Source organism: Paenibacillus sp. FSL K6-2441, from assembly GCF_037964765.1.
Classification (GTDB): domain Bacteria; phylum Bacillota; class Bacilli; order Paenibacillales; family Paenibacillaceae; genus Fontibacillus; species Fontibacillus phoenicis.
In genome coordinates this window covers 852,501-967,843 of record NZ_CP150174.1, presented here as the reverse complement: position 1 = coordinate 967,843, position 115,343 = coordinate 852,501, and the positions used below count along the sequence as shown (strand labels likewise).

At 53.5% G+C, this 115,343-nt stretch carries 109 protein-coding genes, 2 rRNA genes and 1 riboswitch (2 of these 112 cut by a window edge); of the genes, 25 read left to right on the top strand and 86 right to left on the bottom strand.

Annotation, left to right across the window (positions count from 1 at the left end; genetic code table 11):
* The 11 genes from NSQ80_RS04160 to NSQ80_RS04110 all read right to left on the bottom strand — a co-directional run.
* On the bottom strand, window positions 1-351 hold the start of the coding sequence (locus tag NSQ80_RS04160; protein WP_323079296.1) for a type III PLP-dependent enzyme. 885 nt of this gene lie to the left of the window's left edge; only the first 351 of its 1,236 coding nucleotides appear in the window; its start codon is at window positions 349-351; its stop codon lies beyond the left edge, outside the window.
* Window positions 348-1,124 carry an aldolase/citrate lyase family protein gene (locus NSQ80_RS04155; protein ID WP_339301478.1) on the bottom strand — a complete coding sequence of 259 codons (777 nt, stop codon included), beginning with the start codon at window positions 1,122-1,124 and terminating at the stop codon, window positions 348-350. Before NSQ80_RS04155 ends, NSQ80_RS04160 begins: the two co-directional genes overlap by 4 nt.
* Window positions 1,121-2,902 carry an IucA/IucC family protein gene (locus NSQ80_RS04150; protein ID WP_339301477.1) on the bottom strand — a complete coding sequence of 594 codons (1,782 nt, stop codon included), beginning with the start codon at window positions 2,900-2,902 and terminating at the stop codon, window positions 1,121-1,123. The genes NSQ80_RS04155 and NSQ80_RS04150 overlap by 4 nt, the downstream gene beginning before the upstream one ends.
* Entirely contained in the window at window positions 2,877-4,616 is a 1,740-nt protein-coding gene (locus NSQ80_RS04145; protein WP_333556639.1) for an IucA/IucC family protein, read from the bottom strand. The genes NSQ80_RS04150 and NSQ80_RS04145 overlap by 26 nt, the downstream gene beginning before the upstream one ends.
* 53 nt (window positions 4,617-4,669) lie before the next feature.
* On the bottom strand, window positions 4,670-6,043 hold the full coding sequence (locus NSQ80_RS04140; protein ID WP_339301473.1) for a diaminobutyrate--2-oxoglutarate transaminase: 1,374 nt from the start codon (window positions 6,041-6,043) through the stop codon (window positions 4,670-4,672).
* A gap of 27 nt (window positions 6,044-6,070) precedes the next feature.
* Entirely contained in the window at window positions 6,071-7,087 is a 1,017-nt protein-coding gene (locus NSQ80_RS04135) for a hypothetical protein (RefSeq protein ID WP_323079300.1), read from the bottom strand.
* A gap of 376 nt (window positions 7,088-7,463) precedes the next feature.
* A complete protein-coding gene (locus NSQ80_RS04130; protein WP_016313403.1) occupies window positions 7,464-8,243 on the bottom strand; it encodes an IucA/IucC family C-terminal-domain containing protein in 780 nt (259 codons plus the stop codon).
* Window positions 8,212-9,033: an ABC transporter ATP-binding protein gene (locus tag NSQ80_RS04125; RefSeq protein ID WP_260069708.1), complete on the bottom strand. Its 822-nt coding sequence runs from the start codon at window positions 9,031-9,033 to the stop codon at window positions 8,212-8,214. The genes NSQ80_RS04130 and NSQ80_RS04125 overlap by 32 nt, the downstream gene beginning before the upstream one ends.
* A gap of 14 nt (window positions 9,034-9,047) precedes the next feature.
* Complete coding sequence (locus tag NSQ80_RS04120; protein ID WP_339301469.1) at window positions 9,048-10,091, bottom strand: iron ABC transporter permease; 1,044 nt, start codon at window positions 10,089-10,091, stop codon at window positions 9,048-9,050.
* On the bottom strand, window positions 10,088-11,101 hold the full coding sequence (locus tag NSQ80_RS04115) for an iron chelate uptake ABC transporter family permease subunit (RefSeq protein ID WP_016313406.1): 1,014 nt from the start codon (window positions 11,099-11,101) through the stop codon (window positions 10,088-10,090). The genes NSQ80_RS04120 and NSQ80_RS04115 overlap by 4 nt, the downstream gene beginning before the upstream one ends.
* Window positions 11,102-11,174: 73 nt before the next feature.
* Window positions 11,175-12,188, bottom strand: coding sequence for an ABC transporter substrate-binding protein (locus NSQ80_RS04110; protein ID WP_036625198.1), 1,014 nt, complete (start codon window positions 12,186-12,188; stop codon window positions 11,175-11,177).
* A gap of 233 nt (window positions 12,189-12,421) precedes the next feature.
* On the opposite strand from NSQ80_RS04110, the gene NSQ80_RS04105 reads away from it, so the two are divergent.
* Window positions 12,422-13,516 (top strand): glycerol dehydrogenase, encoded by a 1,095-nt coding sequence (locus NSQ80_RS04105; protein WP_339301466.1) that lies wholly within the window; start codon window positions 12,422-12,424, stop codon window positions 13,514-13,516.
* A 231-nt stretch (window positions 13,517-13,747) separates the two neighbouring features.
* Here the strand turns inward: NSQ80_RS04105 and NSQ80_RS04100 are convergent, their stop codons facing one another.
* From NSQ80_RS04100 to NSQ80_RS04075, 6 genes are all read right to left on the bottom strand, one after another.
* Window positions 13,748-14,785 carry a chemotaxis response regulator protein-glutamate methylesterase gene (locus NSQ80_RS04100; RefSeq protein ID WP_016313410.1) on the bottom strand — a complete coding sequence of 346 codons (1,038 nt, stop codon included), beginning with the start codon at window positions 14,783-14,785 and terminating at the stop codon, window positions 13,748-13,750.
* Entirely contained in the window at window positions 14,782-15,666 is an 885-nt protein-coding gene (locus NSQ80_RS04095) for a protein-glutamate O-methyltransferase CheR (RefSeq protein WP_016313411.1), read from the bottom strand. Before NSQ80_RS04095 ends, NSQ80_RS04100 begins: the two co-directional genes overlap by 4 nt.
* 287 nt (window positions 15,667-15,953) lie before the next feature.
* The gene (locus NSQ80_RS04090; RefSeq protein WP_339301462.1) at window positions 15,954-18,140 is read right to left on the bottom strand and encodes a methyl-accepting chemotaxis protein; all 2,187 of its coding nucleotides are present in this window, start codon (window positions 18,138-18,140) and stop codon (window positions 15,954-15,956) included.
* Window positions 18,137-18,622 (bottom strand): chemotaxis protein CheW, encoded by a 486-nt coding sequence (locus NSQ80_RS04085; protein WP_339301460.1) that lies wholly within the window; start codon window positions 18,620-18,622, stop codon window positions 18,137-18,139. The genes NSQ80_RS04090 and NSQ80_RS04085 overlap by 4 nt, the downstream gene beginning before the upstream one ends.
* 4 nt (window positions 18,623-18,626) lie before the next feature.
* Window positions 18,627-20,648 (bottom strand): chemotaxis protein CheA, encoded by a 2,022-nt coding sequence (locus NSQ80_RS04080; protein WP_339301458.1) that lies wholly within the window; start codon window positions 20,646-20,648, stop codon window positions 18,627-18,629.
* 13 nt (window positions 20,649-20,661) lie between these two features.
* Entirely contained in the window at window positions 20,662-21,099 is a 438-nt protein-coding gene (locus tag NSQ80_RS04075) for a chemotaxis protein CheW (RefSeq protein WP_323079307.1), read from the bottom strand.
* Between the two features lie 115 nt (window positions 21,100-21,214).
* Here NSQ80_RS04075 and NSQ80_RS04070 point away from each other — a divergent pair, with 115 nt between their 5' ends.
* Complete coding sequence (locus NSQ80_RS04070; protein ID WP_016313416.1) at window positions 21,215-22,138, top strand: tyrosine-type recombinase/integrase; 924 nt, start codon at window positions 21,215-21,217, stop codon at window positions 22,136-22,138.
* Window positions 22,139-22,671: 533 nt separating this feature from the next.
* On the opposite strand, the gene rlmD is transcribed toward NSQ80_RS04070, so the two are convergent.
* From rlmD to NSQ80_RS04050, 4 genes are all read right to left on the bottom strand, one after another.
* Complete coding sequence (rlmD, locus tag NSQ80_RS04065) at window positions 22,672-24,411, bottom strand: 23S rRNA (uracil(1939)-C(5))-methyltransferase RlmD (RefSeq protein WP_339301453.1); 1,740 nt, start codon at window positions 24,409-24,411, stop codon at window positions 22,672-22,674.
* A gap of 754 nt (window positions 24,412-25,165) precedes the next feature.
* Complete coding sequence (locus NSQ80_RS04060; protein WP_260070663.1) at window positions 25,166-26,047, bottom strand: diacylglycerol kinase; 882 nt, start codon at window positions 26,045-26,047, stop codon at window positions 25,166-25,168.
* Window positions 26,048-26,075: 28 nt separating this feature from the next.
* Window positions 26,076-26,864 (bottom strand): CbiX/SirB N-terminal domain-containing protein, encoded by a 789-nt coding sequence (locus NSQ80_RS04055; RefSeq protein ID WP_260070664.1) that lies wholly within the window; start codon window positions 26,862-26,864, stop codon window positions 26,076-26,078.
* Between the two features lie 67 nt (window positions 26,865-26,931).
* The gene (locus tag NSQ80_RS04050; RefSeq protein ID WP_009224548.1) at window positions 26,932-27,222 is read right to left on the bottom strand and encodes a YerC/YecD family TrpR-related protein; all 291 of its coding nucleotides are present in this window, start codon (window positions 27,220-27,222) and stop codon (window positions 26,932-26,934) included.
* A gap of 348 nt (window positions 27,223-27,570) precedes the next feature.
* On the opposite strand from NSQ80_RS04050, the gene NSQ80_RS04045 reads away from it, so the two are divergent.
* Window positions 27,571-28,092: a hypothetical protein gene (locus NSQ80_RS04045; RefSeq protein WP_260070665.1), complete on the top strand. Its 522-nt coding sequence runs from the start codon at window positions 27,571-27,573 to the stop codon at window positions 28,090-28,092.
* Window positions 28,093-28,130: 38 nt separating this feature from the next.
* Here NSQ80_RS04045 and corA read toward each other — a convergent pair whose 3' ends face one another.
* From corA to NSQ80_RS04025, 4 genes are all read right to left on the bottom strand, one after another.
* Complete coding sequence (corA, locus tag NSQ80_RS04040) at window positions 28,131-29,090, bottom strand: magnesium/cobalt transporter CorA (protein WP_009224546.1); 960 nt, start codon at window positions 29,088-29,090, stop codon at window positions 28,131-28,133.
* A gap of 57 nt (window positions 29,091-29,147) precedes the next feature.
* Window positions 29,148-30,137 (bottom strand): inorganic phosphate transporter, encoded by a 990-nt coding sequence (locus NSQ80_RS04035; protein ID WP_009224545.1) that lies wholly within the window; start codon window positions 30,135-30,137, stop codon window positions 29,148-29,150.
* Window positions 30,138-30,220: 83 nt separating this feature from the next.
* Window positions 30,221-30,835 carry a DUF47 family protein gene (locus NSQ80_RS04030; protein WP_036644878.1) on the bottom strand — a complete coding sequence of 205 codons (615 nt, stop codon included), beginning with the start codon at window positions 30,833-30,835 and terminating at the stop codon, window positions 30,221-30,223.
* A 197-nt stretch (window positions 30,836-31,032) separates the two neighbouring features.
* Window positions 31,033-32,109, bottom strand: coding sequence for a DUF3048 domain-containing protein (locus NSQ80_RS04025; RefSeq protein WP_260070667.1), 1,077 nt, complete (start codon window positions 32,107-32,109; stop codon window positions 31,033-31,035).
* Between the two features lie 222 nt (window positions 32,110-32,331).
* Between NSQ80_RS04025 and NSQ80_RS04020 the strand changes: the two genes are divergently transcribed.
* The gene (locus tag NSQ80_RS04020) at window positions 32,332-32,814 is read left to right on the top strand and encodes a DoxX family protein (protein ID WP_009224542.1); all 483 of its coding nucleotides are present in this window, start codon (window positions 32,332-32,334) and stop codon (window positions 32,812-32,814) included.
* 105 nt (window positions 32,815-32,919) lie between these two features.
* Here NSQ80_RS04020 and NSQ80_RS04015 read toward each other — a convergent pair whose 3' ends face one another.
* From NSQ80_RS04015 to NSQ80_RS04005, 3 genes are all read right to left on the bottom strand, one after another.
* Entirely contained in the window at window positions 32,920-33,708 is a 789-nt protein-coding gene (locus NSQ80_RS04015) for a class III extradiol ring-cleavage dioxygenase (protein ID WP_009224541.1), read from the bottom strand.
* A gap of 112 nt (window positions 33,709-33,820) precedes the next feature.
* Window positions 33,821-34,645 carry an alpha/beta hydrolase gene (locus NSQ80_RS04010; protein WP_009224540.1) on the bottom strand — a complete coding sequence of 275 codons (825 nt, stop codon included), beginning with the start codon at window positions 34,643-34,645 and terminating at the stop codon, window positions 33,821-33,823.
* Window positions 34,646-34,781: 136 nt separating this feature from the next.
* Entirely contained in the window at window positions 34,782-35,003 is a 222-nt protein-coding gene (locus NSQ80_RS04005; protein WP_339301446.1) for a hypothetical protein, read from the bottom strand.
* A gap of 263 nt (window positions 35,004-35,266) precedes the next feature.
* On the opposite strand from NSQ80_RS04005, the gene NSQ80_RS04000 reads away from it, so the two are divergent.
* A complete protein-coding gene (locus NSQ80_RS04000; protein WP_339301444.1) occupies window positions 35,267-36,016 on the top strand; it encodes a DUF1129 family protein in 750 nt (249 codons plus the stop codon).
* A 78-nt stretch (window positions 36,017-36,094) separates the two neighbouring features.
* Here NSQ80_RS04000 and NSQ80_RS03995 read toward each other — a convergent pair whose 3' ends face one another.
* The 30 genes from NSQ80_RS03995 to NSQ80_RS03850 all read right to left on the bottom strand — a co-directional run bounded on the left by NSQ80_RS03995 (window position 36,095) and on the right by NSQ80_RS03850 (window position 65,993).
* Window positions 36,095-36,853, bottom strand: a complete 759-nt coding sequence (locus tag NSQ80_RS03995) for a hypothetical protein (RefSeq protein WP_339301442.1) — start codon at window positions 36,851-36,853, stop codon at window positions 36,095-36,097.
* A complete protein-coding gene (locus NSQ80_RS03990) occupies window positions 36,854-37,549 on the bottom strand; it encodes an ABC transporter ATP-binding protein (protein WP_339301440.1) in 696 nt (231 codons plus the stop codon).
* Window positions 37,550-37,565: 16 nt separating this feature from the next.
* Window positions 37,566-37,940, bottom strand: a complete 375-nt coding sequence (locus NSQ80_RS03985) for a GntR family transcriptional regulator (protein ID WP_009224535.1) — start codon at window positions 37,938-37,940, stop codon at window positions 37,566-37,568.
* A gap of 48 nt (window positions 37,941-37,988) precedes the next feature.
* Window positions 37,989-38,753, bottom strand: a complete 765-nt coding sequence (locus NSQ80_RS03980; protein ID WP_260070673.1) for an ABC transporter permease — start codon at window positions 38,751-38,753, stop codon at window positions 37,989-37,991.
* Window positions 38,746-39,750, bottom strand: a complete 1,005-nt coding sequence (locus NSQ80_RS03975) for an ABC transporter ATP-binding protein (protein WP_339301437.1) — start codon at window positions 39,748-39,750, stop codon at window positions 38,746-38,748. Before NSQ80_RS03975 ends, NSQ80_RS03980 begins: the two co-directional genes overlap by 8 nt.
* Window positions 39,751-40,192: 442 nt before the next feature.
* Window positions 40,193-41,455: a threonine ammonia-lyase IlvA gene (gene ilvA / locus NSQ80_RS03970; protein ID WP_009224532.1), complete on the bottom strand. Its 1,263-nt coding sequence runs from the start codon at window positions 41,453-41,455 to the stop codon at window positions 40,193-40,195.
* Window positions 41,456-41,609: 154 nt separating this feature from the next.
* Window positions 41,610-41,831, bottom strand: coding sequence for a hypothetical protein (locus NSQ80_RS03965; RefSeq protein ID WP_036644875.1), 222 nt, complete (start codon window positions 41,829-41,831; stop codon window positions 41,610-41,612).
* A 106-nt stretch (window positions 41,832-41,937) separates the two neighbouring features.
* On the bottom strand, window positions 41,938-43,209 hold the full coding sequence (gene purD, locus NSQ80_RS03960; protein ID WP_339301435.1) for a phosphoribosylamine--glycine ligase: 1,272 nt from the start codon (window positions 43,207-43,209) through the stop codon (window positions 41,938-41,940).
* 301 nt (window positions 43,210-43,510) lie between these two features.
* Window positions 43,511-45,058: a bifunctional phosphoribosylaminoimidazolecarboxamide formyltransferase/IMP cyclohydrolase gene (purH, locus tag NSQ80_RS03955; protein WP_339301434.1), complete on the bottom strand. Its 1,548-nt coding sequence runs from the start codon at window positions 45,056-45,058 to the stop codon at window positions 43,511-43,513.
* 132 nt (window positions 45,059-45,190) lie between these two features.
* Window positions 45,191-45,808 (bottom strand): phosphoribosylglycinamide formyltransferase, encoded by a 618-nt coding sequence (gene purN, locus NSQ80_RS03950; protein WP_323079223.1) that lies wholly within the window; start codon window positions 45,806-45,808, stop codon window positions 45,191-45,193.
* Complete coding sequence (gene purM / locus NSQ80_RS03945; protein ID WP_323079224.1) at window positions 45,808-46,851, bottom strand: phosphoribosylformylglycinamidine cyclo-ligase; 1,044 nt, start codon at window positions 46,849-46,851, stop codon at window positions 45,808-45,810. The genes purN and purM overlap by 1 nt, the downstream gene beginning before the upstream one ends.
* 143 nt (window positions 46,852-46,994) lie before the next feature.
* Window positions 46,995-48,476, bottom strand: a complete 1,482-nt coding sequence (purF, locus tag NSQ80_RS03940) for an amidophosphoribosyltransferase (RefSeq protein ID WP_260070679.1) — start codon at window positions 48,474-48,476, stop codon at window positions 46,995-46,997.
* Window positions 48,461-50,704: a phosphoribosylformylglycinamidine synthase subunit PurL gene (gene purL / locus NSQ80_RS03935; protein ID WP_339301431.1), complete on the bottom strand. Its 2,244-nt coding sequence runs from the start codon at window positions 50,702-50,704 to the stop codon at window positions 48,461-48,463. Before purL ends, purF begins: the two co-directional genes overlap by 16 nt.
* Entirely contained in the window at window positions 50,682-51,371 is a 690-nt protein-coding gene (purQ, locus tag NSQ80_RS03930) for a phosphoribosylformylglycinamidine synthase subunit PurQ (protein WP_009224524.1), read from the bottom strand. The genes purL and purQ overlap by 23 nt, the downstream gene beginning before the upstream one ends.
* A gap of 3 nt (window positions 51,372-51,374) precedes the next feature.
* The gene (gene purS, locus NSQ80_RS03925; protein ID WP_009224523.1) at window positions 51,375-51,620 is read right to left on the bottom strand and encodes a phosphoribosylformylglycinamidine synthase subunit PurS; all 246 of its coding nucleotides are present in this window, start codon (window positions 51,618-51,620) and stop codon (window positions 51,375-51,377) included.
* A gap of 466 nt (window positions 51,621-52,086) precedes the next feature.
* Window positions 52,087-52,986: a phosphoribosylaminoimidazolesuccinocarboxamide synthase gene (locus NSQ80_RS03920; RefSeq protein ID WP_339301427.1), complete on the bottom strand. Its 900-nt coding sequence runs from the start codon at window positions 52,984-52,986 to the stop codon at window positions 52,087-52,089.
* A gap of 35 nt (window positions 52,987-53,021) precedes the next feature.
* Window positions 53,022-54,320: an adenylosuccinate lyase gene (gene purB / locus NSQ80_RS03915; RefSeq protein ID WP_009224521.1), complete on the bottom strand. Its 1,299-nt coding sequence runs from the start codon at window positions 54,318-54,320 to the stop codon at window positions 53,022-53,024.
* Complete coding sequence (gene purK, locus NSQ80_RS03910; RefSeq protein WP_009224520.1) at window positions 54,317-55,531, bottom strand: 5-(carboxyamino)imidazole ribonucleotide synthase; 1,215 nt, start codon at window positions 55,529-55,531, stop codon at window positions 54,317-54,319. Before purK ends, purB begins: the two co-directional genes overlap by 4 nt.
* Window positions 55,528-56,025, bottom strand: a complete 498-nt coding sequence (purE, locus tag NSQ80_RS03905; protein WP_260070681.1) for a 5-(carboxyamino)imidazole ribonucleotide mutase — start codon at window positions 56,023-56,025, stop codon at window positions 55,528-55,530. Before purE ends, purK begins: the two co-directional genes overlap by 4 nt.
* A 232-nt stretch (window positions 56,026-56,257) precedes the next feature.
* Window positions 56,258-56,359, bottom strand: a riboswitch (purine riboswitch).
* Window positions 56,360-56,566: 207 nt separating this feature from the next.
* The gene (locus NSQ80_RS03900; protein WP_339301425.1) at window positions 56,567-56,860 is read right to left on the bottom strand and encodes a hypothetical protein; all 294 of its coding nucleotides are present in this window, start codon (window positions 56,858-56,860) and stop codon (window positions 56,567-56,569) included.
* A gap of 49 nt (window positions 56,861-56,909) precedes the next feature.
* A complete protein-coding gene (locus NSQ80_RS03895; protein WP_339301423.1) occupies window positions 56,910-57,821 on the bottom strand; it encodes a response regulator in 912 nt (303 codons plus the stop codon).
* Between the two features lie 67 nt (window positions 57,822-57,888).
* Window positions 57,889-59,196: an ATP-binding protein gene (locus tag NSQ80_RS03890; protein ID WP_009224516.1), complete on the bottom strand. Its 1,308-nt coding sequence runs from the start codon at window positions 59,194-59,196 to the stop codon at window positions 57,889-57,891.
* Between the two features lie 110 nt (window positions 59,197-59,306).
* Entirely contained in the window at window positions 59,307-59,957 is a 651-nt protein-coding gene (locus NSQ80_RS03885) for an amino acid ABC transporter permease (RefSeq protein WP_009224515.1), read from the bottom strand.
* An 18-nt stretch (window positions 59,958-59,975) separates the two neighbouring features.
* Window positions 59,976-60,626 (bottom strand): amino acid ABC transporter permease, encoded by a 651-nt coding sequence (locus NSQ80_RS03880; RefSeq protein ID WP_339301420.1) that lies wholly within the window; start codon window positions 60,624-60,626, stop codon window positions 59,976-59,978.
* Between the two features lie 6 nt (window positions 60,627-60,632).
* On the bottom strand, window positions 60,633-61,487 hold the full coding sequence (locus tag NSQ80_RS03875; RefSeq protein WP_260070685.1) for a glutamate ABC transporter substrate-binding protein: 855 nt from the start codon (window positions 61,485-61,487) through the stop codon (window positions 60,633-60,635).
* A 30-nt stretch (window positions 61,488-61,517) separates the two neighbouring features.
* Window positions 61,518-62,246, bottom strand: coding sequence for an amino acid ABC transporter ATP-binding protein (locus NSQ80_RS03870; protein WP_036644873.1), 729 nt, complete (start codon window positions 62,244-62,246; stop codon window positions 61,518-61,520).
* Between the two features lie 508 nt (window positions 62,247-62,754).
* The gene (locus NSQ80_RS03865) at window positions 62,755-63,189 is read right to left on the bottom strand and encodes a universal stress protein (protein WP_009224511.1); all 435 of its coding nucleotides are present in this window, start codon (window positions 63,187-63,189) and stop codon (window positions 62,755-62,757) included.
* A gap of 27 nt (window positions 63,190-63,216) precedes the next feature.
* Complete coding sequence (locus tag NSQ80_RS03860) at window positions 63,217-63,480, bottom strand: DUF1294 domain-containing protein (RefSeq protein ID WP_036644872.1); 264 nt, start codon at window positions 63,478-63,480, stop codon at window positions 63,217-63,219.
* A gap of 161 nt (window positions 63,481-63,641) precedes the next feature.
* On the bottom strand, window positions 63,642-63,779 hold the full coding sequence (locus NSQ80_RS03855; RefSeq protein ID WP_198136182.1) for a hypothetical protein: 138 nt from the start codon (window positions 63,777-63,779) through the stop codon (window positions 63,642-63,644).
* Window positions 63,780-63,860: 81 nt separating this feature from the next.
* Window positions 63,861-65,993, bottom strand: a complete 2,133-nt coding sequence (locus NSQ80_RS03850) for a DNA topoisomerase III (RefSeq protein ID WP_339301417.1) — start codon at window positions 65,991-65,993, stop codon at window positions 63,861-63,863.
* Window positions 65,994-66,142: 149 nt separating this feature from the next.
* Here NSQ80_RS03850 and NSQ80_RS03845 point away from each other — a divergent pair, with 149 nt between their 5' ends.
* Both NSQ80_RS03845 and NSQ80_RS03840 read left to right on the top strand, forming a co-directional pair.
* Complete coding sequence (locus NSQ80_RS03845; protein ID WP_260070686.1) at window positions 66,143-67,150, top strand: ketoacyl-ACP synthase III; 1,008 nt, start codon at window positions 66,143-66,145, stop codon at window positions 67,148-67,150.
* 272 nt (window positions 67,151-67,422) lie between these two features.
* Complete coding sequence (locus tag NSQ80_RS03840) at window positions 67,423-67,635, top strand: hypothetical protein (RefSeq protein WP_009224505.1); 213 nt, start codon at window positions 67,423-67,425, stop codon at window positions 67,633-67,635.
* 46 nt (window positions 67,636-67,681) lie between these two features.
* On the opposite strand, the gene NSQ80_RS03835 is transcribed toward NSQ80_RS03840, so the two are convergent.
* Window positions 67,682-68,614: a DMT family transporter gene (locus NSQ80_RS03835; RefSeq protein ID WP_260070707.1), complete on the bottom strand. Its 933-nt coding sequence runs from the start codon at window positions 68,612-68,614 to the stop codon at window positions 67,682-67,684.
* A 169-nt stretch (window positions 68,615-68,783) separates the two neighbouring features.
* Between NSQ80_RS03835 and NSQ80_RS03830 the strand changes: the two genes are divergently transcribed.
* From NSQ80_RS03830 to NSQ80_RS03810, 5 genes are all read left to right on the top strand, one after another.
* Window positions 68,784-68,918 carry a hypothetical protein gene (locus NSQ80_RS03830; RefSeq protein WP_260070709.1) on the top strand — a complete coding sequence of 45 codons (135 nt, stop codon included), beginning with the start codon at window positions 68,784-68,786 and terminating at the stop codon, window positions 68,916-68,918.
* Window positions 68,919-68,971: 53 nt separating this feature from the next.
* Window positions 68,972-69,820: a sulfurtransferase gene (locus NSQ80_RS03825; RefSeq protein ID WP_260070687.1), complete on the top strand. Its 849-nt coding sequence runs from the start codon at window positions 68,972-68,974 to the stop codon at window positions 69,818-69,820.
* An 86-nt stretch (window positions 69,821-69,906) separates the two neighbouring features.
* Window positions 69,907-70,359, top strand: coding sequence for a MarR family transcriptional regulator (locus tag NSQ80_RS03820; protein ID WP_009224501.1), 453 nt, complete (start codon window positions 69,907-69,909; stop codon window positions 70,357-70,359).
* A 69-nt stretch (window positions 70,360-70,428) separates the two neighbouring features.
* Window positions 70,429-70,824: a DoxX family protein gene (locus NSQ80_RS03815; RefSeq protein ID WP_009224500.1), complete on the top strand. Its 396-nt coding sequence runs from the start codon at window positions 70,429-70,431 to the stop codon at window positions 70,822-70,824.
* 228 nt (window positions 70,825-71,052) lie between these two features.
* Entirely contained in the window at window positions 71,053-72,429 is a 1,377-nt protein-coding gene (locus NSQ80_RS03810) for an IS110 family transposase (protein ID WP_260072012.1), read from the top strand.
* Between the two features lie 353 nt (window positions 72,430-72,782).
* On the opposite strand, the gene NSQ80_RS03805 is transcribed toward NSQ80_RS03810, so the two are convergent.
* Window positions 72,783-74,558, bottom strand: coding sequence for a glycerophosphodiester phosphodiesterase (locus tag NSQ80_RS03805; protein WP_009224499.1), 1,776 nt, complete (start codon window positions 74,556-74,558; stop codon window positions 72,783-72,785).
* A gap of 20 nt (window positions 74,559-74,578) precedes the next feature.
* Window positions 74,579-74,923 (bottom strand): helix-turn-helix domain-containing protein, encoded by a 345-nt coding sequence (locus tag NSQ80_RS03800; RefSeq protein ID WP_009224498.1) that lies wholly within the window; start codon window positions 74,921-74,923, stop codon window positions 74,579-74,581.
* Window positions 74,924-75,132: 209 nt separating this feature from the next.
* Here NSQ80_RS03800 and NSQ80_RS03795 point away from each other — a divergent pair, with 209 nt between their 5' ends.
* The 5 genes from NSQ80_RS03795 (at window position 75,133) to NSQ80_RS03775 (ending at window position 78,577) form a co-directional block, all read left to right on the top strand.
* Complete coding sequence (locus tag NSQ80_RS03795; protein WP_009224497.1) at window positions 75,133-76,071, top strand: aldo/keto reductase family protein; 939 nt, start codon at window positions 75,133-75,135, stop codon at window positions 76,069-76,071.
* Between the two features lie 18 nt (window positions 76,072-76,089).
* A complete protein-coding gene (locus tag NSQ80_RS03790; protein WP_339301411.1) occupies window positions 76,090-76,938 on the top strand; it encodes an NAD(P)-dependent oxidoreductase in 849 nt (282 codons plus the stop codon).
* Between the two features lie 157 nt (window positions 76,939-77,095).
* Complete coding sequence (locus tag NSQ80_RS03785; protein WP_260070691.1) at window positions 77,096-77,662, top strand: hypothetical protein; 567 nt, start codon at window positions 77,096-77,098, stop codon at window positions 77,660-77,662.
* 27 nt (window positions 77,663-77,689) lie between these two features.
* A complete protein-coding gene (locus NSQ80_RS03780; RefSeq protein WP_157273375.1) occupies window positions 77,690-77,890 on the top strand; it encodes a hypothetical protein in 201 nt (66 codons plus the stop codon).
* A gap of 117 nt (window positions 77,891-78,007) precedes the next feature.
* Complete coding sequence (locus tag NSQ80_RS03775) at window positions 78,008-78,577, top strand: thymidine kinase (RefSeq protein WP_009224495.1); 570 nt, start codon at window positions 78,008-78,010, stop codon at window positions 78,575-78,577.
* Between the two features lie 52 nt (window positions 78,578-78,629).
* Here NSQ80_RS03775 and dgt read toward each other — a convergent pair whose 3' ends face one another.
* The 8 genes from dgt to NSQ80_RS03735 all read right to left on the bottom strand — a co-directional run bounded on the left by dgt (window position 78,630) and on the right by NSQ80_RS03735 (window position 85,833).
* Complete coding sequence (gene dgt, locus NSQ80_RS03770; protein ID WP_260070692.1) at window positions 78,630-80,039, bottom strand: dGTP triphosphohydrolase; 1,410 nt, start codon at window positions 80,037-80,039, stop codon at window positions 78,630-78,632.
* 146 nt (window positions 80,040-80,185) lie between these two features.
* Window positions 80,186-80,950 carry a hypothetical protein gene (locus NSQ80_RS03765; RefSeq protein ID WP_339301406.1) on the bottom strand — a complete coding sequence of 255 codons (765 nt, stop codon included), beginning with the start codon at window positions 80,948-80,950 and terminating at the stop codon, window positions 80,186-80,188.
* Complete coding sequence (locus NSQ80_RS03760; RefSeq protein ID WP_009224443.1) at window positions 80,947-81,405, bottom strand: flavodoxin; 459 nt, start codon at window positions 81,403-81,405, stop codon at window positions 80,947-80,949. The genes NSQ80_RS03765 and NSQ80_RS03760 overlap by 4 nt, the downstream gene beginning before the upstream one ends.
* A gap of 346 nt (window positions 81,406-81,751) precedes the next feature.
* Window positions 81,752-82,771 carry a molybdopterin-dependent oxidoreductase gene (locus NSQ80_RS03755; RefSeq protein ID WP_339301402.1) on the bottom strand — a complete coding sequence of 340 codons (1,020 nt, stop codon included), beginning with the start codon at window positions 82,769-82,771 and terminating at the stop codon, window positions 81,752-81,754.
* Window positions 82,772-82,871: 100 nt separating this feature from the next.
* On the bottom strand, window positions 82,872-83,117 hold the full coding sequence (locus NSQ80_RS03750) for a hypothetical protein (protein WP_339301400.1): 246 nt from the start codon (window positions 83,115-83,117) through the stop codon (window positions 82,872-82,874).
* 216 nt (window positions 83,118-83,333) lie between these two features.
* Entirely contained in the window at window positions 83,334-84,002 is a 669-nt protein-coding gene (locus NSQ80_RS03745) for a TetR/AcrR family transcriptional regulator (protein WP_009224440.1), read from the bottom strand.
* Between the two features lie 50 nt (window positions 84,003-84,052).
* Window positions 84,053-85,105 carry an ABC transporter permease gene (locus NSQ80_RS03740; RefSeq protein ID WP_028539957.1) on the bottom strand — a complete coding sequence of 351 codons (1,053 nt, stop codon included), beginning with the start codon at window positions 85,103-85,105 and terminating at the stop codon, window positions 84,053-84,055.
* A complete protein-coding gene (locus NSQ80_RS03735; protein WP_009224438.1) occupies window positions 85,102-85,833 on the bottom strand; it encodes an ABC transporter ATP-binding protein in 732 nt (243 codons plus the stop codon). The genes NSQ80_RS03740 and NSQ80_RS03735 overlap by 4 nt, the downstream gene beginning before the upstream one ends.
* A gap of 226 nt (window positions 85,834-86,059) precedes the next feature.
* Here NSQ80_RS03735 and NSQ80_RS03730 point away from each other — a divergent pair, with 226 nt between their 5' ends.
* Complete coding sequence (locus NSQ80_RS03730; RefSeq protein WP_028539955.1) at window positions 86,060-86,812, top strand: stalk domain-containing protein; 753 nt, start codon at window positions 86,060-86,062, stop codon at window positions 86,810-86,812.
* Between the two features lie 107 nt (window positions 86,813-86,919).
* On the opposite strand, the gene NSQ80_RS03725 is transcribed toward NSQ80_RS03730, so the two are convergent.
* The 3 genes from NSQ80_RS03725 to NSQ80_RS03715 all read right to left on the bottom strand — a co-directional run bounded on the left by NSQ80_RS03725 (window position 86,920) and on the right by NSQ80_RS03715 (window position 89,204).
* A complete protein-coding gene (locus tag NSQ80_RS03725; RefSeq protein WP_009224436.1) occupies window positions 86,920-87,675 on the bottom strand; it encodes an exodeoxyribonuclease III in 756 nt (251 codons plus the stop codon).
* An 88-nt stretch (window positions 87,676-87,763) separates the two neighbouring features.
* Window positions 87,764-88,099, bottom strand: coding sequence for an antibiotic biosynthesis monooxygenase (locus NSQ80_RS03720; protein WP_009224435.1), 336 nt, complete (start codon window positions 88,097-88,099; stop codon window positions 87,764-87,766).
* A gap of 43 nt (window positions 88,100-88,142) precedes the next feature.
* Window positions 88,143-89,204: an ABC transporter ATP-binding protein gene (locus tag NSQ80_RS03715; protein WP_028539953.1), complete on the bottom strand. Its 1,062-nt coding sequence runs from the start codon at window positions 89,202-89,204 to the stop codon at window positions 88,143-88,145.
* A 358-nt stretch (window positions 89,205-89,562) separates the two neighbouring features.
* On the opposite strand from NSQ80_RS03715, the gene NSQ80_RS03710 reads away from it, so the two are divergent.
* The 3 genes from NSQ80_RS03710 to NSQ80_RS03700 all read left to right on the top strand — a co-directional run bounded on the left by NSQ80_RS03710 (window position 89,563) and on the right by NSQ80_RS03700 (window position 92,531).
* The gene (locus tag NSQ80_RS03710) at window positions 89,563-89,892 is read left to right on the top strand and encodes a metalloregulator ArsR/SmtB family transcription factor (protein WP_009224433.1); all 330 of its coding nucleotides are present in this window, start codon (window positions 89,563-89,565) and stop codon (window positions 89,890-89,892) included.
* A 102-nt stretch (window positions 89,893-89,994) separates the two neighbouring features.
* Window positions 89,995-91,773 (top strand): sulfate permease, encoded by a 1,779-nt coding sequence (sulP, locus tag NSQ80_RS03705; RefSeq protein ID WP_339301393.1) that lies wholly within the window; start codon window positions 89,995-89,997, stop codon window positions 91,771-91,773.
* Between the two features lie 314 nt (window positions 91,774-92,087).
* The gene (locus NSQ80_RS03700; protein WP_009224431.1) at window positions 92,088-92,531 is read left to right on the top strand and encodes a hypothetical protein; all 444 of its coding nucleotides are present in this window, start codon (window positions 92,088-92,090) and stop codon (window positions 92,529-92,531) included.
* A 63-nt stretch (window positions 92,532-92,594) separates the two neighbouring features.
* Here the strand turns inward: NSQ80_RS03700 and NSQ80_RS03695 are convergent, their stop codons facing one another.
* The gene (locus NSQ80_RS03695; RefSeq protein ID WP_028539952.1) at window positions 92,595-93,047 is read right to left on the bottom strand and encodes a hypothetical protein; all 453 of its coding nucleotides are present in this window, start codon (window positions 93,045-93,047) and stop codon (window positions 92,595-92,597) included.
* Between the two features lie 505 nt (window positions 93,048-93,552).
* Window positions 93,553-94,788: a metallophosphoesterase family protein gene (locus NSQ80_RS03690; RefSeq protein WP_009224429.1), complete on the bottom strand. Its 1,236-nt coding sequence runs from the start codon at window positions 94,786-94,788 to the stop codon at window positions 93,553-93,555.
* 208 nt (window positions 94,789-94,996) lie between these two features.
* Here NSQ80_RS03690 and NSQ80_RS03685 point away from each other — a divergent pair, with 208 nt between their 5' ends.
* From NSQ80_RS03685 to NSQ80_RS03675, 3 genes are read left to right on the top strand one after another with little or no spacing between them, the layout of a single operon-like run.
* Window positions 94,997-95,710, top strand: coding sequence for a polyphosphate polymerase domain-containing protein (locus NSQ80_RS03685; protein ID WP_028539950.1), 714 nt, complete (start codon window positions 94,997-94,999; stop codon window positions 95,708-95,710).
* A gap of 3 nt (window positions 95,711-95,713) precedes the next feature.
* The gene (locus tag NSQ80_RS03680; protein WP_028539949.1) at window positions 95,714-96,418 is read left to right on the top strand and encodes a DUF4956 domain-containing protein; all 705 of its coding nucleotides are present in this window, start codon (window positions 95,714-95,716) and stop codon (window positions 96,416-96,418) included.
* A 25-nt stretch (window positions 96,419-96,443) separates the two neighbouring features.
* Complete coding sequence (locus NSQ80_RS03675) at window positions 96,444-98,561, top strand: CotH kinase family protein (protein ID WP_339302157.1); 2,118 nt, start codon at window positions 96,444-96,446, stop codon at window positions 98,559-98,561.
* Window positions 98,562-98,793: 232 nt separating this feature from the next.
* On the opposite strand, the gene NSQ80_RS03670 is transcribed toward NSQ80_RS03675, so the two are convergent.
* From NSQ80_RS03670 to NSQ80_RS03625, 10 genes are all read right to left on the bottom strand, one after another.
* On the bottom strand, window positions 98,794-100,389 hold the full coding sequence (locus tag NSQ80_RS03670; RefSeq protein WP_339301389.1) for a response regulator: 1,596 nt from the start codon (window positions 100,387-100,389) through the stop codon (window positions 98,794-98,796).
* Window positions 100,383-101,756, bottom strand: coding sequence for an extracellular solute-binding protein (locus tag NSQ80_RS03665; protein WP_323079255.1), 1,374 nt, complete (start codon window positions 101,754-101,756; stop codon window positions 100,383-100,385). Before NSQ80_RS03665 ends, NSQ80_RS03670 begins: the two co-directional genes overlap by 7 nt.
* Before the next feature lie 24 nt (window positions 101,757-101,780).
* On the bottom strand, window positions 101,781-103,520 hold the full coding sequence (locus NSQ80_RS03660; protein WP_260070701.1) for a sensor histidine kinase: 1,740 nt from the start codon (window positions 103,518-103,520) through the stop codon (window positions 101,781-101,783).
* Window positions 103,521-103,658: 138 nt separating this feature from the next.
* A complete protein-coding gene (locus tag NSQ80_RS03655; RefSeq protein ID WP_339301386.1) occupies window positions 103,659-104,969 on the bottom strand; it encodes an ABC transporter substrate-binding protein in 1,311 nt (436 codons plus the stop codon).
* A gap of 171 nt (window positions 104,970-105,140) precedes the next feature.
* Window positions 105,141-106,772 (bottom strand): formate--tetrahydrofolate ligase, encoded by a 1,632-nt coding sequence (locus NSQ80_RS03650; protein WP_339301384.1) that lies wholly within the window; start codon window positions 106,770-106,772, stop codon window positions 105,141-105,143.
* 187 nt (window positions 106,773-106,959) lie between these two features.
* Complete coding sequence (locus NSQ80_RS03645) at window positions 106,960-108,330, bottom strand: arsenic transporter (protein ID WP_260070703.1); 1,371 nt, start codon at window positions 108,328-108,330, stop codon at window positions 106,960-106,962.
* A 44-nt stretch (window positions 108,331-108,374) separates the two neighbouring features.
* Window positions 108,375-108,524, bottom strand: a complete 150-nt coding sequence (locus tag NSQ80_RS03640; RefSeq protein ID WP_009227114.1) for a hypothetical protein — start codon at window positions 108,522-108,524, stop codon at window positions 108,375-108,377.
* 14 nt (window positions 108,525-108,538) lie between these two features.
* Window positions 108,539-109,213, bottom strand: a complete 675-nt coding sequence (locus NSQ80_RS03635) for a DUF2642 domain-containing protein (RefSeq protein WP_260070704.1) — start codon at window positions 109,211-109,213, stop codon at window positions 108,539-108,541.
* Between the two features lie 158 nt (window positions 109,214-109,371).
* Complete coding sequence (locus NSQ80_RS03630; protein ID WP_260072000.1) at window positions 109,372-110,403, bottom strand: hypothetical protein; 1,032 nt, start codon at window positions 110,401-110,403, stop codon at window positions 109,372-109,374.
* A gap of 26 nt (window positions 110,404-110,429) precedes the next feature.
* Window positions 110,430-110,855 (bottom strand): hypothetical protein, encoded by a 426-nt coding sequence (locus tag NSQ80_RS03625; RefSeq protein WP_323079264.1) that lies wholly within the window; start codon window positions 110,853-110,855, stop codon window positions 110,430-110,432.
* A gap of 218 nt (window positions 110,856-111,073) precedes the next feature.
* Between NSQ80_RS03625 and NSQ80_RS03620 the strand changes: the two genes are divergently transcribed.
* Entirely contained in the window at window positions 111,074-112,156 is a 1,083-nt protein-coding gene (locus NSQ80_RS03620; protein ID WP_339301380.1) for a CotH kinase family protein, read from the top strand.
* 351 nt (window positions 112,157-112,507) lie between these two features.
* Here NSQ80_RS03620 and rrf read toward each other — a convergent pair.
* Both rrf and NSQ80_RS03610 read right to left on the bottom strand, forming a co-directional pair.
* A 5S ribosomal RNA gene (gene rrf / locus NSQ80_RS03615) occupies window positions 112,508-112,624 on the bottom strand.
* A gap of 215 nt (window positions 112,625-112,839) precedes the next feature.
* Window positions 112,840-115,343: ribosomal RNA gene (locus NSQ80_RS03610) — 23S ribosomal RNA — on the bottom strand; it runs 555 nt beyond the window's last position.

Below are 115,343 nucleotides of genomic sequence, written 5' to 3'. Positions count from 1 at the left end.
GCTTTCCACATGAATATAGGAAACATTATGCCGGATGGCCGCCTCCAGCTCCGCTTCCTTTTTGCCGGGGCCGCCAAACAGAACCGGAACGCTGCCGCTCACCTCCCTGACCTTGAGCAGCTCGCCGGCGGAGGCTACCTCAAATCCGTCGATCAGCGGCAGCAGCGCTTCGATAATGCGCCGGTCCGGGTTGGCTTTAATCGCGTAAAACAGCCCCGTCCGTTCCGGCATATACCGACGCATCCTTCGCACATGCGCGCGAATGCCGCCCAGGTCATACAGATAAGCGCAAAACGGCTCCCGGCTTTCCGCTTGCAGCCTGTTGATCGCTTCCCGCACGTATGCTTTCATGTCCAATCACCCATATCCCGGTAGTCGTTTCGCTTTTGCATATAGGCGCGAAACGCCGTATTTCGGTCATCTCCCAGCACATAAATGAGCACCCCGCGCTCCGCCCACATCCGCATTTCCTCCCTGCTTCTCGCAACCGCGGCGTACGGAACCCCGAGACGCTGCGCGGCCGCATGCAGCCGCTCCAACTCCCGCCGCACCTCCGGATGCCCGGTTTGCCACGGCAAGCCGAGGGATTGCGACAGGTCCGCCGCGCCTTCCAGCACAAACCCGATCTGCGGATGGGCTAAAATGTCCTCGCATTGCCTAATACCTTCCACGTTTTCGATCATCGGCACCACCATGACCGCTTCGTTGGCCTCCCGGATATACTCCGTCAGCGAATATTTGGCGAACGCGCCCGGCCGGCCGCTATTGAGACTGCGGCTTCCAAGCGGGTGGTAATACGCCCAGCGGACGGCTTCCTCGACCTGCTCCCGCCGCTTGACATGAGGGATGACGATACCCTGCGCTCCGCAGTCCAACACCTTCAAGATTTCGGAGCGGTTCACACCCGAAACGCGGACCAGCGGAGTCACGCCCATCAATTCGGCGGCGCGGATCAGCTCCTCGACGCTTTCCATGTTCGTAGAAGCGTGCTCGCAATCGATAATGACGAAATCGTATTCGGCATGGCCGATCATTTCCACGATCACGGGATGCGGAATGGAGACGAACAGGCCGAACACCGGCTGTTTACGGTTTATTTTCAGCTTAAGTGCATTGGGTCTCATAACGCCGCCAGACTCTCCCTCGCCAGCCGCAGCGGGTTGAGCGGTTTGCGGAAATACAGCTCGCCGTCGCCGTACAGCCTCCGCTTGGTCATCTCCTCCACCAACGCGTCGGTGCTAAACAGGTCATAGCCTTGAAAACTTTCCCCATACTCGGGATATTGCCGCTGGTATTCCAAGATGACCGCCGCGCACAGGCTCCAGAACTTCCGCTCCGCAAGCCCGAACGTCTCCAGGGTCCAGGCGATCTCGCTCATGCAGATGAAAAAGAACGCGTCATACACATAATCCCGCACCTCGGGCATCGTCTCGGCGTGGATGAACGAATACCGGTTGAATTTGCGGTGCGCTTCCGGCTCGGGATGCAGCTTCGGCGCCCGCTTCGGATGCCGCAGCCTGCCCGGGACAAAACGCACCCCGTCGTGCAGATCCTTGACGATGATCCGTTTCGGCAGCCCGTCCTTCAGCACGAGAATGATGTTCTGCGCGTGAGATTCCAAGGCGATGCCGTGCGCATACAGCAGATGGATCATCGGCAGCGTCAGCGTTCGGACGAGCGCTTCGCTCCAGGTTCCGATCCCGTGCCGCCGAACGGCGTCTTGGATGAAAGGTACGCCGTTTTGTTGCACCAGCGTCAGCGCGTTTAGCGGCCAAGCCTCCTCTTTGTCCCGCAAATGAACGGATACGTTCTCCCGCCAGATCGCTCCGAGCGAGCCGTAGGCGCTGCCGTACTGAACCGCGGGCAGCCTATCGTACCGGAAGGACACGCCCATAATTTCTTTAAGGATGCCGAATCGCTCACGCTGCAGCAGCTCGTCCTCGCGGATCAGGCCATCCAGCCAGTCGCTGATCAACGGGGCGTTTTGCGTCGTATGGTGCGCCAAAATGCGCCCGGTCGAGGTGTTGGTGATGCCGAGCGACAATTTGAGATAGGGAGCCTGCGGGTGCTCTCTGTGCGACAGCGTGCGGATCGATTGCTGCGCCCGGTATACTCCGTCTGACAACCCGAGCGGAATTAGCTCGCGGCTTTGCCGCTGGCGGGTGAAGACGGATTCCAGCCGATGCTCCCACTGCCAGGGATGGACGGGGATGAACGTATACGAGCTTCCGTCGCCCTCTTCCCGCAAAATCCGGCCGAACCGGTCCATATCTTGTTCCGTCAAATGCGGCCGGTACAAATCTTCCGCCGTAGAGCCCGCAGCCAGCGCCGTATCGGTCAGCTCCCGTTTGACGGCGACCCAGAACAGGCGGATGGGCTGATTGAATTCGGGACCGTACGCCAAATTGTCCTTCAGCGTAAAGCCGATTCTGGACTTGTAGCTGGGGTGGTAAGGATGCCCGTCTGTCATATGGCTTTCCAGCGCATCGTAGTGCTTGTCGCCGTCCGGGATGCGCTCCGGCAGCACGGCCCTGCACTGGCTGTCCTTGGCCAGCGTTTCCAGCAGTTCGCGGACAAACGAGCCGATCCGCTCTCCCTGCAGGCGGTTAAGCACCAGCTCCTCCAGAAATAGATGCAGATCGGCGCAGGGCTCCCCTGCTCTTCGGATGGATCCCTTGGCGATTTTCACTCGGCCGAACGAATACTTCTCCTCCGCCTCGCAGGTATAGACGACCGGCTGACCGTCCGCGCCGATGCCGTGCGTGCGCCAAATCCTCCCGTTTTTCGCGCAGTCCAGGATGCCTTCGAACCATAACGCCTCAAGCGTCTGGCGCATCATTCTCTCCTGCACGTCGGCATAGCCGGTCGGTTTGTGGTCAGGCAAACGGATCGTAGTCTCCACATGGCTCACCCTCTCTTCTAAGCAAATTGTTCACTTCCACATAAGACGGCGTTTCGCCGTTACCCGCAAGACAGCTCAGCATATTCCGCTTGGCCCGAAACGTTTCGGCCGTCAGCAAATGCTTGGCGAAAGGATTAGCGCTTCTAGCGTATTCCCGCATTAGCATGTCGCGGGCGATTCCCCAGAACTGCTCTTCCGAAGCGTTCACGTCCCGAGCTATGGAATGAATGAGCAAGCCCAAATGGTTTACGAAAAAATAATACCCCGTCCTCTTCCAAGCCTCTTCCCTCGGATAGAACAGGGGACCGGGCGGGGACGGAGCCTCCTCCTCGTTCGCATGCGCCTTGTCGATTTCGACGCTGACGCCTTCCAGATCGCGGATGATGAAGGCGGCCGGCATGCCGCCTTGCACGGTGAGCAGCGTGTTCTGCAGATGGGCCTCGAAATGAATGCCTTGTTCCCCGGCGAGGCGCACGATCGGCAGCATCGACAGCTCCAGATAGCGCTCAAACCAGCGCTCGATGGGAACCTCGCCGCCGCCGAGCAGCGTCATGAGGCGCGACGGTTTTCCCGGCCGCGGCGCTTCCACCAGGCTGGCCAGCACATAGGTGCAAGATGGATCGAACTCGATCGGACGGTAGACAACCGTAAACTGCCGGGTCAGCTCCTCCTCCTCGAAGCGGCACGTGCCAATGCCCGTTTCGTAAGCGATACCCGCGGGCGAGTCCGGGCCGAATCCGCCCCGCCGCAGCAAATAGCGGGAAGCATCTAGCGTTCTGCGCATTTGCTCGCCGCTGTTGGTGCGGACTAAATTGGTAATTTGCATATTCAAAGGCAGCTTGATGTTGCAGTTCATCTCGGGGATATAGACCGTGCGCACCGAAGTGGTCGGATAAGCGAGCGGACCCAGGCTGCCTAAGGGGATCAATTTCCCGTCGCGGATATATTCGCGAACCTTGGCGAGGCCCAGCACGTGCCGGTATTGCCAAGGATGTACAGGCAGCGGGGCGTATTCGCCGCTTTGGCCGCCAAGGACGTGCCGCAGATGGTCCTGCACGCTTTCATACGGCGGCACTTTTCCGCCCTCTGACACCCATTCCTCCCGGTACACATCCCTCCTTACGGCAAAATAGCTTAGCCGGAACGAGGAGCGCAGCTCCGGACTGTAAAGCAGCACATCCCGCTCGGTAAATCCGGACATGTTCTTGGGAAAAGGATGAAACGGATGCCCGTAAATCAGCGCCTGCTCCGACGAACGGTAGTCGAACACGCCATGCTCTGCCGCCCGTTCGATAAATAACGCCAGATTGCGGCAGCTATTTCCGACTTGTTCCACAAAGCTGCGTTTCTTCTCCGCCGTAATCCATAGCCCGCCCGTTAACGGGCCTTCGTTCTCCGTAAGCTCGCCGACGATCCAGCGCACCAGCTCTTCGTACCCGACGGCGCCTTCCTCACTCCCGCCGAGCCAGCGCATACTGTGATATTCATGCTCTCCTGCGGCGGAATAATAAGCAAGCTTGCCGAAAACGGTAATCCCGCTTGCCGGAAATACTACGGCATAGTCCAGCGTGCGGGCATTCAGATCGATGTGCCTGCGTCTTTCGTGTCCCAGCTCGCGGATATAACAGTTCAGCAGCAGCTTGCACGTATGCTCGTTCGCTTGCTTCAGGCTTTCCGGCCGAAGCTTGCTTTCCGTCCCCAACAATGATGCCAACCTTCTTTCCTGGAAAAATAAAATAGTCCAACTGCTTCACATATTAACCGCGCTCAGCATGGAGCGGACGCTACGGCGGCTGAGGCCAAAGCCTCCGCTACCGACCGCTCGAAGATGTCCAGCACTTCCTCCGTCTCCCGCTCGGTGATCGTAAGTGGAGGAAGAAAGCGGATAACGGCGGAGCGGCGGCCGCCAACCTCCACGATCAAGCCGTTTTGAAAGCAGCTTCGTTGGATGGCTGCAGCCAGTTCTCCGTGCGGCGGATAATGGCCGAGACGGTCCTTCGGGCCGGCGGTGTCGACCATTTCCACCCCGATCATCAGCCCGCGGCCGCGAACGTCGCCGATCGCCTCGTATTTTTCTTTCAAGGCGCCAAGCCTTGCCATGAACTGCTCGCCGCGTTTTTGCACGTTAAGGAGCACGTCATGCTCCCGGATATAGCGAAGCGTCGCCAATCCCGCGGCCATGGCAAGCTGGTTGCCGCGGAAGGTTCCGGTATGCGCGCCCGGCTGCCACACATCCAGCTCCTCCTTGTAGATCACCAGGGACATCGGCAGGCCGCCGCCGATCGCTTTGGAGCAGACGATGACATCCGGGACGATCCCGGCATGCTCGAACGAAAACATCCGCCCCGTGCGGCCGATCCCCGTCTGCACCTCGTCGATGATCAGCGGCAAGTTTCGTTCGGCCGTAATGCGTCTTAGCTCCCGCAGCCATTCCAGATCGGCGGGAATCGCTCCTCCCTCGCCCTGCACCGTCTCCACGATAACGCCGCAAGGCGCGGCGATGCCGCTTTCGCAGTCGTCGAGCAAGTTTTCGATATACCGTGCGCTCAGCTTCGCGGTCATCCCTCCGCCCATCCCGAACGGACAGCGGTATTCATAAGGAAAAGGCAGAAAATGCACATCCGGCAGCAGGCTCTGCAAATGCTGCTTCTTATCCAGATTGCCGCTTAGCGCCATGGTCGCCTGCGTCGAACCGTGATAGCCGCCATGGAAGGCAAGCACGGATTTGCCTTTGGTTGCATGTTTGACCAGCTTAATCGCCGCTTCTACCGCGTCGGCCCCGGTCGGGCCGCAAAATTGGATTTTGCTGCGATCCTTTAATTCCTCGGGCAATAACGAGAACACTTCCTCCATAAAATCCACCTTGAGCGGAGTGGCGAGATCGAGGGTGTGCAGCGGGATTTGCCGCTCAAGCGCGCTGCGGATCGCCTCCAGCGCCACTTCATGATTATGCCCCAGCGCCAGCGTGCCGGCGCCGGCCAGGCAGTCATAGTACGTCCGGCCTTCCGTATCCGTCACCGTGATGCCCTTCGCGCTGCTGATAACCAGCGGAAAATGCCGGGGATACGTGCGGGCATTGGACTCTTTTGCTTCCTGCCGCCTTAAATATTCGTTTTGTACATTGCGGACCTTTGCTGACATATCGGGCCTACGCTCCTTTATTCTCGTCTATCGATTCCAAGTAAGCGCCTCTTCAAACAGGTATTCCAAATAGATGCGGATGACATCGCGCGAAACGCCCTCATACGGAACAACATGGTGGATCATGTCGGGCAGCGCATTGACTTCCAGGATGCCGCCGGACGCCTCGGTGACAGGAACGGCGATATCCGGGCAGCGAATATCGATGCCGGCGACGTCAATCTGCAGCGCCTTGGCGGCTTCAACGGCCATAGCCGCGTTAGCCGGACAGATCAAATCCGTGCGGTCGGCATAAATTTCGCTGATTTCCCCGGCCGGAGCGTTGCGAATATCTTGCAGCTTTACCAGACATCCCGCCGGAACGATATCGTCTAGCGCCACGCCTTGCTGGTCCAGCGCCGCCAGCAAGCGCTTTGAATCGGTTTTGATTTCGGCAAACGCCTCGATCTCGCCGATCTCGCTTTGGCGGATTCGGGTTTCGTTCAGACGCCGGATCAGCTCCCTGAGCGATGAAGCGCCGTCGCCGGTCACAAAGGCAGGGCGATACTCGGTAACCGCCGCGATGCGGTAGTTGATCACCAGGACGCGATAATCCGCCCCCGGCACAAACCGCTGGAGCATAACCTTACCGCCATAGCTTCCCGCCCTTTGGATAGCCGTTTCAAGCTGCGGAACGGTCCGGACGTCCAACGTGACGCCGGCGCTGCCGCTTGCGTCGAGCGGCTTGACCGCAACGGACAAATGAGTTTGCAGGAACCGGACCGCTTCCGCCCCCGTTTCCGAAACGACCATATAAGGCGGCACGGGAAGCCCCCGTTGCGAGAGCAGCAAATTTGTAGCCTCTTTATTCTTGGCCAGCAGCCCGGCAATCAAGGACAGCCGATGCGATCTCGTTTTGTTGATCACGATGCTCCTGCCCTGATAGCTCAGCTCCAAAAAATCCTCGCACCCCGCAAGGAGCAGCCGGCAGCCGATGCCCATTTCTCTGGCTTTGTTGATCAGCAGCCGGTTAAGCGCATTTCGGCTCCCGGTCGGATACGTCAATGATAACCCCTCCTTCCTATCCGGCGAGCTTTGCCTTTGTTGACTTAAGGAGGGTTTGTGAAAGCCCGTCGGATTGTTTTGATGATAATGATAATCACTATCATTTATAAAACTATCTTACGTGACCTGATTTAAAATTGTCAATATTCATCTTTAAAGGGAAAATATTCATCTTTTGCACGGGAAAGGAATGCGGAGGCAAAAGCCATCGGCCATGCGGGTTGCGCTAGACCGACGGCGCGGAAACGGCAGAACATGCTTTTTGATATGGCGGCAGGAAAGCCGATATTCATATTCTGACAAGGGGATTCTAAGCGGGTACCGATATCGTCGGCGTGGCAGTGATGTAGCGGTTATCTTTGATGGAGAAGGCGTATTAAGTCCGTTTGGGGCACGTCGAACAGTAATCGCCCGGCTCATCCGACGTCAAATAATAAAGGCAGCAGGTTTTACGCACTCTTAGCGGCTTGTCGTAACCGTCCCTGAACACTTTCGGACTGTCGAACCGCTTGAGCGGATTGCGGGATTCGCCGAACAGGCGGGGCGGCGCGTCGTGAAGCAAATAATGATAATCCTCTTTCATCCGCCGCTGTTGCTCGGGCCCCGCTCCTTCCGCAAATTTTTTCTCATACAACCAATAGACATAAATGGCCGTGTTTTCCCATAACAGCGCTTTGGAGATCCGCGCCGTTTTGGAAACGCCGTTCCATACCCGGGACAGATTACCGGCAAACATCCGTTCAAGGATCAGATCGCGCCATTCGCTGCGCTGATCCGCTTGCGGCTCGCTGGCCTGCCAGTCTTTCAGCCGCGCCTTGGGCAGCCAGGCCTGCCCCTGATAGCACGACTCGATCCAGCCGTTCTCCAGTTCCAGGTTCAATCCCTTATTGAAGCAAGACATCGCGTATAAATTGGAAGCGATAACGAGAAAGGCATACCGCTTGGCGAAAAGCGAGACGGCCGCCGACTGCGAGTTGGTCTCGAAAATGCCGCTTACGCCGCGAAAATAAGCCTCGCTTCTCTCCGGATTTAAAAGGTCGGTAAACGGAATGGAGAACGTCCGGTCGGCGGAAGGCTCTCGGGTTAAGCGGTACTCGTCGGACAGCACCTGAAATTCCTCCGGCTCAAGCCAGGTGGCCATAGCGTTGTTCTTCATGAACATTCCTGCCCCTTCCATGTGGAATGCACAGCGGTGTGCCAAACAGCGGATCGACAGCAATTTCGCAGTCCATCCGAAAGACGGTGCGGACCATCTCGCGGGTCACGATCTCCTCTGGCCGTCCCTGGGCGTAAATGGACCCTCCGTGGACCGCGACGATATGATGGGCGTAGCGGCAGGCCAAATTCAGATCGTGCAGAACCATCACAATCGTGCGACGCTCCTTCTCGTTTAATTCGAACAGCAAATCGAGGATTTCGATCTGATGGCTCATATCGAGGTAGGTCGTCGGTTCGTCGAGCAGCAACGTTTCCGCTCCCTGGGCGAGCGTCATGGCGATCCAGGCGCGTTGGCGCTGCCCTCCCGACAGCGCGTCCACCGGTCGGTCCGCGAGTTCCGTCAGGCGCGTGGCCTGAAGCGCCAGGCGAACCATCCGTTCATCCTCACGCGACCATTGCTTCAGCCAGCTCTGGTGCGGGTATCTTCCCTGCCTGACGAGTTGGCTCACCGTCAAGCCTTCCGGGGAGGAAGGACCTTGCGGCAAAATGGACATCCGCTTGGCGATTTCCTTGCTCGGCAGCTTGGCGATCTCTTCCCCGCTCAGCAGCACCGTGCCCGAACGGGGCTTCTGCAGGCGCGCAATGGTGCGCAGCAGCGTGGACTTGCCGCAGCCGTTGCTGCCGATCAGGACCGAGATTTGGCCTTTCGGTATCGTCAAGTTCAAATTTTCGATCACAGGCTCCGCTCCATAGGAGATAGTAAGGTCTTTCGCTTCCAAAATACTCACGGTTCTCCCCCTATTCAAAATTGGTTTCTGTTCTTAAACAGCAAGTACAAGAAGAAAGGCGCGCCCACTCCCGCCGTGAACACCCCGGCCGGAACATCCAGCGGCACAAACGCGGTCCGTCCGATCAAATCGGCGCTGAACACAAGCAGAGCCCCGAGCAGCGCCGACACGAGCAGCACGCTGCCGAACATGCGGCCCGCCAGCTTTCTGGCGATATGCGGTGCGATCAGGCCGACGAATCCGAGGGTGCCGGCCACGGATACCGCAAATCCGGCGAGCAGCACGCTGCAAAATAGCAGCGCCAGACGGTGGCGCTGAACGGCAACGCCAAGCCCGGCGGCCAGGTCGTCGCCGAACGCCTGCGCATTCAGGCTGCGCGCAAGCCAAAGGGCCGGCGGCACGATAAGCACGATCACCGGCAGAATGGTGTAAACATCCGCCCAGGAAGCGCCGTATACGCTGCCGGTTAGCCAAATGTAAGCTTGCCCGGCGGTGTAGAACGGGCTTAGGATCAGCATAAACGTGGTGCCGGCGCCGGTGATGGCCGATATGCCAATCCCGATCAACACCAGGCGAATCGGCGTGACCCCCTCTTTCCAAGCCAGCGCGTAAATGACCAGCGAAGCCGTAATGGCGCCGGCAACCGCGAACGCCGGCAGCAGCTTGATGCTGAGCGCGCCTCCCAGCAGCGAGACGAAACCGACCGCCGCCACCGCCGCGCCTCCGGTGATGCCGATGACATCCGGAGATGCGAGCGGGTTGCGGATGACCCCCTGCAGGATGGCGCCGGACATGCCCAGCGCCGCGCCGACAAGCAGGGACAGCAGCACCCGCGGCAGTCTCAGCGTGAGCACGACGAAATCATGCTCCCCGGCGTTTAGCCCCAAGATCGTCCGGAGCACTTCCAGCGGAGACAGGATGTCGCCGCCTAGGCTTGGTCCGGCCACAGCGGCGAGCAGAACCAGGACGGCTAGCACGGCAATGGCGAGCGCCGCCTTGCGCTCGATCAGGAAAGATACGGTATCTTTTTTGCTGCGAACCATGATCGTTTCCTTCATATCTTCGTCACCCCCTTGCGGGCGATATAGATGAAGAACGGCCCGCCAATCAAGGCGGTCACGACGCCAAGCGGAAGTTCGTCCGGCAGAATGACCAACCGGGCGGCTACATCGGACCATAGCAGCAGTACCGCTCCCCCTGCGAGCGAGTAAGGAATGAGCCAGCGATAGTCGTTCCCGACCAGGGCGCGCATCATATGGGGCACGATGAGTCCGACGAGACCGATCGAGCCGGCGACGGCCACCGAACCTCCGGCAAGAAGCACAATGACGGCCCCCATCAGCGTTTTGACCAGCACGACGTTCTGCCCCATGCCTTTGGCAATATCATCGCCGGTCAACATCAGGTTGATCGCCCGGCCCATGAAGAGAGCGGTTAGCACCGCCAAAGCCATATACGGCAGAACCGGATAGAGCATCTCCAGCGTCCGCCCGCTGACGGAGCCGGCCAGCCAGAACAGCACATCCTCTAGCCCCGTCCCGTCCAGAACGAGCACGGCCTGCGTGAAGGATGAGAACAAAGCCGTAATCGCCGTGCCCGCCAGCACGATTTTGATCGGCGTTAAGCCGTCCCGCCCGATCGAGCCGAGCGCATAGACGATCACCGCCGCAATCGCCGCTCCGGCAAAGCCGAACCACATCATCGCTTTTAACGAGGACACCGACAGCAGCACGACCGCCAGCACGATGAAAAAAATCGCTCCGGCGTTAATCCCGAACACACTCGGCGACGCCAGCGAATTGCGGGTCAATGCCTGCATGAGCGCTCCGGCAACCGCCAGGCCGGCCCCTACGACGGCGGCAATAACCGTCCGCGGCAGCCGCTCGGTATGCAGTACGATATGTTCGACGGATTCTTCGTCGTAATTCCTGAACGCCTCCACCGCCGTGGAAATCGTAATTTCCGTGCGGCCGAAGATCATGCTGGCGGCACATGACGCAACAAGCAGAACAAGCAGCGCCGCCAGCCCCAACAGCTTCGATTTTTCCCGTACAAACAGCGGAAACATTTCCTCACTCTTTCGTCTTCGTCATTTAAAATGCGGCAAAAAGCCTGCTCAAGGCAGGCCTTCCTGCTTGCGATTAATTCAGCTTGAAATATTCGTACAGATCGTCGAGCAGCATATTGGCCGTCTTGTAGCCGCCGGCGCTGTTCCACACCACTTCGTCCACCTGAACGAGCTTGCCGTTCTTAACTGCGTCCAGATTGGCCCATAGCTTGCTCTTCGTCCATTCCTCATAGTTTTTCTGAATCGCTTCGGTATCGGTGCCGGAATTGAAGTTGAAGATGATGTCGGCATTCATATCCGGGATGCTCTCTTTGGAAGCGAGTTGAACGCCCCAGATGTCTTGATCATGTCCGGGAGGTCTTGTAAAGCCAAGCTCTTTGAGAATTTTCCCCGCGTAGCCCATATAGAAAATCCGTACCTGATCGGCTCTGAAATTGGTGATCGTTACCTCGATCGGCAAGCGGTCGCCCATCTTCTGCTTGAAGTCGGCTACTCTCGCATCCCAATCGGCGAGCAACTGATCGGATTTGTCCTTGAGATTCAACGCCTCGCCCGCCGTCTTCAGCGTTTCTTTCCAGTCAAAAAGCGTTTCCGTCATGACCGTCGGTGCGATTTGCGACAACTGTTCGTAAACATCCTCGTGCCGCGTCTTCGTGGCAATGATCAGATCAGGCTGAAGTTTATGTATCTCTTCCAGATTCGGCTGCGTCTCTTGACCGACGATCGCTACGCCCTCCAGATCGGCCCGCAAATATTCGTAGATAGGCTGCTGCACCCAGGATTCCACCACGCCGACCGGCTTCACTCCAAGCGAAACGGCCACATCGGTGGCTCCCTGGAACAAGGTTACGATCCTTTTAGGCGTTCCTTTGATCTCCGTTTCGCCCATGGCGTGCTTGACGACCCGGATCTCTTCCCCAGCCGCGTCCGTTCCGCCGCTCTTCGCTTGATTCGAATCGACGGCTGCGCCAGCCTGGCTGCCGGTATCGGAAGTCCCTTTTGCCGGTCCGCCGGCTGCGCAGCCGACCAAAGCGGCGATCATCAAAATAAGGATCATACTTAGAAACGTTTTGTTGAATTTCAACATAATTCCCCTTCTCCCCCTATTGTTTGTCCTAAATGATATTGAAACTCATTATCAATTAGGATTGTAATGGGAGAAGGGAGATTTTTCAAGCAATTTATTTAAAATTTTATAAACTCTTTTCTAAAGGGCGCCTTTCCCCGTCTGTTATGTTATTATGTTAAAAATGCATATTCTTCCAAGCGCAGGCGATATTAATGAAAGATGAATTTATAATGTTGCAGGAGGAGAGCTACATGGCAAACATCGTTTTTGTTTCACCCAACAAGTATATCCAAGGTCAAGGCGCTTTGCGGGATTTGGGGAAATACGTCAAAGCGTTGGGACGTAAACCGCTCGTGATCGCCGATGATGTCGTTTGGCGCATTACCCAAGAAACGGTGACCCAAAGCTTATCGTCGGAGCAGATTGAACATCATTTTGTTTTATTCAACGGCGAAGCCTCCGTTAATGAAATACACCGTATTGCCGAGGAAGGACAAGCGCAATCGGTTGATTTTGTCATCGGGATAGGCGGAGGCAAAACGCTGGATACCTCCAAAGTCGTGGCGGATGAGCTTAAGACTAAAGTGGTGATTGTCCCGACAACGGCTTCGACCGACGCGCCGACCAGCGCTCTCTCCGTCATTTACAGCGACGAAGGCGTGTTCGAGTCCTACCGGTTCTTCAACAAAAATCCCGATCTCGTCCTGGTCGACACCGCCATCGTGGCCAAAGCTCCGGCCCGCTTGTTCGCTTCCGGCATTGCCGACGCGATGGCGACATGGATTGAAGTGCGCGCTACGGTCAAAAGCGGCGGCACCGCGATGTCCGGCGGGAAACCTAGCATCGCCGCGCAAGCCATCGCCAAGGCATGCGAAGAAACATTGTTCCAATACGGAATTCCCGCCTATAAAGCCGTGCAAAAAGGGTTGGTGACCAAGCACGTCGAAGCGGTGATCGAAGCCAATACGCTGCTGTCTGGTCTTGGGTTTGAAAGCGGCGGCCTAGCGGGCGCGCATGCGATTCATAACGGATTGACGGTGTTGTCCGGCGAAATCCATCATTTAACGCACGGCGAAAAAGTAGCTTACGGAACGCTTGTTCAGTTGGTGCTTGAGCTTCACCCCGAAGAGGAGATCGTTAAGTACATTAACTTTTACCGGGAGCTCGGTCTACCGACAACTTTAGAGGAACTGCATTTGGAGAATGTGACTTTTGAGGAGCTGCTGAAAGTCGGCGAGGCCGCCACGGCGCCGAATGAAACGATGAACAACCTTTCCCGTGAAATCACGGCAGAACAAGTGGCCAACGCCATTTTGGCCGTGGATGTTTTAAGCAAACGGAATTGATGCGATTGTTTTCGTCCGCCGGAAATCCCGGCGGGCGAAAAATCACATTTTTATACGTACCGATCAACGTTGATCTTGAACGATTTCACTCCACTCCCGCCGAATCTGATGTATCGATTTGCTCCAATTTGCGGATGATTTCCTCGATTTCTTCAGGTGTGAGGATTTCCTTTTCTTTTTCCATATTTAGAACCTCCTTGCAATGTTACCGAGTCATGAACAGAAATCGTCCTAAATAAAAGATAGGATCTCTTGATAAATATGAGGCAAAGCGACTTGCCGGTCGGCGTATCCCGCCTCATAAACCACTTTAGGCATCCCATAGACGATACACGATTCTTCGGATTCAACGATCACATGACCTTGTTGCCGCTTCACTTCACCGCAGCCGATTAACCCGTCCGACCCCATTCCGGTAAGAATAACGGCCAACAAGCGATCGCGGTAAATCGGAGCTGCGGACTGAAGCGAAACATCAATCGACGGCTTGTACAATCTGCCGTCATCCTCTACGATTTTGAGAATCGTCTTTCCGTCATTTGTTTTTTGAAACAAGGCTTGATACCCCGCAGGCGCAATATAGATAACCCCTGGCTTCACAACATCGCCATCCTCCGCTTCTTTCACCTGCAAATTACAAATGGTGTTGAAACGGTCCGCCAACGGTTTGGTAAATCCCGGCGGCATATGCTGGATAACGACAATTCCCGCAGGAAAGTCGGTTGTAAACCGGGGCAGAATGGATTGGATAGCCGACGGTCCGCCTGTAGAGCATCCGATCATAAGCAGTTCAACGGCAGCGGCCCCCTTTCTCTTTTTTTCTGCCGCTATTTCTTTCGCAGACGCAATATGGTTTCTGATCGGCAATTTCGCGCTGGCGGCGGCCTTTACCCTCATCAGAAAATCGTCTATCATTTTCGGATCGATCGGGTCCTTGATCAAAGAGCTTTTCGGGAAAAAATCTACCGCGCCCAATTGCAACGCCGTTAGCGTTGCTTCTGCTCCTTTGCTGGTCAGTTCGCTCAGCATCACGACCGATACCGGATGATGCTTCATGATGAATTCCAAGGCGGTGATTCCGTCCATCTCCGGCATTTCCACATCCATCGTAACGACGTCCGGTTTGAAACGCTCTATCTTTTCGATGGCTTCAAGGCCGTTGCGGGCGATTCCCACGATAAAAAAATCAGGATCCTTCTCGAACAAGGTGCTGATCGCCTTCCTCATAAAGGCGGAATCATCGACGATGAGCACACCGTACCGACTCAATTCGCTTTGCCTCCCTGTGATAAAGTCTCGTCCAAATGATGAACTCCCGAATCATTGCTCCGCTTTCGGTAGTAAAATGTCGAATGAGCATGAATCGTCTCGAAATTGGTGTTCATGCCTGTGAGCGTTTCGGCATGTCCCAGAAATAAATAGCCCCCCGGATTTAATAAACGGTCAAACTTCGCTATGACCCGTCGCGTGGCTTCCGAATCGAAATAAATGAGCACATTTCTGCAAAAAAGGATATCGACTTTTTCGACCGGCGCCAAATCCTGGTCATTTAAGAGATTCGCATACCGGAATTCAATCCTGTCTTTGATGAAGCCCTTGATTTGAAATCCATCATCTTGCGGAATAAAATACCTGTCCAACATCTCCTTAGGAGTCCGGCGGAAGCATAACGAATTCTTAGGGTACCACCCGCGTCTTGCGATTTGCAGAACCTTTCGATTAATGTCGGTTGCAATGATATGTACAGACTTTAGCGGTACAATGCCTGATTCTGCGATGGTCATCGCCAAGCTGTAAGGTTCTTCTCCCGTGGAGCACGCGGCGCTCCAAATCCGAATACATTTTTTATCACGGAATTGGGGAAGAATCACATGGCTCAATTCATTGAGCTGACTCTCTTCACGAAAAAAATAGGTTTCGTTGTTCGTAATGAGTTCAACAAGGTGATCCCATTCTTGCGGGTTCCTTGTTAAGCATTCGATGTACTCCCCGAACGTCATATTCAGACCGGATAGTCTCTTTGAGACTTTCGAGGCCAGTAGCGGAAGATTGTCCAAGTAATTCAGTCCGCAAAGATCATAAATCATTTGTGCCAAATCTTTGAGGCGCATCTTATGATCCTGAATTTCGCTTAAGTACTCCATATTCATTTCATCTTGCAACTCCTATATGAGCAGCTCTTGGACTAAGCCTTTAGCGTCCTCTCCATGGTTCATATTAAAATACGAAGTGAATTTTTTATTGTGGAAGATTGGTCTGCCAATTCTCTCGCCACTGCAACCATTCTTCCCGCATCTTGAATATTCCGCTCAGCAGCGCGCTTTGCTTCGGATATCGCCTTTTCAAGGTTGTTTGTTTCTTTCGTTTGAAATTTCGCCGCTTCCGTAATTTCGGCAGCCTGTTTTGTAAGGTTACCGACAACTTTTACAATATCCTGTCAGTGTTTTGCTTGTTCCACTGTAGCTGCAGTAATCTGACGCACTTGTTCGCGGGCATTCACGACTCCCTTGATGATCTCTTCAACGCCGATGGCCTGCTCCTTCGCCGCCTGCGTCACCATCGCGGCCTGACTTGCTACATTTTCCACCGCTCTTACGATATTTTCACCTTGCTTAGCCTGTTCGCCCGTCGCTACAGTGATTTGCCGCACCTGTTCGCGGGCGTTCACGACACCTTTAACGACTTCTTCGACTGCAGCGGCCTGCTCCTTCGTCGCCTGCGTCACCATTGCAGCCTGATTTGTGACATTTTCCACCGCTCTTACGATATTTTCACCTTGCTTAGCTTGTTCGCCCGTCGCTACGGTAATTTGATGCACTTGTTCACGGGCGTTCACGACTCCCTTGATGATCTCTTCGACGCCGATGGCCTGCTCCTTCGTCGCCTGCGTCACCATCGCTGCTTGACTTGCTACATTTTCCACCGCTCTTACGATATTTTCACCTTGTCTGGCCTGTTCGCCGGTCGCTACGGTGATCTGGCGCACCTGTTCACGGGCGTTCACAACGCCTTTCACGATTTCTTCGACGCCGGCGGCTTGTTCCTTCGTCGCCTGCGTCATCATCTCCGCTTGATTGGTTAATGCGCCTACGGCTTTAACAATCTGTTCGCTTCCTTTAGCCTGTTCAACGGTGGCCGTCGTAATTTGTCTGATTTCGTTCGTAATTTTCTCGACTCCGGTTACGATTTTTTCGATGGCTATGCCTGTTTCATCCGCCAATTTATTTCCTTGTTCGACTTTGACCATGCCGATTTCGATCGCTTTAATGGCATCGGTTGTTTCGCTTTGGATCCCTTTAATTAATTGGGCAATTTCCTTGGTGGCTTTTGCGCTCCTTTCAGCGAGTTTTCTCACTTCATCGGCCACAACTGCGAACCCTTTTCCGTGTTCGCCCGCCCTCGCAGCTTCAATTGCGGCGTTAAGCGCCAGAAGGTTGGTCTGCTCGGCAATATCATCGATCACTTCAATGATGCTTCCGATTTCTTCCGAACTTTTTCCCAAATTGCTCATGACGCCGGAGGCCTGCTTAACGACGCTCGCAATTTCTTTCATTCCCGCGAGGGACTGACTAACCGCCTTTTGGCCATTTTGGGCATCCGTTTGAACCTGGCTTGTCAGTGAATTCACGTTTTGCGCATTTTGAGCCACCTGTTCAATCGAGGCCGCGATTTGCTGAATCGAAGCGGAGGTATCACCGGCGATTTGCTCCAACTCATCTGCATTGGCAGCAATGCCGCGAATCGATTTACCCATCTGCTCAATGGAGACGGAGATTTGTTCAACCGAACTTGCCGTGCTTGCAGCATTTCCGGCAACCTGCTGAATGGAAGCGACCATCTCCTGGATCGCATTCGAAGTTTCTTCCGCCGAAGCGGTCAAGCTCACCGCATTATCGGCCACGCCTTTAATCGATTGCCCCATTTCTTCAATCGACGCGGAAATCTGCTCTACCGAGCTTGCCGTACTCTCGCTGTTCCCGGCTACTTGCTGAATGGAAGCGACTATCTCCTGAATGACGTTCGATGTTTCCTCTGCCGAAGCGGTCAGGCTCGCTGCATTGCCGGCCACGCCTTTGATCGATTGCCCCATTTCTTCAATCGATGCGGAAATTTGCTCTACCGAGCTTGCCGTACTCTCGCTGTTCCCGGCTACTTGCTGAATGGAGGCGACCATCTCCTGAATGGCATTCGATGTTTCTTCCGCTGAAGCGGTCAGGCTCGCCGCATTGCCGGCCACGCCTTTGATCGATTGCCCCATTTCTTCAATCGACGCGGAAATTTGCTCTACCGAGCTTGCCGTACTCTCGCTGTTCCCGGCTACCTGCTGTACGGAAGCGACCATCTCTTGGATAGCCTCCGAGATTTCACTGGCGGAAGCCGCCAGACGATCTGAATGGTTACTTACCCCTTCAATGGATGTCGATATCCCCACAACAACGCCGGATGTGGATTCCATGCCTGACGCCTGCTGGCTGGTCCCATAAGAGATCTGTTCCGCAATTGCGGCCAGATCCTGCAAATTTTGTTCTAACCTTTTGGAATCGGCGATAGCCGCTTCAATCGTTTCGGAAACGCCTGCGGCTCTCATAAATTTGTAAGCCATGTTTTTCTTCAAAGTGCTCATAGAACGTTCTCCTCCTTATGATCAATTTCACGGATGATAGAATTCATTTCCATGGTATCTATCAAATGTTCCAGATGAAGCAAAACGATGAGACGATGATCCATTTTGCAGATGGCTCGCATATAAGCCGTTTGTGCGGTCACGAGCGTGTCGGGAACCGGCTCCAAGCTGTTTTCATCGATCCGCAGCACCTCTTTCACTTCATCGACCAATAACCCGATCGCTCTTTCTTGGAAGCGGGTTATCATAATGCGCTGCTTTTTCGACTTCACCGGTTCTTTCAAAAATTGAATTCTAAGATCGACGACCGGTATGACTTCCCCGCGGAGATTAATCACTCCGACGATCGATTTTGGCGCTTGCGAAATCGGGGTGATGGCAGGGACAAAAATGATTTCATATACATCCGCAATAGGAAGCCCGAATTCCTCCGTTTCGATTCGAAAGGTAACCAATTGCTGGATTTGTTGGGGAGCTGTCAACGGATCATCCCTCCCGCACATCCAAAAGTTTGGATTCGATAGACTTAAGGTTATTTGCCGCTTTGAATATGCCGGTTACATCCAGGATCAACGCTACGCTTCCGTCGCCCAGCACCGTTGCCCCCGAAACGCCCTCGACCTGTCCGACATAAGAACCGATCGATTTGACTACAATTTCTTGGCTGCCGATCAATTCATCAACAACCAAGCCGAGCCGTTTTTCCGCCAGTCCGACAACGACGATAAATACATGTTTTGTTTTTCTTCTGCCGCCGGGCATGCCAAACAGATCGTGCAGAGCGATGAGCGGAACAATTTTTTCTCTGATTTTGACAACAGCTTGTCCCTTAACGGAGTGGATTTCTTTGTGCGATATACGAACGATTTCGATCACACTGTTCATAGGCAAGGCAAAAGTCGTTTCCTGCAGCTTAATGAGCAGTCCCCGAAGAATAGCTAAAGTGAGAGGCAGCTTAATCGTGAATTTCGTCCCTTCGCCTAAACGGGTTTCCACATCGATTAATCCGTTTAATTTCTCGATATGATTGCGGACAATATCCATCCCGACTCCGCGGCCGGATATATCACTGACAGAGGCGGCTGTCGAAAAACCGGGAAGAAAAATAAGTTGAATCAATTCCTGCTGAGACATCGTTTCGGCTTCTTGCGCAGTAATCAATTGTTTGCGTATGGCGGATTCTTTTACTTTCTCCGCGTTGATTCCCGCCCCGTCATCCTCTACCGTCAGCACCACTTGATTTTCTTGATGGGATGCCCTAATTTTGATCGTCCCTTTAAGGGATTTCCCTAGTTTTTTTCTAACTTCCGCTTCTTCGATACCGTGGTCTGCGGCATTTCGGATCAGGTGAATCAACGGATCGCTAATTTCCTCGATGACAGTCCGATCCAGTTCGGTTTCTTTCCCTTCAAGCAGCAGATTCACTTCCTTGTGCAACGTACGGGATAAATCGCGCATCATCCTTGGAAACCGGTTGAATAACCGCTCGACGGGAAGCATTCGCGTCTTCATCACGGATTCTTGAAGTTCTCCGATTAGTCGGCCGACATGATTGGAAATCAGCTCCAAATCATCGATCGTTTCATCCGAAGCGTAACGATCGCGCAACAAATTTCCGACTTGGGCGATTCTTGTCTGGTCGATGACCAATTCGCCGACCAGATTCATAATGCTATCCAAATGTTCCACATCGACGCGAATCGTTTGTCCTATTTTCTTCTCTTCTTTGCTGTCCGGGCCGGGGATCGGGTTTTGTTGCTCCGCCTCCTTGTCGGCATCTGTCCGTGGCATGAAAGCATCGGCCAAGGCCAAGTTCTCATCTGAAAAAGGCGCCACTTCAGCAGCTTCCACATCCATAAGCTGGCTCAACGAATGCTCTAGGTATTCGGAATCCCCGTTCGTCTCGACGATATAGGAAACTTCATGGAGATTACTTTCCTCGATGACGCTGTCCAATTCCGGTTCCGTCGAAATAACGTCTCCCCATTTCTTAAGATGATGCAGCACAAGGTGTGCCCGAGGAAGCTTCATCTCGCAATGCTCGGATAAACGAACTTTGCAAATCCACTTTTTTAAGCTCTGTTTTTTGCTTTCCAACATCCCGCTTTTCGATTCGAGGGTCTCTTCCGTCCCATTGTCCAATAGCCGCAATTGCTGCACGATCGCATCGATATTGGTTTTTATAGCCCCTTCCTGTTCAATTTCCCTTTTCAACCCGTTTAAATAATCCAAGCATTGAAATAACACATCCACAACCTGCTGCGTCACCGGCAGAAGCTGATTTCGGATCTTGTCTAAAATATTTTCCATTTCATGGGTCAGTTGCTTCATTTCCTCGAAACCCATCGCCGCGGACGAACCTTTTAATGTATGAGCAATCCGAAAAATGTTTTGTATGATTTGCGGCGACTCGCCTTGCTGTTCCAAATTCAGAAACTCGATCTCCAGCAATTGGAGCAATTCTTCCGCTTCAGACAGGAAGACTCCCATCATTTCCGAACGATTCATACGGGTTCCCCCCTTACCCTACAAGAACATGTTCTAAATTTAAGATGCCGATCAGCCCCTCTTCCGACTGGCCAATCCCTTCAAAATAACTGCCGTCAACTCCGGAAACAATTTCGCTAGAAGGCTGGATATCGGCAAACTTGATCACTTGCTTCACTCCATCTACAACGATGCCGATCATTTCTTCGTTATAATTCACCACGACGATTCTCGCTTTAGGAATGACGGGCGCCTCTTTCAATTGAAATCTTTTACGCAAGCTGATGATCGGCACTATTCTCCCCCGAATATTCGTAACGCCTTCCAAAAAAGTCTTGCTGTTAGGGATGGCCGTGATTTTTTGCATTTTGATAATTTCATAGACTTCAGCAAGCTTTAGAGCGTATTTTTCCGCGCCCAGTTCAATCACGATGTACTGGTCTTGATGCTGCTCTAGCTGTGAAACTTCCACTTGTTTACACCCCTTAGGGATATGGAATAGCTGCTAAATAAAGTCATGTACATTTTGCGACATACGATGTACAATTTCGCACAATTGAACTTGTGCGACAACAGGAGGGACAAACATGAAACACGGAATTTTGGAGTTGTCTGAGAAAGGGCAAGAGAAGTTGACGGACGAAGTCATTGTCAGCATGTTTTTGGCGAACTACCACCATTCAAAACATACGTTGCGAAATTATAAATACGCGATTAAGCGATTTCAAAGCTTCATCAATCCAAAGAGGCTGAATGACATTACCTGGAGGGATATCGAGCTATATAAACTGAGCTTGCTCGAAGGGGATGGGAATCACCCATGCAAATATGCAGCGGCAACGATTTCCGTTTTGCTGACTCCTCTTCGTTCCCTATATAAGTGGGGGAATAGCCCGAATATTCAATGCTTTACCCACGATCCGTCAGCATGTATCAAGAAGCCTAAAGTGTCAAATAACAGCAGCCGTCATTTTTTAACGAAACATGAGGTTGTAAAGATATTGCAGCAATTAAACACGATGGGGCTTCGCAATTATGCTATCGGTCTGACCTTGGTCATGCTCGGTTTGAGGGTTTCCGAATTGGTTTCTATCGAATGGGACGATTTTCATACCGATCCCATGGGAACTTCGATTTGGTTGACCGTGCGTAATGGCAAAGGGCGGAAAGAAAGGGAGGTCAAAGTGCCGGATATGCTCTGGAAGCTGCTTTGTACATACCGTATGGAAAATAGAAGAAGCGGCAAAGTATTCCCGCTTACCCCCCGTCAGATTGAACGAATCATCGAAATCGCCCGTAAAAAAGCCAATTTTTCCAAAAAAGTTACGCCTCACTGGTTACGGCACACCAATGCAACTTTGGCGTTGCTCAACGGGGCGTCCCTTCAACAGGTGCAGCAGACGCTGGGGCATTCCCACATCAATACGACCCAACGTTATATACATACTGTGGAACAAATCAAAAAAGCAGCTCCGGATTTTGTCGAAGACTGTCTAAAAGAAGCGTTTTAATCCTTGAATATCCCCGATCTTCTATGCTATATTGAACAAAAAATGAACAAAATGTCGCACAAGTTCAATTGTGCGACATCAATAATGACATTAATAATACCATTATCCCAATGAGAGGCATATTCATACATATCTCGTCAGAATTTCATTATGAAACCAAATAGCCCTGAAAATCAAGAAAGAGCTTGATCTTCAGACAAGGAAAATAACGGTATGCCCCACTTCAGCTCTTTCCCAGACGTAACGGATGGCTATAGCTGGAAGCATGACATCGATTATCCCGCCTGTGTAGAGAAGATGGACGCAAAAACCGCGCTTCTAATACAGACCCGAAGTCGTTCTTTGTTCTTGGCCAGTTCCCCAAAATTCCTATGAGAAGCGAGCGATTTTACTATGGAATTAAGCAAGCTCCTGTCTTCCCTCATTCTCCCCCAATCGGATGAAAATGCTGTTTATATTTTTAGGTGTATAAAAAAAATAAAAGCAGACGGGTCACCGAGAATCTACTACAGATTCTCGAACCCATCTGCTTCTTATTTGCTCCGTTCTATCAACGCACAGCACTCCACATGCACCGAATGCGGGAACATATCCACCGGCGTTACCTCCACGGTCCGGTAGCCGCCGTCCTCAAGGATGCGCAGGTCGCGAGCCAGAGTTGCGGGGTTGCACGATACGTAAACCACACGCTCGGGCTTCATTTTGATAATCGTGTCGAGCAGGTGCGGGTCGCAGCCTTTGCGGGGCGGGTCGACGACGATGACGTCGGCTTCGATCCCCTGCTCTTTCCAGGCTGGGATGACGTCTTCGGAGGCACCGACCTCAAAAGTGACATGGTTCATTCCGTTCAGCTTGGCGTTGACGCGAGCGTCTTCGATCGCCTCTTTGACAATCTCCACGCCGTACACCCGCTTCGCGTGTTGCGCCAGGAACAACGAGATCGTGCCGATGCCGCAGTAGGCGTCAATGACCGTCTCTTGACCGGTCAGACCGGCGTATTCGACCGTTTTGCCATAGAGAACTTCCGTCTGGATTGGGTTTACTTGGTAAAAAGAACGCGCCGAGATCGCAAACTTCACGTCCCCGATATAGTCATAGATCACTTCGCGGCCCCACAGGACGCGAGTTACGTCGCCGAAGATGACGTTCGTCTGCCGTGTGTTGACGTTCTGGCAGATGCTTACCACAGCCGGAAGCTCTTCGCGGATCGCCGCAATCCATTCGTCTTCACGGGGGATCCGATCGCCGCTTGTGACCAGCACCAGCATCATTTCGCCGGTGCGAAAGCCAACCTTTACGACGACGTGGCGAAGCAGGCCTTGGCCTGTCTCTTCGTCGTAGGCGGTGATGCCCAGGCGGCGGCCGATCGCTTTGACGCGGCTGATCACATCATCGTTGCTCTCGTGCTGGATGAGGCACGTCTCCATGTCGATGATGCGATGGCTGCCGCGGGCGTAGAAGCCGCCGACCAGTGCGCCGTCGATGACGCCGACGGGCACCTGCGCCTTGTTGCGGTAGCGCCAAGGCGCAGCCATGCCGATCGTCGGTCGCACGACGACGGCATGGTCGCCGCCCGCCGCGTGCTCCGCGGCGCGGGCGGCATCTGCGGCCGCTTGGCCCGCTGCCGCCGCCGTCCCTGCGGCAGCGCCTGCTGCGCCGCTGCCGCCCGCTGGCGCGCCAGCTCCCGGCGCGCCCCCTGCCACGCGCAGCTTGCCGATGCGCTCCAGCACGTCGACGACGTGCTGACGCTTCCACGCGAGCTGCGCGTCATAGCTCAAGTGCTGCAGCTGGCAGCCGCCGCACTTGTCGTAGATCGGACAGGGCGCAGCCACCCTGTCCGGACTCGCCTCAACCACGTCAAGCAGCTTGGCATAGCCATACTGCTTCTTCGTCTTGAGCACCTTGACCCGGGCTTTCTCGCCCGGCAAGGCGCCAGCTGCAAACAGCGTGTAGCCCTCCACCCGGCCCACGCCTTCCCCGTCGTGGTTCATCCCGATGATGTCGATCACGACCTCATCATTCTTCACGACGGGAAGGCCGGCCATCGCGGCTTCATGCACGCTGCTCCCGGCACGCGCTGCAGGCCGCGCGCTGGCAGGTCGTTCCGCAGCCGCAGCCACAGCCGCACGCTCCCGAGATGGAAGGCTCCCGGAAGCTTCCCCTCGCCCGCCAGGGTTGCCTTTCGCACCGCCGGCTATTTTTTGTCCTTGTCCTCGGGCTCCACCTGTCCGTCCCCCGCCAGGACGTCGATTGTTACTCCGTTGTTTCTTCATCACTTTCTCCTTCTATGTTCAACTGAACCGGTTACTCCAACATGGCTTTATCTAACACAGTTCAAACTATATACTTTAGTCCAATACTTTCTATATACTTTAATCCTATAATCTAAATCCTCGCCATTGAGGGAAGAACGTCCATTCGACGTCAATGCATCTAATCCAGCCCATCGATAAAACAACTAACGGTAAATCCTCCATCTAATTTACCCCGTTTGGCCCAATTTCGCAAAATTAACTGGAAATCCTACAGCTAATTTGGCCCATTTTCCCCGTTTTCAGCTAAACTCGCGAAATTAACTGTACTTTTTCCAGCTAATTCTCGCAAAACCGCAGTTACTTAAAAAATAACGGTAGAATTTCCACTTAATTCACTTCGAATCCCATACCTTCCAACACCATACATTCCGAACGAACTCCATACATTTCGAACACCATACGTTTCGAACCGCCACACCACACCTGCCCCAACCAAGCCAAATCCCCCGCCAACCCGGCGGGGGATCCTCGCAACCTAGACTACCTGATGGTGTGCCTCAGGCTATCCTCTGCTTTGCTCTCTTGCATCCATCACTCAAGGACGGACATCCAAAATTCCGTACTCAAGGTGCCTCGATCTAGATCGATTGCATCCGCCCTGATTCAGCTACAACGCCGTAATCTGACGAACACAGCTGCACCTATCTCAATCACGCCTAAATCAGCCGCAATCTCCATCCGTCCGCCCTAGCACCATCCACCTCATTTACCCTCAAGCAAAAATCTGCAAATGCTGCGGCAAAACCTCGAATACGCCTGGCAATTCGCCGCCCAGCTCGCCGTCGAGATTGAGCAGCACGCGGCCGGGCGAAGTGACTTCCATGCGCCGCGTCTTGAAGTGGACGACGTGCGAGTCGCCTAAATGATCGCCGCGCAGCGCCATCGTGACCAGGCGGATAAATTCCGCAAGGTTGCACTTCTTGAGCGCGATCACATCGAGCAGCCCGTCGTCGATCCGTGCGTCCGGCGCCAGCTTCTCGAAGCCGCCAACCGAGTTGCTGTTGGCGATCAGGAATAGCATGAACTCGCCTTCCATGACCTCGTGCCCTTCCGCATCGATAATCAGCTTGGTGGGCGACAGACTGGCCATTTTCTCGATACCCTTCATGTAGTAGGCCAGCTGCCCGATCAGCGTCTTGAGCCGGCTTGGCACCTCATACGTCAGCTCGGTTAACTTGCCGCCGCCGGCGATATTGATGAAATGCCGGCCGTTCACCTTGCCGATATCGATGGGTCTTGTTTTATTCTCAATGACCAGGTCGCAATAATCCTCCCAACGCCGAGGGATTCCCATCGCACGGGCAAAATCGTTCGTCGTACCGAGCGGGAACACCCCCAGCGGGGGCAAATCACTCTTCCCGGCCATGCCGTTCACAACCTCATTCAGCGTCCCGTCGCCGCCGGCCGCAATAATGATGTCGTATCCGCGTTCGACCGCCAAAGCCGCCTCGCGCGTCGCATCGCCTTCCCCGGTCGTCGCATGACACGACGTCTCGATGCCGCCCTGGTCCAGACGCTCCAGCACGTCCGGCAGAAGGCGGCGCATCTCTTCTCTTCCCGAGGTTGGATTATAAATCAACCTAGCTCTTTTCATTTTCCAAACGCCACCTGAACTCAAAATGTCAACATATCACTGATCCCATTATATTCAATATTTGTTGCGACATCCAGCGAGCCATCAAAGGGTGGGGCAGCAACGCCTCTCCCGAATAGCGATGAGCCAGCCCATTCAACCGCTCAGGAATCGTGACTTTGGTAAAATATCCGGCGCTCAGGAAAAGAGGAGCCACAATGACGTCCATCCCCCGCTGCTCTGACCAATAACGTACTTTGGCAGATACGCTGTCCGGATTCAGGAGCGCGTAATCGGCCCCGCCCGCAAGTCCGGCAAGCTCCGCGCACTGCGCCGCCAGCGAGGCGATCCCGCGTTCCCACCGTTGCAAGAACCCGGGGTGGCTGCTGCCGTGCCCGACGAGAAGCAGCACCTCACGCTCCGGCCGCACCGACAGCCCCTTCACTTTGTCCCACACCATCTCGGCGACCAGCGGACCATCATCGATGGGATCGCCAAAAAACACCCGAGCGGAAACCCGAAAACGTTCCAGGTCAGTTTCCTTCTCCGGTGTATCTTTGACCCCAAGGGCATAGGCGATTTCGTCGATATGAGTACTTCCCGAGGACACGAACAAGGGAATGACGATGATGTCCGTCACTCCCTGGGCTTCCAGCTGATCGATGCCGTCCTGGATCAGGCGGCCTTCCACCGTTTCGAGGAAAGCACAGGCGAGCGGAAGCCCGGCGGGCAAATCGTCCGCCGCTTCCGCCACCGCCGCTTCCACGAGGGCTACCCAATGCTCATCTGGGGAGCCGTGGCTGATGACAAGCACACCCGGTTTCTTGGAGTCCCCCATTTGGAGCACCTCCCGGCCATCTTCCGGCAACCTCATCGACCTTGCCTTCATTTCGTCTGTCATACGCTTAGCGACCTAAACGGTCCAGCGCCATTTTGTAGCCGTCGTTACCGTAATTTAGGCAGCGCTTCACCCGGGATATTGTCGCCGTGCTGGCTCCGGTTTCTGCTTCAATCTGGTTGTATGTGTTGCCTTTGCCCAACATTCGGGCGACTTCCAGCCGTTGCGACAAAGACTGAATTTCGTTAACGGTGCACAGGTCATCAAAAAAGATGTAACATTCCTCGATGTTCTTTAACGTTAAGATGGCTTCAAATAATTGATCAATCGTTTTGTCATTTAATTTCTTCAGCTGCACTGAATTATCATCCCCTACCGTTACTGTAACCACACCCCCATTGTACCCGAGGGGCGTACTCCTTTTCAAGCATTAACGATTTCACGCATCACAGAAAGAACGCCCAAATTCCGCGAACGCCCACCAGAACCGGGACATTCGTCCATACGCAAGGCAGGGCGGGCACATACAGTATAGTAATACAAACGCCTAGCCAGGGATCATCACGCCGATCAGACCATCCGCGCGTGTCCCATTCGGCGTATGTCGATTCGCTCCTAGGTCTTGTCTCGGGAGGGCGGACAAGAAGGAAACGGGCCTTACGGTCAGCCTGCCCGGGCAAAATATCCGAAAAGGAAAGTGATACCCATGCCTCATAACTATGATTCCCGCCAAGGTCCGGTGCCCCCGTTCCATCCGTACACCCATAATTACCCGGGGGTGAATCCGTACGAAATTAAAGCGGTGGCTTCCTCACTGGTTCCCTATTCTCCGCCGACACCCACACCGACCCAGGCGCCGACTCCCACCCCGGTTGTCACAACCACGCCAAAGGCCGGCGGCCTGTCGCTGCCCAGCTTAAGCGACCTAAAAGGCATCGTCGACCGCATGGGCGGGATCGACGGCATCTTGGCGACGATGGGCCAGGTGCAGAAGGTGATGCAAACCGTACAGCAATTCGCCCCGATGGCGAAGCTGCTCACCTCGCTCTTGCCCGGCGGCAAAGGCAGGGCGGGCAGCAGTGTCGGCCGGATGGACGATTACCGCCCGCGCCGCCGCAAAACCAATCGCAAGAAAAGCGGCAGCCGCACCGGCTCCGGCCGCAGCGGAAAACGCTCATCGACCGGCAAATCCGGCAAGTCGGTCAAATCGGGAAAACGCCGCCGTTAATCCGGCGGCGGCTTTACTTTTACCGAGCTCTCCGGTGCTCACTTAAACCAACCGCGCTTCCTGAACCAAAGGATCATCCAACCGCCCAGCGCCGCCATTAGTCCGATCACCGCAAAATACCCGTATTCCCAATTCAATTCGGGCATGTTCACGAAGTTCATTCCATAAATGCCAGCGATTAGCGTCAGCGGCATAAAGACGGTGGTGATAACCGTCAGCGTCTTCATGATCCCGTTCATCCGATTGGAATTCAGCGAAATATAAGAGTCGCGCAAATCGGCGGTCATTTCCCGGTCAGCCTCGATCATCTCCGACAACTTAAGCAGATGGTCGTAAATATCCGCGTAATAAGCGCGCGGCTCTTTATCGCCTTGGACATGCTGTGAGTTCAAGATGCGGTACATGAGATCGCGCATCGGCACGATCGTCCGCCGCAGCTTCAGCAGCCGGCTGCGCAAGTCAAACACCTGGTTCATCAACTCCTCCACCGATTCGCTGCTTCCTTTGCCCTCCAACTCATTCAGATCATCTTCAATCGCATACACACAAGGAAAATAATGATCCACCAGGCTGTCGATCACCATGTAAGCCGCCGAATACGGCCCGTGAACCCACACCTTGCGCTCATGGGCCCGCTTCAGCATATTGCTCCACGCTTCATCCAATTCATCCAGCTGGCGCTGGTGGAACGAAACTAAGTACTCGTCCCCGATAAACAGATCCACTTCCACCGTCTCCAGCGTTCTTTCATCAATCGCATGAAGCACCAGAAATTGAAAATCGTCGTAATAGTCCATTTTCGGCCGTTGCAAAATATGCAAGCAATCCTCAATCGCCAGCGGATGGAAATGGAAGAAGCTCGACAGCAGCTCCGTCTCCTCCGGTGTTGGGGTATCCAGATCGACCCAGGTCCAGACGAACTGCTGATTATGAATCTGCTCCAGCGGAAATCCCTCCACCGTCTGGTGATCTCTCATCATGCCCATCGTTCTGATCATGCCGAACCTCCCAAAAAAAGCCAATCCTCAGCAGATTGGCTTACTCGAATTTCATCCTTAGAACAACAATTTATAGATCAGCCCGGCCATCACAAACACGATCGGAATCGTAATTACCCAGGCAATGACGATCCGCCCGGCCATCGACCAACGTACGGCGGAGAAACGTTTGGCTGCGCCTACGCCGAGGATGGACGAGGTGATGGCATGCGTCGTGCTGACGGGCAAATGAAACAACGTGGCCCCGAAAATAACCGATGCAGCGGAAAGATCCGCGGCGAAACCGTTGATCGGCTCGATTTTGAAGATCTTCGTACCCATCGTCTTGATAATTTTATAACCGCCAACCGATGTCCCGAGCGCCATCGCCGTCGCTGCGGCCAGTTTAACCCACAGCGGCACTTCCATATGATCTTGGAAGTCTGCCGTCACCAAGGCGAACGTAATAATCCCCATCGCTTTCTGGGCATCATTGGTGCCGTGCGTGAAGCTTTGGATCGCTGCAGTCACGATTTGCAACGACCGGAAGCCTTTATTGACGGTATGCGGACTACGCCGGGCAAAGATCCATCTCAAGATGGTCATGACGATGTAACCAATCACAAAAGCGATGATTGGGGAGAACACCAATCCCTCTACAATCGTCGTAAATCCGCCCCAGTTCAGCTTGTCCGGTCCAGCCCCCATGTACACCGCCCCGGCCAGGGAACCAATCAGTGCATGGGAAGAAGACGACGGAATGCCAAACCACCAGGTAATGAGGTTCCAGATAATTGCCGACAACAGCGTGGCGACCAGCACTTCCAGACCGTTATCCAGCTTCGCCGGATCGGCGACACTACCCCCAATTGTTTTCGCGACGCCCGTAAACATGATAGCACCTAAGAAGTTCATGACCGCTGCCATCATGATCGCAGTACGCGGCTTCATCGCGCGTGTTGATACCGAGGTCGCAATCGCATTGGCTGTATCATGAAACCCGTTAATGAAGTCGAACGCCAACGCCAGTATGATAACGATAAGCATAATCATTAAACTCGTATCCATAGCATTTTTGCACAGATGGCTATCTCTCTATATAAATCCGCGCAATTCCAACCTCCCGAAAATCAAATATATAGTGAAGTTTCTTAAGAATTACGCATGATGATGGATTCCAGCATGTTGGCAACCTTCTCGGCAGCATCGGTTGTCGTCTCCAGCCGCTCATAGATCTCTTTCTTCTTGATCAGTTCGATCGGATCGGTCACCTTCATGAACAGCTCCTTGATGCAAATCCGCAGCAGTTCATCGCCTTGATTCTCCAGGTCGTTAAGACGAATCGTGTATTCGCGGATTGCGAGCAATTTTTTCTGGGACAGCAAATGAATCGCCTTTTGGATCTCATAGGCCGAGTTGCGTAAAATTTCGGCAAAGCGAGCGATATATTCGTCCGGCCCGTTCAAATTGTACATAAAAAAACGGGATGTCGTAGCTTCCAAACCGTCGATCACATCGTCGAGGGCGGTAATCAGATGCATAATGTCGTCACGCTCGATGGGCGTAATAAACGTTTTGTTCAATTCCACGATGATTTTATGGGTGTAACCATCACATTGGGATTCGAACTCCTTCATCTTCTTGGCGAAGGCTTCAACGTCCCTGAAGTCCGCGACCTGCTGGGCGAAATAGTCCGCCGAATGCACGATCGTATCTGCCATATCCTCTAACGTCTGGAAAAAGATATCTTTCTTCTTCAGTCGCATCAGTATCCCCTTTTCTCTCCATAAGGTAGTTCTTGTGGTTGATGTTTTTACACAACCTTGAATATCTTATCACAACTGCATCACAGATAGGAAATATTGTCGCAAACATTTCACCTTCATGCGCTTATATTTCCCCTTATTCTCCCAGAGTTATCCTTTAATCGCCCTGGAAATACAAAATCTGCCTTTCTTCTCCTTTACTCTGCCTTTACATGACTGGCGAAATCCGGCGTATTGGGGACGATATGAATAAAGGTTTGGCCCGGCACCATAGGGATCTCCGCGTTATCCTTAATGAACCGGATCATATCGCCTTCCTTGCGGATCCAGTTGGCCTGAATGACTTTGCCTTGCTGGAACAATATCGCTTCACCGCCCAGCTCCAGTCCTACTTCCAGACGGCCGACATCGTCCAGCACCCGGTGGTCTGCCCCCATAACGACGACATTCGCAGCGGTTAATGGATCGCCCGTCTCCAGATCGGTGTGAGGCTCGCCATTGATGAACCGCTTGTAAAGCCCGGACGCCGCATCATATTCGTAACCCACCCGGTAGCTGTCCAGTTGAAACTTAATCTCCACGTGATTTGCGGTCTCCAGGGAATCCGAATGTTCATTTTCCTTATAAAAAAGATATCCCGGCACCGCCGTATCCTCCGTGGCATACCCGCGCTTCGCGGCGCCTTCCAGCAGCTTCTCTACGTTGGAATACAAATTGTGCGGAGCCTTCCGGGACTTGTCCCGCCAGAAATAAGCGCCGGCGTTTGTGATCTCGTCCAGATCCTCTTTATGCTGTCTTTGCAGGATCGCAAACGCTTCGTTGCTCGCCCCGGCATGCACCAACACCCCGTGGTAGCTCTCGCCCAAATCGATCATGTACGGGCGAATGCTGCGAATCGGGCCGATCTTGGCATTGTCCGCTTGACTGTGGAAGATGGATACAAGCCGCGTGACTCCGCCTTCCGCCAACACCTCGTATACAACATCGGCATCGATTAACCCCGATTGCGGGCGGGCTGCCGGCGCATTGTTAATCATAATGGCAAGCGGTCTGCGGGTCAGCGGCTCCTCGAGCGGCAATCCCGTCAACGGAGCCGTATAGGCAGGCGCCGCCGGTTCGGGCTCAGCAGTGTCCTCCGGGGTCTCCGTCTGTTGCGGCGGAGCGATGTTATCCGCAGGCGTGGCCGTCTCCTCGACCTTCCCGCAAGCGGAGAGCATAACGATAAGCAAGAATAAGAGCAGCAGCCAACTTAACTTCAATGATTTCAAAGGCATGTCCTCCGTCAAAATTCTTAAGTTTTTTACATTATACGTTGAATTCCTCTTTCGGGGGAAGCCGGAACAAAAGCAAACCTCTCAGCGAACCCCATATTTCATTCTAATTCTGAATTGGGTGTTTAAAATACAGTTCTTCATATGAATACTACAGGAGAGGAGAGATTATCCACGGGATCAAACGAACCTTGTCGCCGCATCCATGTATAAGGAGATGAAGAGATGATCGTAAAATGGTTAAGGGAGAGCATCGTTGCCTCTTGGCTGCTCTTGCTGTTCAGACTATATGTAGGTTACGAGTGGCTAACCTCCGGTTGGAGCAAAGTAACCGGCGGGTTTAATGCCGCTGGATTTCTGACGGGCGCTTTGGCGAAGACCGGCGGCGAACACCCCGCTGTGCAAAGCTGGTGGGCTTCCTTCCTCGAAAATTTTGCCGTGCCCAACGTCGGTTTGTTTAATATCCTTGTCCCTTACGGCGAGGTACTTGTCGGTCTGGGCCTGATCCTGGGCGGCTTCACTTGGCTGGCTGCCTTCTTTGGCATGGTCATGAACTTTGCCTTCTTGTTCTCAGGGACCGTAAGCACGAACCCGCAGTTGCTGCTGCTCCAAATCTTTATCGTTGTCGCCGGCACGAACGCCGGGCGGATCGGATTGGACTACTTCATCCAGCCTTACTTCCGCAACAACTACGGACGGCGGCGTTAACCAGTCCCATCCCGAGAAAAAAAGCGCAGAACCCCAATTCCCAATTCTTGAGGTTCTGCGCTTATTTATATGGATCGGTCGTTGTGTACCGGGATCACCGCCCGGTCAACGACCGCCGAACTTCCAGCAGTTTAAGCTAAGGCTGCCGTATTGATAATCCTGAAACAATTTCACAGCATGGCGTTCATCGTCTGCCGCCCCCATGGCGTAGAAGAGCGGAACAAAATGCTCCCGTCCGTACGAAGGAATCGCCATCCGGACATGCGGTGCTTTGCGGTCATAATCAAAGAGCTGCCGCAAGTCCCAGTTCTCCAGCTGCTCTCCGATCCAATCGTCGAATTCCACGGCCCACGCAGCCGGCTCTCGTCCTTCCCAATCGAGCAAGCGAAGATTATGAACAAGTCCGCCGCTGCCGATCACAAGGACGTTCCGCTGCCGCAGCTCCGTGAGCATTTTGCCGATGGCATACTGCTCTTCAGGCTCGCGTTTGGCGTCCACAGACAAGGCTACGACAGGGATATCGGCAGACGGAAACATCAGCCGCAGCACAACCCAGGCTCCATGGTCCAGACCTCTGCCTGTCGAAGTTTTGTAAGGCAGATTGTGCGCTCGGAAAATCGCTTCGATTTCTTCACTAAGCTCGGGACTGCCCGGCGCCGGATACTCGATCGCGTACATCTCTTCCGGGAAGCCGTAGAAATCGTGCATCGTCATATGCTTCGTATCCGTCGAGACCCATTGATCCGGAGCATCCCAGTGCGCCGAGAAGATCACAATGGCATCGGGCGGTTCCAGAATTTCTTGACCCAAGCGGTGAAGAAAATCCGTATATGCGTTCTTCTCAATCGCTAATGTAGGCGATCCGTGTGCAATAAACAATGCAGGCTGAGACATCTCCCAAACCTCCCTACGCCAAAAAAATGGTTACACCTTCATTGTATCCATCCCAGAAGGATTTTACCAGTTTTTGTACGTCTGGGTTTGACGGTGCCTCCTACTCATGTCCTTAAATCATCCAATGCTGCCACTCGGTCTGCAGGGCTTCCAACCCTCCGAGCCATTCCTTAGTCTTCCGGATGACCTGTTGCTGATGGTCACCGGACGAGAACGTGTGACTGCCTTGGAAAATAATCTCCTTATCGCAGCGCCCCTCTGGACGCATCCAGAACACCTTCTGATATAAGAAAGCATAGTCCGCCGGAATAATATCGTCTGAGGTTCCATGAACAACCAGTACGTCACCGGAAAATTTAACGGCTTCCTGGAACGGTTGATATTCGCCCAGCGAATCAAAAAATTTCGGCGTCAGTCCGTAGCCCAAATAGTCAGCGCTCCCTTGCTTTACCGCCCGGTCATATAGATCGCGTCCGGTGATTTTGACAATATCGCTGAACGGGTAGCCAACCGCCGACCATAAGACAAGGTTCTTTACGCGTCGGTCACGGATGGCGGTTAGGAGGGCAATCAAACTGCCAAGGCTGTGTCCAAGCAGCGATACCCGCGTCGGGTCAACGTCAAACGCGCTCAGGCCATAATCCAGCACCGAACGGGTCTGGGCGATCATCGACTCTACGCCATGGTCACCGTAAGAACCGCTGCTCTCGCCGCATCCGAGATAGTCGAAGCGAAGCACGAGGAAGCCGTCTGCTGCAAGCTCCCTTGCAGTCTTGACGAATAGACGGTCAACGCCGATACGGCTGCCTACAAATCCGTGGCAGATGACGACCAAGGGAGCGCGTTGGCAGCGCCCCCCTTGTTTGTTCTCAGCCGGGTAATGTATGCTGGCCGCAAGCTGTTCTTCTCCATGATTGATCACAATCTGTCTTTCCATAACCCGTCTCCTCCCCGTATTCCGGCAATGATATATACTTTAAATCCGATAAGTTTAATATGATTTGGTTTGAACTTATCTTAGCATTACCCGAGCCGGGGTGTCAATCGGATCGCGCAGATCGCAAGAAACTCACTTATTCATAGGACTGGCGGAAGTACGCATGGGTGGTAACCCGGCCCTCCCACTCTTTCATAAACCGATGATTCCCCAGATCACCTTCGTCACACACCTCGTCATCCCCGCACAACATGCCGCTTTCCTCATCGCTCTCATTGGTTACGACTTCTTCCAGGCTTCCCCGAGAGTTGCTGTTCAGCAAATACCTCCGGGTCAGCTCCGATTCATATTTTCCCACTGGCTCTGCCTCCCGCAACTGTAGTGTGATTGTGTGCAGACCGCCTTGTCGCCATCAAATCGATTTTCAGCCTGATTGCCGGCGCCTGCCGTTTTGCTTATAGAGTAGTTTTTGGAGGGAGGGACGCTTTTTATTCCTTGTTCAAGGAATGTTCATGATCCATTAGTTCTGTTCCGCTTCCACTTCTGCCGTGCCTCGGTCCCTTGCGAATGGGACAAACTATGAAGTATACTACGGAAGAAACTGGGAGGAGAGATACAACCATGTACATCCACGAAATGATCGGCGAAACGAAACGGCTACGACAACAAATGACGCCGGAGAACGAAGCATATTTCGGGGAAATGGTCTTGTACTTCCGTTCCGGCTCCAGCTCGCTTAGTGAAGCCAAAGGGGAAGAACTCCTGCTGGACATCGCCCGGCAAATCATCAAAAATCAAGCCAAAGGCATCTCGGCGGCAGAACGCTTCGGCCCCGATCCGAAGGCTTATTGTGCGGAGCTGGCGGAGGACGTAAAGGCACGGAAGCCCCGGACGCTGAAGGACAAAATCAAATATTATACGATGATCCCCTGGGTAGCTTTGACCTGGGTCTTCTTTATTTATATGATCACCGGTTTCTTCAGCAAATGGTTTGGCGGGGAGCTCGAATATACACAGATCAGCACCTCCTCGCTGTTGATCATCGCCGTACTGTCTATCGTGCTGATTGAGCTGGTCACTCGCTTCCTTGGGCAAAGCTCCAAAGCCAGCGAAGGTCAAGAGCCTGCCGGAGAAGCAAGACCAGCAGGGCCCGGAGCGAGACCAGGCATGCCGCCCAACGCGGGGCCGCGCGGCTTTAACCTCCGTGCGTTCGGCACTTACATCGCCGTTGCCGCCGTGTTGATCGTTGTGGGCACCGTATTAAATCGAATCATGCCGTCGTTTACCGTTTCACCTTGGGACAGCCTGATCTTGTTTGCCGTGGGACTGGCTGGGCAATTTTTCTTTTTTGGTCGCCGCTCGAAGAATTAAGCAGAAAAACCACAGAAGCCGCATCCCCCAAACGATCAAGAGGATGCGGCTTTTGCGGTTTATTTTTACATAAGGAGATCAAATCTCGATCCGTTTCTTCAGCAAATACGTTATCGCGTAAAACATCAAAGCCGCTACGACCACTTCAAGCAAGAACGGCCCAAGCGGAAGCAGATTCACCGATTCACTCGCCACTGCACCGTTCTCCTCGGCCATCCCGATATGAATGATTCCGAAGTTCGCAAAGGTACTATTCGTATCTCGAAAGATCAGGCTTTCCACCCAAGACATCCCGTTCTGAATGACGAAGAAGGAAATGATGCCGACCCAGGTCCCGGCTTTGCCCCGGATGCTGACGCTGGCGCCAATCGCGATCGCCATAAAGACCGTTAACACCAGCAGCGTATACACCCAAATGATGGTCAGGATGACGAACAGAGTGTTTTGGAGCCCGTTCGTCTCAATTTGAATAATGTTGATCGGTACCTGGGCGATCCGAAAATAGATCGCAGCATGAACCACGACAATCACCGCGATGATCAGCGCCACGAGCCAGCTGAACACGAGCGAGGACAGGATTGTCCATACCGGATGCAGCGGGAGCAGACGGCGATGATAGGCTTTGATATTGTAGGCAAATGTTTTGCAGGACTGCACGACCATAATGATAGCAGCGGTAAAATAAAGAACGGTGGTTAAGCCAAAGATCGTCTCCGCATCCCAATGGCGAAGGTTGCCTGTGATCGACAGCAGTCCTTGCACGATGACCAGGATCGCAGCCAGCCCCAGCACGGTATTGGCATTTTGTTTGATATCGTACTTCAGCAGCTTTCTCATTTACGCGAACACCTCTCTGAACATGTCATCGACGCTCTTGCCATAGCGAATCCGCAGGTTCTCCACTTCCTCCTGCATGACAACCTCGCCGCTGCGGATAAAGATTACCTCATCGAAAATCCGCTCAATATCCGAAACCAGATGGGTAGAGATGACGAGGCTGCTCTCTTCGTTGTAAAATTCCACGATCGCATCCAAAATTTTGGCCCGGGCCACTGGATCCACCCCGCCGATTGGCTCGTCAAGCAGATACAGCTTGGCATTTCTCGATAACGTTAACGTCAGTTGGAGCCGTTCGTTCATGCCTTTCGACAGGGAGCTGATTTTGTCCTTCTCATTCAGATTCATAAAGTCCAGCATCGTGCCAGCCTTCTCCTCATCGAAATCTGGGTAGAAATCGCGGTAAAATCCAATTGCATCCCGCACCTTCATCCACGACTCCGTTAATGGACGATCGGGCATGAAGGAAACCAACGATCTCGTCGTTAGTCCCACCGGCGTTCCGTCCACCGACACCTTGCCTCCGGAAGGATGAATCAGGCCGGCGGCGATTTTCATCAGTGTGCTTTTGCCGCTGCCATTCGTGCCTAGCAGGCCAACGATCTTTCCTTTGCTGACGCTGAAGGACACGCCATGCAATGCCTTTTTGCTGCCGTACGATTTTGATAGGCCTTGTACTTCCAGTAGCGGTTTCATTGATGGTTGCCCTCCTTTAGCGTCGCTCATCCGTCTTTATGGCGTCGGCGACAAGCGCCGCAATATCCTCGTTGCTAAAGCCCAGCTCCTGCATGCCTCCGATAAAACGATCCAGCAGCTCACCGGCCATTTCTTTTTTGATGGTCATAATTTTCGTTTCCTCGCTTGTCACGTATCTTCCGAGTCCGCGTTTCGTTTCCACGATGGCTTCACGCTCCAATTCCTGAAAAGTCCGCTGCACGGTATTCGGATTAATTTGCAGCTCGGCCGCAAGCTCGCGTACCGACGGAATTTTGTCGCCGGCCTTCAATCGGCCAGTGACGATTTCCCTTTTTAAATAATTCATAATTTGTAGATAGATCGGCAGATTATTATCGAATTCGATGCTCACGTTCCTTGGCTCCTTTCCGCCGTGTGCCGCCGTTAGTGATTCTACCGGTCAAGCAACATCCCGTTTTTTAAACGTAACAAAGCTTACTGCAAGAAACAAGATCAAATAGGCGGCGATCACCACGGAGGAGAAGGTTAACGTCATACCCGGCATCGGCGGATTCCCGTTTAGGTATACCGTTAAATCGGCGTTGGCGAAGATGAGATACTTGGCGAAGGCGTATCTCGAAAGCAAGGCCACCACCAGTTCCTCCAGCACAACAATGAACATGCCGATCCCAATTGTCGCTCCTGTCGAACGAGTCAGAATGCTTACTAGAAAAGTGATCGTAACGTAAACAACGGTATAAATGAACTGATACAAGGCGCTGGTTAGAACTTCGCTCCAGCCGATTCCCTGCACGCTGGCAGATCCGAATCCGTAGATCAGCCCGCCGCCCAACAGGGCAACCGCCAGTGAAAAGACGAAGAGAGACATCGTGAACAGCAGCACAGCCACGTATTTAGAGGCCAAGATACGGCTGCGACTTTGCGAGCGGATCAGCAGCAGCTTGATCGTCCCCAGACTGTGCTCCTTCGCCACAATCCCTGCGGTACAAATAATGACCAGCAAGGTCATCATTTGACCTAAGCCGTTTCGGGACATGGCCATTAACGCAAAATCCAGGAACCCTACCGACTGCTGCGAGAAAGTGTGCATCATGTACAGCATCCCGGCAATCGACGCGGCGATCAGCGTATAAGGGACGATAAAGCTGTCCTTCTTGGACATCTTAAGCCATTCGTTCACAACAAGCGGTGTAAATTTACGCAATTTGGTTTCCTCCCGTCCATTTCAAGAATTCGTCTTCCAACGATTGCTTAACTTCTTCGATCCGGTAGATGGCGATCCCTTCGCTGCCCAGCGCGCCAACGACGCGTGGGATATAGCTGTCGCGTACGTCGACCGTCACTTCGCCCCGTTCCGGAGACATCCCCAGCAGGCGGATTTCTTCCATCCGGATGAGTCGGGCTTTCGCCGCTTCGGCATCGCTGACCCGGAACGTCACGTTCACCCGTTCCTCGGTTTTCTCTGCCGCCTCACCTAGGGCGCGTTCGGTCACGAACTTCCCTTCCTGAATGACGACCACGCGGCTGCACATCAGCTCCATTTCGGCCAGCAAATGGCTGGAGACCAGCACAGCAATCCCTTCCTCGGCCGCAACGCGCTTCAGATAGTCGCGCATTTCCCGAATCCCGGCCGGATCCAGCCCGTTGGTCGGCTCATCGAGAATCAGAATCGACGGCCGATGCAATAAAGCCTGCGCGATGCCCAGGCGCTGACGCATGCCTAGCGAGTACGCTTTTACACGTTTTTTCATCGCCTTCTCCAAGCCTACCAGCCGGGTGACCTCCTGAATCCGCTCCTCCGTAATCCCTTCGCTCATTCGCGCGTACTGCTTCAGATTGTCATATCCGGTCATGTACGGGTAAAACTCCGGATTCTCAATAATCGCGCCAACGTGGACGATCGCTTGGGTGAAATGATTCCGGATACTAAATCCTTTGATCTGGACATCGCCCTCCGTCATTCCGATCAGACCCACGATCATCCGAATCGTGGTCGTTTTCCCTGCACCGTTAGGTCCGAGCAGACCCACGATTTCTCCCCGTCGAATTTCGAAAGACAGCTTATCAACAATCCGTTTGCTGCCAATCGCCTTCGTCACCTGTTGTACCGACAAGACGACCGGCTCTTGTCCCTGCAATTTCGCCGCATCCGCTCCAAAGCCCGAGGCGACATTTTCAATAGACTGATGCTGCACGTTCACTTCATTCACTCCTTTTGATCGATGCTCTGTAATGTGATACTGGAATGCCATGTACCTGAATGCGAGTTCTTGATTGTGCTACGTTTCGATTCCATGGCTTCGAGTCGTTGTATTAGTGTTATAGTTAAATAGTACACTAGGGCATTGATATTGTCAACACTAACGGAACGTAGAGACGTTATTTGCCATTTCCCGCGGCATTTCCCGAGCTAACGGAACAAGGAGACCTTATTTTGGGAAAAAGGGGCCAATCCAGCGGCTTCCCGTTCAAATAGCGCTCCTGGGTTCCGTTAGAAATGGATGAGGGCCTTGTGACCTACGAATAAGGTCCGTACGTTCCGTTACAGTCACGTTCCCGATCCAGACCTCCATGCATACCAAAAAGCCCTCCCCGACCAAAGTCGAAGAGGGCTGTTCGCCTCTAAATTTTTTCGCTTCCAGCTTATATCAGCAAATTAAACAAATTCAAATCCCGATTCAGCTCGGTATATACGATGCCTTTCGCGGACATGCGCCCGATCAATGGTTCGTAATCCGCTTTGTCGCTCAGCTCGATGCCAACCAAGGCCGGGCCGTTCTCTTTGTTGTGCTTCTTCGTGTACTCGAACCGCGTGATGTCGTCGTTTGGCCCCAGCACCTCTTCCAAGAATTCGCGAAGCGCTCCGGCCCGCTGCGGGAAATTAATCAAGAAATAGTGCTTCAGCCCTTCATAGATCAGTGACCGTTCCTTCATTTCCTGCATCCGGTCGATGTCGTTGTTACCGCCGCTGATGACACAGACCACCGTCTTCCCGCGGATTTGGTCACGGTACATATCGAGTGCCGAGACTGGCAACGCCCCTGCTGGTTCTACAACGATGGCACTATCGTTGTAGAGCTCCAAAATCGTCGTACATGCCTTGCCTTCCGGAACCTGAACGATGTCGTCCAGGAGGTTGGCGCAAATTTCGTAATTCAAATCGCCAACCCGCTTCACCGCCGCGCCGTCCACAAATTTATCGATCGATTCCAGCGTGACAACCTGCTTCTGCCTTAACGCTTCCGTCATGGACGCCGCACCGGACGGTTCAACGCCGATGATCTTCGTATCAGGGCTTACCGTCTTCAAGTAAGTCCCGATGCCCGACACCAACCCGCCGCCGCCGATGGTGACGAAGACGTAATCCGCCGGTGTAGTCAGGCTTTCCATAATCTCCATGCCGATCGTCCCGTTCCCGGCAACAATCTTCGGATCGTCAAACGGGTGAATGAACGTCATCCCGCCTTCCTGGCAGGCTTTCATCGCCTCCGCATAAGCATCATCGTAGGTGTCACCGATCAGAACGACCTCCACATGCTCGCCGCCAAATCTTTTGACCTGCTTGATTTTCTGGTTCGGTGTCGTGCTGGGCATATAGATTTTCCCTTGAATGCCTAGCGCATTGCAGGAGAACGCTACGCCCTGCGCATGGTTGCCGGCGCTCGCGCACACGATTCCGCGCTTCAGATCTTCGGGCTGCAGGCTGCGAATCATGTTGTACGCCCCACGGATCTTGAAGGAGCGCACGACCTGCAGATCCTCCCTTTTTAAATACACATTGCATTCATATCTAGCCGATAACGTTGCGTCGAGCTGCAACGGAGTTCGGATGACCACTTCCTTCAGCACGTGATGCGCTTTGACGATGTCTTCCATGCCTACCGTTTGTCGTTCCGCCTGATTCATCTATTTCTCCTCGCTTTAACTGAGTTCTCTCATTCTAATAAAGGTACACCTGAAACCGCCTCCGGTTCAAGTTATTTTGTACAGTCAGGGAAACGCCCCTCCGTACGGGCAAATGCTCCCGGCTCGGAAGGGCGTTTACGTTCGAACCTATAGCTTAACGTTTCTTTGGTATTAGACGGTCATCGGTATGACCTTTCGAGTTCGTCTCTTGGGACAGCTCGGTCAGCTCCCATTCCATCGTGCCGTACACGGGGTCGGAAGGGAACTCCTCGCCTTTTTGCAAATAGACTTCCCGTCCCAACTCATCCCGGTAAACGCCGTCGACTTCCACTTCTTCGCGCGAGACCGGTAGCATTTCCTTCATTTTGTCGCTCATGATGATGCCGCCTCCCATTCGAGTATTACAGGGACTCAGAAGAAAATCCCCAATATCCCTTAACATGCTCGAAAGGGCAGCGGATTATCCTTGACGGATCATCTCACTAGACGAGCGCCTTCGCGGCAATATCCGACCGTTGATGCTTGCCCTCGAACGTAATGAGGTTCGCTGCCTCATAGGCTTTGTCCCGGGCTTCGGCAATCGATTGTCCCAGGCCAACCACGCCAAGCACACGCCCGCCGTTCGTGACCCACTCGCCTGCTTCGTTCTTCGACGTGCCGGCATGGAACACCAACGCCCCTGCAGCCTGCGCTTCCTCCAGCCCGCGGATCGGCAGGCCCTTCGGATAGGAAGCCGGATAACCGCCGGAGGCCAGCACAACGCAAACCGCCGCTTCCTCGCTCCACTCGATATCTACTTGATCCAACGTCCCATTTACCGCTGCCAAGAAAATCTCCAGCAGATCACTCTTCAAACGCGGCAGAACAACCTGGGTTTCCGGATCGCCAAAACGGGCGTTAAATTCGATTGTCTTCGGTTTGCCGTCCGGCGTAATCATCAACCCCGCAAACAGCACGCCGCGGAACGGCCGGCCTTCCGCAACCATGGCCTTCGCGGTTGGTTTGATGATCGTTTCGATAGCCTCTTCGATAATCGAATCCGCGATATGCGGCAACGGGGAGTAGGTTCCCATGCCGCCGGTGTTCGGGCCTTTGTCACCGTCATACACCTGTTTGTGGTCTTGCGCCGCAACCATAGGACGGACGGTTTCCCCGTCGACAAACGACAGGATCGACATTTCCTGTCCTTCAAGAAACTCCTCGATCACGACCTGGCTGCCGGATTCGCCAAACACTTTGTCAACCATGATGTTCTTTAGAGCTGTTTCCGCCTCTTCGCGAGTGAAGGCGACCGTTACACCTTTGCCTGCGGCAAGCCCGTCCGCCTTAATCACGATCGGCACCGGACGGCTTTGGAGATACTTAAGCGCCTGCTCGTAGTTGTAGAACTTTTCGTATGCGGCGGTCGGAATGTTGTATTTTTTCAGCAGATCCTTCATAAAAGTCTTACTGCCCTCGATATGCGCAGCATTCTTACGCGGGCCAAATACCGGGATGTTCTTGGCTTCGAACACATCCACGATGCCGTCTGCGAGCGGATCGTCCGGACCTACGACGACCAGGCCCACACGCTTCTCCTCCGCAAAAGCCGCCAGCTTATCGAATTCGTTCACCTGAATCGGCACCAGCTCGGCGATTTGTCCGATCCCCGCGTTCCCCGGAGCGCAATAAATCTTATCGGCCTTCGGGCTTTTCGCCAGGCTCCAGCAGATCGCGTGCTCACGCCCTCCGGCGCCAATCACCAAAATATCCATAGTCTCCTCCCTCGCTTCTGAATAGTTAGTTAACTAAATGAAATAACTTGAAATTCTACTGTTAATTTTGCACCTTACCCGCATTTGAACGAAACTAACTGGAAAATGTACCGCTAATTTAAGCTCAAAACGTTGATGAAGGCATTTTCGCTCAAATTAACGGCAGGTTTTACAGTTAAGTAGGCAAAATCAAGCGTTACGGCTGAAATAACAGTAGGTTTTACAGCTATTTGCCCACGCACGTTTGTGCGTCTGCGAAAAGACGGCAGGCCGCCGCAGCGGTCTGCCGTTTGCCTTTAACCTAGTGTTTGAAATGGCGCACGCCGGTGAAGACCATCGCGATGCCGTGCTCGTTGGCAACTTTGATGGACTCCTCGTCCTTCACGGAGCCGCCCGGTTGGATAATCGCCGTGATCCCGGCTTTGGCAGCTGCTTCGACCGTGTCGCCCATCGGGAAGAACGCGTCCGACGCCAAGACGCTGCCTTTCGCTTTCTCTCCCGCTTGCTCGATCGCGATCTTCGCTGCACCTACGCGGTTCATTTGCCCCGCGCCAACGCCAATGGTCATATCGTCCTTCGCCAAGACAATCGCGTTCGACTTCACATGTTTAACCACTTTCCAGCCAAACAGCAACTGCTTCAACTCTTCTTCGGTTGGCTTGCGATCGGTAACGACCGTCAAGTCGGACTCTTTCAGCGTATGCACATCGCTTTCTTGCACGACCATCCCGCCGTCGATCGAGGTGACGACAAACTGGCTGCTGCGGCTCGCACCCAGCTCCAGTCCGCCAAGCTTCAGCAGACGGAGGTTTTTCTTCTTCGTAAGAATCTCCAGCGCTTCTTCCGTGAAGCCTGGTGCCAAAATAATCTCCAGGAAAATCTCCTTCATCAGCATCGCCGTATCTGCATCAATGATGCGGTTGGCAGCGACGATCCCGCCGAAGATCGATACCGGATCGGCCTCGTACGCTTTCTTGTAAGCTTCCAATACGCTGGCGCCCACGCCAACGCCGCAAGGATTCATATGCTTGACCGCGACGACCGCCGGCTCGTCAAATTCCTTAACGATTTGCAGCGCCGCGTTCGCATCGTTGATGTTATTATAGGAAAGCTCCTTGCCGTGGAGTTGCTCTGCATTCGTCAGCGTGTCCGCTGCTGCCAACGGTTTGCGGTAAAACGCCGCTTTTTGATGCGGATTTTCGCCATAACGCAAATCTTGAATTTTCTCGTAGGTGACCGTGAAACGCTCTGGCAACGGATCACCCGTCACCTTCGACAAGTAATCGGAGATCAAGGCATCGTATGCCGCCGTATGGCGGAAAACTTTGGCCGCAAGCCGTTTACGCGTTTCAAATGTCGTATCGCCGCCCGCACGCACTTCTTCAAGCACGGTTCCATAGTCAGCTGCGTCGACTACAACGGTGACAAACGCATGGTTTTTCGCAGCCGAACGAAGCATCGTAGGCCCGCCGATGTCGATATTTTCGATGGCGTCCTCATAGGTGACGTCCGGTTTCGCGATCGTTTCTTGGAACGGGTACAGGTTGACGATCACCAGGTCGATATAATCCAATCCCAGTTCCTTCATCTGTGCTTGGTGCTCCTCGCTGTCGCGCACCGCCAGCAGCCCGCTATGCACGGCAGGATGCAGCGTTTTAACGCGTCCGTCGAGGATTTCCGGGAACCCGGTGACATCGGAAATTCCGATCACCGGTACGCCTTCCTTCGCCAGCAGGTTTTTTGTGCCCCCCGTCGAAATGATTTCCACACCCAGCTGCGACAGCTCGCGGCAAAAATCCACGATACCTGTTTTATCCGACACGCTTACGAGCGCTCTTTTCATACTCACAATCGGCTCCTCCTTTATTTTGGCGAATCCTGCCCCCGATATTTCTCGGGAAATATCGAAACCCTGCATCTGTTCTAAAAGCTATCCGATAATCCTGAAAACTCCTGTAGACAAGCGTTTTTTCGGCGCTGTCTATTCCGACAGAATCGTCACTTTTCTTCCTTCCACGCGCACGCGGTTCTTCGCGAACCACGACACGACCTGCGGATATAAGCGCCCTTCGGCCGCATGGATCTTGGCTTCGAGCGATTCCAGCGTATCGTCCGCCGTAATCTCCACCGCCGCCTGAGCAACCACTGCGCCGGTGTCCATGCCGCCGTCAACCAAATGAACCGTAACTCCCGTCATTTTTACGCCGTAGTCCCAAGCCTGCCCAATCGCATTTTTTCCCGGAAAAGCCGGCAGTAACGATGGATGAATATTAATCATGCGCCCGGCGTACGGCTCAACCAACACCGAAGTGAGCAACCGCATGTATCCGGCCAGCACAACCAAATCGATTTGGCGCTTGTCCAGCTCGGCAGCAATTTCCGCCTCATAATCTTCTCGACGCGCATAGGCCTTCGGGTCAAAAAGATAGCATTCCACGCCGGCTTGGCGGGCCCGTTCGACGACAAAGGCCTGCGGCTTATCGCAAACGAGCAACACTATCTCAGCGTCCAGCTCGCCCGACCGCGTCGCGTCGAGCAAATTCTGAAAATTACTGCCGTTCCCCGAGGCAAACACGGCAATCCGGTATTTCGCTCCCATTAGACATCCGCTCCTGCAAAAGTCACGACCCGCTGTCCTTCCGTCACTTTACCGATCACGTAAGGCGTTTCTCCTGCTTGTTCCAACGTAGCGACCGCAGCCTCAGCCTGATCCTCCGCCACAACAATCACGAGCCCGACGCCCATGTTAAACGTCGTAAACATATCGCGGTTGCTCACGTTCCCTGTCTTCTGCAGCAAGTCGAAGATCGGCAAAATCGGCCAAGACCCGTAGTTGATCTCCACGTTTACGCCTTCCGGCAGAACGCGAGGGATATTCTCGATGAAGCCGCCGCCCGTAATGTGAGCCATCCCCTTCACATCCACCTGCTCCAGCAGGGACAATACCGGCTTCACATACAGCTTGGTTGGCGTGAGCAACACGTCGCCCAACGACTCCCCGCCTAACTCCGGCAGCTTGTCGGTCAATGCGTAGCCCGCTTCTTCCAGCAAGAGCTTGCGAACCAGCGAGAACCCGTTGCTGTGCACGCCGCTGGACGCCAGACCAATCACCGTGTCGCCAGGGGTAATGCGGCTGCCGTTTACGATCTTGCTCTTGTCAACGACACCCACCGTAAACCCGGCGATGTCGTACTCGCCTTCACTGTACATGCCCGGCATCTCAGCGGTCTCGCCGCCGATCAATGCGCAGCCCGACCTACTGCAGCCTTCCGCGATGCCGGCGACAATGGCCTCGATTTTTTCAGGGACAACCTTATCGCACGCCAAATAATCGAGGAAAAAGAGCGGCTCCGCCCCCTGCACGACGATATCGTTTACGCACATCGCTACCGCATCGATGCCGATCGTATCGTGCTTATCCATCGCAAAGGCAATTTTCAGCTTCGTGCCCACGCCGTCCGTTCCCGACACGAGCACCGGCTCCGCGTACTTGTCCTTGTTCAATCCGAACAAAGCGCCAAATCCGCCAAGATCGGTCATCACTTCCGGCCGGAACGTCCGTTTGACGTGCTTTTTCATGCGCTCTACCGCTTCATTCCCGGCTGCGATATCGACGCCGGCTTTCTTATATGCTTCAGACACGAGAGGGACCCACTCCTTTAACTTTTTGAACACGAGGAAACCATTTATCCAATCAATTCATCACGTGAAATAAGTCGAATCTACGCAAAACACCCGTCACGAGTCGGATGGCACAAGACACGAATCGCTAAACGCTAACGAATTCAGCAAGTGCACCCAAACTTCTCTTCCCCGTCGAAATCCGTCCGGGTCGGATAATCGTTGTCGAAGCAGGCCATGCAGAGGCCGCCCTTGTAGTCCGTCGCGTTATCCCCGCCCACCGCCTGGATCAGCCCCTGCGGGCTGAGAAACTCCAGCGAATCGGCATTGATCTCCTTGCAGATCTCTTCCACCGATTTGTAGGAGGCGATCAGCTCACCGCGATCCGGCGTATCGATGCCGTAGAAGCAAGGGTTCTTGAACGGCGGCGAGGTGATGCGGACATGCACCTCCGTCGCGCCGGCTTCGCGCAGCAGATTGACGATCCGTCGCGAGGTCGTGCCGCGAACGATCGAATCGTCGATCATCACAACGCGCTTGCCTTCTACAACGCGGCGCACCGCGCTCAGCTTCATCTTTACGCCTTGCTCACGCAGCTCTTGGCTTGGTTGAATGAACGTGCGGCCAGTGTATTTATTTTTGATCAAGCCCAGCTCGTAAGGGATGCCGGTCTGCTCCGCATAGCCAATCGCGGCGGAAATACTGGAGTCCGGAACGCCGGTGACCACATCTGCGTCGACAAAAGACTCCTGCGCCATCACCTGCCCCATCCGCTTGCGGCTGGCATGCAGGTTCGAGCCGTTCATGTCGCTGTCAGGACGCGCGAAGTAAATGTACTCCATCGCGCACAACGCCTTCCGCTCCGGCTCGGCATAACGCTCCTCGCGGAGGCCGTCCTTATCCAGCACCAGCATTTCACCGGGCTGGATTTCGCGAATCGTCTCCGCGCCAACGACCTCGAACGCGCACGTCTCGGACGAGAACAGGTACGCGTTGCCTAGCCGCCCCATCACAAGCGGGCGCAAGCCGTTCGGATCGCTGGCCACGATCAGCTTGTCGTTCGTCAGCAGCAGGAAAGCGAAGCCTCCAACCAGCTGACGAAGGGCGTCCTTTGCCGCCTCGACGAAATCCTTCGGCGAGCGGGCGATCAAGTGCGCGATCACTTCCGTATCGCTGGTCGTTTGAAAGATCGAGCCGCTTTGCTCGAGCTGGCGGCGGATTTTCGGCGCATTCACGATGTTGCCGTTCGTTGCCACTGCCAGATCGCCGTCGCGGTATTTGAAGATCAGCGGCTGCGCGTTCGTTAGCTTGCTGTCTCCGCTCGTCGAATAGCGGACGTGGCCGATCGAACGGTCCCCGCGCAGCGAAGCCAGCTTGTCGCGGTCGAACACTTCCTTAACCAGGCCCATACCGCGGTGGTAATGAAAGTCCTCCCCATCGGTGGCGCAGATTCCCGCGCTTTCTTCCCCCCGGTGCTGCAACGCGTGCAGTCCGTAGTAGGACAGCGAGGCGGCTTCAGCATGACCAAATACGCCAAACACGCCGCATTCCTCGCGTAACGTATCAAACGGATCCGCATGCCCCGCCCCTTCGTTATAGTAGTCTCCGGTCCAAAGTCTCTGCGCTGGTTTTATTGCATCAGACATGGAATGACATCCTCCCAGACGCGTTTCAGCTGTTCCACCGGCTTGCTCAGAACCTCCGTTCCGTTTACAGCAATGCTCAGTTCCGATCCTTCCACGACCCCGATCCGCGCCGCAGGCACGCCGCGTTCCGCGAGCAGCTTCTCCAGCGCCTCCGCCTTCTCCGGCGAAGCCGACAGCAGAATCCGAGACTGCGATTCGCTGAACAGCGCAAAGTCAGGGCGCAGCTCGCTGGCGATATCAACCTTGGCGCCAATTCCGCCGCTGATGCACGATTCAGCCAACGCAACCGCGAGGCCGCCTTCGGACAAGTCGTGCGCCGAACGCACCAGCCCGCCTTGGATCGCTTCCAGCACGGCGCCAAGCAGCTTTTTCTCCACCTCTAAATCAAGCTGTGGCGGACGGCCTTCTACAACGCCATGTACGACCGCCTGGAATTCGCTGCCGCCGAGTTCCGCTTTCGTCTCACCCAGCAGGAACACGACATCCCCGGCCGATTTAAAGTCTTGGGTCGTAATATGATCGGTATCGTGCACCAGCCCAACCATGCCTACAACTGGCGTTGGGTAGATGGCGCCTTTGGCGTTCTCATTGTACAAGCTGACGTTCCCGCCGATAACTGGAGTGTCCAGCACGCGGCAAGCTTCCGCCATCCCATCAACTGCCCGTTCCATCTGCCAGAAAATATCCGGTTTCTCCGGGCTGCCAAAATTCAGGTTGTCGGTGATTGCCAGAGGCTCTGCGCCGGAGCAAACGATGTTGCGCGCCGCTTCGCTGACCGCAATCCGTCCGCCCACTTCCGGATCCAGGTACACGAACCGTCCGTTGCAGTCGGTCGTCATCGCCAGCGCCTTGCGTGTGCCGTGAACGGTGACCACTGCAGCGTCCGAACCCGGACGAACCGCCGTACTCGTGCGGACCATGTAATCGTATTGGTTGTACACCCACGCTTTGCTTGCGACCGAAGGCGAGGACAGCACTTTCTCCAGCGCCGCGCCCAAATCGCGAACTTCCTCGTAACGCGTGGTGTCTACCGATTCATTTTGCACATAATAAGCAGGAACTGCCGAAGGCTTCTCATAGATTGGACATTCGTCCACCAGCGCCTTCACCGGCATATCGCCGACCAGCTCGCCATGATGGAACAGCTTCAGACGGCCGTCGTCCGTAACTTTACCAACCTTCGCACAGATGACGCCCCAACGCTCAAAAATCTCCCGCGCCTTCGCCTCATCCTTCGGCTCAACGACGAACAGCATCCGCTCCTGCGATTCCGACAGCATCATTTCATAAGCCGTCATGCCTTCCTCGCGTTGCGGCACCTCGTCCAGGTACAGCTCCAGACCGTTGCCGGCTTTGCTGGCCATTTCCGCGCTGGAGCAGGTCAAGCCTGCTGCGCCCATGTCCTGGATCCCCAGCACGATACCGCTGTCGATCAATTCAAGACAAGCCTCCATGACGAGCTTCTCCATGAACGGGTCACCCACTTGCACCGCCGTCCGCTTCGCTTCGGATTCCTCCGTCAGCTCCTCCGAAGCAAACGTAGCGCCATGGATGCCGTCCCGGCCCGTTGGCGGCCCTACGTAAAACACCGGATTGCCGACGCCTTTCGCAACCCCGCGTTGGATTTTGTCATGGTCGATCAGCCCGACGCACATCGCATTGACCAGCGGATTGCCTTCGTAGCTCTCGTCGAACACCACTTCCCCGCCAACCGTCGGAATGCCGATGCAGTTGCCGTAGCCCGCGATCCCGGATACGACATGCTCGAACAGATATTTCACGCGCTCGTTTTCCAGCTTGCCAAATCGCAAGGAGTTCAGCAGCGCCACAGGTCTTGCCCCCATGGAAAAAATATCGCGAATAATCCCGCCCACGCCTGTTGCGGCGCCTTGATACGGCTCCACGGCCGAGGGGTGATTATGACTTTCGATTTTAAAGACAACCGCTTGGTTGTCGCCAATATCCACGATCCCGGCGCCTTCGCCTGGGCCCATCAGCACGCGCGGGCCGCTGGTTGGAAACCGCCGCAGCAGCGGCTTCGAGTTTTTGTAGGCGCAGTGCTCGGACCACATGACGCTAAACACGCCAATTTCCGTATAATTCGGCTTCCGCCCAAGGAATCCGCAAATCAGTTCGTATTCGCTGTCGGAAACGCCCATCTGTTTGTAAATTTTCTGCTCTGCAATTTGTTCTGCACTTGGTTCCTTAGCGGACACTTGCTGACTCATGCCGATCCCTCCAAGCTTTCAAAATGGATGTAAACATCTTCTTGCCGTCCGTCGAACCCAGCAAATCGCTGACCGCCCGCTCCGGGTGCGGCATCATGCCGACGACGTTTCCGCGTTCGTTGGAAATGCCGGCGATGTCGTCCACCGAGCCGTTCGGATTTTGAACATACCGGAAAATAATTTGGTTATTCCGCTTCAACTGCTCCAAAGTCGCTTCATCGCAATAATAGTTGCCTTCGCCATGCGCGATTGGAATCGTAATCACTTCACCCTTCGCATAGAGCGACGTAAACGGATTTTCGTTGTTCTCCACGCGCAGCTCGGTGTCATGGCAACGGAATTTCAGCGACATGTTGCGGCGCAGCGTGCCTGGCAACAGTCCAGCTTCCGTTAGGATTTGGAATCCGTTGCAAATCCCCAGCACGTATTTACCTTCCTCCGCAGCCTTGGCCACTTCCGCCATGACCGGTGCAAAACGGGAGATCGCCCCGCACCGCAGGTAGTCGCCGTAGGAGAACCCGCCGGGAACTAGGATGCAGTCGTAAGCAGACAAATCGGTGGCCGTATGCCACACATAGTCAACCGGTTCGCCCAACGTCTCTTCCACCGCTTTATAACAGTCGATATCGCAGTTGGAACCGGGGAATACGAGTACCGCGAATTTCATAGTTTAAGCCTCCAATTCAAAGCGGTAGTCTTCTACCACCGTATTGGCCAACAGCTTCTCGCACATCGCTTTCACCCGAGCTTCCGCTTCGAAGCGATCGTTCGTGTCGAGCGTCAGCTCCATATATTTACCGATGCGGACGCTGTCCACCTCTCTGAACCCCATGGAATGGAGCGCCCCTTGAACGGCTACCCCCTGCGGGTCAAGTACGCTTTGCTTGATCGTGACATAAACGCTCGCTTTAATCATGTTCCTCGTGTTCCTCCTAAGTTTGGACTTGTGCGGCACGGCCGCTTGGTTTCTGGATGGGATGTAATAATTGCTTTTGGTTTTGCCTGGGTCAGTTCTTACTTTCTGGCTTGCCTTTCTAACTCCAATGCTTTCTTGCTCGCACGCTTGTCTTCTTGCTCCCTAGCTCCTAGCCTCCTGACCAAAAGGGATCATCCTCAAAAGACTGCCAAAGGGCTTATATTCTGGTCCCTCATTCGCTAACTTTCGAATCCCTAACGGACCGCAGCGACGTTATTTACTCATTTCCCGGATATTTCCCCGGCTAAAGGACTTCACAGACGTTATTTGGCCCCATGCAGCAACTAACTAGGCCGCCCCGGTAAAATAAGGGCTCCTCGGTCCGTTACGTCAGTCTTCCCCATATATCTGGATCAATAAGGGCCCTGTGGTCCGTTAGAGCGAAGGGCAATGTTGAGCACAGTCCCTACGCCAACTCTGCTCCAGTCAGCCGCCGGTAAATCTCACGGTACCGACGCGTCGTTTCTTCGACCACCTGCGCTGGGAGCGGGTCTGGTTGGCTCTGCTTATCCCACTCGGAACCGGCGAGATACGTACGCACCGGCTCTTTGTCCATACTGTCGATCTCGATGTCCAGCTCGTAGTTCTCTTTAGCCCAAAATCTCGACGCATCCGGCGTAAACATCTCGTCAATGACAATCAACTTGCCGTCCACCAGCCCGAATTCCAGCTTGCAGTCCGCGAGCAGGATGCCGCGTTCCTCGCAGTAATCCCGGGCAAAGGCGTACATCTCCAGGCTGCGGTCCCGCAGCTGTTCAGCCAATTCTTGGCCCACTTTGTCCACCATCTCCGCAAACGAGATATCCTCGTCGTGGCCCACGTCATTTTTCGCCGCCGGCGTAAAAATCGGCTCCGCCAGCTTCGCGTTCTTACGCAGCCCTTCCGGTAGCTGGATACCGTTGATCGCGCCGGTCTTCTCATACTGCCGCCAGCCGCCGCCGGTCACATAGCCGCGCACCACGCATTCAATGTCGATGCGTTCGGCCTTGCGGGTCACCATGATCCGGTTGCGCAACGCCTCGCGATGCTCCGCCGGGATCACGTCCCCAAGCCAGTCCACGTCTGTATGGATCACGTGGTTCTCCAACAGATGCTTCGTCTTGTCAAACCAAAACGCGCTCAGCCGGTTCAGCACGTTCCCCTTGTCCGGCACCGCCGGATCGAGCACGTAATCAAATGCGGAGATGCGGTCCGTGACCACGATCAGATAATGCTCGCCAAGATCGTACAGCTCCCGGACCTTGCCTTTGTACAGCAGCGGGACCTTCACCAAATCCGCTGCGGTGGAAATTGCCGGTACCGCCATGAAGCTTCTCCTCCCCTATAACCGCTATCAAGCCACTACTCGATTAATCCAAGCTTCCGGAAAATCGTATCGACATGCTTCAGATGCCAGGACGGATCAAATGCGTCTTCAATTTCTTCTTTACTTAAGACGGCGGTAATTTCCGGCGTCTCTTCAATGATGTCGCGGAATTGACGCTGCGTTTCCCATGCCTGCATCGCGCGCGGTTGCACCGTGTCGTAAGCTTGCTCACGGCTGAAGCCTTTGTCGATCAGCTTCGTCATCACGCGGCCGGAGAACGGTACGCCATACGTGCGAGCCATGTTACGCTTCATATTTTCCGGGAACACCGTCAAGTTCTTCACGATATTGCCAAAGCGGTTCAGCATGTAGTTCAGCAGCATCGTAGCGTCTGGCAGAATCACCCGTTCAACCGAAGAGTGGGAAATGTCGCGTTCATGCCACAGCGTTACGTTTTCGTAAGCCGAAATCATATGGCCGCGGATCACGCGGGACAAGCCGGAGATGTTCTCGCAGCCGATCGGGTTGCGTTTATGCGGCATGGCCGAAGAGCCTTTTTGCCCTTTGGCGAAGGCTTCCTCCACCTCGCGGAATTCGCTCTTCTGCAAAGCGCGGATTTCTGTGGCGAACTTGTCGAGCGACGTCGCGATCAAAGCCAAGGTCGCCATATATTCCGCGTGACGATCGCGTTGCAGCGTCTGCGTGGAAATCGGCGCCGGCGTCGTGCCCAGCTTGCGGCAGACAAATTCCTCTACAAACGGATCGATGTTCGCGTAAGTACCAACGGCACCGGAGATTTTTCCGAATTGAACATTCTCCGCTGCACGGCGGAACCGCTCCAGATTCCGTTTCATTTCCTCGTGCCAAAGCGCCATTTTCAGACCAAACGTGGTTGGCTCAGCATGCACACCGTGGGTCCGGCCCATCATTGGGGTATCTTTATAAGCCAAGGCTTTTTCTTTCAAAATATCGATAAAATTCAAAATATCCCGTTCCAAAATCGCATTGGCCTGCTTCAACAAATACCCCAGCGCCGTGTCTACGACGTCGGTCGAGGTCAAGCCATAATGCACCCATTTCCGTTCCGGGCCCAGGCTTTCCGAGACGGCGCGGGTAAACGCGATCACGTCATGGCGGGTTTCCTGCTCGATCTCATAGATCCGGTTGATGTCAAACGAAGCCTTCTCGCGCAGCAGCGCGGCGTCTTCCTTCGGGATCACGCCAAGCTCGGCCCAAGCCTCGCAGGCGCACAACTCCACTTCCAGCCAGGCCTTAAATTTGTTTTCCTCCGTCCAGATCGCTCTCATTTCCGGTCTGCTGTAGCGTTCGATCATTTACATTCATTCCTCCAAATGTTGGTTTGCTCTATCCAACGCAGCCCGTCCTCCACGTTGCGGCAGATCAGGTTGATATGCCCCATCTTCCGTTTGGGAGCGGCTCCGTGCTTTCCATATAAGTGTACTTTGGGGATCACCGGGAATCCAGTTTCGCCGCCGGCTTCGCCAAACCACTGGCCAGTAACAACGGCCTTGCGCACCGCCTCCAAATGCTCGCCCAGGATGTTGACCATCACGACCGGCGTTAACAGCTCCACCGGCCCCAGCGGCAGATTGCAGATCGCCCGGACATGCTGTTCAAATTGGGAGGTCGTGCAGGCCTCCATCGTGTAATGGCCGGAGTTATGCGGTCTTGGCGCCAGCTCATTGACGAACAGCTCACCATCCTCGGTCAGGAACATCTCCACCGCCAGCAGGCCAACGGCTTCCAAGCCTTCGGCGATTCGGGCCGCAAGCCGTTCCGCCTCCCGTTGCACTTGCTCCTCCACGCGGGCCGGCACGATCGACACATGCAAAATATTGTCGACATGAATATTCTCCGCTGCCGGGAACGTCTTTATTTCTCCGCGCGGGCTGCGCGCCGCGATGACCGACAGCTCCTTAACGAACGGGACAAATTGCTCTAGCACGAGCTCCGTCCCGGCCTTACTCAACTCGGCGTAGGCCGGCGCAATTTCGTCCTCGCCGCGAATGACCCATTGACCTTTGCCGTCATATCCGCCGGTGGCCGTCTTCAGCACGGCCGGGAGGCCGAGCCGGGCCACGGCTGCGCGCAACTCCTCCTCGCTGCCGATCTCCGCGTACGGCGCGACCTTCACGCCCGCTGCTTCGATGGCTCGCTTCTCCCGCAGCCGATGCTGAGTCGTATACAGCAATCGGCTGCCTTGGGGCACGTACGACGCTTCTTCCAACAACGCGGCTACGCCAGCGTCGACGTTTTCGAACTCGTACGTGATCACATCGGCCCGCGCCGCAAGTTCACGCGCCGCGGCCTGGTCGTCGTAGCGGGCCACGATCTGCCCCGCTACTTGGCCGCAAGGCGCATCCGGCGTCGGATCCATGGCTACGAACCGGTAGCCAAGGTTGCTCCCGGCCAGCGCCATCATCCGGCCGAGCTGCCCGCCGCCGAGCACGCCGATCGTCGCGCCCGGCGCAATCACCGGGGTGCCATTACCGCCGCCTGCTTTGCCCATCACGCCGCCGCTCATTCCGCCGCTCCCAACTCCGAGCCGCTCTCCAGCACCTCGGCTTTGATCCGGTCGCGGCGCTCCTGCACCCGGCGCATGACCTCGGGGTCAAATGCGCCCAGGATTTGCGCCGCCAGCAGCCCGGCGTTGATCGCCCCGGCTTTGCCGATCGCCACCGTCGCCACCGGGATGCCGCCCGGCATCTGCACGATCGACAGCAGCGAATCGAGCCCGTTAAGCGCGGCCGACTTCACCGGCACGCCGATGACCGGCAGCGTGGTTTTGGCCGCGACCATGCCCGGCAGGTGGGCGGCTCCGCCCGCCCCCGCGATGATGACCTTCAAACCGCGGCCTGCGGCCTGCTCGGCGAATTCGAACATCAAATCCGGGGTGCGGTGCGCGGATACGACATTTTTTTCGTAAGGAATCTGCAGTTCGTCCAAAACGGCACAGGCATGGGACATCGTCTCCCAGTCCGATTTGCTGCCCATGATTACGGCGACTTGTGCTGTCATGCCTCAACCTCCACGTTTATGTTTTCTTGTAAACCTATCTATAGAATGAGCCGAATACGGAAAAGGGCCCCGAACTTCCTGGAAACAATCGAAGATTTCCCGAAATTCGCGGACCCTGCGAAATACGATACCTGCGTGCGGGCAGCCACAGCCGCGCCGCCGGCAACGCAAAGCCCGGTGCTTACAAGCCCAGGCTCATAAAAAGAAGGCTTTCCGTGCGGAGTAGCCTTACCTTCATCACGTATTCGCTCGTAGTCCGAAAATTTACGGTTCTCGGGTAGAAACTTCCGGGCCCTATTCCCGGCATTATACGAGATTATGATGTTCGGCGGCGAGCCGCCTTTCCTCTCCTAGTGTACCAATGGCGGACACATCATGTCAACTCAAATCCGAACATTAATAGAATGTAAAATCCGAATGTTCGTTTTTGAACAATGTCCCTCTAACGCAAAAAAACCTAGCCTGGTATACAGACTAGGGTATCTATCGAATGCGGCTCTGATATCCACGGATGCGGCTCTGGATCTGAAATCTGCCGCACTTAACTGTAAAAAGTACCTTTAATTTCGCCAATCTCCCGCATTTGAAACCAATTAGATGTAAAAGTTACTGTTAATTTGGACCAAAACTCTATAGATCCAATCAAATGATTAAAATAACAGCAGAATTTCCAGCTAAATTGACAAAATCCCGCCGATTCCCCGAAATTAACATTACTTTTTCCAGTTATTTTATCCTCCAGCCTTACGGCCGGGCGGCAAACACCGATATCAGCAGCCTCCAACGGGAAAGCGCCATCCAACTTCATCCACTCGATATCCAGCGACACCGACATCCAATAACAGTTACTCCCGCTAACCAATCGCCCGTTTCCAATAATCCTCTCATCCGCCCAACTGCTCCTGCACTTCGATAAACAGCACCTGCAGGAACTTCTTAATGTTCACTTTCCCTTTGCTGTTGCCCGGCTCGCGCCCTTCCTCGATCTCCTTCATCTTCAACCGCACATCCTCGAAGTCAAAATAGAGCGGGGCATAATACTCAAACCGGGGATTGCCGTAATCCGTCAAGCCCAGCGAAGCCAGGTTCGTCAGCCCCGCCATCAACGCGCGGCGCAGCCGTTGCTCGATCGCCTTGACCTCCTTGGCGATGTCCTCAGGCTTCGTCTTGTACGTGGCCGCGGTTTGACGATACAACTCCTTCAGCGGCGGCAGATTGCCGCCAGCTTCGCCTCCCCGCTCCAGCAGCAACTCCATGATGGCGATCATATCGCGGCTGCCGCTTTCGCCAATCAAGCCCATATTCATCAGAATCGGTTGGATCGCCTCGCGAACCGTGCGCTTGTTCTGAGTAGCGAGCGGTGCGCTGCGCAAGCCCTCCAGCTTCTTCAGACTCGATTTGATTTCATCTAAATAATGTCCTAACGCATAGCGTTCGTTGACCTTCCGCAGCACCGTCTCCACTTCGATCCGGTTGATCGGCTTGCGGATGAAGAACTCAATCCCGCTTCGGTACGCCCGTCCAACCATATCTTGATTTTCGATCTGGGAGATCATCACGAACCTGGAGCTGCAGCCTTGGGCGCGCAAGGAATCGATCACCTCGATTCCGTCCTGATCGGGCATCAGCAAATCCATCAGCACGATATCCGGCGGCTCGCTTAAAATTTGCCGCACCCCCTCCGCTCCGCCGCCGGCCGTCCCCGTCACCTCGCCCAGACCGCTGTCCTCGATAATGTGCTGCAGCATTTTTCGCGCACTGGCATCATCGTCAACGATACAAAAAGAGAGCGGCATCGGATAACCTCCTCACACTTTGGGTTAGTAGCGGTTTGCCAAGGATACGGTTGAATTGCAAACAGCTTTAAGCCGGCGCCACCGACTTCTGCAAGCTTGGGGTTGGAATCCGGATTTGAACCATCGCTCCGCCCAGCCCGGGTGCCGTCCCCAGGGAGATATCCCCGCCAAACCGGGCCACGATGTCGCGCACATGGGATAACCCAATCCCCGTCGCCGCGACGCCTTCCTCATCAAATTTGGTCGTAAAACCCGGTTCAAAGACCAGCTCCCGCTCGTCCTGCGGGAAGCCACTCCCGCTGTCGCTCACCGTGAGCAAGGTCCATCCCGCCTGCTCGCGAACCTCCAAATGAATCTGCCCCTGGCCCTGGATCGCCTCCACCGCATTGGCCGTCAAGTTCCCCAGCAGCGTAAGCAAGGGAATGTAGTTGGCGGTGTCGTAATCCAGGGTGATTTTCTGCGTAAAAACGACCTGCTTTCCCAACATATCGGCATACTGCCGCGTACTGTCGATGGTATATTGGACCAAGCTCGACAACGGCATATCCCCCGGGACTTCGCGGTCCGTCAACTTGATCAGCCCGGCCAAAATCCGCTGCGAATCCTTCTTCACCTCATGGATCTGCTCCGTCATCCCCAAGATGTGACGCTTGTGCTCCTCCAGGCCTTCTTCCGTTAACCGCCGGTACAACTCATAGCTGCGCAAGGTCAGCTCCTCCAGGGTGCCAATGGATTTCTTCAGGTAAAAGACCTCTCCATATAAACCGGAGCTAAAGCTAAGCATCTGCTCAATCCGCCGATTCTGCTCCTTCTGCACGATTCGCATCCGGCTGACGGAAATGCTGCTGTAAATCCCGGTAACAAAATACGTACGCAGCATGGCAATCATCATGAGAAACGTCCACTCGTTCAGTTTAAACGTAGCTGTGCCGGTCACAAGCAACCGAGTCAGCAGCTCCGACTCATTGGACATCAGGTCGATGACCGCGGTCACGGCCCCTAGCACCAAGGGATAGAAGCGGTCCAAACGCCGCTTGATCAGGGTCATCCCTAGGGCGAATACGATATAATACACCGCCGCCGAGCAATGCCTTGTCACGCTTTCAGCCACGGTCAAGCCGTTGCTCAGCACCTGATCCAATCCCGTACGAAACAGCAGCACCACTACGCCGGTTATGACGCCCGTGACGAGATACGGCAACTGCCGCAGCAGCAGCAAAAACAACAAAAACGCGCTGCTCCCCAGACCAATCCGAAAAATATCGCCAACAAACGGATTAATCTTCAGTTCCCCCGCCAAGGCCGTCCCGATCGCAACGACCACAATCTGAACGTAAGCGGATCTTTGAAAGGACTTTATGACAACGCTCCGCATCCCCGCTCCCCCGGATCCCGTGAGTTATTTTGCCCCTTATCGTACCACATCCAGGGAAGGATGACTATGCCTTATATACCATTATATGTTAGTGTTATGTCAGTTGATGCCTAGGCTCGCCGTGCCTCCAATTGCCTTGAGATCACCGAAAGCACAAAGTTGACGGTAAAATAGATCAACGCCACCAGCAGCAGAATCGGTATCGTATACGTGTAGCCGTGACCGATGACAATCCCGGCGTGGTGCATCAGCTCCGGCAAGGAGATGACCACGGCCAGCGACGTGTCCTTGAGCAGCGAGATGAACTGGCTCACTAATGGCGGCACCATCCGCCGCAAGCCTTGGGGCAGCACGATGTGCCATAGTGTCTGCACGGCGCTGAGTCCTGACGAACGGGCCGCTTCGATTTGCCCTTTGTCAATGGAGGCGAGACCGCTGCGCACGATTTCCGAGATCATCGCGGCCTCAAAGATCGTCAGCCCGGTCACCGTCGCGGCCACAAGCCCGAGCTTGATGCCGACCTCCGGCAAGGCAAATCGCATGAAGAAGATGATCAGCAGCAGAGGCAAATTGCGGATGAGCTCGACACCCACCAGCATGATCGGCGACAGCACGGGCAGCTTCGTATACCGAATCACGCCCACGATACAGCCAATCAGGAAGCTTAGCACGATGGACAGCCCGGCGACGATCAACGTCACGTATAGCCCATCCGCCAAGAAGCGCAAATTCTCCGCACTGTACGCCCCCGCAAAATCCATCGAACTTCAGGCCTCCTTTCAGTATTTTTTCTCAAGTCTTCGCTCCCACACCCTCACTCCATAACTTAAAGGCAAGGTCAGCACCAAATAGAACAACGCCACAAAAATATAAGTATCAAACGTCCGGTACGTATCGGCATTCACGATGTCGGCAAAATACATCAGGTCGAGCCCCGCCACGATTGTCAACACCGAGGAGTTTTTGATTAAATTGATAAACTGGTTCCCGAGCGGCGGAATAACCAGCTTGATCGCTTGCGGCAGGATAATATGCAGCATCGTCTGCACGTAGCTCAACCCGGACGAGCGGGCCGCCTCCGTTTGCCCTTGGGGGATGGCCAGAATCCCGGCGCGGATCGCTTCTGCAATGAACGAAGATGTGTATACCGCAAGCCCGATCGTTCCCGCCGTGAAACCGTCAAGCGGTAAACCTAAAGCTGCTGGCCCATAATAGAAAATGTATACGACAAGCAGCAGCGGAATATTGCGGATAAATTCCACGTAACCTGTTCCGAACCAGCGCAGGGGCCGGACGGGGGCGATGCGGAACACAGCGATTAAGGCGCCCAGCACGAAGCTTCCCACCAGCGCCAGCAAGCTGGATAGCACCGTTCCCTGGAACCCTTCCAGGTACACGTCAAAATAGTCAGTTAGAATCGTAAAATCCATAACGAATTATTCGCCCGGCTTCTTGCCGATCCATTTTTCGTAAATCTTGTCGTACTCTCCGCTGTCGTGAAGCTCCTTCAATGTATCGTTTATTGCCTGCACAATGTCCGAGTTGCCTTTCTGCACCGCAATGCCGTAAGGTTCATCGGTAAACGGCTTGCCGACCACCTCATAATTCGGATCTTGGGCAGCCATACCGTAAAGAATCGCATCATCCGTTGTCAGCGCATCGCCTTGCCCCGCCTTCAGGGCGTTAAACGCATCCTGATAGTTATCGAACTCCAGCACCTTGATACCTTCCACTTTCTCGCGGATATTTTTCACCGAGGTTGAGCCTTTGCTGCCCAGCACCGTCGAATCGGCCGTCAGGCTTTCGATGCCTGTGATCGGGCTGCCCTTTTTCACCAGCAGCGACTGCCCTGCCTGGAAGTAGACGTCGGAGAAATCGACTTCCTTCTTCCGCTCCTCGGTAATCGTCATCGTAGCTACGATCATATCGATCTCACCGTTATTCAGCATCGGAATCCGCGTCTTCGAAGTGACTTCCTTCAGCTCCAGCGCGTTTTCATCGCCGAGAATGTGCTTGGCGATCGCCTTGGAGATATCGATGTCGAAGCCCTCGACGTTGCCGGTGGACGGGTCTTTGAGACCAAACAGCTTCGTGTCGTACTTCACGCCAACCACCAGTTTGCCGCGATCCTTGATTTTCGCCAAAGCTCCGGTTCCGCTCTCCCCGGTTGCCGGAGCGGCATTCCCGCCGTTCCCGGCTGTGTTGCCGCCTGCCCCATTACTTGCACATCCGGCCAGCACCGTCAACGCACATACCACCGCAATACTGATTAGCCTCCAACGCTTCTTCATTTCTCTTCCTCCCCTTGATTATCGATTAATTTAGTGGCTCAACAGACGGCTCAGGAACGCACGCGTCCGCTCTTCCCGCGGGTTCGCGAAGAACTCCTCCGGCCCTGCTTCCTCCACGATTTGCCCTTGATCCATAAAAACAATCCGGTCCGCCACCTCCCGGGCAAACCCCATCTCATGCGTGACCACCACCATCGTCATGCCTTCGCGGGCGAGCGTCCGCATGACATCCAGCACCTCGCCTACCATTTCCGGATCCAGCGCCGAGGTGGGTTCGTCGAATAGCATAATCTTCGGCTTCATCGCCAGCCCCCGGGCGATCGCCACCCGTTGCCGCTGCCCGCCCGACAGTTGGGACGGATACGCGGACGCCTTATCGGCGATGCCCACCTTCTCCAGATAAAACATCGCCGTCTGCTCAGCTTCCGCTTTGGAGATGCCCAGCACCTTAATTGGCGCCAGCGTGATATTGTCGATCACCTTTTTGTGCGGGTACAAATTAAAGTGCTGAAAGACCATTCCGATATCCCGGCGCAGCTTATTGATATCTGTCTTGCGGTCATGGACCGGGAGGCCGCCTACCGTCAGCTCGCCGTTCGTAATCGTCTCCAGCCGGTTAATGCAGCGCAGCATCGTGCTTTTCCCTGAACCCGACGGGCCAACAACGACCACGACTTCCCCTTCCTCAACTTGTAAATTAATCCCCTTCAGTACATGAAAATGACCAAAATGCTTATCTACCTGTCGAAAGCGAATCAACGGCAGCCCTCCTTTCGACCGCACATCCCTGAAGTCGATGTGAGTAATCGTAACATTTGAACATAACCTTACTTTGGAGACCATAAAAAACTACAATTCCCTACACGCCGACTAGAAAATCGCCCAAAAAAATTTGGGCATCTTCCTCAATCCTGTCGGACAAGCGTTAGTTTTCCTTACAGGAATCTTCCTTGATGGAGTTGAAGGAGTTAAGTTCTACACACGCCAAAAGTTCTAACGCTTGGGTTAGACGCTATTTGCGCTAAAATCGGAGCGTGCAACTTGTAACGCTTATGGGAGAGCTTATTTCGGAGTTTTCTCCCGAAAAAGGCGGCTCCCAACTCAAATAAGCACGCTGGTCAGCGTTAGAAAAAAAATCTAGTGTTTTTCGCCTCAATAAGCTTTCTGGCAAGCGTTAAAACCGATACCCAGCACAACATGCTTCCAACAAGCAAAAAAGCCCAACCGAAATGATTCGGTCAGGCTTCTTGTAACAAGCTGGCTCTTATTATTTCACGACGAGCACCGGGATCCGGGCATGCTGGACGACGTTATGGCTGACGCTGCCAAGCACGAATTCGCGGATGCCGCCCAGTCCGCGGCTGCCAATGACGATCAGATCCGCCCCGCTCTTCTGAGCGTACTCCAGAATCGTCTCTGCCGGAGCCCCTTGAACCATTTCGACTTTAGGCTCCAGACCTGCGGCCACAACGCGTTTCTTCGCTTCCTCTACCGTTCTCTCTGCGAGCTCATAGAAATCCTTGTTCATGGAAGCAGGTACCGGCACAAAGCCCTCGGCCACGTAAAAACGCGGGAAGTCGTACACATGCAGGACCTCCAGCTTGGCTTCGGGCGTCGTTTTGCACAACTCAATGGCTTTGTCCAGCGCTTTGTTTGCTGCTTTCGAACCGTCGTACGCGGCTAAAATCTTATGGAATAGCATGGAAAGCACCTCACTTGTCCCAAGAGTTTATATCATAAAATACCCATAAAGTACGGCGTTGAAAAGAAGCAGCAGCGGAATGCCCACCCGGAAGCTGAAGTGCTTCGTTTTATGGCGTTTGGTATTCATGGCAACCAGTACACCCAGCGCTCCGCCCAGTGCAGCAAGCAGAAACAGCGTTCGCTCCGGGATCCGTTCACGTCTCTGCCTCGCCCGCCTCTTGTCATCGGACATCACCAGATAGGCGACCGCATTGATAAATAGAAACCATACGAGTAACCCCGTCCTCATCTTCGCCGCCCCCTTCGAGCCCATTGCTCGGTTATTGCTTAGTATTTCCTCTTAATGGATAAATCTATTATACCTCAATCCAGAGCAATCGGCATCTTGAAGCCAATACGCCTCATACTAAAGAAAGCTCCCCGAAACGGGGAGCTGCGGACGCATAAACATTAGGATTCGTTCTTTGAAATTCCGTTCAGATTGGGCGCATATTCAGCCTGTTTCTTTGGCTTGGCCGCGATGGATGGTTCCATCAGGCTCGACTTGTTCTGCTGGTTCTCGGTCTTCCGCGCTTTATGATGCGGCACCCTCATCACCTCCGCTACTTAGCGTCCCGTAAATGCTGCCGATTTATTCAGGGTTGGGCTGCCACCATCCTGTGATCGGGGTTAATCGTCGCCCTTTTTCTCCAGCGCCGCCTTCAGCAGTTCACCGAGATTGATGCCGCCGGACTCCTGCTTCTGGGCATACTGCTTCACGAGCCGTTGCTGCTCGCGCTTGCTCATATGCTTATCCTTGTCTTTCCCGAGCACCTCGGTGATCCCGCAGGACAGGCACTGCACATACTTGCCGGCTTTGCCTTCCTTGAGCTCCATCTTCTTGTGGCATTGCGGACAACGACGGTTGGACAGACGTTTCTCGCCGGATCGGCGATAACCGCAATCCTCGCTAGGGCAGACCAGCATCAAGCCGCGCCCGGTCTTCTTCTCAAGCAGCCTTGTCCCGCATTCCGGGCAATGGCTGTTGGAGACGTTATGCGGCTTATACGTCGCATCACTGCGCTTCACGCCTTGCACCAGGTTGATCGCCATCTCACGGATTCCGCTGAGGAACGGCCCCGGCTGACCTTGCCCGCGGGCGATCCGTTCCAGCTCAGCTTCCCAGCGGGCCGTCAGCTCCGGCGTACGCAAATCAGCCGGCGCCAGCTCGATGAGCTGCTTCCCTTTGCCGGTCGGATGCAGGTAATTCCCTTGCCGCTCGATCGTGTCGGAGCTGATCAGCTTCTCGATGATGTCCGCCCGCGTTGCCGGCGTGCCCAGCCCATGCTTCTCCATTTGGGTCAGCAGGGCAGCTTCTGTGTAGCGCTTCGGCGGCTGGGTCCGTCCCGGCGTCACGCGGCAGCGCTGCACCTTCACCGCCTCACCTTGAGTGAGCTCCGGCAGCACGGAGCCGCTCTCGGCATCGTCCTCGCCGCCTTCTTCCTCTTCCATGACCTGCCCGTCATAAACCGCCCGCCATCCGGCATCCTTAATCGTCGTCCCCTTGGCATGCAGCGTCTCCCCCGCAATTTGCACCGTCACGCTAACTTGATCAAACCTTGCCGGCGGATAAAATAAACTGATAAATCGCCGAACAATTAAATCGTAGAGCTTACGTTCATCCGTGTTCAGCGCGTTCAACAGCACCGTTTGTTCCGTTGGAATAATCGCATGGTGGTCGGTGACCTTGCTGTCGTCAACCACCCGCTTGCTCAGATGCAAAGAACCCCGCAGCAACGGCCGCGCCAAACTCGCGTAAGGGCCGACAGCCACACTCGTCAGGCGCTCCTTGAGCGTATCCGTCATATCCGAAGTCAAATACCGCGAATCGGTCCGCGGATACGTTACTAACTTATGCTGCTCGTAGAGCCGTTGCAGCACGTTAGAGGTCTGCTTGGCCGAAAAGCCCAGAAGTCGGTTGGCATCCCGCTGCAGCTCGGTCAAATCGTATGCCAGCGGATGGGGCACGGTTTTTTCATGCTTAACCAGCTTAACGATTTGGCCGGAAGCGCCCTCCAGTTTCTGTTTCAACACATTTAACTTCTCCGGGTCAAAAATACGCGCATCGCCGTTCCCGCCGCGCCATACCGCCTCAAACTTGCCGAAGTCCGCGCGCAGCACATGATACTCCTCCGAGCGGAAGCGGAGAATTTCATTCTCCCGCTGCATGATCATGCCAAGTGTCGGCGTCTGCACCCGTCCAGCCGAGAGTGGCGCGCCAAACTTGGTGGTCAGCGCCCGGGTCACGTTCAGCCCCACCATCCAGTCGGCTTCGGCCCGGCAGCGCGCCGATTGGTACAAGCGCTCATATTGATTGCCCGGCTTCAGCGACGCGAACCCTTCCTTGATCGCTTTGTCCGTTTGCGACGAAATCCACAACCGCTTAAATGGCTTATTCCATTTAGCCATTTCCATGATCCAGCGGGCGAGCAGCTCGCCTTCGCGGGCGGCGTCCGTCGCCACGATCAGCTCGCCGATATCCTGACGGCGCATCAGCTGCTGCACCGCCTTAAACTGGTGGCTGGTCTCGCGCAGCACCTTGAGCTTCATTTTTTCCGGTAAAATCGGCAAATCCTCCATCGCCCACGTGGCGTATTTCTTATCATAATCCTCCGGCTCGGCCAATCCCACCAGATGGCCTAATGCCCAGGTCACTACATATTTGGACCCTTCAAAATGGCTTTTATGCTTATCCCGGCTGCCGATGACTCGCGCGATCTCTCTGGCAACCGAGGGCTTCTCGGCTAATACCAACGTTTTCATAAGTTCGATCGGACACTCCTTTCCACTGAACCATTATAGCATTCAAGCAACAGTTGCTTGAAATTTAAAACATGATATACTCATGTTTAGTACCAGGTACTAATATCTGATCACAAAAAAATCCTTCTCGACCTAAAGGAGTGATACCGATGGCCATACAAACACCCCCATCCAAGGCCCGCATTACCGCACTTGGAACCTATGTTCCTGAAAAAATCCTGACCAACGCGGATTTGGAGCAGCTCGTGGATACGAGCAACGAGTGGATTGTGCAGCGCACGGGGATTAAGGAAAGACATATTACCGCCGAGAATGAGTTCACCTCCCACCTAAGTATTAAGGCGGTGGAGCGGCTTCGCGAGACGTACAAGACTTCGCTGGACGACGTCGACTTCATCATCACCTCGACGACAACGCCGGATTATTCGTTTCCGACCGTGTCTTGCCGGATTCAGGAGCATTTTGGCATGGAACAGGCGGGAGCGATTGATTTAAACGCAACCTGCGCCGGGTTCGCTTATGCTCTTCATTTGGCGAACGGCATGATCAGCGCCGGTCTGCATCGCAAAATCCTTGTCGTGGCCGGGGAAACGATGTCCAAAATCACCGACTATACCGACCGCAGCACCTGCATCCTGTTCGGGGACGGAGCCGGAGCTGTGCTGGTCGAGGCAACTTCTGAGGCTGAAGCCGAATGGCCGGGTTTCGAATCGTTTGTTCTCGGAACCAACGGCGCCGGCGGCATCCATGTGTACCGCACCGGTCTGTCGGATCAAATGAACGGGCAGCCCCTCGAAGGCAAAGGCAAAATCGTACAAAACGGCCGCGAGGTGTTCAAATGGGCCGTCCGAACCGTGACCGCCGGAATTGAGCAACTGCTGGAGCAGGCGGGTCTGGCTCGCGAGGACATCGACTGGTTTGTGCCGCATAGCGCTAACCTGCGCATGATCGAGTCAATCTGCGAGAAAGCGGATCTCCCTCTCGCCAAAACCCTGCAAAGCGTGCAGGACATGGGAAATACGTCCTCTGCCTCCATCCCGCTGGCGTTGCAGGCCGGCGTTGACGCGGGCCGCTTGAAATATGGCGACCGCGTGCTGGTGTACGGCTTTGGCAGCGGCTTAACCCATGCCGGCTTGATCCTGCGCTGGGGTGCGTGATCTGTCTGTCCGCACGGCCCTTTGCGTCATTATCCCTTTTGGTAAGGGAGTATGCTGGGGCTTCAATTCACTTGACTCTAACTTCTATCTGACCAAACGGGATCATCCTGCAAAGCGCCGGGCGGAAGAGGTGAAGCCTCAGCTCTTCTGCTCCTCTGCTCTTGATCTCCGTTTCGGAGCGTTCCCTTTTCAACCTGCAGGCTTCCAGGTACAATAACAGGAGTCATTCATTACGATCCGTCCCATCTTGTGTCCGAAGGAGATGCCGTACGATGCCTACTCTCAGAGAACTGTTTACCGATCTGGACTTTCAGGAAGCGTTGGACCGGAAGCTGCGCGTCCGCGTATTCCGCGACGATCACATGATCGATAACGGCAGCATTATTGTCCGTTTCACAGATGACACCATTATCACGCAGGCTGGAGTAGACGAGTTGTCCTACCATCCACGCCGGGAATGCCAATTTTTTGAGTTAAAAAAATAACTCCAAGGGACGGCAACCGAGCGAGCTCTCTCCGGGTTCGTCCCTTTCACTTTGGCTGCCCCGCCGTCGGGAGAACCGCATTTTCCGTCTTCATGTTAGGCGTTTCTTTGCCGTAGCGAATAAAGATCCATACGCCGCATAAGATGAGCACGCCCGCCGACAGCTGCAGCGGAGTTAAGCTTTCCTTCAGCAGCAACCAGGCCAGCAGTGAGGCAAATACCGGCTCGCCGAGAACGGCCATTGACACTGCAGAAGCGCTGAGATATTTCATCAGCCAGTTAAACAGATAATGCCCGAATAACGTAGGAACGATCGCCAGCAGAAGGAAAATGCCCCATTCCCTCGGCTCATAGCCGGTAAACCGGATGCCGGCAGCTACGTTGTATACGGCCATTGACGTTCCCGCCACGGCAAACACGAGGAAGTTATAAACAAACGCGCTGATCGTCTGTAGCAGCTGCTTGCCGACCAGGATATGAATCGCGACCGCAATCGTCCCGAGCAGAGAGAGCAAATCTCCGGTCACGGCCTTGCCGGACAAGGCGAAATCTCCGGAGCCGATCGCGATCGAGCCGATGCATGCCAGCGTAATACCGAGGATCATCGCTTTATTGATTTTTGCCCCAAACAAGAAGAACGACCCGAACATCACGATGATGGGCTCCAGTGTCAGAAGGACCGTGGAGCTTGCGACCGTCGTCAAGCGCAGCGAACCCATCCATAGCAGGAAATGCAGCCCCAGCATCAGCCCCGAAAACAAAAGACGCCCCCATTGCTTGCCAGTCAGTCGCGCAATTTCTCCCCGGTAGCGCCACAGCAGCGGCAGCATCAATACGTTCGTGATATACATCCGGTACATGGCAATCACCGACACTTCGGCATTGGACCAGCGGATGAAGATGGAAGAAAACGAGATGGCGATAATGCCGATCACGTAGAGGATTTCATATTTACCCATGGACTTCGTGGTGGTGTGCATATGCGTTAAGGTCCCATCTTTCTCATGAAATTTTGTCACCCGATCGGGCTGCAAACCACTTCATTATAGCGGAGTCACAGCCGTTCCTCAATCGAAAAAATAGACCCTAAGGATCTAGTAGAAGCAGCCCCTAATCTATCGTCAAAAAAAGATGAAGGAGGAGCTTTCTATGAAAAATTTAGATGTTCTGATCGGCGGCAACGACGTGGAATCGCTCATCGCGACCAACCAACGGTTAACGGCAGAACAAGTTCGGGAAATTCGCCGCAGCGGGACATGGCCCAGCGGATATCGCCTGATCTAAGCTTTAGGCTTATAATGGTTCCATATTATGTGTGCAGAGGATGTGTACGCCTTATGGAACCGATCGTATCCAAACGTTGGCTGTTAGCTAGAATGTATGAACCGGATCTCGTCATCGTCGATTGCCGCTTTGAGCTTGGGCAGCCGGAGGCCGGGCGTGCGGCCTACGACGCCGCACATATTCCCGGTGCCGTCTATCTTGATCTGGAACAGGATCTGTCGGCACCGGTCACCACGCATGGCGGGCGTCACCCGCTGCCCGCCCCGGACGAGTTGGCCGCGCGCTTCGCCCGCGCCGGCATCGGCAACGCCACCAGGGTGGTCGCCTACGACGACCAGGGAGGCATGAACGCCTCCCGCCTATGGTGGCTGCTGCGCTGGTTGGGCCATGACGAGGTCTACGTCATGGACGAGGGGTTCGCCGCCTGGCAAGCCGGCGGCTATCCCGTGACCGCAGAGCGGCGGACGATCGTCCCCGCCGCTTTCACCCCCTCGCCCCGGCCGCACCTGCTGGCCGGCGTCGAGGACGTCCGCCGGGCGCTGCGCGATCCCGGCATCCTGCTCGTGGACTCGCGCGCCGCGGATCGCTACGCCGGCTTGCAGGAGCCGCTCGACGTCAAGGCCGGCCACATTCCCGGGGCCATCAACCGGTTTTGGAAGCAGGTGCTGGATGACAGCGGCTCCTGGAAAAGCGAGGGCGAGCTGCGCGAGCAGCTGGCGCCGGTCATCGCCGCCCTCGACGAAGGCCGCGAGGCCATCGTCTACTGCGGCTCCGGCGTGAGCGCTTGCCCGAACGTGCTCGCCCTCTATCGGCTTGGCTACCCGCAGGTCAAACTGTACGCCGGCAGCTGGAGCGATTGGATTTCTTATCCCGAGAACCCCATCGCGACGGGGGAGGAATAAACGCCAGAATATGGGCCTAGGGACTTTACAAGGCTCGATTTTGGAATATAATATAGTTAGAATTCTAACTAAAGAGGTATCTAATCATGCATCCAAGCGAGCCTATTGAGTGGCAATGGGATAAGGGGCCCATTGGCCGACTGGTCAAGACGGGGTATATCACGCTGCGCAGGGAAGTCGAGGAATTGTTACATCCGCTGGGGTTAACACATACGCAATGGAGTGCGCTCGGCGTCATTCGTCAATATCCAGGAATCTCTCCCTCTCAACTGGAGCCGATTCTAATGATTGAACGTCCGAGCGTCACCAGCTTATTAAAAGGGTTGACGAACAAAGGACTCATCCGTTATAAGGACCATCCGCAAGACGGACGCTCTAAGCTGATTTTTTTGACGGAAGCGGGCAGCCAATTGGCGGAAGAGACGCAGCACTTCACGTCAGTTGTAGAAGAGCGAGTTAAAGCGGAGATGACGGCTGAAGAGTTCGACACCTTAAAGTCGCTCCTCACCAAAATGATCCGTACATTTGAAAAGCAGTAGATTTTTATTTGCACCCCTTTTACGTCTATATAGTTAGAATTCTAATTAAATTGCACTTAGGAGGCAAAGATGATGAAGAGATGGATGCGTATTGTTGGATGGATCGTCGTGGGTTTGACTTCATTGTTTTATATTCAGAGCGGTGTTCAGAAGCTGGCGGGGACTGAAGAGATGATCCGGCACTTTCAAGATATAGGTTATCCGGATTGGAGTCGAATCCTCATTGGCTTGGTGGAAATAGCAGGCGCGGTACTGCTGGTTTGGCCGCGCTTAACCTTGTACGCCGCGACAGCCCTTGGCCTCCTTATGATTGGCGCCGTAGTTTCCGAACTGTCGGCCGGTCAAGGTTTTGGCACCTTGATGGCTGCCCAGTGGTTGGTCGTATTGGTGCTGATCGCAGGGGTGCGCCTCAGAATTGTTTTCCAATCCAAATCTAAATCTAAGCGTGTTGAAAGCCATGCTTGAACCATTGGGCATAAGAAAAACGTCTATCGACGTACATTCAAAGTAGACAGACCGCGTTTAGCGGAAGTTTTTCTTGCGATATCAGGATGCCAATGCCCCGAAGTTTATACTTTCTGGCGTGTAATATAATCAAAATATAAAGAGGAAATCCCCAGCGACTATCGAAGAAAGAAGCACCTGACAGGGAAGCTTCAATCTTACCTACCAACCACAGGAGGTTAAAGTCGCATGGGGAAATCCTCGCACATTCAAGGCCGTAAGGGAACTAAGTTCAGTCAACAGCTAAGGGGCGTTAACCTGGAGCAAGTCCTCATCGTTGCAATCGATGCGGCCAAGCTCCACCAAAAAGCCTTAATATGCAATTATTTCGGCGACATCATTGAAAAACCCTTCTTTTTCTCAGCGAATAATTCTGGTATGGAGCTGCTTTGCAAGAAGATTAATCAAGCGGTTACAGCCACAGAGGCTGTTCGCTTGTTCCTGGGTATTGAGGCAACAGGCCATTACTATGAAGACATCGTCCGCGAGATGGCGAAACGAGGGTACCACGTTCAGATCTTGAATCCGTATACCACCTTCGAGGAACGCGCCGGCGCACTGAATTGGTGCAAAACAGATGATCTTGATCTTGTGGCCATCGCCCATGCCATCAAAAGCAACAAAGCCACTGAAAACCAGCTTTTGAATGGCGTGCAGCGTCAGCTCCATGTCTTGACTCGAGCACGGCGCTCTGAGACACGGAAGCGTGCTTCCTTGCGTACAGAGATTCGAGCACTTATGGACCTCATCTGGCGCGAGTACCAAGGATATGCAGATTATTCAGCCGGTAGAGCTCGAAAAATCAAAGTATTCAGTGACTTCTGGGGGAAAGCCTCGCTCTTCTTCATGGAGCATTATCCACACCCCGCTGCTGTCCTGAAACTAGGGGAGACCGGGCTACGGAAGCTCTCGATTCAGCATAATCTCAAATTGCGAAACACCACCATCCAGAAGCTCTTGCACGTCGCTGAACAAGCGTTATCGAGAAACTTACAGGAACTTCGGCCTGAGCTTATGTTACTGAAAATGAAGCTACGTGACTTACGAACATTTGATGCCAAAATTAATGTTTTGGAACAAGAGATCGAGAACCTTCTCCTTCAGACAGACGGACGACTGCTTCTTACCGTCCCGGGCTTAGGAGTGACTACCGCGGCTGAGCTTTATGCTGAAATCGGCGATGTATCTCAGTACTCGAACGCAAACCAGTTAATTAAGAAAGCTGGCACAAACCCCATTGTTAAGCAAACAGGTGGCGGCAAAGGCTCCTACCGCAAGATTTCCAAACAGGGAAACGATCACCTTCGTTATGCGGTATATCTAGCAGGTAAGAGTCTCTGCATGCATAATAAGGACCTTAAGCCTTTCTATGATCGTCTGAAGGAAAAAGGAAAACATGAACGAGCCATCTTTGTTGCAATGGGTAATAAGATGCTCAAAGTCGCTTTCGCCATGCTGCGAGACCGTTTACCGTTTCAATCGCAGTGCTCTGATTATCACATCCTTGATGAGGTCAATAAGAAGTTGAACTTCAATTGCGTTATGCCGACACTAGCGGTGGCCTAACTAAGCAAGATCTTGGAACCGGTCTTTCTGGGACTGAGGGAAGATCGGATCACTTTCTTGGAGACCTTGGATCTCGTATGTCAGCTTTATCCACCTCGCCCTGTGAATGCGAATTGTACGTTAGCGTATACTCTGCACTCAGCCAGATTGCATCGCAGGATTGAAAAAACGAGGCTATTTCCTTTCAAGTCCGAGAAAGGCCGGTTTCAAGCATCGCTTCTCTGTCAGTTGCTAACTTTTTTGAAAATCTGGGTGGTTAGGTGTGTTTGGGTTACCCAGAAACCTAAAAATTCTACTTGACATAGTACGCTGATATCTTAAAAAATGGCGCCAGAAACCGGCGCCTTCACCATTTACAGATCCACTTCTACCATCGACTGGGCGGTCTCCGGATAATCGGTGATGATGCCGTCGATCGGATATTTGAGCACTTCCTTCATGTCCCTCCGGGTATTCACGGTCCACACCCAAACCTCGCGGCCGTCGGCATGGGCCTGGTTCACCAGGAAATCGGTTAACATCACCTGCTCAATCGTATAGAAATCGACGTCGAGCACCGATAGATCTCCGAGGGCGAAGAACAGAATTCGCCCGATCTTGATCTCAGGAGCCAATTCACGGATTCGGCCAAGCACTTCGCCGTCGAAGGATTGCACTCTCACCTCTTCCTCGGCTCCAGCTTCCTTGATGAGGCGGACAACCTCCTCCGCCAGCGCTTCACTAGGGGAGCCGTTGGGCTTCAGGTCCAGCAGCAGCTTGATTCGCCCTTGCGCCTCGGCGAGCACGCTGGACAACGAGGGGATATGTATCGGATAACCGTTCGCATCGATGCCGATGCTCAGTTGCTGCACTTCGTTGAAGCTCATATCCGCGATCCGCTTCCGCAAGCCTGTCATCCGTCGCAGGTCGGAATCGTGGTTTAACACAGCGACGCCATCCTTGGTCAACTGCACGTCCAACTCCACGACTTGAAGGCCTTTGTCGATCGCGGAGATCAGGGCAGGCAGCGAATTTTCCGGAGCATTCGACGTATCCCCGCGATGCACTGCGATCTGCACGTTCCATTTTGCGTAGACGAGACTCTCGTTCGCCCGCAAACCGATCAGCAGCGCTAGCGAAATATAAAGGGTCGCGCTTAGGACATACACCATCCTTTTCCACTTTAGCCCCTTCCACCAATCTACGATCTGGTTCTCCAGACGACCGATTCGGCTGCGGCGCACCTGCAGCTGATCCCTTGGCCGAATCCATTTTAAGCGGCCCAACGCATAATAAAGTCTCGTCAGCACGAACAGGTTGATTGGCAGCAGCAGAAGCTCCAGCAGATAAGCCAGTACCGTCGTAACCGGCAGTGAATAGTGCTGGGACACCAACGCAAGCACATCCAGATCAAGCCAGGAAGGGATGTGCCCAAGGGCAGTCACCACCGCGGAGGTGACCCCGACCACCGTACAGTTAAACAGAAGCAGCGTTCCAAACAGCCGCCACCGCCGACCTTGCGTCAGCTCATGGCTTTGGCGAACCGCCTGCCGGAGATTCATATCCTCGAGCACGATACAATGCAGGACGAAAATCCAGCGGAGCAAAGTATAGAGCAGCCCTGCGATCAGCACGAGATAAGCTACGGTCATGGTGAATGAGGCATCCAGCACTTGATTGTTCAAGAAGATCGGCACGTTAAACAACGCGTAAAACGAAGCCGACAGCGGCGAGTCCACAAACGGAATCAAGAGCAGCAACAACAGCAGCAGCTGGAATACGCCAAACCCGAACAGCTTGGGCATTTTATGCAGCACCGTTAACACAGCATCAGAAATGGCAATCGACTTGCCAAAAAAGCGCTGCTGAATCAGCACGATGAGGACCAACAATTCAATCAGCAGGGTAAAAGAGGCAACAAGCCCGATGAGAGTCAGTCCCGCCATACCTTTATAGCTCAACCCGATCCGGTAAACCTCCCCGTTCAACAGGGAACCGGAGCCGACCACCCGGAGAACCCGGTTGAACAGGAACGTCGTAACCGGCAGGACAAAGACGCTTGTGGCCAGCATATACAGCAGCTGAAACAGCAGCAGCTTACCGGAATACTTGCGGAAGTCACGGATGCTTCTGCCGATCAGTTTAAGCATGGACCCCCTTCCCTGTTCCATCAGGTCCACCGCGCAGCCCAAACCTTCATCTCATGACATATGACATGCAAGTCCATCCCCTTCGGCGTAAGCGTGTATTCGACCGTCACGGGAACGGTAGGATACACTGTACGCTCCAGTACGCCCTTCTCCTCCAGATGGCGCAACGTACTGGTTAACGCCCGTGGACTCACTTGAGGGATTCGGCGTTGCAGCTCCCCAAAGCGCAGCGTCCCTCCAAACAGCTCGCGGATCACGAGGAACGCCCATTTCCCTCCGAGGACGTCCAACGTTTTTTCGATATTGCATTCGATATGCTCCGGCGTTTTCGGAATGTAATTGCTAGCCTTGCGGATGCTGTTCATTCGTAAAAACCTCCCCTGGAAGTGTTGCTTTAGTGATGTATAAGAGTTGCTATTTCAGGCGATATAGGTTCGCTATAGAGCACTATACTTTTTATAGTAAGTATCACAGATATAATTTAGTGAAGGAGTTTTCACTTCTTTCAATTGTATATGAACTTTTATAGAATGAAAATGGTTCCAACACAAATGCTCAAGGAGGATGATGAAACATGGAATATAGAAGACTAGGCGGAAGCGGCCTCAAAGTCAGTGAAATCAGCTTGGGAAGCTGGCTGACTTACGGCGGGTACGTCGAACGTGAAAACGCGGAGAAATCGATCAAAACCGCTTACGATCTAGGGATCAACTTCTTTGACACCGCCAATGTATACGAAAAAGGGGCCGCCGAAGAGCTGGTGGGCAAAGCGCTTAAAGCTTACCCCCGGGAATCCTATGTATTGGCTACGAAAGCGTTCTGGCCGATGGGGGATGGACCTAACGATCGCGGTTTGTCGCGGAAGCACGTCATGGAGCAGGTCCATGCCAGCCTGAAGCGTCTTGGCCATGATTATATCGATATCTTTTATTGCCACCGTCACGATCCGGAGACACCGCTTTACGAAACGCTGCGCACGATCGATGACCTGATCCGTCAAGGCAAAATCCTGTACGCCGGCGTCAGCGAATGGCAAGCCTCACAAATTGCGGAAGCTGTTGGCTTGGCCGATCGTTACCTGCTGGATCGCATCGTCGTGAATCAGCCGGTATATAACATGTTTAATCGTTATATCGAGAAGGAAGTCATCCCGGTCAGCGAACGTCACGGCATCGGCCAGGTGGTCTTCTCTCCGCTGGCTCAAGGTCTGCTAACCGGTAAATATACATCTGCAACCGATATTCCGCAGGACAGCCGTGCAGCCAAGCTGGAATGGGTTCGCAAAGGCATTACGGAAGAGAACATCGCCAAGGTGAAGCAGCTTGAGGGAATTGCCGCTGAACTTGGCATCACGGTAGGTAACCTGGCCCTGGCTTGGATTTTGCGCCAAAACAACGTGGCCAGCGCACTGGTTGGCGCCAGCCGTCCGGAACAGGTGATCGAGAACGCCAAAGCTTCCGGCATCAAACTAAGCGAGGACGTGCTGACGCGGATCGAAGAGATTCTGAACTAAGAAGGAGTCGAAGCAGCCATGGCTAAAGTCGTAGTTACCGGGGGAAGCGGAATGTTAGGGCGCTACGTTGTACGAGAATTCGTCGAACGCGGGTATGACGTGCTGAACGTAGACGTCCGGCCTTCGGAAGACCCGGTCTGTCCGACGTTGATCGCCGATCTGGAGCAGCTTGGCGAATGCTACAGCGCGCTGACCGGCGCGGACGCGGTTGTTCATCTCGCCGCGATTCCCGCCGCGCATATCCGCACGCCGGAGGTCACCTTTCGCAATAATGTGATGTCGACGTACAACATTTTGCAGGCTGCGGAAGGGCTGGGCATCCGCAAGGCGGTGATCGCCTCCAGCGAATCCTCCTACGGCATCGTCTTTGCGGTGCATCCGCCCGCCCCGAAATACGTGCCGGTGGATGAAGCGCACCCACAGCTCCCCGAGGACAGCTACGGCTTGTCCAAGGTGGTGAACGAGCTGACCGCGGACATGTTCCACCGCCGCACCGGAATGCAGATCGTATCGCTGCGGCTGGGCAACGTGATTCCGCCGGAACGCTATGCAACGTTCCCGTCCTTCATCCACGACCCGGCTCAGCGGGAACGCATCCTGTGGAGCTACATCGATACGCGCGATGCGGCAACCGCATGCCGGCTGGCCGTCGAAGCGGACGGCCTCGGCGCGGTGGCGCTGAACATCGCCGCGGACGACTCCAGCATGGCGATTCGCAGCCGGGAGCTGATGGCCGCCCGCTTCCCGGGCGTCACAGACTTCCGCGCGCCGCTGGAAGGGCACGAAACGCTGCTCAGCAACGAGAAAGCCAAACAACTGCTTGGATGGCAGCCTGTCCATTTCTGGCGGGATGAAGTTAAGCCATAAACCGCCTGCGGCTGTTCACGCAGAAGAACCCGGCTCCGCCGATACGGAGCCGGGTTCTTTTTTTACTAGCCTTACTGTATCCCAAAACCGCGTTTTTCTGATATCTTAGAGGAAGTCATACCAATCAACGAATACATCGAATCAGGAGATTTCCGTTATGCGCAAACACATTGTAGCCATCGATATGGACGATACCCTATGCCATCTCGTGCCCAAAGCGATTTACTATCATAATCTGCAGTTTCCCGACCGTCAGCTCACCATGGACCAAATGACCAGCTTTGATATGACACAAATCTGGCATCCCGAGTGTAATGAAGATCTCTTCTTCGGACGCCCCGGCTTGTATGAGGAGCTGGAGATCTTTGATGAGCATACCGTCGAGGAAGTACGCAAAATGACGCAGGAGCATGATGTGATCATCGTTACGGCCGCCCGCCCCTCATCTGTACAGGAAAAATGGAACTGGCTGCAACGCTGGATGCCGTTTATCCCGTTTGAGAACTTCTTCGTCGCCAAGCGAAAAACGCTGCTGGACTTCGACCTGATAATCGATGACGGGCCGCATAATTTGCAGCCTGCCAAGGAAGCTGGCCGGCTCACCATCGGGATCCCACGCCCGTGGAATGCCCCGATTCAGCAGCAATTCCTCATGAAGGATTCATGGGAAGGCATGAGCGACTTGGTGAACCAGCTGTTGGCTGAACGTTTCCCAAGGGAATAGCTCAGCGGCTACTGCAGATGCCCCCGGATGGGAGCCGAAGTTGTTTCCCCGAAGGACACGTTTACGGCATGGCGGATCTCTACGCCTTCCTCCAGCAGTTCGATTTCGATGCTGGACCGGAACGGCGTCTCCAAACTCAGCTTCCCGCTCCGAATCCGCCTGCATCCGAGGCGGCTCCAAAACCAGCCCCTCCAGGACATGCCGCAGCTCTTTGATGCAGCGATGTAACATTTTCCAGGCGCTGAATATCTCCAAATTTCGCGCCAGCCTATCCAACAACCGAATCGAAGTATGCTAGAATAAAGAGCATGGTTGCGATAGAACGAATAGAAAGGGACGTCATCGTTGGCACAATTATTTTACAAGTACGGAGCAATGAACAGCGGCAAATCTATCGAAATTTTGAAGGTTGCCCACAATTATGAAGAGCAGAACAAACCGGTGCTGCTCTTTACTTCGGCGATCGATAACCGTGACGAGGTTGGTTATGTCTCCTCGCGGATTGGATTGCGCCGGCAGGCTATTCCGATTTATCCGGACACGAACCTCTTCGAAATCGTCAAAAATCATACCCCGCGCTTATACTGCGTATTGGTCGATGAATGCCAATTCCTCGGTGAGAACAACATTAAGCAGCTGGTCCGCATCGTCGATGAGCTGGATATTCCCGTGATGGCTTTCGGGTTGAAAAACGATTTCCAGAACCAGTTGTTCGAGGGCAGCCGCCTGCTGCTGATTTATGCGGACAAAATCGAGGAAATGAAAACGATCTGCTGGTTCTGCGCGCGCAAAGCAACGATGAACCTGCGGGTGGAGAACGGCAAACCCGTTTACACCGGCGAGCAGATCCAAATCGGCGGCAACGAGTCGTATTACCCGGTATGCCGGAAATGCCACGCCAACCCGCCGCTGTAATACTTCCGAATCTAAAAAAACGGACCGGCTAACGCCGGTCCGTTCGTCGTTTTTAATCCATATCGTAAATCGTGCCCACCTTCAGCCCGTACAGCTCGTTGTAGATCTTTTCTGCATAGGCGTCCGTCATGCCGGCAATATAATCGATGATCATATGCTCCCATGTCCAGATCGGTTTGGGCTTGGCCTGATCCCGGTCGAACCGGCGCAGCCAGTCACCGGGAATGATCGACTTGCTTGTCTCCGGATCCACGAAGGCATCCCACAGCCGCTTGATAATCCATGCGCTGCGCTTCTGCAGCCGTTGGACCCGCAAATCGCGGATCATCGTCACCCAAGCGAAGCTCTTCAGCACGCTCACCGTCCGCAGCATATCCTTATCCTCCTGCCCGTCCTTCACGAACGTGACCTTCTGCCAATCGCCGTCATCGATAACTCCCAGGCTGCCGACGAACAGGCTGACCCAATAGGCCTTCACCTCCCGGCGCGTGCGGGAATAGTCATGATCACACACCGGCATTTTGACATTCCAGATGCGCAGGAAATCGTCCAGCACCTCGGCCACCTTGACCTGAATTTGCTGCGGCTGCCATCCCGCCCAGCAAGCATCCTCCAACGTCATGATTTTCTCGACGATCAGTCTCTGAATGTGCGAGTCCTTGAGGAAATGCTCGTGCACCTCGATTTTTCCCGCCTTGATGCCATCCTCGAGATCGTGGGCCGAATAAGCGATGTCGTCGCAAAGGTCCATCAGCTGCGCCTCAAACGTCTTCTTCCCTTCGGGAATGCCCCAGCGGTCGCGAATGAAGGAGATGTACTCCCATTCATGCAGATATAACCCTTTCTTGTTGATCGTACCGGGATAAGGGTATTTATTTGTTCCAAGCAGCACCGCATCGGATAAGTTCAACCCGTCGATGTTTTCCCGCTTCTCCAGGAACATCATCAGCCGGAAATTGTGGGCGTTGCCTTCAAAATGCTCATATTTCTGACGGAATGCTGCCCTCGTTTGCTGCTCTTCCTCCGGAGTGGGCTGTTTGCCTTTAAGGGCAGTCCGTACCTTCTCCTCAATGAGCTTCTCCAATATTTGATCCAGCACCTCTTCGCCCTTGTGGCCAAACGGCGGATGGCCAAAATCATGGCAAATAGCGGCGCATTCCACCACCTCCGGATCGATGACCAAGCCTGGATGCTCGGCGCGGTCGGCCGCCAGCTCCGGATACGTGCGCAGAAGGCTGCGCGCCGCTTCCCGGGCGATCTGGGCGACCTCGAGCGAATGCGTCAGCCGGGTTCGATAATAATCGCCTGTGCCGGCCCCAAATACTTGCGATTTCCCCTGCAGCCGGCGGAAGGTCGGGGAATGGATCAACCGCGAATAGTCGCGTTCAAAGGTGGCACGGTTATTTTCGTGTCCGATATTGTCCGGGTATTGGCGGTGCTCCCTGAGTTCGTGGATATTCATGGCTCTTGCACTCCTTGTCGCGTTCTCTCTTTTCTGTTATTGTAGCCGTCCGCAGCCGGAACATAAAGCGCCGCCCCCCAAATTTGTTACCCTACAAAAAAATCACCCCGCAAACGCGGGGCTTTGCTCTAGCCGCTTTATTGTTCTTACGATACGCCAAGCCTCCAGGGTTCACCGCCTCCGGTCCGATTGATGTCGGCGCCAGGTTCCTCGCTCTCCCGATGACAGCACCCGCATTCCCAGGCCTCCTGCAACAACCACACATAATCCAGTGATTCCTGCAGGTCCAGCGATTCTCCGGGAATCACCTGCCTCCTTCCCTCCATTAACGCATAGACTTCGATATCGCCGGGCGGACGGCCAAATGCGCTGTGCCAAAACACGTTGACCAGATGGACAAAAGCTTGCGTGATGCTCTCATTCTCCTCCACGAGGAACTTCTGCACGGTCACCCGATCCGGGTTCCCCCGCCCTTGCCATACCGCTTGAAAAATAATAGACAAATGCAGATCCAGCCCCGCGACGTGCGTTCCCCAATTCTCATATAAAGCTAAGGGATACTCGTATATCCTCGTCCCCGTAATGAAAGTTAATTCCGACACCATCCGGTGGTACACCTGCCAGTAGAACAAGGGATCCGGAAAATCACGCTGATTCCGCGGCCAACGCCGGTTCAGCAGCACCTGGATCGGCGTATGCAAACGGACCGCCGGGAGAAGCGTGAAATAATCGTTGATGGCGTGACCCACTGCGTATTGCACGCGTTGCTGCCAGGAGATGCAAGAACCGCCGCCTGTTGGGCCGTACGATTGGCTGTACGTTTGGCCGCACGCCCCTGCCGGACCGCTCGAGTCCAACTTCAGCGAACGCAGCCATTTTTCGAGCTCATAATCCGCAAGCTGCTTGGTCATGGCTGATTCAGCGCTCCTATGCGTTGTGCGAAATTGGCCCCGAACTCCCGGCACAATACCTTCTCCTCCGGACTTGGGCCGTATTCCACCTTGAGCGGCGGTTGGACGATGACCGCCCCGTTTTCCCGAAGCCGCTGCTCTAATTCATCTACGGCGGCGCAATACAGACGGTAGGAAGTATCTCCGCTGCCAAATACGGCAGCCCGGAATCCCGCCAAATTCAGCTCCTTCATTTCATCCACGAAATCGGCAAATTCGTCGGGAAGCTCCCCGTCTCCCCATGTATAAGCACCTAACAGGCAGGCATCATATTCCAACAAGCGTATGGCGTTGCAATCCTCCACCATCTTCAGATCCACAGCCGCTCCGGTTCCGCGAATCCCTTCAGCGATTAGTTCAGCCATTTCCTCCGTATTCCCGGTCAAGCTGGCATAGACGATGATGATATTGCTCATTCCCTCTCCAACTCCTTCCAAGTACATGACTTGATAACCGAAGTATAATTGATAATGATTATCATTGTCAATAATAGGGCGGCTAGTATCTTCTTCACACCTCTTTGCACGATTATCCCTTTCGTTCAGAACTGGGGATTGAGTGGAAGTATCGAGTGGAAGTGGAAGTTCACTGGGGGAGCCTTGCAGTGGAAAGGGACCTGGTGGGGATCGTCGGTTTTGGATTACACTACCTATCTGATGCAACGGGATAATCCTCAAAAAGAAGGGAGCGGATAGACACCATCAATAATAGCCGGAACCCCTTAAATGGAGTATCCGGCTTCTTCTTTTACTATACGAGCGATCAGCTCATTCCTACCCACGCATCGTTGGAGTAGCCGCGCTGCTCCCAATATCCGACATGCTCGCCTTCGATGAGCTCGATGCGGTTCAGCCACTTCACCGACCTGTAGGCGTACATTTTCGGCACGATCAGTCTTACCAGACCACCCAAGTCGCTCGGTATCGGCTTGCCGTCGTGCATCACCGCGACCATACAATCGTCCATATTCGCCTGATCCAAGGTGAGGGTATCGGTGTAGACGCCGTCCCCCGAATAGAACTTCACCGTTTTGGCGTTTGGCTTTACGCCGGCTTTTTGGAGCAGCTCCCGCAGCGGGATGCCTTCCCAAGTATTATTGTACACCGACCAGCCCGTCACACAGTGAAAATCACTCACCTGCACCTTCCGCTTCAGCTTGAGGAAGTCCTCCCAGCTCCATTTGAACTTGTTGTTCACCAGACCGTCGATCGTAAACGACCAGTTCTCGTTGGAGAAAGACGGAATGTCCGTGACCGTATATACCCGAAAATGTCCCTGCGCCCCGCCGCCAACTGGGCGAGCCTCGGGTTTAATCGACCGTCGGGCCGGTTCCTTCAACCATTTGGTCCGGGTTAAGGAGTGGTAAATGATGTACGGCAAACCGATCCAGGTTAATAAATCGTGCACGGTCAGCGCCGCATTGGACACTCTCGGACCCACCGCCTTGAACTGCCACAGCAGCACGCCCGAGCCAAACCAGCCCAGCAGTAAAGCTAGGACCACGAGAACGTTAAACCGCTGCCAGGGCTTCTGCCGCAGCTGCTTCCAATGCTTCCCCGCTAACAGCAAGTAATAAATGACCGGGAGGATCGAAGCAACGCCTACCGCGATATGCAGCCATTTGAGCCAAACCCGGCCCTCACCCAGCAAACCGCGCCAAAACCCGCCAACCAGCAGCAGCCCCGTCAGCGCAAGGATCACGACGATCCAGCCGTTCCAGGTATGCAAGGCGACGAGTTTCTTGCCATACCCTTTGCGCAGGCGCTCCAGCATTCCCTTCATACCTCCACCTCCTCCTTATTTTTGTTGTATATTCTCAGAACGCCTGCCATCATTCGCCTCAAGCACCGTGAACCAAAACGTACTGCCCTCCGTCTCCGATTCAACAACGCCGAATGATCGAGCACCAGTAAATCGGGATGACCATCATTTCGTTGTCCTTCATCTCATTGCCCATCATGTCCTGACCCATTTCGCCGTCTTTCATCTCTTCGCCCATCATCTCTTGCCCCATTTCGTTACTGCCGGAAGAATTGTTCATCTCGGTGGAGGCGTTGGCCCCGTCATTCATCATGTTCCCTTTGTTCATGTCATTGTTTTTGGCACCGCAAGCGGCTAACGTCAGCATGGCCCCCCAGCATAAGAATCAATCCGATTTTTTTCATAATATTTCTTCCTTTCGTTATTTTTAGCTTTGTTCGTCCATCATCTTAGCGAAAAATGCTAACCATCTAAGAACCAACCGCTTGCGAATGTGTTAGAAAAGTCTTACGAAAGTCTTACAAAACCGCCACAAAATCAGAAAACCCGTCCCAGGTTAAGCCTGAAACGGGTTCAATTCGATTTAACGGGGACGACCCGCAATCCCATACATCAACAGGTCCACCGTGTGTTCAATTTCTTCGTCTTCATCGATCGGAAAATCCGGCACGAGGAGTACATGAACCAGAATCATCCCAATCATGACGCTGGCACCGGTTCTGACGATCCGCCATGGCGGCGCTTCAACAAGCTGCCCCTTTTCCTGAAAATGCAGAACAACTCGCTTGATCCGCTGAAAGACGATCTCGGAGGCCAAACTCTTCACCTGCTCCAGCAGCTCCGGCTGAAACGGGACCTCCTGGATCAGTATTTTGATAATCCGCATATTCTCCCGAACAAACTTGAAACGATCCTTCGCCAGCGCGCGAAAAAAGTCCTCCGCCCGCTCATAGGGCATCTCGATCATTTTGGCAAAATCCCGCAGCAGAAACGGCGCAACCAGCTTGATCACAATTGGTCCGGCGATAGACAGCAGCAGATCTTTCTTCGTCTTATAGTGGCGGAAAATCGTTCCCTCAGCTACCCCGGCCTTTTGCGCGATTTCACTGGTGGATGTGGCGGCATACCCTTTCTCGGCAAAAATCTCCGTCGCCGCCTCCAAAATTTTGATCTGCTTCTCCGTCTTCTTCTCCGTATCTTCTTCCGTCAACCGGATCAAGTCCTCCAGCCACTGCTCTTTCTTCTCCGACATAGAGGCCTCTCTCCTTTCCCTTCGTATCGTAGGCTTCTTTGTTCAGCGTACTATATTTTGCGGTGCTTGCGCAACGCGAGGACATTAGCGAGCATAAAGACGAAGGACAAGCCAGCCAGCACATACACATCCAGCGCGATTCCGCTCCAGCCTTCGCCGCGGATCATGATGCCGCGCAGCGCATCCGCCCCGTATTTCAGCGGTGTGATATGAGTAATCCAGCGCAGCCAAGGCGAAATGCTCTCCAGGTCAAACAATCCGGAGAAAAACACCTGCGGCACGATGACGATCGGAATGAACTGAATCATCTGGAACTCTGTGTTAGCGAACGCCGACAGCAAGGTGCCGAAGCTCAGAGCCGTGAGAGACAGCAGCAGCATGATGAGCAGCACGTAACCAAAGGAGCCCACCATCAAGCTGCCAAGCGCATACACCGTAAACCCGGCGATCAACACCGCCTGCAGACTGGTGAAGATCCCGAACCCGGCCATATAACCGACGACGATTTCCCATCGGCGCAGCGGCGTGGCGAGCAACCGTTCCAGCGTGCCGCTTGTTCGTTCGCGCAGGAAAGACACGCCCGCGATCAGGAATACGAAGAAGAAAGCAAACAATCCGATTAACACTGGACTAAAGCTGTCGAAGCTCGACATGTCTGCAGATCCGTGCAAATATTCGAACTCCGGCGCAGCGGCGTTCCCGTTCGGATTTTGCGTTATTCCGGCTGGAGTTGCTTGCCCCTGAAGCGTTTTTTGCATGAGCAGCATGACGGCCCGGTTTTTGGATGGATCGCTGCCTTCCAGCTTCACCTGCGCCGCCCCCTGATCTAAGCGAATAAACGCATCGATCTCTTGATCAGCCAAGGCCGCCTCGGCCGCTTCAACGGTATCGTAGGTGGTGACTTCCGCATCAGCAGCGGTTAATTTCTCCGTAATCGCAGCAGGCAGCTGCACGGTACCAATCTTCGGTTGGTAGGTGTCTCCATTAAACACAAGATACATTAAGGATAAGACCAGAAGCGGAGCGACGACCAACAACGCCAGCGTTCTTTTGTCATGGATAAACTGACGGACGATACGGACAATCACAGCCCGGATTCTCATGCACGAACACCTCCGTAATGCAAAAAGGCTTCCTCAATCGTCGCGCTGCCAGTCTCCTGTTTCAGCGCCTCCGGCGTACCTACGGCGATCAAATTACCGTCCCTTACCATCCCTAGCCGATGACATTTGTCGGCTTCGTCCATGACGTGGGTGGTGACGAGAATCGTCGTGCCTTTTTGGCTCAGGTGTTCGAATTCGTCCCAAATGGACTTGCGCAGCACCGGGTCGATCCCGACGGTAGGCTCGTCGAGAATGAGCACCTCAGGCTCATGCATAAGCGCGATCGCCAGCGACAATCGGCGTTTCATCCCGCCGGAGTAAGCGCTGACCGGACGTTTCAAATGATCCGTCAAATTGACAAGCGCCATAACTTCTTCGATTCGCCGCTTCATTTTCACACCTTTTAACCCAAATAACGCCCCAAAAAACTCTAGGTTCTCCTTTGCCGTAAGCTCGTTGTACATCGCGTCAGATTGAGCCATATAGCCGATGCGGTTCATCATGCTGAGCTTTGGCATTCGGATGCCCAGCACCTCAACCTCGCCGCTGGTCGCTTCGTCGATGCCGGCGATCATTTTCACGAACGTTGTCTTGCCAGAGCCCGACGGCCCCAGCAGTCCAAAAATCTCATTGCGCCGCACCTCCAGGCTGATCCCGTGCAGCACCTCTTTATCGTTGAACTTGCGGGTCACTCCTTGAGTTCGAATACAAACTTCTTGATTAGACATCTGCACCACTCCTCTATGGGACAGGTTGTTGACGTGAGTACTTACTCACATTTTTTTGATGGTTCAAATATACTCCTCGCCGAGTAAATAGTCAAGTGAGTAATCACTCATTTTTTGTTGGATTCCTGTCATGGATTGTCGGCGATTTAGCGCTGGATGATATGGAAGTACTCCCCTTTTCTTGATAAACTGTTGTTACAAAACACGGTGAAAATTAGGAGGCAGTATGAAAAAGAAATTTCTAATTTCAGCGATTCTCACAACGGTTCTTATGCTTGTGTCTATTCCTGCATATGCTTCTGCACCCGCCGCTACACTGATTATTAACGGCAATGTAATCCATGCAGATCTTAAAGTGATCAATGGAACAACATACGTTCCGCTTAGGGTGATATCGGAACACCTTGAGGACGTCGATCTGTACTATAACTCTGCGACCAACACAATTACCATGAATCAACGAAAGACGAATGATCCCTCACAGACCCCAATGAGCCCCCCATCAACGACAGCTTTAACTGGCAAAGAATTAGAGGAATATTTATCAAATCATTTCTCAAAATTAACGACTTCTCTGGGTGAAACTATCCTTTATTTTTCAATTGAGGAGAACAACTCCGATCTGCACCCTTACGATTATTGTATCAAGGTTAAATATGATCCGAAATTCTACGGAAATTTAAAAGACGTAGCCGATAACCCATCTGCACAGCGAGAAAAGATAATTCTAGATGTTAGATCTGAACTCCGTGCTCATATGGAATCTATAGCAAAATCCGCAATTGCTGTCATGCCCGGGAAAAAGTTATGTGGATACTACTATTACGAGAACGCCAATGAGCCAGCTAAACAAGCTGAACTTGCCAAATTCAAGACCAATGCCTGGCAAAATTACGATGGTTCTTCTTCAACCAAATATACGGATTCCAAAATCACTCAATTTCAGTGGACCACATCCGAAGTGAACGGAGTGAAATAAAAGGCAGTCTCCGGTTCCGAGCGTGACGTCTCTCCATAACAAAAGAACGCCCCTCTATCGCAGCTTGTACGAGATTAGGGCGTTCTTTGTTTTATTTTAGTGAGCGATCACCATTCTACCGTCAACGACACTGGGCAATGATCACTGCCCAAGATGTGGCAGTCGATGCCTGCATCCTGCAACTTCGGCGCAAGCCGGGAGGAAGCGAGGAAGTAGTCGATCCGCCAGCCGATGTTCCGCTCGCGAATTTTCGGCATATATGACCACCAGCTGTACACGCCTTCGCGGTCCGGGTAGAAATGCCGGAACGTATCGATAAACCCGGAGGCCAGCAGCTCGGTCATTTTGCCGCGCTCTTCCAGCGTATAACCGGAGTTGCCTTCATTGGACTTGGCGTTCTTGATATCTATGGGATTGTGGGCGACGTTCAGGTCGCCGCAAACAATGACCGGTTTGACCGCATCCAGGCCCGTAAGGTAAGTGCGGAACCGGTCCTCCCACTCCATCCGGTAATCCAAACGGGAGAGGTCGCGTTTCGCATTCGGCGTATACACGGTAACAAGATAAAATTGCTCGAATTCCAGCGTGATAATCCGCCCCTCCGGCTCATAATCCTCCTCCATGCCATAACGCACGGACAAAGGTTTGATGCGCGTGAAGACAGCGGTGCCGGAGTAGCCTTTTTTCTCCGCATAGTTCCAATACTGCTCGTATTCGCTGCCAAGGTCCAGCTCGATCTGCCCTTCCTGCAGCTTCGTCTCTTGAAGGCAGAAGATGTCCGCATCCGCCTCTTTGAAATAGTCCAAAAATCCCTTGCCCACGCAGGCGCGCAGTCCGTTGACGTTCCATGAAACCAGCTTCATGATAATCTCCTTGCCTTGATGTAATCGAGAATTGCGAAAAACCCAATCTAGCAATCTCGTCTATGAATCATGGTTCCAGTTTAACACGTCATACGCCGTTCAAAAAGGCTTTGCCCTTCTTCACGACCTGGGCATCGTACAGGTTCACCGTCGTGCTGAGGATGTAAGAAGGCGGCTGCTTTCCGCGGTTATTTTTATGGCCTTGGATGTGTGCGTCGCTTTTTTCCCAGTTCTTCCATGCTTCCTGCGACTCCCATCGGATCACGACCACCACTTCCTCCTGCTCTTGGCTCTTTCGATTCACCATCACGCTGATGTCCACCAAGCCCTCCATCTGGTCGATGGCGCCCTCTTGGCTAAATCTAGCAATCACCTTGTCGCTGTTGCCCTTCTCAATGACCATGGTCCTTGTCATAACAAACATTCCGGTTCCTCCCTATGGAAAAAAATATCACTTCTCTTCTCGCTTACGCTTCCGCAAGCACAGGTACCTCATAGGTTCCTGGCAACCAGCGGCGCTTCCGGCTCACCGCTTCAGGCGGCATAACCTGCGGCGCCTGCGGATGCAGCAGCCACGACTTCACCGCATGGGTATCGGATACCCGATACAGCGGCGGCTCCTGCTCGAAGTCGATCTTCATCGCGTACGAGCTCCGCAGTGCAAACGCGTCCCCTTGCGGTGGACGGATCAAGTCCGGCGGCGTGCCGGGGATCGCCGCCAGCTTCCCGCCGCCATGTCCATCGAGACTTGGCATCGAGGCCAGCAGTCCCCACGTATACGGATGGCGCGGGTCATAGAAAATTTCCTCCGCCGTCCCCGTCTCCACGATCTGCCCGGCGTACATCACCGCGACGCGGTCGGCCATTTTAGCTACGACGCCAAGGTCGTGTGTAATAAAAATAATGGCCGTGCCGATCTTCCGCTGCAGCTCTTTCATGAGCTCCAGAATCTGCGCCTGAATCGTAACGTCCAGCGCCGTGGTTGGCTCATCGGCGATCAGCAGCTTCGGGTTGGCCGCCAGCGCGATAGCGATCATGACCCGCTGCCGCATCCCGCCGCTGAACTCGTGCGGGTATTGGTGAAAGCGCCGCTCGGGCGACTTGATCCCAACCAGACCCAGCAGCTCCACGGCCCGCTGGTACGCGGCTTCTTTGGACATATGCTCATGGGTATGAAGCACCTCGGTGATCTGCTTCCCTACCTTCATGGTTGGGTTGAGCGAGGTCATCGGATCCTGAAAGATCATCCCGATCTCCTTGCCGCGAATCCGTTGCATCTGTTTCTCCGTTTTGCTGGTCAGCTCTTGCCCGTCAAACCAAATCTCCCCGCGTTTATATACGCCCTGCGGCCGGGGAATCAGTTGCATGATGGCCTGAGACGTGACGCTTTTGCCCGAGCCCGATTCGCCTACGATGGCCAGCGTTTCCCCTTTGTCGACGTAGAAGTTCACGCCGCGAATGGCCTGCACTTCCCCCTCCCGGGTATGAAACGAGATGGCCAAATCCTTCACTTCCAATAAGTGTTCCATGTTATCCCGATTCCTCACTCTCCACTCCCCTAATCGGAGTCTCTCTATAGTAAGATGACGGAGGGCAGAACCTAATGAAACGGATGAACTAGATTAACTAAGATAACTAGGTTTAACCCGTTGAAGTTCTCCTCGCCATTTAATGATAATGATTATCATTATTAAGTATAGCATATTTGTCTGTCAAAGCTCAAATGGAAAAACCCAGTCCCTGTGCCCTCCTATCCCCCTGAGCTCTCGCGAAATTTTCAATTTTAAGTCAGACTATTTCTCTATACACTCTGCCGAGGCTATGATAAGATATCAAATATGCAAAGATTCAGAGATATGAAATTTATGATTTTAAGGAGTTTAATCGATGGACGCGAACTTGCAACAATTTAAAGCGGAATTCTTCAAAGCTCTCGCCCATCCGATGCGAATTCGTATTCTGGAGGTGCTGAGCGAAGGCGAACGGAATGTCAACGAGCTGCAATCGATCCTTGGATCGGAAGGGTCAGCCGTATCTCAACAATTAGCCGTTCTTCGGGCCAAAAATCTGGTCAATACCGTCAAGGAAGGCACGACGGTTGTTTACTCGCTTCGAGATCCACTGCTGAAAGATTTGCTCGCGGTAGCCCGGCAAATTTTCGACAATCACTTGGTCGAATCCATTTCCTTACTGCGCGGGATCCGAAAACAAAAATAAGGATCCTCAAGTTTCCCCGTCGGGCTGCGGGGGTCTTTTTTGTTTGTGGGAAAGTACTTGCTCTATGAAATGCAGATTTTTAAGAAAAGAAGGGTTTAACGGATGAAGTGGAGTGGAAGGTTCACCAATGTTAATGCGACAACGCTGCGCAAAGATTTGATATCGGGGTGTATTGTTGGCATCGTGGCCCTCCCGCTTGGGATGGCTTTTGCAATCGCGTCCGGCGTCGAGCCGGAGTATGGGCTGTATACAACGATCGTCGCCGGGATCTTGATTTCGCTGTTAGGCGGATCCCGATTCCAAATCGGCGGCCCTACCGGGGCGTTTATTCCGATTCTGCTCGCAATTGTGCTGCAATACGGCTATGAGAATCTCCTGATCGCCGGCTTTCTGGCCGGGATCATGCTGGTGTTGATGGGCCTGCTGCGGCTCGGAACGCTGATCAAATTCATCCCGAGGCCGGTCACGATTGGGTTTACCGCCGGCATTGCGGTGACGATCTTCAGTGGGCAAATCGGGAATTTCCTTGGTTTGACCGGGATGAAGCGGCATGAATATTTTCATGAAAATATTAAGGAAATCTTCCTGCAGCTTCATACGTTTAACTTCTACAGCTTCCTGACTGCAGGTATCTGCCTGGCAGCCCTGCTGCTGACGCCCAAGTTTCTCCCGAAAATCCCCGGATCGCTGGTTGGCATCCTCGTGTCTACGTTAGCTGCGACGTGGCTGTTCCCCGACCGGGTGACGACCATCGGCTCCGCTTACGGGGCGATTCCCCGCGGCTTGCCGGATTTCCACCCGCTGGCCTTGTCCTGGGACAACATCGTACCGATGCTCCAGCCAGCGCTGATCATCGCCTTGCTTGGCGGCATCGAATCGCTGCTCTCTGCCGTTGTAGCGGACAGCATGACCGGCACCCGTCACGACAGCAACCGCGAGCTGATCGGGCAAGGTCTCGCCAACATGGCCGCTCCGCTGTTCGGCGGCATTCCAGCGACCGGGGCGATCGCCCGCACGGCGACGAATATCAAGAACGGAGCAGTGTCTCCTTTTTCCGGCATCATTCATGGCGTCGTTGTGCTGCTGATCGTCGCGTTGTTTGCGCCATATGCATCCAACATCCCGCTGGCCAGCATGGCCCCGATCCTGATGGTCGTCGCCTGGAACATGAGCGAGCGCAAAGCGTTTGTCCACATGCTGAAGACACGGACCAGCGATACGCTCGTACTGATCGTTACGTTCCTGCTGACCGTATTTACGACGTTGACCATAGCTGTCGAGGTGGGATTGGTGCTGGCTGTTCTGCTGTTCGTCAAACGGATGAGTGACCTGCTCACCGTTGACAAGGTGCTGCCCGATTGGGCCTCCGGCAAGGAGAAGGTACGGGCGCATATCGTGTCCAAGGATCATGATTGCCCGCAAGTTTCCATTTTCACCATCGACGGACCGTTGTTCTTTGGCGCTTCGCAAGCGTTTGATCGGTTTGTCTCGCAAATTGAAGGCGGACTGCTGCGAGTGGTGTTGATCCGAATGGGCAAGGTACCGTTTATGGATACGACCGGCGAAGCGAATTTTGCCGCCCTGATCAAGCGGCTGCAACAAGCCGGCATCACCGTCCTCGTCTCCGGCCTTCGTGCGCAGCCGCGCAAGCTGATGGACAAAGCCGGTTGCTATGCCATGATTGGCGAGGAGCATTTTTTTGAAAGCACCGGGGAAGCCCTCACCTACGCTTTAAGCCAAATCAACAACGACAAGTGCCGCGGCTGCAAGCATTTCGCTTTCCGCGAATGCGCCGCCCTGTGCGGGGCGGCGGAGCACGAGCGGCACAAGCGTACCGAACTCGCCGGGTCGCTGGCTCGGGAAAGCAAGGTTACGGTGTAGCTCTGCTGGGGCTGTAAATCCGGCTAAAACCTCCCAAATAGGATGTAGTACATTCTATTTGGGAGGTTTTTTATGCTGTTTTGAAGGGATCCTCCATAACTATTTCCCCTATGACATTCGGTTTAATTACTATTCTATATCTAGTTCTCAAAATCAATATTATTGCCCAATGAAATAGTCCAATCATTTCTTTTTCACAGTTTCATAATTTAAGAGATGTGAGGGATATTTTTAAGAAGCTATGAAAGTCCCTTATAGTTGAGAAGCAATAGGTACCTAGCTCTCGACAAATCAGAAGAGGAGATGTTTAGTCTATGGCATTTACAAAGGAGTATGCAGCTAAAGTTATTTTAAGTTTGGACGGTGTAAGAAAAACTGAAAGAGCGCAAAGGGAAATTTATGACAAGGGTATTGTTAGTCCTACCGATTCTAGCACTTTAGCAGATGCGTTGAGTGCATCAGCTACTATCTTAGGACTTGTATTTCTTAAAAGTACAGCAGTAGGCTTAGCAACTGCCGTTCTCGGCATTGTAACCGATCTTATTCCAAATGAAAAAGAGATTCTTAAAGAGATGGTATACGATGGATATTGGCATTTAGGATACCTCGAAGACTTTTTGGTTGATAATCCAAACTTTGATTTACTGGAAGTTAACTTTCCTTTTATTGAGTACGAAACGGCTGGCGTTCGTTTCATCACAGGTAACGGCGTAGTAACTCGAGTTCATTCAAAAAGTGGGGGATGGCAAATTCTGTAATATTTATCAAAAAAAGCAACCTTTTTTTAGTAGAAGGGTTGCTTTTTTTATACTCCGGAAAACTTACTTTTTAAATAATTCCTGAATAACGACCGTTGGATCAACCTTGCTTGTTATTTTGTAATATGAAGATCTGCCCCTGTTATACTCAAAAATATTGATGTAATGGTTATCATAAAGGATTAAACCAAACGCTAGCTCCCTGTTGACTTTTATAGTTATCCAGTAGGACTCTGTGTAACTAATATTTGATAAATTCGTTCTCTTTAGCTCAAGCTGTGAAAAATAATCTACAATTTTATTGATTTCATTTTTGTCAGTTATAGATCGTTCATCTTCATCTGCAGAGTTATATAATCGACTAATGACTTGTAATGAGCTTATTTCATCAGTATTTATATCTTTCATCACAATCTCGTTAAATGTAGTATTTTTTGAATGGTTTAAAAAAATCAATGTACCGGCAACTAATAAAATTAAAATTATTCCAATTGCAATGTATTTATAACGTTTCATAGAACATCACCTCATCTTCTCCATATAAACTTTTCATTTTAGTACATTAAAACTCCAATCATTCTTCAAACTTTAGGATACTCTATGAACTGGCTCCTTCTGTTTTACAGCAGGAGCCAGTTTCAGATTTTTTACTACTACTTTGAAAATTAAAATTTATCCTAATTAAACTTACTAACAAATTCTTAATTTCCACTAATATTTTCGTTTCGATCCTCATCTGTGTAATCTCTTACAGCTAAATGCCGATGATCTTAAAAACAAATTTTTTTATTTAATCAAACTTGAAGGGAGTGATTAGCTTCTCTAAAGTCAACGATAATCAAGTGAACAGTCACCTTAAATAAAAGAATTATCGGTACCTACTCCTAAAGTTTCCAAGAAAAGGATTGTTTAAATCCATAATATGCTCCCTCCTCCTGATCGTCAAGCTCTTCCGGTACTAAAACTGATCCTTTACCAATAGCCACTCAGTTATTGTGCACGTAAGTCGAGGGCTCACCCTTTACCGCTCCAAGGTAAACTCATCCAACCTGCGGCCGTTCACGGTATACGCGATGTACACCAAGGTGTGCTCGCTTACGGTGATCCCGGCAAACGTCTGCTTGTTGGGTTGGGTGTGTACGGCATGGTAGAACTTATCTTTTTTTAAATCGTTAAATTTGGGACCGGAGGTGTTGGTGACGACATAGACGGTCCCTTTGCCGTCTTGGGCGATTTGTCCATCCCTGATCGGATAGGAGCGGGAATATTCATGGTTGTGCCCCTGCAGCACCAGATCCACGCCAAACTCATCGAACACCGGAATCCAATCCTCGATTTTGTCGTACTGATTTCCACCGTAAGCAGGCCGATGAATCGCCACGATTGTCCAAGGCTTGGTGTTCTTGCGCAAATCCTCTCTGAGCCATTCCGTCTGCCTTTTGATTTTGGACTCCGTATTGAGCACAACGATATGAGCAAATCCATAATCAAAAGAATACGTAGTCCCCGGCGTAGCTCCCTCCGCCCCATTCTCCGGCACAAGAAAATGCGACGTAAACGCCGAAGCGTCCCCGGAAATTTCATCATGATTGCCCGCCACCGGCATCAGCGGCACGCGGGTAAGCCATTGGGCGGCTTGTCCAAACAGCCATTTCCAGCCCTGCGCATCGTCCGGATTCTCTGTCATATCCCCGTTGTGCACGATGAAGCGGGCTTCCGGGAATGCTTGAAACGCTTTGTCCAACGTGCGCGCCCAAAGCCGGAAATCCGCAGCCTTCTCGCCTTGCGAATCCGTGACGTTAATGAAGGTAAACGCCTGAGGTTCCTCAGGTTCTGTCACAAAGCTGGCCGGCTCGCTCCAGCCGTCTTCCTGTCCATTTCCCACGCGGTAGACATACGTCGTTCCCGGACGAAGGCCGGCGGCTAACACCTTGTACACTGTCTGCCCTTTGCCCCCGTCCTCCATCACGGACGCCTTCGCTTTGAAGCTGAGCACCTCTGCCTCGTTCCAGGAAGGATCGGGCTCCGCCCCCTCCGCGATCTGCAAAATCCCAGGCTCCCCGGACGCCCCTTCAGTCTGCCAGGTGAACGCCATCGTCGTCCGCGCATCCCCGCCGATCGTCATCACGATCGATTGGGGTTTCGGGACGGCGGATACGCCAGCCTGTTGTTTTTTTTGCCAGCCAAAGACGACGATGCCAAGCAGCAACACAACTACCACTATCCCCAGCCAAACCATCTGACTCCGACCTTTCATATAAAAAAACTCCTTCGTGAATTTCCCTCAAGATAATGCGCGGGGGAGCCCCCTGTCAACTTTCCGACTTACAGGATTTCACATTTGTCAACGCAGTGTTAAAACTTTCAGTTGATTTTCAGTTTGCGTTAAGTGGACAATCAGGGAGCCTTGATAGGATAAATGACATCACACATAAGGTTCCCGAGAAAAGAGGTGCAACTTGAACTTGAACCAGAAACTGAAGTATCGCCACGAGCTGAAATTTATGATCAACCGCCACCAGTATTATATCCTTCGGCAACGGTTACGGGGATTAGCCCGCCATGACGAACATGCGGGACAGGACGGTGAATACCATATTCGCAGCCTGTATTTCGACGACATCGACAACTCCGCCTTGCACGACAAATTGGGGGGCATCCGTGACCGCCGTAAATACCGGATTCGCATTTATAACGGGCGGGACGACCTGATTCAGTTTGAGAAAAAAATCAAAAAAGGCGACTATATCGCCAAGCTCAAAGAACGGTTGACCCGGGAGACGGTGGATGCCATCCTGGCCGGAAATATTGAAGTGCTGAACGTGCCGGAAAAGCCGCTGTTGTATGAGCTTTACCTTGAGATGAAGCAGCGACTCTTGGCGCCGCAGGTGATCGTCGATTATGTCCGCGAACCGTTTGTTTGCCCGAACGGCAATGTGCGGATCACGTTTGATAAGGAGCTGCGGACCGGACTCCATGCCGTCAATTTGTTTGACCCGGATTTACGGCCCGTTTCGGCCAACGATGACAAGCTCATCATTCTCGAGGTCAAATACGACGAGTACATTCCGGAATATCTGCAGGCCGCTCTGCAGTTAGAGGGGCTCAGACAGCAATCGGCATCCAAATACGTCATTTGCCGCAAATATTTGAAGACCAACGCATGGGAGGATTATTGATTGATGAATGCAACAAATACTGCAACGACAACAACGAATTTTAGCGATATCGTGAAAAATTCCATTCTCGACAATTTCACTTCAGACATCAGCATCAGCAAAATCATCATTACGTTAGGCGTTTCGTTCCTGATCGGACTGTTCATTTACATTTTGTACAAACGGGTATTCAGCGGGGTGCTGTACTCGAAGAGCTTTAACGTCTCGCTCATCGGCATGACAATGGTCACTGCGATGGTGATTATCGCCGTTAACTCCAACCTGGTGCTGTCCCTCGGTATGGTTGGTGCCCTGTCGATCGTCCGCTTCCGTACGCCGATCAAGGATCCAACCGATCTGATCTTCCTGTTCTGGGCAGCCGCAGCCGGGATCGTCGCAGGCGCCGGGTTTTATGCGCTGGCCGCCATCGGTTCGGCGGTGATTGGCCTCATCCTGTTCCTGTTCATCAAGAGCAGTTCCTTGGAAACCCCTTATCTGCTGGTTGTGAACTGTGAGAGCGATGAGAGCGAGAAGCTCGTTCATTCGCAAATCGGGCAGCTGGTCAAACGCTACAACGTGAAGCAAAAAACCGTAACCGCAGGCAACATTGAAATGACGCTAGAGGTTCGCTTGCGCGATCAGGAAGGCAATTTTGTGAACCAAATTACCGCGCTGGGCGGCGTCAAAAATGCCGTGTTGATCAGCTATAACGGCGACTACGTGTCTTAACGGAACCCGGAGGTGGAAGAGAATGATGCGCAAAGGGACCCGGCTTTTGCTGTGGACGTGCGTCGGGCTGCTGTTGGTTGGCCTGATTGCCTGCGAGGCCACCATGAATTCCGGGGGATCCTCCGTGACGAACAGTCAGACGGGGGCTGCCGGGAAGCGAACGGTCTCTGCGGAGGAGAAAAAGCTGGATGAAGAGGTGTTCCCCAAGGACCGGGTGGTTGACGTGAAAATCACCATCGACGAGGCGGATTTCCAAGACATGCTGGACAATGCCAGCGCCGAGGAATTCAAAACCGCGTCGGTGGATTACAACGGTCACCATTTTGACAATGTCGGCATCCGTACCAAAGGCAATTTGAGCTTGCGCAGCGTGGTGCAAATGAGCGATTCCGATCGGTACAGCTTTAAGTTGTCTTTTGACGAATATGTGAATCAAACCTTGGAAGGTATTCAAAAAATCAACCTGAACAACAACTACAGTGACGCTACGTACATGCGGGAGTTTCTGACCTATGAGCTATCCGAGCAGATGGGCTTGCCAACGCCAAAGCACTCTTACGTGAACGTCTATATTAACGGCGAGCTCTGGGGGTTCTACCTGGCGGTGGAGCAAATCGGCGACGCCTATCTGGAGCGTAACTTTGGCAATGCCTACGGGGCGTTGTACAAAGGGGAAATGACCGGCAGCGGCAGCGATTTGACCTGGTTGGGCGATGATCTGTCGGCGTATACCGGATTGGTGCAGAAGTCGAAGTCGTCGAACGGCGATATCCTGATCAAGATGCTGGATGAACTGAATAACGGCAGCAACTATGAAAAATACATCAATGTGCCGGACGCGCTGGGCTACATTGCGCTAAACACGCTCACGAACAATATGGACAGCTACATCGGCGCCAATAAGCAGAACTATTATTTGTACGAGGACGACGGCGTCTTCTCCATCCTGCCTTGGGATTACAACATGGCCTTTGGCGGTATGGGCCGGGGCGGCGGCGGATTCGGCCGCGGCGCGAACGGCGGCGCTGGCGGCGGAGCGGATGGCGCTGGCGGTGCAGCCGGTGCGACCGGGGCGGCCGGTGGCGGTGCGCAAGACGGTGCAACCGGTGGCGATGACGCTGGTGCTGCCCGCGGGCAGCCGCAAGCTGGCGCTAGCGCGGACGCTCAAGGCGGTGCGGCGGCTCCAGGCGGCGGTAGTTCGGGTCAGAGCAATCTGCTGATCGACGAACCAACGCAAGGCGCCGTAGCAGATCGGCCGCTGGTGGCCAAGCTGCTGGCAGTAGATGAATACAAGGTCCAGTACCATGATATCCTTCAGTCAGCGATCGACAACTTCCTGGAGAATGACAAATTCTCCGCCCGCGTCACGGAGTTGTCGGAAATGATCTCGTCTTATGTAAAAGCCGATCCAACGGCCTTTTACACCTATGAAGAATACGAGCAAGCTGTGCCCCAACTGATCAGTACCAATGCTAGTCAGATCGAGAATATCCAGCAGCAGCTCGACGGTACCATCGCCTCGTCCGGCGATGGATCGGGCAGCGGCGGCGGCTTTGGCGGCATGGGCGGCGGCTTCGGCGGCGGGCGTACGGGCCGCACTGCAGCGCAAGGCCAGAGCGAGACCCAAGCCGGCGCAGTCGCGGAGCCAAGCACGCCGACCAACGGCGCAGCGGGCAGCGCGCAGGGCGGCGATGGCGCTCCCGCCGGCCAAGGCGGGCAACCGCCGCAAGCCGGCGGTAACGGCGCCATGGGCGACCCGGCGCAAGCGACGCAAGCGGGCGCGCCAGCCGCCGCGGCGGACGGCGCCGCCAGCGGCGACGCCCAGGCGCAGCTGCCGCAGGGCGCACCGGGTGCGCCTGGCGCCGAAGGCGAGGCCGGCGGCCCGCCGGCCCTTCCGGATGGCATTCAGCCTCCGGAAGGGTTCCCGGGCGACGCCGGTGAGCTTGGCGATGCCGCCGGCGGCGCGGGCGAAGCTCGCCCTGCGGGCGGCTTCCGCGGCGGCGATTTCCCGGGCGGCGGCCGCGGCTTCGGGCCAAACGGCCAACAAGCTAGCAGCAGCGAAGCGCTGATCACCGGCATCTCCTTGCTGGTGCTCCTAGCCGCTGCAGGCTTCGTCGCTTTCTTCCGCCGGAAACGGCTATAGAAAACTGCAAAAGTACATCTTTTTTCGAGCCAAATGGCTATTTTGAGCAAATGCCTGCAAAAGTGCAGTTATTTTTCTCGAAAATCCGCAATTTCGCTTTAAACGAACAAAAAGCCTGCACTTTTGCAGGTTTTTTGCTATTTTACGATAAAAGTTACTCAAAAACTGTATTTTTGCAGGAATCGGGACAACCGAGCAAGGCAGGACATCATGCTACTGCCCCCCATACAACCTACACCCCTGCCTCCCTATACTCCGTTGGCGTCATGCCGGTTACTTTTTTAAAGACCTGGGTGAAGTAACGCGGGTCTTGATAACCTACCATCGGGGCGACTTGGTACACTTTGACTTGGCTGTTCTTCAGAATATACTTGGCCTTTTCGATACGGCATTCCGTCAAATACTCGAGGAACGTGTAACCGGTCACCTGCTTAAACAGCAGGCAAAAATGGCTGATGCTCAAATCGGCGCGCTCTGCGACTTCCTCCATGCTGAGGTCCTTATGGTAGTTGCTTAAAATGTACTCCTGCGTCTTGGCGATCACATTCTGCACGTTGTCCTTGATCTGGCTCTCGCGGCTTTCGCTGATCCACCGGCCAAAGTTCGCTTTCAACAGCCCGATCATTTCACTCAATGTTCCGAGGGACTGCAGCTCCTGCAGCAAGCCTTCCAGCGACCACTCTGACAGCAGGTGCATCTGCTCGTATTGCCGGAACATGACCACTGTCAGTTCCACGATCATCCGCTCGGCGGCTTCCTTCGAGAAGGCCTGCTCTTCGAGATATTGCTTCGTTTCATCCAATGCGGACAATAGCCGCTCCCGGTTCAGCGTCCGAATGCTGTCCAGGAGCACCGCTTCCAGGTGCTTCGGATATTTGGCCTCCCGATCGGCCCCGGGCTCCCGGCTCGGTTGATCGATGAACACGCCCGCCCGGTCGCTGTAAAACCGCTGATACAACGCCCTTGTGGCGCTTTGGTACGCCTCGCTCAACCGCTCCAGCCCCGCCGCCGTTTGGCTGAACCCGATGGAGCAGGACAGCTTGGTATAGAGCTGAATCTGGCGGATGGCATCGCTGCCCAGCTCCTCCTTCTGGCTGGAGAGCGTACTCGGGAACAGCAACACCCATTCCCCGGCGTGAAAAGGGAACATTGTCAGCGCCCCATGCGCCACCGACCATTCCCCCAAAATGTTGCGCACCGCAAATAACCACAGCCGCCGCTCCTCCGGCGACCACTGCTCGTTCAGCTTGACGAAATGATCCAGTTGCATCACCGCCATAAAATAGTCCTGCATCAGCTCGCTGTTCTCCAGCCAGCGCATATGCTGCAGATGACTTTGGCTCTGGTTGCCTTCGATAAATTCGGCAAACATCCGCTCCCTCGCCAGCATCGACAACACCTGCACCGAGTGCAGCAGCTTATCGTTCTCCGCCCGCTTCTCCAACGTTCTCTTCGCCCGCCGGATCATCTCGATCAGCTCGTCATGGTCGATCGGTTTCAGCAGATAATCAAACGCTCCTTCCCGCAACGCCTCGCGGGCATATTCAAACTCCCCGTAGCCGCTGACGAAAATAAACAGCCGATTGGCATTCTCCGCCAACACTTCCTTCATCAACGTGATTCCGTCCATCCCCGGCATGCGAATGTCGCTGATGACCATATGCGGGGACAGCTCGCGGATGAGCTCCAGCGCTGCTTCGCCTCCCCGCGCTTCTCCGACGATTTCCAGGCCCAGTTCCTCCCAGGGCACGGCGACTCGCAAACTTCGCAAAATCACCGGTTCATCGTCCACCAAAATGACCCGATATTTCTCACCTTGTGCTACCATCCTGCACCTCCAGCCGTCTCCGCCGGCAACGAGCTTCTGCGAAGCTGCCAATATTGCGCCGACGTTTGTTGAATCTGTTCCAACGCCTCCTCGGGCTTCGTCCGCTTGCTGATCATTTCCTCCAGTACCTTGAGGAACGTTTTATTTACCTCGGGAGGAAGCACGTTATCGTAAGGGACAAAGCTTTGGCTGCTTTGTTCCATCATTTCAACTACTTGAGCAAACACCGGTCCCGTTTTTTCTGAGTCATACGTAATCTTCATCGAAGGAATACGCAAAGCCTCATAAACGATACGCCGTTGCACCTCTTCGGAATAAAGAGCCTTCAGCAGCTCCTGCGCCGCTTCCCACTTGGCCTCCTCCAGATTGGAGGATAATCCGATTCCGATGGTATACCCTCCGGCGATCGAGCGGCTGCCCCCCTCCGTCAGCGACGGGAACGGGATCACGCCGACCTGATTCTGAAAGCCTGCCGGCGCCTTCTCGTTGTGGAACAGGTTGATGTCCCAGCTCCCGTTCAGGTACATCGCCGCCTCACCGCTGGTGAACCGTTCGATGGCTTCCTCCGTTGACAGGTCGTTGGCCGGCTCGTAGAAGGCGTTCTCATCGATCCAGCTTTTCAATTGCTTAAAAGCTTTCCAGTAATAGGGGTTCTGAAAGCTTAACGACTCGTCGCCTTGCACCAGCTCATTGATCAGCCCCGGCCCGGCATACCGGTCCATCAAATAATGGGCGAAGATAGCCGCCGGCCAGCGTTCCTCGTTACCCAGCGCAAACGGCGTGATCCCGTGAACGGTCAACACGTCTATAACCTTGTTCAAATCCTCCAGCGTCTCCGGAGGCTCCAAGCCCAAGTCATTAAAGATTTCCTTATTATAAAACAGCGGCTCCGCATTCCCTTCAATCGGCAACCCGTAAATATGATTGTCGAAGGTCCATAAATGCAAATCCTGAAACTGTTGCTTAAGCCCATTTTCCTCTACGAAATCCGTTAAGTCCATCAGCCGGTTGGAGCGGACGTAAGGCTCGATTTCAGCTCCCCCAAACAACACAAACATGTCGGGCGGCGTCCCGGTAACCATTTCGCTCTTCAGCTTCTGCTCGCGGTGGACGGTCTGGTCCATTCCCTCGAAGTTCACCTTGACGTTGGGATGCGTCTCTTGGAACTTGGCCACAACGTCCTCGACGATGTTCAGCATCTGCCGGTCATGCTCCTTAATCCAAAAGTGGCGGAAGGTTAAAGTGACCTTCTCGGTCTGCTTCTCCTCGATTGGCTCGTGACCGGCGCCCGCGATGATCAACACGGAGATTGCCAGCACTACGGCGTAGACGGCGATCCAGCCCCAGTTCAAAAACCATTTTTTCATGTCAACCGCCTCCTTCCTCCGTCGTTATCGTTTCGCCGCTGCCGAATCGTGGAGAAGCTTCGGAATGCGGATGCGGATGGTCGAGCCATGTCCGGGAGATGAACAGATCAGGATGCCGTAGCGGCTGCCAAACCGGATGCGCAACCGCTCATGCACATTTCGAAGTCCAACCCCGGTTCCCCGGTAGTTTTTATTGCCTTCGTCCTTGCTCCACAAATTCATCAGCCGATCCAAGCTGAAGCCCGGCCCATTATCCGTCACATCGATCATAATATCCCGGTCATCTTCCTTCGCTGTAATCGAGATCAGCCCTTTTTCCTTCATCGGCTCGATCGCATGGTACAGCGCGTTTTCCACGATTGGCTGGACGATCAGCTTCTGGGTCAAATAGTGTTTCAGCGACTCGGGGATTTCGATCTGATAGTCGAACTGCTCCTCAAAGCGGAACTTCTGAATATCCAGATAATGCCGCACATGCTCCATTTCCATGGCCAGCGTAATAAGTTGTTGGTTTTCGCTAATGCTGATGCGCAGCAGCTTGCCGAGCGAGACCACCATTTTGCTGATCTCCTTGTTCCCCTGCAAAACCGCCAGCGAATTGATCGATTCCAGCGAGTTATAAATAAAATGAGGATTGATCTGAGCAACCAGCGCCTGAAGCTCGAACTCCTTCTTCCTTGCCTGCTCGGTCTCTACCTGTTCAATCAGCTCAGAGATTTGCGTGCTCATCCGATTAAAGCCATCGACGAGCAAATCCGTTTCGTCTTCGCTGCGCACGGAAGAGGTAATCGGCACAAATATCCCCTGCTGCACCCGCTTCATCCCGTTAACCGCACCGATGATGCTGCGCACCAATCGACGGACGAAAAACCGGTCGAACAGAAAGGCCGAAATCAGCGACACCAGCACCAACACAATCGCGATGTTGCGGATCGAGTTCGATTCCGAAGCGATCAGCTTACTGGGCGTAATGGCCACAAGATACCAATCCTTGTTATGTGAAGGCAAGTAGGTGATTAGCGAGGGTTCGCCTTGATATTTGGTGGTATAATACCCTTTCCCTTCCGGCTCCTCCTGGGTCAGGAAAGGAAATTCCGTGCGCTCTCCGATATACGAGCCGGACTTGTCGAACACGATATTCCCCTGCTTGTTCACGAGCAAGATATCGCCCTGCTTTAACGTCACAGCATCCCAAAACACTTGATCCAAAATATCTGGCTTCACGTAAATCACTAACGCGCCGATATCCTCCAGAGAGTAGTAATCCTTAATTAATCGGGCTTGAATCAGCACCGGCTTCCCGGAGGCGGCCGAACCGTTCTCCCCCGGCCCTACCCAAACCGGGCGGCCTTCGGCGGTTTCCATCGCCCCATACCAGCTTTGCTGCTTCAATTCCTGAAGGGACATCGCCTCATTAAACTGGTACTGCAGTTTGTCCTTGGAATACAGGCCAAACGATGTAATCATCGGGTGGTTGATCAGGTTGTTGATGTCCTGCTTTTGCTCATAGGTCACCGCAAAGTTCGGCTGCTTCACCAACTGCTGGATTAATGGCTGCGCGATCGCCGAGTTCGAGACGGTCGTCACCTCGTTTAACGCAAACTTCAGCTTGCGGTCGGTTTCAAGCAAGGAGACCCAATAGAAGGTATTCGATTTATTCTCCATGGCCCGCGAGAAGCTGTAATACGAGATGGAGCCCATCAGAATGACGGGAATAAAGACGAGAAGAATAATAGCCAGCAAGATTTTTCGACGAAGCTTCATTTCGTTCCTCCTATGTTTCTCCTACTCTATTATTCTTCATACCCCAGCAGATTCCCTTGCACCTTTCGACAAAGCGAAATTCGCAAGAGGGCAAGCCCCTTGCGAATCTGTTTTAACGTATCCTTTCATGACCTATGTTCAACCATCGTTTCTAGCAGCTGCGATGGCTTTCTCCCATTCCTTTTGCGGATTCGCTTTGTTCTCAAGCACGTTCTGGAGCGCATTCTTGAGCTTCAAATCAACTTGCTCAAACCGCGGACCACGGTAGAACGGTTTGACGCGTTGCGCCGATCGGGCGTAAGCCTCCGAGATCACCTGTCCTCCAAAAAACTCATCTTCTTCGGCCAGGAAAGCCGGCTCGTTATAGACAGATGGAATCGATGGCATCTGCCCGTTGGCTTGAAACGACTTCAACTGTTGCTCCTTGTTGGTTAACCAGGCAATAAACTCGTAAGCTTCCTTCGGATGCTTCCCTTCCATCGGCAACGTCAGGAACGAGCCTCCCCAGCTGCCGGAGCCTTCAGGAATTTGCGCAATCCGCCACTTGCCGGCTGTCGCCTTGGCGCTGCGGATCGTGTCCTCCATCCAGGTTGGGCCGAGAATGACGCCTACATTCCCCTCGCGAATCGCTTGTTCCCATTCGGGAGAACCAAGTGCCCAGCTGCCAATCCATCCTTCTTGAATGCCTGTTACCGTAAAATCGTACGCCTTCTTCACCTGCGGATTCGTGTCCGCGATAAAGGAGCCGTCAACCTTATTAAAGTAAATCACGTCCGTCGATTGGTCGCGCAGGCCGTTATACACTAATTCTGCCGAATCGGCAAACGGGATTCCGGTTTCCTTCGTAAACTGCTTTGCCACGGCGGCAAATTTATCCCATTTGTTGATCGCGGCGCTAAATTCCTCGGGATCGGTTGGAAGTCCGGCTTGTTCCATTAAATCCGCGCGATAGTAAACCACCGTCGGACGGACCTCGGCCGGCAAGCCCATTTGAAAGGAACCGTCAGCCGTAGTCGCTTGCTTCCACGCCCAATAGAGGTAGTTCTGTTCGATGCTCTTCGCGCCAAAATCATATAGGTTATAAAACCGATCTGGTTGATCCATCAACCGCTGCATGGACTCCTGATTTAACATCAAAATATCCGGGGTTTCTGTCCCAGCGGACAAGGCTGCCTCTAAGCGGTCATCTTGTTCGATTGAATCTGTTGCCTTGCTGAATCGGATGTGAATATTAGAATGCTCCGCCATATATTCCTGGGCCAGCGCTTCATAATGGGCATCTTCCAGCGCCCAGAACGTCAGCTCAATCGGGGAACCTAGACTGCCATTGGTCAGGCCCGAAGCGATGCTCTCCTCATCATTCGCCGCATTGATCACGCTGTATGCGCCTAGCAAAGAAATCATCATGGCGGCAACCGGCAGAACAGCCAACCATTTTCCTCTCTTCATTGCGGTTGATTCCTTTCCTGCATCCGAATTTATACCTTTAGTCTAGCGAAATCAACGCGGATTTTTGAGGAGGCAATTTTGCGATTTCAGGTTGGAATTTTTCCGATCCCAGGCAACAAAAAGCCGATTCTCCACTTCAATCCGTGAAGAATCGGACGCTCTTTTCCATATTTATAGTAAACCTGCAACTTGCCCGCGTTCGTCAAGATGAATCCGCTCCGCAGCCGGATGCTTTGGCAGCCCGGGCATGGTGACGATTTTACCGGTATGGACGACAACAAAGCCGGCACCTGCGGATAAGGTAACGTCCTTGACTTGTACGGTAAATCCTTCAGGGGCGCCTAACAGATTCGCCTGATCGGAGAACGAATACGGCGTCTTCGCCATGCAGACCGGCAGCCGGCCGAAGCCCTGCCGCTCCAGCTCCTCGATTTGGGCGGCCGCTTTGGCGCTTAGCTTGATGCCCTCGCCGCGGTAAATTTCCCTAACCACCGTCTCGATTTTGGCCTTGAGGTCCAGATCATCGGGATAAAGCGGAGTATATTGCGCGGTCTCCTGCTCCAACATGCCCAGCAGAGCCAACGCCATCTCCCTGCCGCCTTCACTGCCTTTCGCCCAAACGTCCGACAGCTCTGCCTTAACGCCCAACTGGGCGCATTCCTCTTTCACAAGCGCAATCTCATCTTCCGTATCACTGGTAAAATGATTAATCGCGACCATCACCGGCACCCCAAATTTGCGAAGGTTCTCCAGATGCCGCTTCATGTTGGGCAATCCGGCTCGCAGCGCTTCCATATTGGGCTGGTCCAGCTCGGTCTTAGACGCTCCGCCGTTGTATTTCAACGCCTTCACCGTGACGACCAATACAGCTGCATCCGGCTTCAAACCTGCCTGCCGGCATTTGATGTCGAAGAACTTCTCCGCGCCCAAGTCAGCTCCAAAGCCCGCTTCTGTCACAACGATATCCGCCAGCTTCAAAGCGGTCTTCGTACCGATTACGCTGCTGCAACCGTGGGCGATATTGGCAAACGGTCCGCCGTGCACGATTGCCGGCGTTCCCTCCGCCGTCTGCACCAGATTGGGCTTGATCGCATCCTTCAGCAGGACGGTCATCGCATCCACGGCGCCAATCTGCGCTGCGGTGATCGGCTCGCCTGCCATGTTCCGGGCCACGACCATCCGGCTCAAGCGGTCCTTGAGATCCTGCGCATCCTCACTGAGGCATAACACCGCCATGACCTCGGAGGCCGTTGTGATCATAAATCCGGATTCGTGCACGCTCCCGTTTCCTTCGCCTAGTCCTACGACGATTTGCCGCAGGCTGCGGTCATTCATGTCCATGGCCCGTTTCCACAAGATCCGGTCCGTGTCGATCTGCAGGGCATTCCCTTGAAAAATATGATTATCCAACATCGCCGCCAGCAAATTATGCGCGGATGTAATGGCATGCAGGTCTCCGGTAAAATGCAGGTTGATATCCTCTGAAGGGAGCAGCTGCGCTTTATTGCTGCCGGTTGCACCGCCTTTCATGCCAAAGCAAGGTCCAAGCGACGGCTCCCGCAGCGCCGCAATGGTTGTCCGCCCGATGGCATTCAGCGATTGGGCTAGTCCAATCGTCGTTAACGTTTTTCCTTCTCCAGCCGGCGTCGGATTCATCGCGGTCACCAGCACTAATTTTCCATCCGGCCGGTTGCGAAACTCTTCTCGGATGCTAGCATCTATTTTCCCCTTATACCGTCCATACAATTCGATATGTTGTTCGGCAATTCCACACGATGCGGCTACTTCCAATATCGGCTTCATTCCACTCCGCTACCTCCATCTATCTCGTTCTTTTTTTATCCCGAAAATCTTATAGAAAGAATTCATCCTTATTGTACATGAAATAGATGGAAATATGCGTGATGGATTTCGTCCTGAATCCCGATTGCAGCACTACTTCGGAAAAACATCAAGGGCCTTCGGCGTAAGCTGCAGGCCCCTGTTCGATTTATAAGATCCATTGTACCCACAAAGGCAAGAGGACCAGTGTGAAGATCAGCGTAGGCGGGATGACGATCATCGTCACTTTCAAGTAATCATCCCATGTAATTTTGACGTGATGTTTTCTAAGAAGATGGAACCAGATCAACGAAGCTAACGTCCCGATCGGCAATAACAATGCACCGATATCACTGCCAATGACACTAGCCAGATAAGAGATCTTTAGCGTCAGAGGGTCCAGCTGCATTTCGGTGAGCGTCATCGTTCCGATCATTAAAGCAGGGTGATTATTGAAAAATATGGAGAGTAACGTCATAACTCCTCCCATGAGCAAGCTGGCGTTCAGCATGCCGTCGTGGATCAGAGGATTTACAAGCGAAATGAGAAAATTCGTTAATCCGATGTTGTGTAACCCAAAAATGATAACATACATGCTGAAAGCGAAAACCAAAATATGCCACGGAACCTTGCGAAGCATATCTGATGGCGGAATCTTCAAACGGTACCATCTCCACCCTAGCAATACACAAGAGCCAAGTACAGCAGCCAGCTCTACGGGAATCCCGTAGTAAGAGGCAACAAATAAACTGATGCGTACGATGAGCACGAATAGCAATATTTTTTGCATAAATTTCGTATCTTGTTTCAAGGGCTCGCGATACGGCGCAGCCTGCTCCAACCCATCATCGGATTCAAGGCTTAATCGCGGTGCTTTTAACGGATGTGCCCTCAATCTGGGCGGCAGCTCTTTCGGCAATTGACGATAGAATACGAGAAATAGTAAACCTACCAGCACAATCAACCCTAAAATTGCAGGGACAAACATCATCATCGTGTGCGTATATAAGTTCATCCCAACCATATTAAGTGCAATCAAGTTCACGATGTTGCTGACTCCGATCGGGGCGCTGGAGGCTGTTGCCACTAAAGCTCCGGATAAGAGATAAGGGATCTTCTGATGGTTTTTCAACTTAAATTCTCTTAGCAATAGCAGTAATATCGGTGTCGTAATGAGAATGCTGCCATCATTATTAAAGAACAGCGTCATTAAAAAACACATCAGGTTCACGTACCAAAACAAGCGGATCCCGGAGCCCCTGGATCGGTAAGCAAGTCCCTCGGCTGCCCAATGAAAAAAACCGAAGCTTTCCAAGACAAGCGCCATAATAATCGTCGCCATAATCGTGATCGCCGCTCCGCTCACGGTCTCTCCGATATGAAGCAGATCGGAAAAGTTCACTGTCCCGCTGAGTAAGACGATGACAGCCCCGATCGTGGAGGGGAAAGCTTCATTGAGTCCCCTTGGGCGCCACAAGATTAGGATGGTGGTTAGAACAAATGCGAGAATCGTTAAGCTTGCAGCTGTAAGCTCTATCAAGTGACCACCTCCATTCTCCAATTGTTTCTGCTCTAGCCGGCCGATTATTTACCGCTGACACGACCAAGGTATTCGTACTCAGCCTGCTGAACTTCAACAACAGGAGCATGGGCAATCGTTTCTTCCTTGACCGAAGGTTTTAACAACGTATAGAGTCCCAACCCCGAAAGTACAATCAATACAAGGACAACCATTTTCTACTCCCCCCTTAAGGCAAATGGACAGACTTAATATGCTGAATATTCCATATCACCGATTCCCCGTCAGCTAAAACAAGGTAAAGCAAACCTCGATCAACGGATTGAACGATCCCGAATTTATCCGGCGCTTCCCCATGATCGAGAACCGCCAAACTCCCTTCCATCTTTTTAAGTTGCTGCTCAAACGTTCGGGCCAATGTCAGACCGGTGGGCTTGACGCCCAGTCTTTCATTTTCTAAAGAAAAGGGAGGTTTGTTGGCCGGATAAGGCATAATTAACTTCACGTGGTCCAATGGGACATACACGGTATGAAAAACCGTAGAATAGAATACAAGGTAATCGTTCATGACGCTGGTCAGATAACCGCTAAGCGTATGAACGCCCGTCATATAAACTTCCATAAAGACGCCTCGGGCGTTAAACAACGTTTTCCGGAAGGAAATCGACTCTCCCGCTGCCCATTCCAGCGGGTTCTCATACAAGGTTCCCTCATGTTCTTTCTCAGGAAATGGAATAACCCGGAAGTGATGAATGTGCTTCGTTGGAATGTAGTAATAGCGCTCCTGTCTGAAGATGACGACAATATCATCCCCTGCATCAACTAAGAACCCTGTGTCTAATTGGGGTCTGCCGCTAATGGTGAGTTCGATATGTTGTCCGATATAAGAAGTTAGCATAGGCATCGTATACCTCCTTTATCATGAGCATCGTTGGTGAGGGTGATAGGAAAGACATTTGTCGGCTCGGCTTAACTAGGATAAATAGCGGGTATTTTCCCTAAATCTTAAAGAGGGCGGCGCCCCAGGCACCGCCTCAACGACTGCAGGCTTTCGTTCCATTCTTAAAGAAAGGGATCCCATTTTTTCTTAGAGGATACCTTGGAGGATCCTCCTTGCCGTTTTTTGCTCGACTTTTTCACATTGCTGCTCGTCTTTCTGGTCCCCCACCGGTAGCCGCCAGTAGCTCCACCCATACGTCCCCAAGTGGATGAGCCGCCAGTTCTACCGCGGGTTCTGCCGCCAGTAGCTGCTCCACCCGTTCTACCTTGCGTGCGGGTTCTGCCACCGGTTGCAGAATCTCCTCCTCTGCCATGCGTGTGGTTTCCACCATGAGAATGGTCTCCATGTGTGTGGTTTCCGCCATGATTATGGTCTCCATGCGTGTGATCTCTGCCTTGGGTGCGGTCTCTTCCCTGGGTTCTTCCCTGGGTGCGGTTTCTGCCGCCCGTCCCCGCACCGCCGGTTCTGCCGCGACCTCCACCGCCACTTGTTCTGCCGCCTGTAGCTCCAGAGACGGTGGCGCTTTTACTGCCTGAGGTTTTACCGTCGGTTCTGCCGCTTGTTCTGCCGCCGGTTCTCCCTCCCGTTCTGTTGTTGTTGGATCTGCCATTGTTGTTTCGGTTATTTCCGTTTCTATTGTTGTTATTATTGTTGCTGCTGGAGCGGCTGCGCACGGTCACACTTTTGATATGATAGCTTTGAATCTGCACGAGTTCATTATTGACAATGAGAGTCAAACTATCGTTGCCATAATCCGAGATGATCCCTTCGATCTTCTCAGGGCCTCCGCGGTTAATTTGCACTTTTTGGTGTTTCAGGGCACGAAGAACGCCATCGAAATTGTAAGAACGAATAATGGATTGGCCTGTTCTCCCCATCGTTCCTTTGGTTTTCCCTTTTGTGCCCAAGTTTTGACTAAAGCTCTTCACATGAGCGTTTTTGATATAGACAGTGCCGTCTTTGGCCAGAATGACAAGGTAATCCGATCCGTAACCTACCAAAGTTCCTTCAACCGAATCCGGGCCACCCCGATTGATTCGGACGGTGCTCCCTTGTAAATTGCTATAGCCGTTTCCTGTTTGACTGAAGGCCATAACCCATTTCCCCTTCCATAAATTGCTTAACATTCACAAACCGTATAACGAATTTGCTCGAGAGGGATTCTTACACTCTCCTCATTCACTTCCATCACAACTTCATCGGCAGTTATACGGGTAAGCAACCCTTTCTCGACTTGCGGCCCGCCAAAATCTAGCAGGATCTGATGGTCCAGGAGGCTTGAGAGAAGTTCATTAAATCGAGGGGCCATGATCACTTCAACCTCTTGGCTGTAGTTCGTCGGCACTCTCTTCCATCTCGTTTCGGACAAGCTGTCAATAAAAGCCGAACGGTAGTAGAGTACGCGACGATCCTTCGTTTGTACGGCCACATAATCATTCTGGATGCTTACTAATCTGCCGATTATGAAACCCGGTTGACCACGATTTATACAAACTTCCTTACCTATGAGATGCATTAATTGACTCAGCGATTGGTAGCAGGCCACGTTCCTCCCCTCCTTTCATTTGCCCCCTAGCGGGAATTGTAGTACATCATATGTCGATAACTAACCTTTGTCCTAGTCTGATATCTATCATCTATAAGTTTCCACTTCTGTAACTAAAGTAGAATTGCCTACAAGAATCAAAGAATTAACATCCTTGTTGCCATAGGTAAAAGCGGACCATCCGACAACCGCCTGCATATTCTGGATATTAAAGTGAAATGCGGCAGGCTTCCGCAAGAAAGGTGATCAGGTTGAGGTTCCCCGTTCGTTCGCTTCAAATCGGCCGGTCAGACCAAGCAAAGCTAGAAAAAAGCGTATGGGATGACCAATACGCCAACGCTTTACTCATGACGGATAACATCAAAGAAAACGTCAAAATCCGTTACCGGGGCGGACACACCCGTTATTACGACAAAAAATCATACGAACTTCGCATAGGTCACAGGAGCATCCATTACAACGTGGAGTGGGATGATCCTACCATGATGAGAAACGCACTATCTTTTTGGTTTTTTGAAAAAATTGGAGTTCCGAGTCCAAGAACGAGACATGTTTACCTTGTTGTAAATGGAGTGAATCAGGGGCTGTATCTTGAGATTGAAGGGGTAGATCGGTCGTTTTTTACCAAAAGGAAAGTGAAAACGAGTTCGTTGTTATATGCCATCAATAACAATGCCAACTTTCGTCTGATTGGGGAGGGGGGAAAACGCAAGCGCAACCTTGCTTCCGGCTACGAGCTGGTGATTGGCACCTCTCAGGAGATGGCACGAATCTCGCGGTTTGTGGAACGGCTCAATACGCTCAAGGGGAAACGCCTTCTGGCCTATTTGAAGAAGCATTTAGATGTTCCGGAGTATTTACGTTGGTTAGGCGGGGCGGTGTGCACCGGGAACTTTGACGGCTTTACTCAAAACTATGCGATCTTCCGCAAAATGGGCAGCTTGAAATATCAAATGAGCCCTTGGGATTACGAGGGAACCTGGGGGAGAAACAGTTACGGGAAGCTCAGCAACATCGACAACGTCCGGATCAAAGGGTATAACGGGCTGACCCAAAAGCTGCTCTCCTTCCCCTCAGTCCGGAGGCAGTATCGCAATACGCTGAAGGAGATTCTAGAGCGTCATTTTACGGTGAACCAGCTGGCTCCAACCATTAACTCACTTCACTCCTCGTTGATGCCAGCGCTTATGGCGGATTCCACGCGTAAATACTCCACCGATATCCTCCTGTCGGACCGTCAGGTCATTCTGGATTATATCGCGAAACGCCGTGAATATTTGCTCCGCGAGCTTGAGAAGTAGTGATGGGATGAGGTAGGTACGGTAGGTAGGCTGAGATGGCGCGCTTTTCGGTATTTGCACGCGTGCCCCTACACGCCGCTCTACGCGATTGCACGATTCCTGCAAAAATACAGTTATTTTGCGGGGGAGTGGCCGTTTTGCCTGGAATGCCTGCAAAAGTGCAGGCTTTTGGGGCCGATTTGCTCGAATTGACCTAAATCGAGAAAAATAACTGCACTTTTGCAGGCTTTGACCGAGAAATCGAGATTTCCCCGAAAAAAACTGTACTTTTGCAGGTTTCCAGCTCGGGGCAAGCACAAGTCAAACACAAAAAGAGCACCACCGGATCATCGGCAGTGCTCTTTCTTCTTTGCTTGGCAGCGTCCTACTCTCCCAGGACCCTTCGGTCCAAGTACCATCGGCGCTGGAGGGCTTAACGGTCGTGTTCGGGATGGGAACGAGTGGAACCCCTCCGCCATTGCCACCAAACATGATTTTTGCGCTGCTTTTACTTCCGCACTTTCCGCTTCAGCAAAAGATCAAACCTTATAAAAGGCGTGCAGCTAAAAATCGGTTCAAGGTTGAATCCTTGAAAACTGGATACGAAACTAGATTTGCATTTTAGCCCCTATTCAGTTCCCGGGGTCCCCGAAAAGTACTCGGTGTACTCTCCGAAGCCTCCGCTTCACTTTTTGGGGTGAATTTTGGATAAGCCCTCGACCGATTAGTACCTGTCAGCTCCATGCCTTACGGCACTTCCACCTCAGGCCTATCAACCTTGTCGTCTTCAAGGGGTCTTACATACGGGGAAATCTCATCTTGAGGGGGGCTTCACGCTTAGATGCTTTCAGCGCTTATCCCGTCCGCACTTAGCTACCCAGCTGTGCTCCTGGCGGAACAACTGGTGCACCAGCGGTGCGTCCATCCCGGTCCTCTCGTACTAAGGACAGCTCCTCTCAAATTTCCTACGCCCACGACAGATAGGGACCGAACTGTCTCACGACGTTCTGAACCCAGCTCGCGTACCGCTTTAATGGGCGAACAGCCCAACCCTTGGGACCTACTTCAGCCCCAGGATGCGATGAGCCGACATCGAGGTGCCAAACCTCCCCGTCGATGTGGACTCTTGGGGGAGATAAGCCTGTTATCCCCAGGGTAGCTTTTATCCGTTGAGCGATGGCCCTTCCATGCGGTACCACCGGATCACTAAGCCCGACTTTCGTCCCTGCTCGACTTGTCAGTCTCGCAGTCAAGCTCCCTTCTGCCTTTGCACTCTTCGAATGATTTCCAACCATTCTGAGGGAACCTTGGGGCGCCTCCGTTACTCTTTAGGAGGCGACCGCCCCAGTCAAACTGCCCGCCTGACACTGTCCCCGTACCGGATTACGGTACCAGGTTAGAACCTAGATACGATCAGGGTGGTATCCCAACGGCGCCTCCACCGAAGCTGGCGCTCCGGCTTCCTAGGCTCCCACCTATCCTGTACAAATCGTATCCAAGTCCAATATCAAGCTGCAGTAAAGCTCCATGGGGTCTTTCCGTCTTGTCGCGGGTAACCTGCATCTTCACAGGTATTAAAATTTCACCGGATCTCTCGTTGAGACAGCGCCCAAGTCGTTACGCCATTCGTGCGGGTCAGAATTTACCTGACAAGGAATTTCGCTACCTTAGGACCGTTATAGTTACGGCCGCCGTTTACTGGGGCTTCGGTTCACAGCTTCGGGCTAAACCCTAACCGCTCCCCTTAACCTTCCAGCACCGGGCAGGCGTCAGCCCGTATACTTCGCCTTGCGGCTTCGCACAGACCTGTGTTTTTGCTAAACAGTCGCTTGGGCCTTTTCACTGCGGCCCCCTCGGGCTATTCACCCTACCGAGGCACCCCTTCTCCCGAAGTTACGGGGTCATTTTGCCGAGTTCCTTAACGAGAGTTCTTCCGCGCGCCTTAGAATTCTCTTCTCGCCTACCTGTGTCGGTTTGCGGTACGGGCACCTTCTCCTGGCTAGAGGCTTTTCTTGGCAGTGTGAGATCATGACCTTCGGTACTGTAAATTTTCCCTCCCCATCACAGCCTAGCCTTATCGGTGTGCGGATTTGCCTACACACCAGCCTCACTGCTTGGACGAGCATCCATCAGCTCGCGTCACTACCCTACTGCGTCACCCCATCGCTCATAACGGATTACGGTGGTACAGGAATTTCTACCTGTTGTCCTTCGACTACGCCTTTCGGCCTCGCCTTAGGTCCCGACTTACCCTGAGCGGACGAACCTTCCTCAGGAACCCTTAGGCTTTCGGCGGATCAGATTCTCACTGATCTTTTCGTTACTCATACCGGCATTCTCACTTGTATGAAGTCCAGCTGTCCTTCCGGTCAACCTTCAACCCGCATACAACGCTCCCCTACCCCTGAATCGACTTCACTCCAGCTTCGAAGTCTGGTGTTTCGCCCCGAGAACCATTTGGCCGAAACCTTTGAATTTCTTCTTCGGTAGCTTTCGGCAAAAATGTCTCCGGTCTCACACCGCCTCAAAGAAGCAGTGAAGTCGATTCAAGCCATAGCTTCGGTGGTGTGTTTAGCCCCGTTACATTTTCGGCGCAGAGTCACTCGACCAGTGAGCTATTACGCACTCTTTAAATGGTGGCTGCTTCTAAGCCAACATCCTGGTTGTCTGTGCAACTCCACATCCTTTCCCACTTAACACACACTTGGGGACCTTAGCTGATGGTCTGGGCTGTTTCCCTTTTGACAATGGATCTTAGCACTCACTGTCTGACTCCCGGTTATTCAGTCTATGGCATTCGGAGTTTGACTGAGCTTGGTAACCCTTGGCGGGCCCCGCACCCAATCAGTGCTCTACCTCCACGACTGTCCCACCGAGGCTAGCCCTAAAGCTATTTCGGGGAGAACCAGCTATCTCCGAGTTCGATTGGAATTTCTCCGCTACCCCCACCTCATCCCCGCACTTTTCAACGTACGTGGGTTCGGGCCTCCAGTGCGTGTTACCGCACCTTCACCCTGGACAGGGGTAGATCACACGGTTTCGGGTCTACGCCTGCAAACTCATTCGCCCTATTCAGACTCGCTTTCGCTGCGGCTCCGCCTTCTCGGCTTAACCTTGCTTGCAAACGTAACTCGCCGGTTCATTCTACAAAAGGCACGCCATCACCCATATAGAGGGCTCTGACTTCTTGTAAGCACACGGTTTCAGG

Bases quoted from the DNA above. Each gene is read 5' to 3' on its own strand.
- NSQ80_RS03810 (WP_260072012.1), top strand. From the start codon at position 71,053: ATGGGGAAATCCTCGCACATTCAAGGCCGTAAGGGAACTAAGTTCAGT.
- NSQ80_RS03815 (WP_009224500.1), top strand. From the start codon at position 70,429: ATGATGAAGAGATGGATGCGTATTGTTGGATGGATCGTCGTGGGTTTG.
- NSQ80_RS03835 (WP_260070707.1), bottom strand. From the start codon at position 68,614: ATGCACACCACCACGAAGTCCATGGGTAAATATGAAATCCTCTACGTG.
- NSQ80_RS03655 (WP_339301386.1), bottom strand. From the start codon at position 104,969: ATGAAGAGAGGAAAATGGTTGGCTGTTCTGCCGGTTGCCGCCATGATG.
- purQ (WP_009224524.1), bottom strand. From the start codon at position 51,371: ATGAAATTCGCGGTACTCGTATTCCCCGGTTCCAACTGCGATATCGAC.
- NSQ80_RS03785 (WP_260070691.1), top strand. From the start codon at position 77,096: ATGCGCAAACACATTGTAGCCATCGATATGGACGATACCCTATGCCAT.
- NSQ80_RS03875 (WP_260070685.1), bottom strand. From the start codon at position 61,487: ATGAAGAAGCGTTGGAGGCTAATCAGTATTGCGGTGGTATGTGCGTTG.
- NSQ80_RS03845 (WP_260070686.1), top strand. From the start codon at position 66,143: ATGGCCATACAAACACCCCCATCCAAGGCCCGCATTACCGCACTTGGA.
- NSQ80_RS04120 (WP_339301469.1), bottom strand. From the start codon at position 10,091: ATGAAGGAAACGATCATGGTTCGCAGCAAAAAAGATACCGTATCTTTC.
- NSQ80_RS04110 (WP_036625198.1), bottom strand. From the start codon at position 12,188: ATGTTGAAATTCAACAAAACGTTTCTAAGTATGATCCTTATTTTGATG.
- NSQ80_RS03735 (WP_009224438.1), bottom strand. From the start codon at position 85,833: ATGTCTAATCAAGAAGTTTGTATTCGAACTCAAGGAGTGACCCGCAAG.
- NSQ80_RS04095 (WP_016313411.1), bottom strand. From the start codon at position 15,666: ATGAATATGGAGTACTTAAGCGAAATTCAGGATCATAAGATGCGCCTC.
- NSQ80_RS03720 (WP_009224435.1), bottom strand. From the start codon at position 88,099: ATGTTTGTTATGACAAGGACCATGGTCATTGAGAAGGGCAACAGCGAC.
- NSQ80_RS03750 (WP_339301400.1), bottom strand. From the start codon at position 83,117: ATGCTGACGTTAGCCGCTTGCGGTGCCAAAAACAATGACATGAACAAA.
- NSQ80_RS03690 (WP_009224429.1), bottom strand. From the start codon at position 94,788: ATGAAAGGTCGGAGTCAGATGGTTTGGCTGGGGATAGTGGTAGTTGTG.
- ilvA (WP_009224532.1), bottom strand. From the start codon at position 41,455: ATGAATCAGGCGGAACGACAAACGGTAGGCATGGAAGACATCGTCAAA.
- NSQ80_RS04035 (WP_009224545.1), bottom strand. From the start codon at position 30,137: ATGGATACGAGTTTAATGATTATGCTTATCGTTATCATACTGGCGTTG.
- NSQ80_RS03990 (WP_339301440.1), bottom strand. From the start codon at position 37,549: ATGAAACCGCTACTGGAAGTACAAGGCCTATCAAAATCGTACGGCAGC.
- NSQ80_RS04020 (WP_009224542.1), top strand. From the start codon at position 32,332: ATGATCGTAAAATGGTTAAGGGAGAGCATCGTTGCCTCTTGGCTGCTC.
- NSQ80_RS03710 (WP_009224433.1), top strand. From the start codon at position 89,563: ATGGACGCGAACTTGCAACAATTTAAAGCGGAATTCTTCAAAGCTCTC.
- NSQ80_RS03670 (WP_339301389.1), bottom strand. From the start codon at position 100,389: ATGGTAGCACAAGGTGAGAAATATCGGGTCATTTTGGTGGACGATGAA.
- NSQ80_RS03900 (WP_339301425.1), bottom strand. From the start codon at position 56,860: ATGTCGGTGTCGCTGGATATCGAGTGGATGAAGTTGGATGGCGCTTTC.
- NSQ80_RS03730 (WP_028539955.1), top strand. From the start codon at position 86,060: ATGAAAAAGAAATTTCTAATTTCAGCGATTCTCACAACGGTTCTTATG.
- NSQ80_RS04060 (WP_260070663.1), bottom strand. From the start codon at position 26,047: ATGAAAAGAGCTAGGTTGATTTATAATCCAACCTCGGGAAGAGAAGAG.
- NSQ80_RS03790 (WP_339301411.1), top strand. From the start codon at position 76,090: ATGGCTAAAGTCGTAGTTACCGGGGGAAGCGGAATGTTAGGGCGCTAC.
- NSQ80_RS03865 (WP_009224511.1), bottom strand. From the start codon at position 63,189: ATGCTATTCCATAAGATTTTAGCCGCGTACGACGGTTCGAAAGCAGCA.
- purB (WP_009224521.1), bottom strand. From the start codon at position 54,320: ATGATCGAACGCTACAGCAGACCGGAAATGAGAGCGATCTGGACGGAG.
- NSQ80_RS04080 (WP_339301458.1), bottom strand. From the start codon at position 20,648: ATGAATCGTTCGGAAATGATGGGAGTCTTCCTGTCTGAAGCGGAAGAA.
- NSQ80_RS03680 (WP_028539949.1), top strand. From the start codon at position 95,714: ATGAATGCAACAAATACTGCAACGACAACAACGAATTTTAGCGATATC.
- dgt (WP_260070692.1), bottom strand. From the start codon at position 80,039: ATGAATATCCACGAACTCAGGGAGCACCGCCAATACCCGGACAATATC.
- NSQ80_RS03880 (WP_339301420.1), bottom strand. From the start codon at position 60,626: ATGGATTTTACGATTCTAACTGACTATTTTGACGTGTACCTGGAAGGG.
- NSQ80_RS03650 (WP_339301384.1), bottom strand. From the start codon at position 106,772: ATGAAGCCGATATTGGAAGTAGCCGCATCGTGTGGAATTGCCGAACAA.
- NSQ80_RS03700 (WP_009224431.1), top strand. From the start codon at position 92,088: ATGGCATTTACAAAGGAGTATGCAGCTAAAGTTATTTTAAGTTTGGAC.
- NSQ80_RS03695 (WP_028539952.1), bottom strand. From the start codon at position 93,047: ATGAAACGTTATAAATACATTGCAATTGGAATAATTTTAATTTTATTA.
- NSQ80_RS04010 (WP_009224540.1), bottom strand. From the start codon at position 34,645: ATGGAAAGACAGATTGTGATCAATCATGGAGAAGAACAGCTTGCGGCC.
- sulP (WP_339301393.1), top strand. From the start codon at position 89,995: ATGAAGTGGAGTGGAAGGTTCACCAATGTTAATGCGACAACGCTGCGC.
- NSQ80_RS03760 (WP_009224443.1), bottom strand. From the start codon at position 81,405: ATGAGCAATATCATCATCGTCTATGCCAGCTTGACCGGGAATACGGAG.
- NSQ80_RS03620 (WP_339301380.1), top strand. From the start codon at position 111,074: ATGCGGCAGGCTTCCGCAAGAAAGGTGATCAGGTTGAGGTTCCCCGTT.
- NSQ80_RS03665 (WP_323079255.1), bottom strand. From the start codon at position 101,756: ATGAAAAAATGGTTTTTGAACTGGGGCTGGATCGCCGTCTACGCCGTA.
- NSQ80_RS03890 (WP_009224516.1), bottom strand. From the start codon at position 59,196: ATGCGGAGCGTTGTCATAAAGTCCTTTCAAAGATCCGCTTACGTTCAG.
- NSQ80_RS04090 (WP_339301462.1), bottom strand. From the start codon at position 18,140: ATGAGCACTTTGAAGAAAAACATGGCTTACAAATTTATGAGAGCCGCA.
- purL (WP_339301431.1), bottom strand. From the start codon at position 50,704: ATGAGTCAGCAAGTGTCCGCTAAGGAACCAAGTGCAGAACAAATTGCA.
- NSQ80_RS03675 (WP_339302157.1), top strand. From the start codon at position 96,444: ATGCGCAAAGGGACCCGGCTTTTGCTGTGGACGTGCGTCGGGCTGCTG.
- NSQ80_RS04130 (WP_016313403.1), bottom strand. From the start codon at position 8,243: ATGAAGAACAACGCTATGGCCACCTGGCTTGAGCCGGAGGAATTTCAG.
- NSQ80_RS03765 (WP_339301406.1), bottom strand. From the start codon at position 80,950: ATGACCAAGCAGCTTGCGGATTATGAGCTCGAAAAATGGCTGCGTTCG.
- NSQ80_RS03825 (WP_260070687.1), top strand. From the start codon at position 68,972: ATGGAACCGATCGTATCCAAACGTTGGCTGTTAGCTAGAATGTATGAA.
- corA (WP_009224546.1), bottom strand. From the start codon at position 29,090: ATGATCAGAACGATGGGCATGATGAGAGATCACCAGACGGTGGAGGGA.
- NSQ80_RS04000 (WP_339301444.1), top strand. From the start codon at position 35,267: ATGTACATCCACGAAATGATCGGCGAAACGAAACGGCTACGACAACAA.
- purD (WP_339301435.1), bottom strand. From the start codon at position 43,209: ATGGATATTTTGGTGATTGGCGCCGGAGGGCGTGAGCACGCGATCTGC.
- purE (WP_260070681.1), bottom strand. From the start codon at position 56,025: ATGACAGCACAAGTCGCCGTAATCATGGGCAGCAAATCGGACTGGGAG.
- NSQ80_RS03740 (WP_028539957.1), bottom strand. From the start codon at position 85,105: ATGAGAATCCGGGCTGTGATTGTCCGTATCGTCCGTCAGTTTATCCAT.
- NSQ80_RS03920 (WP_339301427.1), bottom strand. From the start codon at position 52,986: ATGGCGGTACCGGCAATTTCCACCGCAGCGGATTTGGTGAAGGTCCCG.
- purN (WP_323079223.1), bottom strand. From the start codon at position 45,808: ATGGGAGCGAAATACCGGATTGCCGTGTTTGCCTCGGGGAACGGCAGT.
- NSQ80_RS03820 (WP_009224501.1), top strand. From the start codon at position 69,907: ATGCATCCAAGCGAGCCTATTGAGTGGCAATGGGATAAGGGGCCCATT.
- NSQ80_RS04105 (WP_339301466.1), top strand. From the start codon at position 12,422: ATGGCAAACATCGTTTTTGTTTCACCCAACAAGTATATCCAAGGTCAA.
- NSQ80_RS04115 (WP_016313406.1), bottom strand. From the start codon at position 11,101: ATGTTTCCGCTGTTTGTACGGGAAAAATCGAAGCTGTTGGGGCTGGCG.
- NSQ80_RS03755 (WP_339301402.1), bottom strand. From the start codon at position 82,771: ATGAAGGGAATGCTGGAGCGCCTGCGCAAAGGGTATGGCAAGAAACTC.
- NSQ80_RS03745 (WP_009224440.1), bottom strand. From the start codon at position 84,002: ATGTCGGAGAAGAAAGAGCAGTGGCTGGAGGACTTGATCCGGTTGACG.
- rlmD (WP_339301453.1), bottom strand. From the start codon at position 24,411: ATGAAGAAACAACGGAGTAACAATCGACGTCCTGGCGGGGGACGGACA.
- NSQ80_RS04155 (WP_339301478.1), bottom strand. From the start codon at position 1,124: ATGAGACCCAATGCACTTAAGCTGAAAATAAACCGTAAACAGCCGGTG.
- NSQ80_RS03795 (WP_009224497.1), top strand. From the start codon at position 75,133: ATGGAATATAGAAGACTAGGCGGAAGCGGCCTCAAAGTCAGTGAAATC.
- NSQ80_RS04140 (WP_339301473.1), bottom strand. From the start codon at position 6,043: ATGTCAGCAAAGGTCCGCAATGTACAAAACGAATATTTAAGGCGGCAG.
- NSQ80_RS03840 (WP_009224505.1), top strand. From the start codon at position 67,423: ATGCCTACTCTCAGAGAACTGTTTACCGATCTGGACTTTCAGGAAGCG.
- NSQ80_RS04025 (WP_260070667.1), bottom strand. From the start codon at position 32,109: ATGCCTTTGAAATCATTGAAGTTAAGTTGGCTGCTGCTCTTATTCTTG.
- NSQ80_RS03995 (WP_339301442.1), bottom strand. From the start codon at position 36,853: ATGAGAAAGCTGCTGAAGTACGATATCAAACAAAATGCCAATACCGTG.
- NSQ80_RS04055 (WP_260070664.1), bottom strand. From the start codon at position 26,864: ATGGGGGACTCCAAGAAACCGGGTGTGCTTGTCATCAGCCACGGCTCC.
- NSQ80_RS04070 (WP_016313416.1), top strand. From the start codon at position 21,215: ATGAAACACGGAATTTTGGAGTTGTCTGAGAAAGGGCAAGAGAAGTTG.
- NSQ80_RS03630 (WP_260072000.1), bottom strand. From the start codon at position 110,403: ATGGCCTTCAGTCAAACAGGAAACGGCTATAGCAATTTACAAGGGAGC.
- purK (WP_009224520.1), bottom strand. From the start codon at position 55,531: ATGAGCGGCGGCGTGATGGGCAAAGCAGGCGGCGGTAATGGCACCCCG.
- purS (WP_009224523.1), bottom strand. From the start codon at position 51,620: ATGATTAAAGCGAGCGTTTATGTCACGATCAAGCAAAGCGTACTTGAC.
- NSQ80_RS04030 (WP_036644878.1), bottom strand. From the start codon at position 30,835: ATGCGACTGAAGAAGAAAGATATCTTTTTCCAGACGTTAGAGGATATG.
- NSQ80_RS03860 (WP_036644872.1), bottom strand. From the start codon at position 63,480: ATGAGGACGGGGTTACTCGTATGGTTTCTATTTATCAATGCGGTCGCC.
- NSQ80_RS03640 (WP_009227114.1), bottom strand. From the start codon at position 108,524: ATGGTTGTCCTTGTATTGATTGTACTTTCGGGGTTGGGACTCTATACG.
- NSQ80_RS03635 (WP_260070704.1), bottom strand. From the start codon at position 109,213: ATGCCTATGCTAACTTCTTATATCGGACAACATATCGAACTCACCATT.
- NSQ80_RS03660 (WP_260070701.1), bottom strand. From the start codon at position 103,520: ATGAAGCTTCGTCGAAAAATCTTGCTGGCTATTATTCTTCTCGTCTTT.
- NSQ80_RS03725 (WP_009224436.1), bottom strand. From the start codon at position 87,675: ATGAAGCTGGTTTCATGGAACGTCAACGGACTGCGCGCCTGCGTGGGC.
- NSQ80_RS03885 (WP_009224515.1), bottom strand. From the start codon at position 59,957: ATGGATTTTGCGGGGGCGTACAGTGCGGAGAATTTGCGCTTCTTGGCG.
- NSQ80_RS04015 (WP_009224541.1), bottom strand. From the start codon at position 33,708: ATGTCTCAGCCTGCATTGTTTATTGCACACGGATCGCCTACATTAGCG.
- NSQ80_RS03780 (WP_157273375.1), top strand. From the start codon at position 77,690: ATGGGAGCCGAAGTTGTTTCCCCGAAGGACACGTTTACGGCATGGCGG.
- NSQ80_RS03965 (WP_036644875.1), bottom strand. From the start codon at position 41,831: ATGAGCGACAAAATGAAGGAAATGCTACCGGTCTCGCGCGAAGAAGTG.
- NSQ80_RS03800 (WP_009224498.1), bottom strand. From the start codon at position 74,923: ATGAACAGCATCCGCAAGGCTAGCAATTACATTCCGAAAACGCCGGAG.
- purF (WP_260070679.1), bottom strand. From the start codon at position 48,476: ATGTCTGATGCAATAAAACCAGCGCAGAGACTTTGGACCGGAGACTAC.
- NSQ80_RS04045 (WP_260070665.1), top strand. From the start codon at position 27,571: ATGCCTCATAACTATGATTCCCGCCAAGGTCCGGTGCCCCCGTTCCAT.
- NSQ80_RS03850 (WP_339301417.1), bottom strand. From the start codon at position 65,993: ATGAAAACGTTGGTATTAGCCGAGAAGCCCTCGGTTGCCAGAGAGATC.
- NSQ80_RS03895 (WP_339301423.1), bottom strand. From the start codon at position 57,821: ATGCCGCTCTCTTTTTGTATCGTTGACGATGATGCCAGTGCGCGAAAA.
- NSQ80_RS03830 (WP_260070709.1), top strand. From the start codon at position 68,784: ATGAAAAATTTAGATGTTCTGATCGGCGGCAACGACGTGGAATCGCTC.
- NSQ80_RS03805 (WP_009224499.1), bottom strand. From the start codon at position 74,558: ATGCTTAAACTGATCGGCAGAAGCATCCGTGACTTCCGCAAGTATTCC.
- NSQ80_RS03715 (WP_028539953.1), bottom strand. From the start codon at position 89,204: ATGGAACACTTATTGGAAGTGAAGGATTTGGCCATCTCGTTTCATACC.